Annotated in this window: 130 protein-coding genes and 2 pseudogenes (1 of these 132 running past the window's edge); 83 read left to right on the forward strand and 49 right to left on the reverse strand. The window is 68.9% G+C overall.

Annotation, left to right across the window (positions count from 1 at the left end):
• Positions 1-146: 146 nt before the first annotated feature.
• The 4 genes from ACLJQ7_RS32815 to ACLJQ7_RS32830 all read right to left on the reverse strand — a co-directional run bounded on the left by ACLJQ7_RS32815 (position 147) and on the right by ACLJQ7_RS32830 (position 7,403).
• On the reverse strand, positions 147-1,193 hold the full coding sequence (locus ACLJQ7_RS32815) for a 3-isopropylmalate dehydrogenase (protein WP_410652033.1): 1,047 nt from the start codon (positions 1,191-1,193) through the stop codon (positions 147-149).
• 233 nt (positions 1,194-1,426) lie between these two features.
• Entirely contained in the window at positions 1,427-4,831 is a 3,405-nt protein-coding gene (locus ACLJQ7_RS32820) for a S8 family serine peptidase (protein WP_410652034.1), read from the reverse strand.
• A gap of 304 nt (positions 4,832-5,135) precedes the next feature.
• Positions 5,136-6,734 carry a phosphoglycerate dehydrogenase gene (gene serA / locus ACLJQ7_RS32825; RefSeq protein WP_410652035.1) on the reverse strand — a complete coding sequence of 533 codons (1,599 nt, stop codon included), beginning with the start codon at positions 6,732-6,734 and terminating at the stop codon, positions 5,136-5,138.
• A 102-nt stretch (positions 6,735-6,836) separates the two neighbouring features.
• Positions 6,837-7,403: a TetR/AcrR family transcriptional regulator gene (locus tag ACLJQ7_RS32830; RefSeq protein WP_410652036.1), complete on the reverse strand. Its 567-nt coding sequence runs from the start codon at positions 7,401-7,403 to the stop codon at positions 6,837-6,839.
• Positions 7,404-7,499: 96 nt separating this feature from the next.
• Here ACLJQ7_RS32830 and ACLJQ7_RS32835 point away from each other — a divergent pair, with 96 nt between their 5' ends.
• The 3 genes from ACLJQ7_RS32835 to ACLJQ7_RS32845 are packed head-to-tail and all read left to right on the forward strand — an operon-like array spanning position 7,500 to position 10,181.
• Positions 7,500-8,408: a TIGR03620 family F420-dependent LLM class oxidoreductase gene (locus tag ACLJQ7_RS32835; protein ID WP_410652037.1), complete on the forward strand. Its 909-nt coding sequence runs from the start codon at positions 7,500-7,502 to the stop codon at positions 8,406-8,408.
• Positions 8,405-9,241 carry a TIGR03620 family F420-dependent LLM class oxidoreductase gene (locus ACLJQ7_RS32840; RefSeq protein ID WP_410652038.1) on the forward strand — a complete coding sequence of 279 codons (837 nt, stop codon included), beginning with the start codon at positions 8,405-8,407 and terminating at the stop codon, positions 9,239-9,241. The genes ACLJQ7_RS32835 and ACLJQ7_RS32840 overlap by 4 nt, the downstream gene beginning before the upstream one ends.
• A complete protein-coding gene (locus ACLJQ7_RS32845) occupies positions 9,225-10,181 on the forward strand; it encodes an ankyrin repeat domain-containing protein (RefSeq protein ID WP_410652039.1) in 957 nt (318 codons plus the stop codon). Before ACLJQ7_RS32840 ends, ACLJQ7_RS32845 begins: the two co-directional genes overlap by 17 nt.
• Positions 10,182-10,621: 440 nt before the next feature.
• Here ACLJQ7_RS32845 and ACLJQ7_RS32850 read toward each other — a convergent pair whose 3' ends face one another.
• Positions 10,622-11,605, reverse strand: a complete 984-nt coding sequence (locus ACLJQ7_RS32850; protein ID WP_410652040.1) for a DUF5937 family protein — start codon at positions 11,603-11,605, stop codon at positions 10,622-10,624.
• A 121-nt stretch (positions 11,606-11,726) separates the two neighbouring features.
• On the opposite strand from ACLJQ7_RS32850, the gene ACLJQ7_RS32855 reads away from it, so the two are divergent.
• Positions 11,727-12,197 (forward strand): hypothetical protein, encoded by a 471-nt coding sequence (locus ACLJQ7_RS32855; RefSeq protein ID WP_410652041.1) that lies wholly within the window; start codon positions 11,727-11,729, stop codon positions 12,195-12,197.
• A gap of 44 nt (positions 12,198-12,241) precedes the next feature.
• Entirely contained in the window at positions 12,242-13,255 is a 1,014-nt protein-coding gene (locus tag ACLJQ7_RS32860; RefSeq protein ID WP_410652042.1) for a hypothetical protein, read from the forward strand.
• Here the strand turns inward: ACLJQ7_RS32860 and ACLJQ7_RS32865 are convergent.
• The 4 genes from ACLJQ7_RS32865 to ACLJQ7_RS32880 all read right to left on the reverse strand — a co-directional run bounded on the left by ACLJQ7_RS32865 (position 13,249) and on the right by ACLJQ7_RS32880 (position 17,046).
• Positions 13,249-13,524: a DUF397 domain-containing protein gene (locus ACLJQ7_RS32865; RefSeq protein ID WP_410652043.1), complete on the reverse strand. Its 276-nt coding sequence runs from the start codon at positions 13,522-13,524 to the stop codon at positions 13,249-13,251. The genes ACLJQ7_RS32860 and ACLJQ7_RS32865 overlap by 7 nt on opposite strands.
• A gap of 75 nt (positions 13,525-13,599) precedes the next feature.
• Positions 13,600-14,613, reverse strand: a complete 1,014-nt coding sequence (gene ilvC, locus ACLJQ7_RS32870; RefSeq protein WP_410652044.1) for a ketol-acid reductoisomerase — start codon at positions 14,611-14,613, stop codon at positions 13,600-13,602.
• A gap of 37 nt (positions 14,614-14,650) precedes the next feature.
• Positions 14,651-15,157 (reverse strand): acetolactate synthase small subunit, encoded by a 507-nt coding sequence (ilvN, locus tag ACLJQ7_RS32875; RefSeq protein ID WP_076162709.1) that lies wholly within the window; start codon positions 15,155-15,157, stop codon positions 14,651-14,653.
• Positions 15,154-17,046, reverse strand: coding sequence for an acetolactate synthase large subunit (locus ACLJQ7_RS32880; protein ID WP_410652045.1), 1,893 nt, complete (start codon positions 17,044-17,046; stop codon positions 15,154-15,156). Before ACLJQ7_RS32880 ends, ilvN begins: the two co-directional genes overlap by 4 nt.
• Positions 17,047-17,367: 321 nt before the next feature.
• On the opposite strand from ACLJQ7_RS32880, the gene ACLJQ7_RS32885 reads away from it, so the two are divergent.
• Positions 17,368-17,826, forward strand: a complete 459-nt coding sequence (locus tag ACLJQ7_RS32885; protein ID WP_410652046.1) for a PH domain-containing protein — start codon at positions 17,368-17,370, stop codon at positions 17,824-17,826.
• 63 nt (positions 17,827-17,889) lie between these two features.
• The gene (gene ilvD / locus ACLJQ7_RS32890; protein WP_410652047.1) at positions 17,890-19,734 is read left to right on the forward strand and encodes a dihydroxy-acid dehydratase; all 1,845 of its coding nucleotides are present in this window, start codon (positions 17,890-17,892) and stop codon (positions 19,732-19,734) included.
• A gap of 62 nt (positions 19,735-19,796) precedes the next feature.
• Here the strand turns inward: ilvD and ACLJQ7_RS32895 are convergent, their stop codons facing one another.
• The 3 genes from ACLJQ7_RS32895 to ACLJQ7_RS32905 form a co-directional block, all read right to left on the reverse strand.
• Positions 19,797-20,339, reverse strand: coding sequence for a DoxX family protein (locus ACLJQ7_RS32895; RefSeq protein WP_410652304.1), 543 nt, complete (start codon positions 20,337-20,339; stop codon positions 19,797-19,799).
• A 77-nt stretch (positions 20,340-20,416) separates the two neighbouring features.
• Positions 20,417-21,241, reverse strand: coding sequence for a DUF72 domain-containing protein (locus ACLJQ7_RS32900; RefSeq protein WP_410652305.1), 825 nt, complete (start codon positions 21,239-21,241; stop codon positions 20,417-20,419).
• A gap of 32 nt (positions 21,242-21,273) precedes the next feature.
• Positions 21,274-22,179 carry a 2-hydroxyacid dehydrogenase gene (locus ACLJQ7_RS32905; protein ID WP_410652048.1) on the reverse strand — a complete coding sequence of 302 codons (906 nt, stop codon included), beginning with the start codon at positions 22,177-22,179 and terminating at the stop codon, positions 21,274-21,276.
• A 63-nt stretch (positions 22,180-22,242) separates the two neighbouring features.
• Between ACLJQ7_RS32905 and ACLJQ7_RS32910 the strand changes: the two genes are divergently transcribed.
• Positions 22,243-23,466 carry a PQQ-dependent sugar dehydrogenase gene (locus ACLJQ7_RS32910; RefSeq protein ID WP_410652049.1) on the forward strand — a complete coding sequence of 408 codons (1,224 nt, stop codon included), beginning with the start codon at positions 22,243-22,245 and terminating at the stop codon, positions 23,464-23,466.
• Between the two features lie 33 nt (positions 23,467-23,499).
• Here the strand turns inward: ACLJQ7_RS32910 and ACLJQ7_RS32915 are convergent, their stop codons facing one another.
• Positions 23,500-23,796, reverse strand: coding sequence for a hypothetical protein (locus tag ACLJQ7_RS32915; protein WP_410652050.1), 297 nt, complete (start codon positions 23,794-23,796; stop codon positions 23,500-23,502).
• Here ACLJQ7_RS32915 and ACLJQ7_RS32920 point away from each other — a divergent pair.
• A complete protein-coding gene (locus ACLJQ7_RS32920; protein ID WP_410652051.1) occupies positions 23,726-24,313 on the forward strand; it encodes a nitroreductase/quinone reductase family protein in 588 nt (195 codons plus the stop codon). The genes ACLJQ7_RS32915 and ACLJQ7_RS32920 overlap by 71 nt on opposite strands.
• Here ACLJQ7_RS32920 and ACLJQ7_RS32925 read toward each other — a convergent pair.
• From ACLJQ7_RS32925 to gatC, 6 genes are all read right to left on the reverse strand, one after another.
• Positions 24,208-25,608 (reverse strand): DUF6351 family protein, encoded by a 1,401-nt coding sequence (locus ACLJQ7_RS32925; RefSeq protein ID WP_410652052.1) that lies wholly within the window; start codon positions 25,606-25,608, stop codon positions 24,208-24,210. The genes ACLJQ7_RS32920 and ACLJQ7_RS32925 overlap by 106 nt on opposite strands.
• Before the next feature lie 26 nt (positions 25,609-25,634).
• The gene (locus ACLJQ7_RS32930; RefSeq protein ID WP_410652053.1) at positions 25,635-26,330 is read right to left on the reverse strand and encodes a cupin; all 696 of its coding nucleotides are present in this window, start codon (positions 26,328-26,330) and stop codon (positions 25,635-25,637) included.
• A 73-nt stretch (positions 26,331-26,403) separates the two neighbouring features.
• Positions 26,404-26,913, reverse strand: a complete 510-nt coding sequence (locus ACLJQ7_RS32935; protein WP_410652054.1) for a hypothetical protein — start codon at positions 26,911-26,913, stop codon at positions 26,404-26,406.
• Positions 26,906-28,411 (reverse strand): Asp-tRNA(Asn)/Glu-tRNA(Gln) amidotransferase subunit GatB, encoded by a 1,506-nt coding sequence (gene gatB / locus ACLJQ7_RS32940; protein ID WP_410652055.1) that lies wholly within the window; start codon positions 28,409-28,411, stop codon positions 26,906-26,908. Before gatB ends, ACLJQ7_RS32935 begins: the two co-directional genes overlap by 8 nt.
• Positions 28,408-29,982 (reverse strand): Asp-tRNA(Asn)/Glu-tRNA(Gln) amidotransferase subunit GatA, encoded by a 1,575-nt coding sequence (gene gatA / locus ACLJQ7_RS32945; protein WP_410652056.1) that lies wholly within the window; start codon positions 29,980-29,982, stop codon positions 28,408-28,410. Before gatA ends, gatB begins: the two co-directional genes overlap by 4 nt.
• Before the next feature lie 11 nt (positions 29,983-29,993).
• A complete protein-coding gene (gatC, locus tag ACLJQ7_RS32950; RefSeq protein WP_005162012.1) occupies positions 29,994-30,293 on the reverse strand; it encodes an Asp-tRNA(Asn)/Glu-tRNA(Gln) amidotransferase subunit GatC in 300 nt (99 codons plus the stop codon).
• 244 nt (positions 30,294-30,537) lie between these two features.
• On the opposite strand from gatC, the gene ACLJQ7_RS32955 reads away from it, so the two are divergent.
• Positions 30,538-31,191, forward strand: coding sequence for an ACT domain-containing protein (locus ACLJQ7_RS32955; RefSeq protein WP_076162701.1), 654 nt, complete (start codon positions 30,538-30,540; stop codon positions 31,189-31,191).
• 30 nt (positions 31,192-31,221) lie between these two features.
• Here ACLJQ7_RS32955 and ACLJQ7_RS32960 read toward each other — a convergent pair whose 3' ends face one another.
• Genes ACLJQ7_RS32960 through ACLJQ7_RS32985 form a run of 6 tightly spaced genes read right to left on the reverse strand, consistent with a single transcriptional unit; the run spans position 31,222 to position 36,282 of the window.
• On the reverse strand, positions 31,222-31,644 hold the full coding sequence (locus ACLJQ7_RS32960; RefSeq protein WP_410652057.1) for a PIN domain nuclease: 423 nt from the start codon (positions 31,642-31,644) through the stop codon (positions 31,222-31,224).
• Complete coding sequence (locus ACLJQ7_RS32965) at positions 31,634-31,855, reverse strand: type II toxin-antitoxin system VapB family antitoxin (RefSeq protein ID WP_410652058.1); 222 nt, start codon at positions 31,853-31,855, stop codon at positions 31,634-31,636. Before ACLJQ7_RS32965 ends, ACLJQ7_RS32960 begins: the two co-directional genes overlap by 11 nt.
• A 32-nt stretch (positions 31,856-31,887) precedes the next feature.
• On the reverse strand, positions 31,888-32,382 hold the full coding sequence (locus ACLJQ7_RS32970; protein ID WP_410652059.1) for a GNAT family N-acetyltransferase: 495 nt from the start codon (positions 32,380-32,382) through the stop codon (positions 31,888-31,890).
• Positions 32,375-34,507, reverse strand: coding sequence for an NAD-dependent DNA ligase LigA (gene ligA, locus ACLJQ7_RS32975; protein ID WP_410652060.1), 2,133 nt, complete (start codon positions 34,505-34,507; stop codon positions 32,375-32,377). The genes ACLJQ7_RS32970 and ligA overlap by 8 nt, the downstream gene beginning before the upstream one ends.
• Before the next feature lie 10 nt (positions 34,508-34,517).
• A complete protein-coding gene (locus ACLJQ7_RS32980) occupies positions 34,518-35,222 on the reverse strand; it encodes a hypothetical protein (protein WP_410652061.1) in 705 nt (234 codons plus the stop codon).
• Positions 35,223-35,244: 22 nt separating this feature from the next.
• Positions 35,245-36,282 (reverse strand): methionine synthase, encoded by a 1,038-nt coding sequence (locus tag ACLJQ7_RS32985; protein WP_410652062.1) that lies wholly within the window; start codon positions 36,280-36,282, stop codon positions 35,245-35,247.
• 120 nt (positions 36,283-36,402) lie between these two features.
• Here ACLJQ7_RS32985 and ACLJQ7_RS32990 point away from each other — a divergent pair, with 120 nt between their 5' ends.
• The 3 genes from ACLJQ7_RS32990 to ACLJQ7_RS33000 all read left to right on the forward strand — a co-directional run bounded on the left by ACLJQ7_RS32990 (position 36,403) and on the right by ACLJQ7_RS33000 (position 38,886).
• A complete protein-coding gene (locus tag ACLJQ7_RS32990) occupies positions 36,403-37,221 on the forward strand; it encodes a phospholipid scramblase-related protein (RefSeq protein ID WP_410652063.1) in 819 nt (272 codons plus the stop codon).
• A 187-nt stretch (positions 37,222-37,408) separates the two neighbouring features.
• Positions 37,409-38,446 carry an MBL fold metallo-hydrolase gene (locus ACLJQ7_RS32995; RefSeq protein ID WP_410652064.1) on the forward strand — a complete coding sequence of 346 codons (1,038 nt, stop codon included), beginning with the start codon at positions 37,409-37,411 and terminating at the stop codon, positions 38,444-38,446.
• Positions 38,443-38,886 (forward strand): GNAT family N-acetyltransferase, encoded by a 444-nt coding sequence (locus ACLJQ7_RS33000; protein WP_410652065.1) that lies wholly within the window; start codon positions 38,443-38,445, stop codon positions 38,884-38,886. The genes ACLJQ7_RS32995 and ACLJQ7_RS33000 overlap by 4 nt, the downstream gene beginning before the upstream one ends.
• Before the next feature lie 81 nt (positions 38,887-38,967).
• Here ACLJQ7_RS33000 and mnmA read toward each other — a convergent pair whose 3' ends face one another.
• Genes mnmA through ACLJQ7_RS33020 form a run of 4 tightly spaced genes read right to left on the reverse strand, consistent with a single transcriptional unit; the run spans position 38,968 to position 43,979 of the window.
• On the reverse strand, positions 38,968-40,068 hold the full coding sequence (gene mnmA, locus ACLJQ7_RS33005) for a tRNA 2-thiouridine(34) synthase MnmA (RefSeq protein ID WP_410652066.1): 1,101 nt from the start codon (positions 40,066-40,068) through the stop codon (positions 38,968-38,970).
• Between the two features lie 5 nt (positions 40,069-40,073).
• On the reverse strand, positions 40,074-41,270 hold the full coding sequence (locus tag ACLJQ7_RS33010; RefSeq protein ID WP_410652306.1) for a cysteine desulfurase family protein: 1,197 nt from the start codon (positions 41,268-41,270) through the stop codon (positions 40,074-40,076).
• 48 nt (positions 41,271-41,318) lie between these two features.
• Positions 41,319-42,689 carry an MFS transporter gene (locus tag ACLJQ7_RS33015; RefSeq protein WP_410652067.1) on the reverse strand — a complete coding sequence of 457 codons (1,371 nt, stop codon included), beginning with the start codon at positions 42,687-42,689 and terminating at the stop codon, positions 41,319-41,321.
• A gap of 33 nt (positions 42,690-42,722) precedes the next feature.
• Entirely contained in the window at positions 42,723-43,979 is a 1,257-nt protein-coding gene (locus ACLJQ7_RS33020; protein WP_410652068.1) for a LuxR C-terminal-related transcriptional regulator, read from the reverse strand.
• A 133-nt stretch (positions 43,980-44,112) separates the two neighbouring features.
• Here ACLJQ7_RS33020 and ACLJQ7_RS33025 point away from each other — a divergent pair, with 133 nt between their 5' ends.
• On the forward strand, positions 44,113-45,003 hold the full coding sequence (locus ACLJQ7_RS33025; RefSeq protein WP_410652069.1) for an NADP-dependent oxidoreductase: 891 nt from the start codon (positions 44,113-44,115) through the stop codon (positions 45,001-45,003).
• Positions 45,004-45,246: 243 nt separating this feature from the next.
• Here ACLJQ7_RS33025 and ACLJQ7_RS33030 read toward each other — a convergent pair whose 3' ends face one another.
• From ACLJQ7_RS33030 to ACLJQ7_RS33045, 4 genes are all read right to left on the reverse strand, one after another.
• On the reverse strand, positions 45,247-46,152 hold the full coding sequence (locus tag ACLJQ7_RS33030; RefSeq protein WP_410652070.1) for a lysophospholipid acyltransferase family protein: 906 nt from the start codon (positions 46,150-46,152) through the stop codon (positions 45,247-45,249).
• Positions 46,149-46,931 (reverse strand): GNAT family N-acetyltransferase, encoded by a 783-nt coding sequence (locus ACLJQ7_RS33035; protein ID WP_410652071.1) that lies wholly within the window; start codon positions 46,929-46,931, stop codon positions 46,149-46,151. The genes ACLJQ7_RS33030 and ACLJQ7_RS33035 overlap by 4 nt, the downstream gene beginning before the upstream one ends.
• A gap of 177 nt (positions 46,932-47,108) precedes the next feature.
• Complete coding sequence (locus ACLJQ7_RS33040; protein WP_396563865.1) at positions 47,109-48,068, reverse strand: electron transfer flavoprotein subunit alpha/FixB family protein; 960 nt, start codon at positions 48,066-48,068, stop codon at positions 47,109-47,111.
• Between the two features lie 26 nt (positions 48,069-48,094).
• Complete coding sequence (locus ACLJQ7_RS33045; RefSeq protein WP_125673496.1) at positions 48,095-48,880, reverse strand: electron transfer flavoprotein subunit beta/FixA family protein; 786 nt, start codon at positions 48,878-48,880, stop codon at positions 48,095-48,097.
• A gap of 243 nt (positions 48,881-49,123) precedes the next feature.
• Between ACLJQ7_RS33045 and ACLJQ7_RS33050 the strand changes: the two genes are divergently transcribed.
• Positions 49,124-49,975 carry a DegV family protein gene (locus tag ACLJQ7_RS33050; protein ID WP_410652072.1) on the forward strand — a complete coding sequence of 284 codons (852 nt, stop codon included), beginning with the start codon at positions 49,124-49,126 and terminating at the stop codon, positions 49,973-49,975.
• Here ACLJQ7_RS33050 and ACLJQ7_RS33055 read toward each other — a convergent pair.
• Complete coding sequence (locus ACLJQ7_RS33055) at positions 49,956-50,378, reverse strand: hypothetical protein (RefSeq protein ID WP_410652073.1); 423 nt, start codon at positions 50,376-50,378, stop codon at positions 49,956-49,958. The two genes, ACLJQ7_RS33050 and ACLJQ7_RS33055, sit on opposite strands and share 20 nt — an antisense overlap.
• Positions 50,379-50,513: 135 nt before the next feature.
• Between ACLJQ7_RS33055 and ACLJQ7_RS33060 the strand changes: the two are divergent.
• Positions 50,514-50,600: pseudogene (locus ACLJQ7_RS33060) on the forward strand (SAM-dependent methyltransferase); the annotation flags it as partial.
• A 93-nt stretch (positions 50,601-50,693) separates the two neighbouring features.
• Here ACLJQ7_RS33060 and ACLJQ7_RS33065 read toward each other — a convergent pair.
• Both ACLJQ7_RS33065 and ACLJQ7_RS33070 read right to left on the reverse strand, forming a co-directional pair.
• Positions 50,694-51,026, reverse strand: a complete 333-nt coding sequence (locus ACLJQ7_RS33065) for a hypothetical protein (protein WP_410652074.1) — start codon at positions 51,024-51,026, stop codon at positions 50,694-50,696.
• A gap of 127 nt (positions 51,027-51,153) precedes the next feature.
• Positions 51,154-51,567 (reverse strand): helix-turn-helix domain-containing protein, encoded by a 414-nt coding sequence (locus tag ACLJQ7_RS33070; protein WP_410652075.1) that lies wholly within the window; start codon positions 51,565-51,567, stop codon positions 51,154-51,156.
• A gap of 179 nt (positions 51,568-51,746) precedes the next feature.
• Between ACLJQ7_RS33070 and ACLJQ7_RS33075 the strand changes: the two genes are divergently transcribed.
• The 30 genes from ACLJQ7_RS33075 (at position 51,747) to ACLJQ7_RS33220 (ending at position 67,174) form a co-directional block, all read left to right on the forward strand.
• On the forward strand, positions 51,747-51,962 hold the full coding sequence (locus ACLJQ7_RS33075; protein WP_410652076.1) for a helix-turn-helix domain-containing protein: 216 nt from the start codon (positions 51,747-51,749) through the stop codon (positions 51,960-51,962).
• Positions 51,959-52,357, forward strand: a complete 399-nt coding sequence (locus ACLJQ7_RS33080; RefSeq protein WP_410652077.1) for a hypothetical protein — start codon at positions 51,959-51,961, stop codon at positions 52,355-52,357. Before ACLJQ7_RS33075 ends, ACLJQ7_RS33080 begins: the two co-directional genes overlap by 4 nt.
• Positions 52,354-52,521, forward strand: coding sequence for a hypothetical protein (locus ACLJQ7_RS33085; RefSeq protein ID WP_410652078.1), 168 nt, complete (start codon positions 52,354-52,356; stop codon positions 52,519-52,521). The genes ACLJQ7_RS33080 and ACLJQ7_RS33085 overlap by 4 nt, the downstream gene beginning before the upstream one ends.
• A 2-nt stretch (positions 52,522-52,523) precedes the next feature.
• Positions 52,524-53,357, forward strand: a complete 834-nt coding sequence (locus ACLJQ7_RS33090) for a hypothetical protein (protein WP_410652079.1) — start codon at positions 52,524-52,526, stop codon at positions 53,355-53,357.
• 68 nt (positions 53,358-53,425) lie between these two features.
• Positions 53,426-53,572, forward strand: coding sequence for a hypothetical protein (locus tag ACLJQ7_RS33095; RefSeq protein WP_410652080.1), 147 nt, complete (start codon positions 53,426-53,428; stop codon positions 53,570-53,572).
• Positions 53,572-54,567: a PD-(D/E)XK nuclease family protein gene (locus ACLJQ7_RS33100; protein WP_410652081.1), complete on the forward strand. Its 996-nt coding sequence runs from the start codon at positions 53,572-53,574 to the stop codon at positions 54,565-54,567. The genes ACLJQ7_RS33095 and ACLJQ7_RS33100 overlap by 1 nt, the downstream gene beginning before the upstream one ends.
• Positions 54,564-54,767, forward strand: a complete 204-nt coding sequence (locus tag ACLJQ7_RS33105; protein ID WP_410652082.1) for a hypothetical protein — start codon at positions 54,564-54,566, stop codon at positions 54,765-54,767. The genes ACLJQ7_RS33100 and ACLJQ7_RS33105 overlap by 4 nt, the downstream gene beginning before the upstream one ends.
• A complete protein-coding gene (locus tag ACLJQ7_RS33110; RefSeq protein WP_410652083.1) occupies positions 54,764-55,432 on the forward strand; it encodes a hypothetical protein in 669 nt (222 codons plus the stop codon). Before ACLJQ7_RS33105 ends, ACLJQ7_RS33110 begins: the two co-directional genes overlap by 4 nt.
• The gene (locus ACLJQ7_RS33115) at positions 55,429-55,797 is read left to right on the forward strand and encodes a hypothetical protein (RefSeq protein WP_410652084.1); all 369 of its coding nucleotides are present in this window, start codon (positions 55,429-55,431) and stop codon (positions 55,795-55,797) included. Before ACLJQ7_RS33110 ends, ACLJQ7_RS33115 begins: the two co-directional genes overlap by 4 nt.
• Before the next feature lie 75 nt (positions 55,798-55,872).
• Complete coding sequence (locus ACLJQ7_RS33120) at positions 55,873-56,403, forward strand: hypothetical protein (RefSeq protein WP_410652085.1); 531 nt, start codon at positions 55,873-55,875, stop codon at positions 56,401-56,403.
• Positions 56,400-56,612: a hypothetical protein gene (locus ACLJQ7_RS33125; protein ID WP_410652086.1), complete on the forward strand. Its 213-nt coding sequence runs from the start codon at positions 56,400-56,402 to the stop codon at positions 56,610-56,612. Before ACLJQ7_RS33120 ends, ACLJQ7_RS33125 begins: the two co-directional genes overlap by 4 nt.
• Entirely contained in the window at positions 56,609-57,613 is a 1,005-nt protein-coding gene (locus ACLJQ7_RS33130) for a hypothetical protein (protein WP_410652087.1), read from the forward strand. Before ACLJQ7_RS33125 ends, ACLJQ7_RS33130 begins: the two co-directional genes overlap by 4 nt.
• Positions 57,610-58,155, forward strand: a complete 546-nt coding sequence (locus tag ACLJQ7_RS33135) for a hypothetical protein (protein WP_410652088.1) — start codon at positions 57,610-57,612, stop codon at positions 58,153-58,155. The genes ACLJQ7_RS33130 and ACLJQ7_RS33135 overlap by 4 nt, the downstream gene beginning before the upstream one ends.
• 95 nt (positions 58,156-58,250) lie before the next feature.
• Positions 58,251-59,165, forward strand: a complete 915-nt coding sequence (locus tag ACLJQ7_RS33140) for a hypothetical protein (protein WP_410652089.1) — start codon at positions 58,251-58,253, stop codon at positions 59,163-59,165.
• Positions 59,166-59,525: 360 nt separating this feature from the next.
• Complete coding sequence (locus ACLJQ7_RS33145; RefSeq protein WP_410652090.1) at positions 59,526-59,756, forward strand: hypothetical protein; 231 nt, start codon at positions 59,526-59,528, stop codon at positions 59,754-59,756.
• Entirely contained in the window at positions 59,753-60,289 is a 537-nt protein-coding gene (locus ACLJQ7_RS33150) for a hypothetical protein (RefSeq protein WP_410652091.1), read from the forward strand. The genes ACLJQ7_RS33145 and ACLJQ7_RS33150 overlap by 4 nt, the downstream gene beginning before the upstream one ends.
• Positions 60,290-60,538: 249 nt before the next feature.
• Entirely contained in the window at positions 60,539-60,706 is a 168-nt protein-coding gene (locus ACLJQ7_RS33155; RefSeq protein ID WP_410652092.1) for a hypothetical protein, read from the forward strand.
• A 315-nt stretch (positions 60,707-61,021) separates the two neighbouring features.
• A complete protein-coding gene (locus tag ACLJQ7_RS33160; RefSeq protein ID WP_410652093.1) occupies positions 61,022-61,468 on the forward strand; it encodes a hypothetical protein in 447 nt (148 codons plus the stop codon).
• The gene (locus ACLJQ7_RS33165; RefSeq protein ID WP_410652094.1) at positions 61,461-62,096 is read left to right on the forward strand and encodes a hypothetical protein; all 636 of its coding nucleotides are present in this window, start codon (positions 61,461-61,463) and stop codon (positions 62,094-62,096) included. Before ACLJQ7_RS33160 ends, ACLJQ7_RS33165 begins: the two co-directional genes overlap by 8 nt.
• Entirely contained in the window at positions 62,089-62,214 is a 126-nt protein-coding gene (locus tag ACLJQ7_RS33170) for a hypothetical protein (RefSeq protein WP_410652095.1), read from the forward strand. Before ACLJQ7_RS33165 ends, ACLJQ7_RS33170 begins: the two co-directional genes overlap by 8 nt.
• On the forward strand, positions 62,211-62,561 hold the full coding sequence (locus ACLJQ7_RS33175; protein WP_410652096.1) for a hypothetical protein: 351 nt from the start codon (positions 62,211-62,213) through the stop codon (positions 62,559-62,561). The genes ACLJQ7_RS33170 and ACLJQ7_RS33175 overlap by 4 nt, the downstream gene beginning before the upstream one ends.
• Positions 62,562-62,717: 156 nt before the next feature.
• Positions 62,718-63,125 carry a hypothetical protein gene (locus ACLJQ7_RS33180; protein ID WP_410652097.1) on the forward strand — a complete coding sequence of 136 codons (408 nt, stop codon included), beginning with the start codon at positions 62,718-62,720 and terminating at the stop codon, positions 63,123-63,125.
• Complete coding sequence (locus ACLJQ7_RS33185; protein WP_410652098.1) at positions 63,122-63,541, forward strand: hypothetical protein; 420 nt, start codon at positions 63,122-63,124, stop codon at positions 63,539-63,541. Before ACLJQ7_RS33180 ends, ACLJQ7_RS33185 begins: the two co-directional genes overlap by 4 nt.
• Positions 63,538-63,783, forward strand: coding sequence for a hypothetical protein (locus ACLJQ7_RS33190; protein WP_410652099.1), 246 nt, complete (start codon positions 63,538-63,540; stop codon positions 63,781-63,783). Before ACLJQ7_RS33185 ends, ACLJQ7_RS33190 begins: the two co-directional genes overlap by 4 nt.
• Positions 63,780-63,938: a hypothetical protein gene (locus ACLJQ7_RS33195; RefSeq protein ID WP_410652100.1), complete on the forward strand. Its 159-nt coding sequence runs from the start codon at positions 63,780-63,782 to the stop codon at positions 63,936-63,938. The genes ACLJQ7_RS33190 and ACLJQ7_RS33195 overlap by 4 nt, the downstream gene beginning before the upstream one ends.
• Entirely contained in the window at positions 63,935-64,489 is a 555-nt protein-coding gene (locus tag ACLJQ7_RS33200) for a WhiB family transcriptional regulator (protein WP_410652101.1), read from the forward strand. The genes ACLJQ7_RS33195 and ACLJQ7_RS33200 overlap by 4 nt, the downstream gene beginning before the upstream one ends.
• A 15-nt stretch (positions 64,490-64,504) precedes the next feature.
• Complete coding sequence (locus ACLJQ7_RS33205) at positions 64,505-64,780, forward strand: hypothetical protein (protein ID WP_410652102.1); 276 nt, start codon at positions 64,505-64,507, stop codon at positions 64,778-64,780.
• Between the two features lie 81 nt (positions 64,781-64,861).
• The gene (locus tag ACLJQ7_RS33210; protein ID WP_410652103.1) at positions 64,862-65,218 is read left to right on the forward strand and encodes a hypothetical protein; all 357 of its coding nucleotides are present in this window, start codon (positions 64,862-64,864) and stop codon (positions 65,216-65,218) included.
• 94 nt (positions 65,219-65,312) lie between these two features.
• Entirely contained in the window at positions 65,313-65,870 is a 558-nt protein-coding gene (locus tag ACLJQ7_RS33215; protein ID WP_410652104.1) for a helix-turn-helix domain-containing protein, read from the forward strand.
• Complete coding sequence (locus ACLJQ7_RS33220) at positions 65,867-67,174, forward strand: PBSX family phage terminase large subunit (protein WP_410652105.1); 1,308 nt, start codon at positions 65,867-65,869, stop codon at positions 67,172-67,174. The genes ACLJQ7_RS33215 and ACLJQ7_RS33220 overlap by 4 nt, the downstream gene beginning before the upstream one ends.
• Here the strand turns inward: ACLJQ7_RS33220 and ACLJQ7_RS33225 are convergent.
• Positions 67,171-67,620 carry a hypothetical protein gene (locus tag ACLJQ7_RS33225; protein WP_410652106.1) on the reverse strand — a complete coding sequence of 150 codons (450 nt, stop codon included), beginning with the start codon at positions 67,618-67,620 and terminating at the stop codon, positions 67,171-67,173. The genes ACLJQ7_RS33220 and ACLJQ7_RS33225 overlap by 4 nt on opposite strands.
• Positions 67,621-67,718: 98 nt before the next feature.
• Here ACLJQ7_RS33225 and ACLJQ7_RS33230 point away from each other — a divergent pair, with 98 nt between their 5' ends.
• From ACLJQ7_RS33230 to ACLJQ7_RS33240, 3 genes are read left to right on the forward strand one after another with little or no spacing between them, the layout of a single operon-like run.
• Positions 67,719-69,272, forward strand: coding sequence for a hypothetical protein (locus ACLJQ7_RS33230; protein ID WP_410652107.1), 1,554 nt, complete (start codon positions 67,719-67,721; stop codon positions 69,270-69,272).
• Entirely contained in the window at positions 69,269-71,131 is a 1,863-nt protein-coding gene (locus tag ACLJQ7_RS33235) for a phage minor capsid protein (RefSeq protein WP_410652108.1), read from the forward strand. Before ACLJQ7_RS33230 ends, ACLJQ7_RS33235 begins: the two co-directional genes overlap by 4 nt.
• Positions 71,128-71,310, forward strand: a complete 183-nt coding sequence (locus ACLJQ7_RS33240) for an Rmf/CrpP fold protein (RefSeq protein ID WP_410652109.1) — start codon at positions 71,128-71,130, stop codon at positions 71,308-71,310. Before ACLJQ7_RS33235 ends, ACLJQ7_RS33240 begins: the two co-directional genes overlap by 4 nt.
• A gap of 34 nt (positions 71,311-71,344) precedes the next feature.
• Here ACLJQ7_RS33240 and ACLJQ7_RS33245 read toward each other — a convergent pair whose 3' ends face one another.
• Positions 71,345-71,569 carry a hypothetical protein gene (locus tag ACLJQ7_RS33245; RefSeq protein ID WP_410652110.1) on the reverse strand — a complete coding sequence of 75 codons (225 nt, stop codon included), beginning with the start codon at positions 71,567-71,569 and terminating at the stop codon, positions 71,345-71,347.
• Between the two features lie 45 nt (positions 71,570-71,614).
• Between ACLJQ7_RS33245 and ACLJQ7_RS33250 the strand changes: the two genes are divergently transcribed.
• The 19 genes from ACLJQ7_RS33250 (at position 71,615) to ACLJQ7_RS33340 (ending at position 86,496) form a co-directional block, all read left to right on the forward strand.
• The gene (locus tag ACLJQ7_RS33250; protein ID WP_410652111.1) at positions 71,615-71,845 is read left to right on the forward strand and encodes a hypothetical protein; all 231 of its coding nucleotides are present in this window, start codon (positions 71,615-71,617) and stop codon (positions 71,843-71,845) included.
• A gap of 61 nt (positions 71,846-71,906) precedes the next feature.
• The gene (locus ACLJQ7_RS33255; RefSeq protein WP_410652112.1) at positions 71,907-72,260 is read left to right on the forward strand and encodes a hypothetical protein; all 354 of its coding nucleotides are present in this window, start codon (positions 71,907-71,909) and stop codon (positions 72,258-72,260) included.
• A gap of 83 nt (positions 72,261-72,343) precedes the next feature.
• Entirely contained in the window at positions 72,344-73,087 is a 744-nt protein-coding gene (locus ACLJQ7_RS33260; protein ID WP_410652113.1) for a hypothetical protein, read from the forward strand.
• A gap of 140 nt (positions 73,088-73,227) precedes the next feature.
• Positions 73,228-74,082, forward strand: coding sequence for a hypothetical protein (locus ACLJQ7_RS33265; protein ID WP_410652114.1), 855 nt, complete (start codon positions 73,228-73,230; stop codon positions 74,080-74,082).
• 17 nt (positions 74,083-74,099) lie between these two features.
• Positions 74,100-74,291, forward strand: coding sequence for a hypothetical protein (locus ACLJQ7_RS33270; RefSeq protein ID WP_410652115.1), 192 nt, complete (start codon positions 74,100-74,102; stop codon positions 74,289-74,291).
• An 86-nt stretch (positions 74,292-74,377) separates the two neighbouring features.
• Positions 74,378-74,656, forward strand: a complete 279-nt coding sequence (locus ACLJQ7_RS33275; protein WP_410652116.1) for a hypothetical protein — start codon at positions 74,378-74,380, stop codon at positions 74,654-74,656.
• Positions 74,657-74,660: 4 nt separating this feature from the next.
• Complete coding sequence (locus ACLJQ7_RS33280) at positions 74,661-74,954, forward strand: hypothetical protein (protein WP_410652117.1); 294 nt, start codon at positions 74,661-74,663, stop codon at positions 74,952-74,954.
• Between the two features lie 24 nt (positions 74,955-74,978).
• Positions 74,979-75,761 (forward strand): M15 family metallopeptidase, encoded by a 783-nt coding sequence (locus ACLJQ7_RS33285; protein ID WP_410652118.1) that lies wholly within the window; start codon positions 74,979-74,981, stop codon positions 75,759-75,761.
• Entirely contained in the window at positions 75,761-75,991 is a 231-nt protein-coding gene (locus ACLJQ7_RS33290; RefSeq protein ID WP_410652119.1) for a hypothetical protein, read from the forward strand. Before ACLJQ7_RS33285 ends, ACLJQ7_RS33290 begins: the two co-directional genes overlap by 1 nt.
• A gap of 64 nt (positions 75,992-76,055) precedes the next feature.
• Entirely contained in the window at positions 76,056-76,505 is a 450-nt protein-coding gene (locus ACLJQ7_RS33295) for a hypothetical protein (RefSeq protein WP_410652120.1), read from the forward strand.
• The gene (locus tag ACLJQ7_RS33300) at positions 76,499-76,825 is read left to right on the forward strand and encodes a hypothetical protein (RefSeq protein WP_410652121.1); all 327 of its coding nucleotides are present in this window, start codon (positions 76,499-76,501) and stop codon (positions 76,823-76,825) included. The genes ACLJQ7_RS33295 and ACLJQ7_RS33300 overlap by 7 nt, the downstream gene beginning before the upstream one ends.
• The gene (locus tag ACLJQ7_RS33305) at positions 76,822-77,163 is read left to right on the forward strand and encodes a hypothetical protein (protein ID WP_410652122.1); all 342 of its coding nucleotides are present in this window, start codon (positions 76,822-76,824) and stop codon (positions 77,161-77,163) included. The genes ACLJQ7_RS33300 and ACLJQ7_RS33305 overlap by 4 nt, the downstream gene beginning before the upstream one ends.
• Before the next feature lie 36 nt (positions 77,164-77,199).
• A complete protein-coding gene (locus ACLJQ7_RS33310; protein ID WP_410652123.1) occupies positions 77,200-77,640 on the forward strand; it encodes a hypothetical protein in 441 nt (146 codons plus the stop codon).
• A gap of 6 nt (positions 77,641-77,646) precedes the next feature.
• Entirely contained in the window at positions 77,647-78,111 is a 465-nt protein-coding gene (locus ACLJQ7_RS33315) for a phage tail tube protein (RefSeq protein ID WP_410652124.1), read from the forward strand.
• A gap of 15 nt (positions 78,112-78,126) precedes the next feature.
• A complete protein-coding gene (locus ACLJQ7_RS33320; RefSeq protein WP_410652125.1) occupies positions 78,127-78,672 on the forward strand; it encodes a hypothetical protein in 546 nt (181 codons plus the stop codon).
• A gap of 223 nt (positions 78,673-78,895) precedes the next feature.
• The gene (locus tag ACLJQ7_RS33325; RefSeq protein WP_410652126.1) at positions 78,896-82,693 is read left to right on the forward strand and encodes a hypothetical protein; all 3,798 of its coding nucleotides are present in this window, start codon (positions 78,896-78,898) and stop codon (positions 82,691-82,693) included.
• A 4-nt stretch (positions 82,694-82,697) separates the two neighbouring features.
• On the forward strand, positions 82,698-83,456 hold the full coding sequence (locus ACLJQ7_RS33330; RefSeq protein WP_410652127.1) for a hypothetical protein: 759 nt from the start codon (positions 82,698-82,700) through the stop codon (positions 83,454-83,456).
• On the forward strand, positions 83,456-85,930 hold the full coding sequence (locus ACLJQ7_RS33335; protein ID WP_410652128.1) for a hypothetical protein: 2,475 nt from the start codon (positions 83,456-83,458) through the stop codon (positions 85,928-85,930). The genes ACLJQ7_RS33330 and ACLJQ7_RS33335 overlap by 1 nt, the downstream gene beginning before the upstream one ends.
• 11 nt (positions 85,931-85,941) lie before the next feature.
• A complete protein-coding gene (locus ACLJQ7_RS33340) occupies positions 85,942-86,496 on the forward strand; it encodes a hypothetical protein (protein WP_410652129.1) in 555 nt (184 codons plus the stop codon).
• Here the strand turns inward: ACLJQ7_RS33340 and ACLJQ7_RS33345 are convergent, their stop codons facing one another.
• Both ACLJQ7_RS33345 and ACLJQ7_RS33350 read right to left on the reverse strand, forming a co-directional pair.
• On the reverse strand, positions 86,497-86,703 hold the full coding sequence (locus ACLJQ7_RS33345; RefSeq protein WP_410652130.1) for a DUF397 domain-containing protein: 207 nt from the start codon (positions 86,701-86,703) through the stop codon (positions 86,497-86,499).
• A complete protein-coding gene (locus ACLJQ7_RS33350; protein ID WP_410652131.1) occupies positions 86,700-87,608 on the reverse strand; it encodes a helix-turn-helix domain-containing protein in 909 nt (302 codons plus the stop codon). Before ACLJQ7_RS33350 ends, ACLJQ7_RS33345 begins: the two co-directional genes overlap by 4 nt.
• Before the next feature lie 248 nt (positions 87,609-87,856).
• Here ACLJQ7_RS33350 and ACLJQ7_RS33355 point away from each other — a divergent pair, with 248 nt between their 5' ends.
• The 6 genes from ACLJQ7_RS33355 (at position 87,857) to ACLJQ7_RS33380 (ending at position 89,658) form a co-directional block, all read left to right on the forward strand.
• A complete protein-coding gene (locus tag ACLJQ7_RS33355; protein WP_410652132.1) occupies positions 87,857-88,060 on the forward strand; it encodes a hypothetical protein in 204 nt (67 codons plus the stop codon).
• Positions 88,057-88,263, forward strand: coding sequence for a hypothetical protein (locus ACLJQ7_RS33360; RefSeq protein WP_410652133.1), 207 nt, complete (start codon positions 88,057-88,059; stop codon positions 88,261-88,263). The genes ACLJQ7_RS33355 and ACLJQ7_RS33360 overlap by 4 nt, the downstream gene beginning before the upstream one ends.
• A complete protein-coding gene (locus ACLJQ7_RS33365; RefSeq protein ID WP_410652134.1) occupies positions 88,260-88,568 on the forward strand; it encodes a hypothetical protein in 309 nt (102 codons plus the stop codon). Before ACLJQ7_RS33360 ends, ACLJQ7_RS33365 begins: the two co-directional genes overlap by 4 nt.
• 5 nt (positions 88,569-88,573) lie before the next feature.
• Positions 88,574-88,816: a hypothetical protein gene (locus tag ACLJQ7_RS33370; RefSeq protein ID WP_410652135.1), complete on the forward strand. Its 243-nt coding sequence runs from the start codon at positions 88,574-88,576 to the stop codon at positions 88,814-88,816.
• A gap of 174 nt (positions 88,817-88,990) precedes the next feature.
• Positions 88,991-89,317, forward strand: coding sequence for a helix-turn-helix domain-containing protein (locus ACLJQ7_RS33375; protein ID WP_410652136.1), 327 nt, complete (start codon positions 88,991-88,993; stop codon positions 89,315-89,317).
• Positions 89,314-89,658: a helix-turn-helix domain-containing protein gene (locus ACLJQ7_RS33380; protein WP_410652137.1), complete on the forward strand. Its 345-nt coding sequence runs from the start codon at positions 89,314-89,316 to the stop codon at positions 89,656-89,658. Before ACLJQ7_RS33375 ends, ACLJQ7_RS33380 begins: the two co-directional genes overlap by 4 nt.
• Positions 89,659-89,993: 335 nt before the next feature.
• On the opposite strand, the gene ACLJQ7_RS33385 is transcribed toward ACLJQ7_RS33380, so the two are convergent.
• Positions 89,994-90,257: a hypothetical protein gene (locus tag ACLJQ7_RS33385; RefSeq protein WP_410652138.1), complete on the reverse strand. Its 264-nt coding sequence runs from the start codon at positions 90,255-90,257 to the stop codon at positions 89,994-89,996.
• Between the two features lie 39 nt (positions 90,258-90,296).
• Positions 90,297-91,226, reverse strand: a complete 930-nt coding sequence (locus ACLJQ7_RS33390) for a tyrosine-type recombinase/integrase (protein ID WP_410652139.1) — start codon at positions 91,224-91,226, stop codon at positions 90,297-90,299.
• An 86-nt stretch (positions 91,227-91,312) separates the two neighbouring features.
• Between ACLJQ7_RS33390 and ACLJQ7_RS33395 the strand changes: the two genes are divergently transcribed.
• The 3 genes and pseudogenes from ACLJQ7_RS33395 to ACLJQ7_RS33405 all read left to right on the forward strand — a co-directional run bounded on the left by ACLJQ7_RS33395 (position 91,313) and on the right by ACLJQ7_RS33405 (position 94,076).
• The gene (locus ACLJQ7_RS33395; protein WP_410652140.1) at positions 91,313-92,074 is read left to right on the forward strand and encodes a methyltransferase domain-containing protein; all 762 of its coding nucleotides are present in this window, start codon (positions 91,313-91,315) and stop codon (positions 92,072-92,074) included.
• Positions 92,067-93,578, forward strand: a complete 1,512-nt coding sequence (locus tag ACLJQ7_RS33400) for a 1,4-alpha-glucan branching protein domain-containing protein (RefSeq protein WP_410652141.1) — start codon at positions 92,067-92,069, stop codon at positions 93,576-93,578. Before ACLJQ7_RS33395 ends, ACLJQ7_RS33400 begins: the two co-directional genes overlap by 8 nt.
• A gap of 13 nt (positions 93,579-93,591) precedes the next feature.
• Positions 93,592-94,076, forward strand: a pseudogene (locus ACLJQ7_RS33405) (glutathione peroxidase).
• A 34-nt stretch (positions 94,077-94,110) separates the two neighbouring features.
• Here the strand turns inward: ACLJQ7_RS33405 and ACLJQ7_RS33410 are convergent.
• Both ACLJQ7_RS33410 and ACLJQ7_RS33415 read right to left on the reverse strand, forming a co-directional pair.
• Positions 94,111-94,599 carry a sugar-binding domain-containing protein gene (locus tag ACLJQ7_RS33410; protein ID WP_410652142.1) on the reverse strand — a complete coding sequence of 163 codons (489 nt, stop codon included), beginning with the start codon at positions 94,597-94,599 and terminating at the stop codon, positions 94,111-94,113.
• Positions 94,600-94,652: 53 nt separating this feature from the next.
• Positions 94,653-94,907, reverse strand: coding sequence for a hypothetical protein (locus ACLJQ7_RS33415; RefSeq protein WP_410652143.1), 255 nt, complete (start codon positions 94,905-94,907; stop codon positions 94,653-94,655).
• A gap of 108 nt (positions 94,908-95,015) precedes the next feature.
• Between ACLJQ7_RS33415 and ACLJQ7_RS33420 the strand changes: the two genes are divergently transcribed.
• Entirely contained in the window at positions 95,016-96,269 is a 1,254-nt protein-coding gene (locus ACLJQ7_RS33420) for a glycosyltransferase family 4 protein (protein WP_410652144.1), read from the forward strand.
• 412 nt (positions 96,270-96,681) lie between these two features.
• Here ACLJQ7_RS33420 and ACLJQ7_RS33425 read toward each other — a convergent pair whose 3' ends face one another.
• The 3 genes from ACLJQ7_RS33425 to aceA form a co-directional block, all read right to left on the reverse strand.
• Entirely contained in the window at positions 96,682-96,813 is a 132-nt protein-coding gene (locus tag ACLJQ7_RS33425; protein WP_255431241.1) for a hypothetical protein, read from the reverse strand.
• Positions 96,814-97,276: 463 nt separating this feature from the next.
• A complete protein-coding gene (aceB, locus tag ACLJQ7_RS33430; protein ID WP_410652145.1) occupies positions 97,277-98,920 on the reverse strand; it encodes a malate synthase A in 1,644 nt (547 codons plus the stop codon).
• 100 nt (positions 98,921-99,020) lie between these two features.
• Complete coding sequence (aceA, locus tag ACLJQ7_RS33435) at positions 99,021-100,307, reverse strand: isocitrate lyase (protein ID WP_016336576.1); 1,287 nt, start codon at positions 100,305-100,307, stop codon at positions 99,021-99,023.
• Between the two features lie 227 nt (positions 100,308-100,534).
• On the opposite strand from aceA, the gene ACLJQ7_RS33440 reads away from it, so the two are divergent.
• Positions 100,535-101,962 carry a short-chain fatty acyl-CoA regulator family protein gene (locus ACLJQ7_RS33440; protein WP_410652146.1) on the forward strand — a complete coding sequence of 476 codons (1,428 nt, stop codon included), beginning with the start codon at positions 100,535-100,537 and terminating at the stop codon, positions 101,960-101,962.
• 78 nt (positions 101,963-102,040) lie between these two features.
• A complete protein-coding gene (locus tag ACLJQ7_RS33445; RefSeq protein ID WP_410652147.1) occupies positions 102,041-102,865 on the forward strand; it encodes an NAD(P)H-binding protein in 825 nt (274 codons plus the stop codon).
• Here ACLJQ7_RS33445 and ACLJQ7_RS33450 read toward each other — a convergent pair.
• Complete coding sequence (locus tag ACLJQ7_RS33450) at positions 102,862-104,058, reverse strand: serpin family protein (RefSeq protein ID WP_410652148.1); 1,197 nt, start codon at positions 104,056-104,058, stop codon at positions 102,862-102,864. The genes ACLJQ7_RS33445 and ACLJQ7_RS33450 overlap by 4 nt on opposite strands.
• A gap of 101 nt (positions 104,059-104,159) precedes the next feature.
• Here ACLJQ7_RS33450 and ilvA point away from each other — a divergent pair, with 101 nt between their 5' ends.
• On the forward strand, positions 104,160-105,416 hold the full coding sequence (gene ilvA, locus ACLJQ7_RS33455) for a threonine ammonia-lyase IlvA (RefSeq protein WP_410652149.1): 1,257 nt from the start codon (positions 104,160-104,162) through the stop codon (positions 105,414-105,416).
• A 55-nt stretch (positions 105,417-105,471) separates the two neighbouring features.
• Positions 105,472-106,038, forward strand: a complete 567-nt coding sequence (locus ACLJQ7_RS33460) for an NADAR family protein (protein ID WP_410652150.1) — start codon at positions 105,472-105,474, stop codon at positions 106,036-106,038.
• A 245-nt stretch (positions 106,039-106,283) separates the two neighbouring features.
• Here ACLJQ7_RS33460 and ACLJQ7_RS33465 read toward each other — a convergent pair whose 3' ends face one another.
• Complete coding sequence (locus ACLJQ7_RS33465; RefSeq protein ID WP_410652151.1) at positions 106,284-107,042, reverse strand: acyltransferase; 759 nt, start codon at positions 107,040-107,042, stop codon at positions 106,284-106,286.
• A gap of 53 nt (positions 107,043-107,095) precedes the next feature.
• On the opposite strand from ACLJQ7_RS33465, the gene ACLJQ7_RS33470 reads away from it, so the two are divergent.
• Positions 107,096-107,843, forward strand: the 5' portion of a protein-coding gene (locus ACLJQ7_RS33470; protein ID WP_410652152.1) for a nucleoside hydrolase. The gene runs 212 nt beyond the window's last position; the window shows 748 of its 960 coding nt (coding positions 1-748); its start codon is at positions 107,096-107,098; the stop codon falls past the right edge of the window.

Here is a 107,843-nt window from a genome sequence, read left to right on the forward strand (position 1 = left end):
GTTGCGAAAGCCACTTTCGCAACCTTCAACGTTGCGAAAGTGGCTTTCGCAACACGCCTCCTCGATCACGTAGCGACGGGCGCGGCAAAGCAAAAGGGGCCCTTCCCCGCATGAGATGCGGCGAAGGGCCCCTTCAGCCCAAGCGACTACGACTGCGTGACCGGGCGCACGTTCGACGACACGAGAGCCGCCAGCCGGTCACCGATCGCGTGCGTCGCCCCGGGCGACGCCTGGTCGCGGGTCGCGAGGTCGAAGGCCACCGAGGCCTCGATCCGCCGCGCCGCCTCCTTCTGTCCCAAGTGGTCCAGCAGCAGCGACACCGACAGCACCGCGGCGGTCGGGTCGGCGAGACCCTGGCCCGCGATGTCCGGCGCGCTGCCGTGCACCGGCTCGAACATGCTCGGGTTCCGCCGGGTGATGTCGAGGTTCCCGCTCGCCGCCAGCCCGATGCCGCCGGTCACGGCCGCCGCGAGGTCGGTGATGATGTCGCCGAACAGGTTGTCCGTCACCACAACGTCGAAGCGGGACGGGTCGGTCACCAGGTGGATGGTCGCGGCGTCCACATGGGAGTACGCGACGGTCACCTCCGGGTGCTCCAGCGAGACCTCTTCGACGATCCGCGACCACAGCGAACCCGCGTACTCCAGCACGTTCGTCTTGTGCAGGAGCGTCAGGTGCTTGCGGGGCCGCGCCTCGGCCCGGTTGAACGCGTCGGTCACCACGCGCCGGACGCCGAACGCCGTGTTGACGCTGACCTCCGTCGCGATCTCGTTCTCGGTGTCCTTGCGCAGCAGGCCACCGTTGCCCGCGTACGGGCCTTCGGTGCCTTCACGCACGACGACCATGTCGATCTCGCTCGCCTCCGCGAGCGGTCCGCGCACACCCGGGTACAACCGGGCGGGGCGCAGGTTCACGTGGTGGTCGAGCTCGAACCGGAGGCGCAGCAACAGCCCGCGCTCCAGAATGCCGCTCGGCACCGTCGGGTCGCCCACCGCGCCCAGCAGGATCGCGTCGTGCTGACGGAGTTCACCGAGTACCGACTCCGGGAGCAGCTCGCCGGTGGAGTGCCACCGGGCGGCGCCGAGGTCGTAGTTCGTGATCTCCGCAGTCGGTACGACCTCACCGAGCACCTTGAGCGCCTCGGAGACCACTTCGGGCCCGATCCCGTCTCCTGGGATCACCGCGAGCCGCATCCACACACCTCCGTAGACCAGGCCACCGGCAGTCCGGATGGCCCATCCGCAAGAAAACGCCAGCAGCGGAAGGTTACCGGCCGTAGCCCGGTAGCCGTAGCCGCACCACCCTTATGCCGGAATCTCCCACAGAGCGAGACAGCCGAAAGAGTGAAAACAAAGGGACGCCCTGGCGGAAGCTTGCCGCCAGGGCGTCCCTCACCTCATCGAACGCGGGTTACCTCACTTCCGCGTCAGCCCACCCCGATCGGCTGACGTCCGGTGTGCCGTCCGCCGTTGCCCGGCCGATCGACACCGGTGTCGCCACCACCGGCGTTCGCCTGGATCTTCACCACGTTCGCCCGGTTGCCCGAAGCGTTGTGGTGCTCGATCGCCAGCAGGCCGAGCACGGTGTCCTGCGCGGCCGCGTTGCGGTTGACCACCAGCGCCGTGCCCGGCTTCGCGACGTAGCCCAGCGCGGAGTCGCCGCCGCCCTGGACGGTGTACGCGGGAGCCAAGGCGTCGAACGAAAGCGGCGTGCCGACGTAGTCGATCGTCGACGAGTCCGCACCCGGCGCCGCGTAGAACCCGGAGGTCCCGACCGTGTAGCTGATCTTGTGCGACGCGGCGTTCGGGTCGATGCCCAGCGCCGCGATGCTCACCGGCAGCACGACGACGTTGGTGTCGTACACGTTCGTGTCGACGTCGCCGAGCTGGCCGTTGATCGGCTGGATGTCCACCTGCGGGAAGCCCGGCTTCAGCGCCACGGTGACCGCCACGAGGACGTCGGTCGCGGTCACCTTCGTGACGTAGGTCTCGAAGTCCGGCTGCCCGTCGCCCGTGGTGTCGATGTCCACGAACGGCGAGGTGTTGCTGCCCAGGTTGGCCAGGTCGCTCCAGGTGGTGAGACCGAAGGCCAGCATCGCGTTCTCCGGCTCACCCTGCGCCTTGGCCAGCGGAGCCGTCGACGCGGCGCCGATGTAGCGCAGGTCGGCGCCCTTGGCGGTCTGGTTCAGGGTGCAGTCGGTGGTGACGTCGCCGTCGCACTCGGGCAGCTGCGGGGATTCCGCCTGCAGTTCGAGCACGCTGATCAGCGAGCGGTACCGCTGCGGGCCGGTGCCCTGGTCCACGCCCTTGCCGGTCAGGTTCAGCACGGCCTGGTTCTGGCCGGCACCGAAGTTGACGTTGCCCGGGGTGTTGATGGACGAGACGGGCTTCGGCGCGGAGTACACCGCGAGCCGCAGGGATGAGGTCGTGCCGCTCTTCGGGGTGAACGCGATCCGCCCGGAGGCGTCCGCCACGAACTGCCGGGCGAGGCCGACCTGCGTGGCCGCCATGGTCGGGTCCATGACCTTGCGGAGCGCCTTGGGGTCGGCGATCTTCAGGGTCACCTTCACCAGCGCGATACCGCGCGGGCTCAGCTTCACGGTCGGCTTGTCCACTGTGTACTCGACACCGGGGAGCGAGTTCACGGCCTGGTAGCCCACCGAGTACTCGACCGGCTTGATGCCCTTGTTGACCACCTTGACCGTCTTGGTCAGGGTGACCGGGCCGCCCGCTTCGACGACGCCGAAGTTGACCGAGACGAAGCCGGGGTTGTCGACGACGTAGGCCAGGACCTGGTTGTCCAGCGCGGCCTTCGCGTCGATCCGGCCGCTGCCGACGCGCTGCGGCCCGTAAACGCGGCCCGAAGCGTCACGGATGTCGTGACCGGCGGTGTTGATGACCGAGGCCTTGACCTCCTCGACCGACCAGTCCGGGTGTGCCTGACGGATCAGGGCGGTGATACCCGAGGTGTGCGGAGCCGCCATCGACGTCCCGGAGATGACCAGGCGACCGGCCCCGCTTCCGCTCAGCGCGGAAGCGATCGAGTCACCGGGGGCCGCGACGTCCGGCTTGACGGCCGGACCACGCCCGCCACGCGAGGTGAACGAGCTCGGGGTGTCCACAATGGACTGGTCGGTGGTCGGCACGGACACGCGGCCCTTGCCGGTCATGCGGACCTGCAGCGTGCCCGCGGTCACCGCGGGCCGGACCGAGGCGGTCGCGCTGCCGGTCAGCTGGAACGTCGGCAGGGCCGCGTTGCCCGCGATCCCGGCCGAGAAGTGCTCCAGCGTGGACGAGAACAGCGCGCCCTTGGCGCCGGCGGCCTGCGCGTTGTTCGAACGGGCGCCCGAACCGCAGGCGCGGGTCGCGTCGTTGTCGTCCCATTCGAGGAACACGATCTTGCCCGCGGCCTTGGCCTTGTCGGCCTCGGAGTACGGCTTGCAGCCGGCGGCGTTGTCGGCCGACAGCGTGACCACCGGCGCGGTGACGTCGAGCGTGTCGTAAGCCGCGTAGTTCTGGCTGAACTGCCCGGTCTTCGCACCCTTGACGCCGTCGGGAGCGACGGCTTCGACGGCGTCGCGCAGGACGGACGCGTCACGGCTGCTGGCGACGGTCAGCGCCTCGGGCGTGTTGCCCGGCGCGCCGCCGACGTCGTTGAGGTCGCCGCCGTTGCCCGCGGAGAACACCGGGACGACGTTGTTCGCGGCGATCTTGCGCACGAACAGCGAGTCCGGGTCGTCCGGGGTGGCGAAGTCGCCGCCGAGGGAAAGGTTGACGACGTCGAGGTGGTCGGTGAAGTCGCCGTCGCCGTCCGGGTCGAGCGACCAGTCGAGCGCCTGCGAGGTGACGTTGGTCGAGCCGTCGCAGCCGAAGACCTTGATCGCGTACAGCAGGGCCTTGGGCGCGGTGCCCGGGCCGATCTGCATCGCTTCGATCTTCTTCTTGTTCAGCTTCTTGTAGTCACCGGTGAAGGTCTTGCCCGCTTCGTCCACACCGAATCCGGCGACCGTGCCCGCGACGTGCGTGCCGTGGTGGCCGCACGAGATCGGGTTGGGGTCCGGCTTCGGGGTGTTGAGGGCCGGGTCGTCGCTGCCCGAGTCGTAGGCGTCGCCGACCAGGTCGATACCGCCGACGACCTTGTCGGTCGGGAAGGCGGGGGTGGCCTGGTCGCGGTTGATCGCCTTGTACGCCTCGGCCGTGCCCGGACCGCCGAAGGTGGCGTGGGTGTAGTCGATGCCGTCGTCGATCACGCCGACGCGGATGCCGTCGCCGTAGCGGCCGGTCTGCTGCCAGGACGCGAGCGTGTTGGTCAGCTGGACCGCGCTGGAGTTGGTACGGGTCTTCGGCACGACCTTCTTGACCGAGACGACGTCCGGTCGCTTCGCCAGCTCGCGGATCTTCGCCGCGTCGGCCGTGACGACCGCGCCGGCGACCGCGTTGGCGGTCTGCGTGACCAGCTGGGTGCCGGCGTCGGCGGCCTTGAGCTGCCCGACGACGGAGTTCACCGTCGCGGCGGCGTCGGCCTTGGCGTCCTTCGCGGCCTTCTTGGCCTTCTCCTTGCCTGCGCCCTTGTTCTGCTCGGCGTTGAAGGCGTCGACGGCGGGCTGCTTGGCCAGCTCGACGAAGGCGGTGATCTTGCCTTGGGCGGCCTTGAGCTTCGGCTCGACCTTCCCCTGGAATCCGTTACGGTCGATCTTCGCCGGCGTGACGCCGTCCGCGAGAGGGACATCCTGCGCGGCTGCGGACGCCCCGGTCACGGACGTCACGAGCAACGCGGCGAAGACCGCGGCCGACGAGCGGATCGCCCATCGGGGTACGCGGGATCTGTTCATGAGTACGTGCCCTCACTCGAGGCCTGGACTCGGAACCTGCCTGCCGCTCGAACACACCCCCGACGGTGAGCCCCGGCGCCGCGCCGTGCCCTTGACGACGCGATGGTTCGGCCTCGCCGGAAGAACCTATCCGGGGACCAGCCCGACTTCAGTAGGCATTTTTCACCGTTATTGAATCTTGCTCGTGTTCGCGAACCCCGGACACACAACGACCACAGTTGGTCGACTAATCGCGGAAGTACATGAAGGCCCCCATCCTTGCGCCTAACGCAAGGATGGGGGCCTTCATGTACTACTCGGGAGGTCAGCCGAAGTTGACCGCGCGGATCGTGTGCGCGCCGACGGTGGCGCCGATCGGCTCCAGCAGGTGCGAGTCGACGGAACGGTCCACGCGCAGCAGCATGACCGCGTCCGCGCCGTCGGTGGTCTGGCTGATCTGCGCGGCCTCGATGTTGAGACCGGCCTCGCCGAGCAGCGTGCCGACGCGGCCCATGATGCCCGGGCGGTCCGGGTACTCGAGCAGCAGCACGTTGCCCTCGGCACGCAGGTCGAAGTGACGGCCGTTGACCTCGACCAGCTTCTCGACCTCGTCCTTGCCGGTGACCGAACCGGACACCGAAAGGGTCGATCCGTCGGCGTGCACCGCGCGGACGGTGACCAGGCTGCGGAACTTGGGGCTTTCGGTCTCGGTGACCAGCTCGACCTGGACACCCAGCTCTTCGGCCACCCGCGGCGCGTTCACGAAGGTGACCTGGTCCTCGACGACGCCGGAGAACACGCCGCGCTCGGCCGCGAGCGGCAGCACGCTGACGTCCTCGGCGGCCAGCTCGCCCTTGACCACGACGGTGACCGAGGCCGGGGCCTTCGGGTTCAGCGCGGTCAGCAGGGTGCCGAGCTTCTGGGTGAGCGAGAGGTACGGCCGGACGTGCTCGCCGACCGTGCCGCCGCCCGCGACGTTCACCGCGTCGGGCACGAAGTCGCCGCGCAGCGCGAGCAGCACGGACTTCGCGACGTCGGTGCCCGCGCGGTCCTGCGCTTCCGCGGTCGAAGCGCCGAGGTGCGGGGTGACGACGACGTTCGGCAGGCCGAACAGCGGGCTTTCGGTGGTGGGCTCGGTGACGAACACGTCGATACCGGCACCGCCGACGTGGCCGGAGCCGACCGCGTCCGCCAGCGCCTGCTCGTCGATCAGGCCACCGCGCGCGGCGTTGACGATGATGACGCCCTGTTTGGTCTTCTTGAGCGCCTCGGCGCCGATCAGGCCCTTGGTCTCCGGGGTCTTCGGCAGGTGGATGGAGATCGCGTCCGCGCGCTCCAGCAGTTCGTCCAGCGTGACCAGCTCGATGCCGAGCTGCGCGGCGCGGGCGGCCGAGACGTAGGGGTCGTAGGCGATGAGCTTGGTGTCGAACGCGGCGAGCCGCTGCGCGAACAGCTGGCCGATCTTGCCGAGGCCTACCACGCCGATGGTCTTGCCCTGGATCTCGACGCCGGAGTAGGCGCTGCGCTTCCACGCGCCGCCCTGGAGGCTCTGGTCGGCGGCCGGGACCCGGCGGGCGACGGCGAGCAGCAGCGCGACGGCGTGTTCGGCGGCGGAGACGATGTTCGACGTCGGCGCGTTGACCACCAGGACACCGCGTTCGGTGGCGGCGGGGACCTCGACGTTGTCCAGCCCGACGCCGGCGCGGGCGACGACCTTGAGCGAGGTGGTGGCGCCGAGGACCTCGGCGTCGACCTTCGTCGCGGACCGCACGAGCAGCGCGTCCGCCGTCTTCACGGCCTCGAGCAGCGCGGGGCGGTCCGTGCCGTCCACATGCTGGACCTCGACCTCGTCGGAGAAGACGCTCAACACGGAGGGGGCGAGCTTCTCGGCGATGAGGACGACGGGCTTGTTCGGCTTGGTCACGATACGGCTCCCACTATCTGGTCTGTGCCTGCGACTCACTATTGGTCGGTCACGCCGTTGTGCCCGGTTGCGCCGCAGTTTAGCCCTGGTGACAGGGGATTGTTAACTCGCCCGTAATCCGGCGAAAACGAGATCGAGGAGGCGTTCGAGGGCCTTGTCACCCGAAAGGTGTTCACTGGCCCAGGAAAGCGCGTGCAGCACCACCAGGATTTCGGGCACTGTGACGTCCGCCCGGAGCTCCTCCGCGACCTTCGCCCTTTCCACCAGGTGGGATACCTGCTCCCGCATGGCGTGACAGGACGCGTACAGCGGCGAGGTCTCGTCGTTGAGGACGTCGACCATCAGTTCGGGTAGTCCGCGGTAGCGCGCCGACTGTTCACCCATCCCGGCGAGCCAGGCCTTCAGCGCGTTCAGCGGCTCCGGGGAGTCCAGGAGTTCGCGGGCCGCCGCGGCCTGCGTGTCGAAGCCTTCGCGAAGCACCGTCTCGACGAGGGCTTCCCGCGTCGGGAAATGCCGGTAGAGCGTCCCGATGCCGACACCGGCCCTGCGGGCGATCTCTTCCAGCGACGCCTCGACCCCATGTGCGGCGAAGGCGCGTCTCGCCTCTTCGAGGAGGCGTTCGTAGTTGCGCCGGGCATCCGCCCGCAGCGGCTTCTTCTCGGTGTCCATCGCGCTCCCGAGCCTAGTCTCGACAAATCGGAGGCAGCCTCCGTATAGTCGGACGACGTAAGCGGAGGCTGCCTCATGTTAGCTGGGGAGACGAGAATGACGTTGATCGAAGAAACCCGGGAGCGGCTGGGCCCGGTGGGTGTCTGGCTGCCGGTCGGCATGTTCACACCGACACCGGACGAGGAACGGCGGGCGGTACAACGCCTGGAGGAACTGGGGTACCGCACCGTGTGGGGCGGCGAGGGGCCGGGGAACCGGGAGCTGTTCGCGTACAGCGCCATCACGCTGGCCGCCACCGAACGGGTGGTAGTCGGCACCGGGATCGCGAACATCTGGTCGCGGCCCGCGTACACCGCCCACAGCGGCGGACGGACGCTCGCGCAGGCCTTCCCCTGCCGGTTCGTGCTCGGCGTCGGGATCGGGCACTCGTATCAGGCGGCGAAGGCGGGCTCGGACTACCGGCCGCTCGAACAGACCCGTGACTACCTCGTGGCCATGGCCGCGGCGGCGGAGGAATTCCCTTCGCCGGTGCCGTTCCCGCGTGTCCTCGCCGCCGTCGGCCCGAAGATGCTCGAACTCGCGCGGGACCTGACGGACGGCGCGCATCCGTTCGCCCAACCCTTCGAGCACACGCCGTATGCCCGCGAGATCCTCGGCCGGGACAAGCTGCTCATCCCCACCCATTCGGTTCTGCTCGGCGATCGCGAGCAGGCGAGGGAGAGTGTGTCGAAGGACATCGGGCTGATGAAGCAGTACGGCATCCAGCATTACTTCAAGGGCTGGAAGCGGCTCGGCTACACCGACGCCGACATCGACGACGTCAGCGATCGGCTCGTGGACGGGCTGATCGCGTGGGGCGACGAGGAACGGATCGCCGGGCGGCTCAAGGAACTCGTGGACGCCGGCGCGGACACCGTGCTCGTCCACCCCGCCGGAGACGATCTCCAGTCCATGGTGGACCAGCTGGAACGGCTCGCCCCGGCGCTGACGGCGGTGACCCGATGAGCGTCGGGATTTGGACGTTCTCCTTCGACGGCAAGGAAATCGGCGAGGTTCGCGAAGCGGCCGCGGAGGTCGAGGAACTCGGCTTCGACACGCTGTGGTTCGGGGAGTACCTGGGACGGGAGGCGTTCACACAGGCGGGGCTGCTGCTCGCGGCGACGTCGCGGCTGACCGTCGCCACCGGTATCGCGCGGTTCTCCCATCGGGCGCCCGTCGCCGCGGCCGCCGCCGAACGGACCCTCGCGGAGGCCTATCCGGGCCGGTTCGTCCTCGGGCTGGGCGGTCATCTGCCGGGCGCGAAACCGCTGGAGGCGATGCGCGGCTATCTCGACGAAATGGACGAGACCGCACTGTCCACACCGGACTTCCCGCGTCGGCGCGTCCTGGCGGCGCTGGGGCCGAAGATGCTGGCCTTGGCCGCGGAACGCACCGATGGCGCGCATTCGTACTTCGTCCCCGTCGAGCACACCGCGCTGGCGCGGCAAACCTTGGGACCTTCGGCTTTCCTCGCCGTCGAGCAGGCCGTCGTCCTCGGATCGGACCGGGAGATCGCGCTGCGGCACGTGTCGATGTACCTGGACCTGGCCGCCCACCATCGGGCGAATCTGCGGCGGTTCGGGTTCACCGAGGAGGATCACGGCTCGGACAAGCTCGTGGACGCGCTGGTCGCCGTCGGCGAGGACGAGATCGACGCCCGGGTGCGGGCGCAGCTGGACGCGGGCGCGGATCACGTCTGCCTGCAGGTCCTGACCGGCGACGACCGGATCCCGCTGGCCGAATGGCGGGTTCTGTCGGGGGTCGGGAGTAGCGTTCGGGAGCGTGACGTCACCGGCTGAACTCGCCTTCGAGAAGGCACGGGAACTGATCGACGCGCGAGACCTCGCCGGGTTCGCGCGCCTGATCGGTGACCTGCCCACGCTCGTCCACGCACACGGGAAGAACGGGAACGACCTGCTCGGCATGGCCGCCGCGACCTGTGACGAGCGGCTGTGCCGGATCTTGCTCGAGCACGGCGCCGATCCGGCTTCGGCCAACGTCCACGGCTGGACGGCGTTGCACCAGGCCGGGTACGCCGGGCTGCCGCTGCTGGTCACGATGCTGCTCGACGCGGGCGCCCCGGTCGACGTCCCGGCACGGGGCGACGGCGGGACACCGCTGGTGGTCGCGCTGTTCTGGGGCCATCGCGAGGCGGCGGAGCTGCTGGCTTCGCGCAGCGTCTCCCCCGGCAACCTGCGCGTCGCCGCCGGGCTCGGCCGGGCGGATCTGCTCGACGAGCTGCTCGCGCCGGACGGCACGCTCTCCCCCGCCGCGGGCGCGCATCGCGAATTCCACCGGCCGCATAGCGGTTTCCCGGAATGGCTGCCGAGCGACGATCCGGCCGAGATCGTCGACGAAGCGCTTTCGTGGGCCGCGCGGAACGACCGGTCCGACGCCGTGCGGACCCTGGTGGCGAGGGGCGCTCAAGTGGACGCCGACGTGTACCGCGGCACGGCGCTGACCTGGGCCGCCGCGCAGGGCAAGGCTTCGGCGATCGGGACTTTGGCGGAACTCGGCGCATCGGTGAACCGCCAGGGCACCTTCGGCGGGCTTTCGCACGGGGAGGGTGTTACGGCGCTGCACCTGGCCGTGCAGGGAGGGCATGTGGACGCGGTGCGGGTTCTGTTGGCGGTGGGGGCGGATCCCTCGCTCGAGGATTCGCTGTACGCGTCGTCGGCCTTGGGGTGGGCCGAGCATTTCGAGCAGACGGAGATCTTGGCGGTGCTGCGGGGCGCCTGAGCGCGCCGTGGAAGTCGGCAGGCGAGCGAGCGGGCGATTCCGCTACCCGCGGCTCTTCCCGCCATGGCCCATGCTGGTGCGCGTGTTGCGAAAGCCACTTTCGCAACACTGAAGGTTGCGAAAGTGGCTTTCGCAACACGCCCCGCGGCAAGCCAGACGGTCGCGAGGTCCCGAAGGGGCACGACCGGCCCCACCGACCCAGCCCGTGCAATGAAGGGGCCTTTCATAGCAAATTTTGCAATGAAAGGCCCCTTCATTGCACGAGGTGGGGCAGTACTTGCGACGGCGGCGCCGACCAGGTTCGAGGGGCCGCGCTCAACAGGGCGGGTGTCCTGATTCACGGGACAACCGGCCCGGAAGGTGATCGTCGGACCGGGAAATCCTTCGACATCGCCGATATCCGAGCGTGGATCACCCGGATGATCCTGTCGGCGGGCGCGCTAGCCGCCGGCTTCGTCCAGCATGCCCGCCGCCTGCGCGGTCCGCTGGTAGAGCACATAGCGTCCGGCTCTGACCTTGGTGACGAGTCCCGCGCGGTGCAAGGCGCCGAGGTGGTAGGAGATGGTGCCCGGGGCGTAGCCGCTCCGGGTGGCGAGTTCTTTGGTGGATCGGGCGGTTTCGAGATCCGCGAGCAGGACCGCCCGGGCGTTGCCGACCACCTCCGCGAGGTTTCCGGAGCGGCGGTCCCGGCTGGTGCCGATCCGTTGGGCGGGGTAGTAGAGGACGAGCTGCCCAGGCGTGTCGACCTGGATGATGACGCCGGGCCGGCCGAGCACGCTGGGCGCGAAGACCAGATCCCGGCCGGTGGCGTCGATTTCGCCGTCCCACGACTTGGCGATACTGATCGCGTCACCGGTCCAGGCGATGTCGGGGTGAAGTGCGCCGAGCGTCCGGCCGACGCCGTGGGTGGCCATGGCCGTCGCGCGATGGGCGATGTCCTGGTCGAGGATCGAGCGCAGTTCCGGCCAGCCGTCGGAGAGGGAGTCCCGCCAGAAACGGGCGAGACCGTTGGCGAGCCGCCGCTGCAGCCGTCCCGATTCCGCGATCCGGATCGTAGTTGCCCGCAGCGGCCTGCTCCAGTGGGTCCGGGTGTAGGTGAAAAGCTGCTCTTCGAGGTCGTCCTGCGCCACCGCCTCGATCTGGGCGATCTGCTCGTCGATCAGATCACGGCGCTGCGTGCCCGTGCCCGGCTGCGGGGTGAGCAGGTCGGGTGTGTAGGTGTCGCCGTTGCGCGGCAACAGATCCGCGAGCAGGGCGACGTCCGGATGGGCGAGTGACGCGCGGGCGAGTGGGCCGGGGTCGCCGAACACCGGATGCCGCCCCGACGCGGCGGCGAGTTTCAGCCACGCCATGGACTCCGATGCGGGGGAAGGTGACAACCGCGTCCTGGACACCGTGTCGGCGTCGACCCGCAATGTGAGCACTACGCCGACGCTAGCAGTCGCCGCGGCGGATTCGAACGGGCTCGAATTCTTTCCGGCACGAGTGCACCAGCGGTTGAGTGGCGACTGCACCCCTTACTCGAAGAATCCAGGAGTGGTCATCATGCTGAGATCGAAGGCGAAGAGCCGTACGAGAAAGGCCGGCGCGGCGGTGGCCGCGGCCGCGTCGGCGGGCGCGATGGTCTTCGCGGCGACACCCGCCACCGCCGCGGTCACCGCCTACCCCACCAGTTCCTTCGCGATCGTGGTCGGAGCGAGCTACTACAAGGGCACGGTCACCTGGTACAACCGATCGGTCGGCGTCGACGGAGCGTTCAAGGCCAGCGGATGCCGCCGGATCTACGCAGAGGCCAGGGCGGGCAGCGCCTGGCTGGGCTGGCAGAGCTCCAGCACCTGGTGCGACGAATCCGGACCTGCGCACCTGACCGTCAGCGCGGACGCCGACGGCGGGGCCAACAAGGTCTATGTCTGGATGACCACCGGAAACCCTGCCGAAGGCCTCGAATACTTCACCTGCTTCCGCACCTTGAGCGCCTGCTCCGGTCCTTCCGTGGGAACGCCGCCGGACAACTGACCGATCGGATCCGTGACGAGCAGCACCGACATAGGAGGTTTCACTTGAAAGTCCGTTCCCTCGCCGCGACAGCGGTCTTCGTCCTGACCGCCTGCCTGCTGGCCGCCACCCCCGCCCAAGCGGCGACATCGGTCACCTTCACCCCGCAGACGATCTCGGTACCCAAGCTCCCGGAGTCGGGTGTCGTGCACAGCGTCACCCCCGTGGGCAGCGTCTCGCTGAACATGACCGCCACGCAGACCGCTTACGTGGTCTCGAAAATGCGGGTCGACAACGCCAGCATTCGCAGCCTCTTCGACAACGAGATCGTCTGCCGTGGCCCGGGCGGCTGGAGCAAGAACATGGTGATCGGGCAGAACGTGTACGACGTGAACTCGGGCTCCCTGAACCAGGACGTGACGCTCTACACCCGATTCCTCGTCCACCCCGGCGTCGCGGGCACGGTCACCTGCACCGCGAACGTGCGGGGGAACTCGCTCAGCCCGGCCAGTGACGCCACCTACCGGTTGGTCAGCGGGTACCTCACGTTCGCCGACACCTCGGTCACCAACGCCACCGACGGGCAACCGGTGCAGTCCAGCGTGAGCACGGGAGTCCGTGGTCTCCACGCCGATTCCCCGAAGGTGTGGGAGCCCACGCTCGACCACTTCACCCTCCCCCCGACCGTGCAGGGCCTCAACGTGGTGGGCGACGTCGAGCTGCAGGTCTGCCTACGGGGCATCACCTGTGACAAATACAAGACCACAAAGGTGAAGTTCACGCTCTTCGTCAACCAGTGGAAGGCGGACGGCACACTCTGCAAAACCGACAGCAGCGTCCAGGTCACGCATGAGGTGCCGTACTGGGTACACCACAAGTACGTGCCGCTCAACAAAGCGGACTTCTCCGTGAGCAAGGCGCCGGGCTGCATCCCCCGGTTCAACGCCTACGTCAAGGCCGAGTGGCTGGGCGGCGAGGCCGCCGGCATCCAGGGAAAGGCCACCGGGCTCACCGATTCGGAAGGCTCGACCACCACGCACGACTCCGACATGAGCCACGCGTACGTCTTGCCTTATTGATCGGACTGGGCGGGCAGGTCGAATTCGCCGTCCCGCACGCCTTTCACGAACGCGTCCCATTCCGTCGGCGTGAACACGAGGACATGGCCGTCCGGATCGGAAGCCTGGCGTATCGCGGTATAGGTGACGCCGTCGGTGTGCGGGACCAGCGCGTACTCGGCGCGGTCTTCGAGGTTCGCGCCTTCCGGTTCCGCCCGGATCCACACCGCGTCGCTCAGGTCCAGCTCGGGCCTGACATGAGCCTTGTCGTCCACCGGCTGCTCACTCATGGTGTCAACGCTATCGCTTTCCGGTACGCAAAACGAAGGGGCCCTTCGCGAGGAAGGGCCCCTTCGTGGTGACAACTAGGCGGTCTCGGTGATCGGCCGGTCCACCCACGACATCAGGTCGCGCAGCTTCTTGCCGGTCTCCTCGATCGGGTGCTGGTTGCCCTGCTCCTCGAGCTTGGTGAAGTTCGGCCGCCCGGCCTCGTCCTCGGCGACCCATTCGCGGGCGAAGGTGCCGTCCTGGATCTCGCCGAGGATCTTCTTCATCTCTTCCTTGACCGCCGGCGAGATGACGCGCGGGCCGCGGGTCAGGTCGCCGTACTCGGCGGTGTCGGAGATCGAGTAGCGCTGACGCGCGATGCCGCCCTCGTACATGAGGTCGACGATCAGCTTCAGCTCGTGCAGCACCTCGAAGTAGGCGATCTCCGGGGCGTAGCCGGCCTCGGTGAGCACCTCGAAACCGGTCTGCACCAGCGCGGAGGCGCCACCGCAGAGGACGGCCTGCTCGCCGAAGAGGTCGGTCTCGGTCTCCTCGGTGAAGGTTGTCTTGATGACACCGGCGCGGGCGCCACCGATGGCGGCCGCGTAGGAGAGCGCGAGCGCCTGCGCGTTGCCGGAGGCGTCCTGCTCGACCGCGATGAGCGCCGGAACGCCCTTGCCGTCGACGAACTGGCGGCGGACGAGGTGGCCAGGGCCCTTCGGCGCGACCATGGCGACGTCCACGCCTGCCGGCGGCTTGATCAGGTCGTAGCGGATGTTGAAGCCGTGACCGAAGAACAGTGCGTCGCCGTCCTTGAGGTGCGGCTCGATGTCCTTCTCGTAGATGGCGCGCTGCTTGGTGTCCGGCGCGAGGATCATGATCAGGTCGGCTTCGGCGCTGGCCTCGGCCGGGGTGAGCACGCGGAGACCCTGCTCCTCGGCCTTGGCCCGCGACTTCGAGCCCTCGGGCAGACCGATGCGGACATCGACGCCGGAGTCGCGCAGGCTCAGCGAGTGCGCGTGACCCTGGCTGCCGTAGCCGATCACGGCGACCTTGCGACCCTGGATGATCGAAAGGTCCGCGTCGTCGTCGTAAAAGATTTCCACTGCCATGAGGGGTACTACTTCCTTTCCTGACTTACGAAGATTTCTAGCGGGCGGAGGTGGCGGTGATGGACCGGGCGCCCCGGCCGACCGCGACCATTCCGGACTGGACCAGTTCGCGGATGCCATAGGGCTCCAGCATCCGCAGCAGGGCACCGATCTTGTCCGACGTCCCGGTGGCTTCGACGGTGAGCGCCTCGGGCGACACGTCCACCACCTTCGCGCGGAAGAGCTGCACCGTTTCGAGGACCTGGCTGCGCACGGTGGCGTCGGCCCGGACCTTGACCAGCAGCAGTTCACGCTGCACGGCGGTGGACTTTTCCAGTTCCACGATCTTGATGACGTTGACCAGCTTGTTGAGCTGTTTGGTCACCTGTTCGAGCGGTAGCTCCTCAACGGCGACCACGATCGTCATCCGGGACACCTCGGGATTCTCCGTGGGCCCGACGGCGAGGGATTCGATGTTGAAACCACGCCGGGAGAACAGTCCGGAAACCCGCGCGAGGACACCGGGCTTGTTCTCGACCAGAACGCTCAGGGTGTGCACGCTCATCGGGCGTCTCCTTCGGCTGTGGCGGCGTTCAGCTCCGCTGCGTCGATTTCGCCAGCGGCGGCGACCTCGTCGTCGTCGAAGAGCGGGCGGATCCCGCGCACGGCCATGATCTCGTCGTTACCGGTGCCCGCGGCCACCATGGGCCACACCTGGGCATCCTTCCCCACCACGAAATCGATCACGACGGGGCGGTCGTTGATCTCCATGGCACGCCGGATGGTGGCGTCGACGTCCTCCTTGGTCTCGCAGCGGAGCCCGGCGCAGCCGAGCGCCTCCGCGAGCAGGGTGAAGTCGGGGATGCGGTGCTTGTGGGTACCGAGATCGGTGTTGGAGTACCGCTCGGAGTAGAAGAGGTTCTGCCACTGGCGGACCATGCCGAGGTTGCCGTTGTTGATGACGGCGACCTTGATCGGCGCGCCTTCGATGGCGCAGGTGGCCAGTTCCTGGTTCGTCATCTGGAAACAGCCGTCGCCGTCGATGGCCCAGACCTGCTTGTCCGGCATGCCGAACTTGGCGCCCATCGCGGCGGGGACGGCGAAGCCCATCGTGCCGAGACCGCCGGAGTTGATCCAGGTGCGCGGGTTCTCGTACTTCACGAACTGCGCGGCCCACATCTGGTGCTGGCCGACGCCCGCGGTGTAGACCGCGTCCGGGCCGACGAGCGAACCGATGCGCTCGATGACGTACTGCGGGGAAAGCGTCCCGTCCTCGGGCCACTCGTAACCGGCCGGGTAGTCGTCACGCCAGGCGCTCGCCTGGGTCCACCAGTCCTTCAGATCCGGCTTCGCGGACTTGTCGGTCTCGGCGCGGACGGCCTCGATCAGCTCGGTGATGATCTCCGCGCAGTCGCCGACGATCGGCACGTCCGCCTTGCGGTTCTTGGAGATTTCGGCCGGATCGATGTCGGCGTGGACAATGGCGGCGTCCGGCGCGAACGAGGACAGCTGCCCGGTGACGCGGTCGTCGAAGCGGGCGCCGAGGGCGATCAGCAGATCCGCCCGTTGCATCGCGGCGACGGCGGCGACCGAACCGTGCATGCCCGGCATGCCGAGGTGCTGCGGGTGCGAGTCGGGGAACGCGCCGCGCGCCATCAGCGTGGTGACGACCGGGATCCCGGTCAGCTCGGCCAGTTCCATCAGCTGGCGCGAGGCGTCGGCCTTGATCACACCACCGCCGACATAGAGGACCGGGCGACGTGACTTGCTGATCAGCCGGGCGGCCTCGCGGACCTGCTTGCCGTGCGGGCGCAGCGTGGGCCGGTAGCCCGGCAGCCGCATCTCCGTCGGCCAGGAGAAGGAGGTCATCTCCTGCAGGACGTCCTTGGGGATGTCCACCAGGACCGGGCCGGGGCGGCCGGTCGAGGCGAGGTGGAAGGCCTCCGCGATGGTGCGCGGGATGTCGGCCGGGTCGGTGACCAGGAAGTTGTGCTTGGTGATCGGCATCGTGATGCCGCAGATGTCGGCTTCCTGGAAGGCGTCCGTGCCGATCAGCGCGCGGGACTGCTGCCCGGTGATGGCGACGACCGGGACCGAGTCCATGTTCGCGTCGGCCAGCGGGGTGACCAGGTTGGTCGCGCCGGGACCCGAGGTGGCCATGCACACACCGACCTTGCCGGTCGCCTGCGCGTACCCGGTGGCGGCGTGGCCCGCGCCCTGCTCGTGACGGACCAGGACGTGGCGGACCTTCGTCGAATCGAGCAACGGGTCGTACGCCGGGAGAATGGTGCCGCCGGGAATACCGAACACGACCTCGGCGCCCACCGCCTCGAGCGAGCGGACGAGCGACTGCGCGCCCGTGACCCGCACCGGGGTCCCGGCGGGCGGCGCCGGCTTGGGTCGGGCACCGGGGGTACCGGTGTTCGCATCAGCTCGCGAGGTGGCACTGGTCATCGCTGTTTGCCTCGTCTTGTCTAGTCACTCGTTCGGGTATTCATTGGCTGGTTCGGCAGTAAAGATTGTTCCAGGCAACAAAAAACCCCCGCCGACCGGAGTGGTCGCACGAGGGTCGCGCGTCGACGCAGCGGAGACTTCCCTAAGCGTCGACGCGCTTGGGAAGTACGAGGCCGGTCTGCGTTGTCACGAGAGTGAAGCTAGCCGGTCGCCGTCAAGAGTGTCAACTCTGCGGGACGGCGATTCCGCATGCTGGACACCTCCGGGGGACTGCACGCCCCGCGTTCGGGGCCTTCGAGGCGGCGGTGCACCATCTTTGACGTGGCAGAAGAAAAGCAGCAGGAACAGGCGAACGAGGCTCCCAAAGCCGTCTTCAAGATTCCGAACACGGCGTTGCTGGCGATCGCTTTCCTCGTCGTCTGTGTGACGCCTGTCGCGTTCGGCGATGTGCCGTATCTCCAGTGGCTCTACATCTTCCCGATCGCGCTCGCGGTGTTCGTCATCCGGACCCGCACGACGGCGACGGCCAAGGGACTGGAGGTCCGCACGATGTTCGGGCGGAAGGACCTGCCGTGGACCTCGCTCAAGGGCCTCGCCATCACCGACAAGGCGAAGGTGCAGGCGGTGCTGAAGGACGAGTCCAAGGTCCCCCTCCCCGCCGTGCGCACCCGTCATCTGCCGGTGATTTCGCTGGTCAGCGCGGGGCGCATGGCCGATCCCTCCGGGCTGACCGACGACGTGGCCAAGGCTCCGGAAAAGAGCGGCGATTCCGGGGAGTAGGATTGGTAGGACCAGTTTGGCGCTCGTTCGCCCTGGTCCCCATGCCGAACCTTGGAGTCAGCCGTGCCTCAACTCCGTTCCCGGACCACCACCCACGGCCGCAACGCGGCGGGCGCCCGCTCGCTCTGGCGCGCCACGGGAATGACCGACAGCGACTTCGGCAAGCCGATCGTCGCCATCGCGAACTCCTACACCCAGTTCGTGCCGGGACACGTGCACCTCAAGGACCTCGGCGAGATCGTGGCCGGCGCGGTGAAGGAGGCGGGCGGGGTCGCCCGCGAGTTCCACACGATCGCCGTCGACGACGGGATCGCCATGGGGCACAGCGGAATGCTCTACTCGCTCCCCTCACGCGAGATCATCGCCGACTCCGTCGAGTACATGGTGAACGCGCACCAGGCCGACGCCCTGGTCTGCATCTCCAACTGCGACAAGATCACCCCTGGCATGCTGAACGCCGCCATGCGGCTGAACATCCCGGTGGTGTTCGTCTCCGGCGGGCCGATGGAGGCCGGGAAGGCCGTGGTCGTCGGCGGGGTCGCGCAGGCGCCGACCGACCTGATCACCGCGATCGCCGCGTCGGCCAGCAGCGAGGTCGACGAGGACGGGCTGTCCATTGTGGAGCGTTCCGCCTGCCCGACCTGCGGTTCGTGTTCGGGCATGTTCACCGCGAACTCGATGAACTGCCTCACCGAGGCCCTCGGGCTCTCCCTGCCGGGCAACGGTTCCACCCTCGCCACGCACGCCGCCCGCAAAGCGCTTTTCTCCGACGCCGGGCGCACGGTCGTCGAGCTGTGCAAGCGCTGGTACGAGAACGACGACGAGTCCGCGCTCCCGCGCTCGATCGCGACGAAGAAGGCGTTCGAGAACGCGATGGCCCTCGACATGGCGATGGGCGGTTCGACCAACACGGTGCTGCACATCCTCGCCGCCGCGCGGGAGGGCGAGGTCGACTTCACCATCGACGACATCGACGCCATCGGCCGCCGCGTGCCGTGCCTGTCGAAGGTCGCGCCGAACTCGGACTACCACATGGAGGACGTCCACCGCGCCGGCGGCATCCCGGCCATCCTCGGCGAGCTGTACCGCGGCGGCCTGCTGAACACCGACGTCCACTCCGTGCACTCGCCGGATCTCGAGTCGTGGCTGTCCACTTGGGACATCCGCGCCAAGGCCCCCTCGGACAGGGCCGTGGAGCTGTTCCACGCGGCGCCGGGCGGGGTCCGCACCACCGAGGCGTTCTCCACCGAGAACCGCTGGTCCTCTTTGGACACCGACGCCGCGGACGGCTGCATCCACGACGTCGAGCACGCGTACACCAAGGACGGCGGGCTCGCGATCCTGCGCGGCAACCTCGCCGAGAACGGCGCCGTCATCAAGTCGGCGGGGATCGACGAAGAACTGTGGCACTTCGAGGGCCCGGCCCGGGTGCTGGAAAGCCAGGAGGAGGCGGTTTCGGCCATCCTCAAAAAGGAGATCCAGCCCGGTGAGGTGCTGGTGATCCGCTACGAAGGCCCGGCGGGCGGCCCCGGTATGCAGGAGATGCTGCACCCGACGGCGTTTCTCAAGGGATCGGGACTGGGCAAGAAGTGCGCGCTGATCACCGACGGCCGGTTCTCCGGCGGCTCGTCGGGCATCTCGGTCGGGCACATCTCGCCCGAGGCCGCCGCGGGCGGGACGATCGGCCTCGTCCAGAACGGCGACCGGATCCTGCTCGACGTCCACGAGCGCCGTCTCGAACTGCTCGTCGACGAGGACGTGCTGGCCGAGCGGCGCGCGAAGATGGAGGCGAGCGAGCGGCCGTGGCAGCCGGTCTCGCGGGACCGGAAGATCACCGCCGCGCTGCGGGCCTACGCGCGGATGGCGACCTCTGCCGACACCGGCGCCGTCCGCGACCCGAACAAGTAACCCGCGTTCAGAGGACTAAATGCGGCCTTCGAGCGCATTTAGTCCTCTGAATGCGTCGCGTGTCAGCGGCACAGGACGATCACCACGACCGAAGCGGCCGCCGCCAGCAGCAGCCCGATCAGCCCGAACGAGAGCGGCCGCTTCCGCCACGGGGTGTTGACGTCCAGCGCGATTCGCCCGGAGCCCGCGAGCAGCACGGTCAGCGAGGCCGCGGCCAGCAGGAGTTCGAACTCGAAACCCTGCCCCTGCTTCTGGAAGAACCCGCCGCCGAACTTGACGTAGACGATGTTCGCGCAGACCCCTAGGAGCGCCGCGGCACCGATCGGGGTGAACAGGCCCACCAGCACGAGCGCGCCGCCGACCACCTCGCTGATCGCGGTGATCCACGAAAGCAGCGTGGTCTGGCTGGTGTAGCCGAAGTTGCCCAGCACCTTGGCGAAACCGCCGACCCCGGGCCCGCCGAAAGCGCCGAACAGATGCTGGAGCCCGTGCGCGCCCATGGTCACGCCGAGCACCACGCGCAGGACGAGCAGACCGAGATCGATCCCGCCCCTGGTCTCCGCCGGGTTCGGGCCGCGGTCGGAGTCGGCCACGTCCGAGATCATGCTGGTCTGGTAGTCATCGCTCACGCGCGAAGGGTAGGCGAATCCGGCCCGCCAGGCGACTGAACCGCCGGAGCGAGTCAGAACAGGGTCGCCGGCTCGATCGGTTCGGGCTCGGGCAACGGGTCGAGACCGGGCACCAGGGCCCGCACGTCGTCGTGGAACCGGCGGACGAGCGCGGGTGCGTCGTCGTTGTCGGGGGTGTGCACGAAGACCGTCGGCGACCGGCCGTCGCGCAGCCACCCGGCGACCACTTCGGTCCACGGCTCCCATCCCCGCGCGGTCTCCTCGGCGGAATCCCGGCCGAGATAGCGGACGATCGGCCGGTCGGTCAGCGCCCGCGTCCGCCGTGGCAGCCGGGGTTTCTTGGCCCAGGCGTCCTGTTCGGCCTCACTGACCGGCGGGCTCGCGAAGAAGACCGTGGTGTCGAACGGCACCCACTCGGCGGCCGCGTCGGCGAGCGTCCTCTCCAGCAGCGACGTCGCGTGGGTGTCGGTGTAGAACGCCGGGTGACGCACCTCGACGGCCCGCCGGAGCCCGGCGGGGAGACGGCGCAAAAAGCGGCCGAGGGCGTCGGCGTCCGGCGGGCCGAACGAGCCAGGAAGCTGAGTCCACAGAACCGCCCGTTCACCGAGGGGTTCGACCGCGTCCAGGAACGCCCGCATCTCGGTCTCGACACCGGCGAGCCGTCGCTCGTGCGTGACGACCTTCGGCAGCTTGACCACGAACCGGAAGCCGGGGCCGGTCTGCCGCGCCCACGTCTCGACGGTGTCCCTGGCGGGGGTCGCGTAGAACGTGGTGTTGCCCTCGACCGCGTTGCACCAGCCGGCGTAAGCCCGCAGACGCTCCCCGGCCGGAAGCGACCGCGCCACGAACCGCCCGCCCCACGCCTTGTGCGTCCACATCGCGCAACCGACATGAAGATTCGCCACGATGCTCAGTATTCGCCGTGGACCAGGTTCTTCGGCAACTCCCCACCCAGATATTGGCTCAGTTCCCGGACCACCACCGCGTAGGCGCGCTGCCGCCGCCCGCTCACCGAGCCCGCGACGTGCGGCGTCAGCAGCAGTCCCGGACAGTCCCACAGCGGGTGCCCGCCGGGCAACGGCTCGGGATCGGTGACGTCGAGGGCGGCGCGCAGCCGTCCCGACGCGAGTTCCGCGACGAGCGCGTCGGTGACCACGACCGGCCCCCTCGAAACGTTCACGAGGATCGCGTCATCCGGCATCGCCGCCAGGAACTCCGCGTCGACCATGCCCCGGGTATGCGGCGTGAGCGGCACCATCAGGACCGTGATGTCGTGTTCGGGCAGCAGGGCGGGGAGTTCGTCGGCGCCGTGGACGCCCTCGCGAGCGGTGGCGCCCACCATCGTGCAGCGCACGTCGAACGTCTCCAGCCGCCGTCGCAACTGCCTGCCGAGATCGCCCGCTCCGATGACGAGGGCCCGCTTGCCCTGCAAGGTGTCGGTGGTCCGGCGTTCCCAGTGCTTCCGGCGCAGCCCGTCGGCGAAACCGTCGAGACCGCGGTAGATCGCCAGGAGGACCGCGACGACCCACTCGGCCGAGCTTCCCCCGTGCGCGCCGCGGCAGGTGGAGAGCAGGACTCCGTCCGGCATCTTGCCGATCCAGTCCTCGGCGCCGGCCGCCAGCAGCTGCACGAGTTTGACGTTCGGCAGTTCGCGCCAGAGCTCCTCGGTGGGCCGGTCACCGGTCACGAGGACCTCGGCCTCGGCGGCTTCGGGCGGCACCGCCTCACCGTGGCGGTACACCACCGGACGCACGCCGTCGATCTCCGAAAGCGCGGCCACTCCCACTTCGTCGGGCACGAGAACGGTCACTGTCATGATCACCACGGTATCCACAGGCTCTTACCCGTGGCTCACGCATGCCCACCTAGGCTTGAGCCCGTGCGTACCCGGTACCGGCGGAAATGGACCGCGCCGCTGGCCATACTGGCCTGCGGTGCGCTGATGCTCTCCGGCTGCGCCGAATTCGACAACACCGCCGCCGGGCAGAAGTTCACCCCGGTCAACCCGCCGTCCCCCGAGGTCCCGCCGCAGATCGGGCCAGGCGGTGAAGCGGGCGACTCCGGCCCCGGCCGCGGCAACGGGCCGAACCAGACGCCGAAGCCGGTCCCGCCGCCGCAGGGCTGCAAGGACTTCGACAAGGCGGTCATCGCGACCTGCCTGGACACCGTCGCCGCCGTGGCCGCGATCCCCGGTGACGGCACCGCGCCCAGCGCGCTCGCGGGCGAACGCAAGAGCGGCCGGATCATGCTCGCCGTCGCGGAGAAGGACCCGGCCGGCTGGGCGACCGTCCCCGTGGACGGCTCCGGTGACGGCGGCCTCACCTCGCTGGCCCTATCCCCCGGCTTCGCCGAAGACCAGCTCGTCTTCGCCTACATCACCACCCCGACCGACAACCGGGTCGTCCGGCTGGCGAAGGGCCAGGCGCCGAAACCCGTGTTGACCGGCATCCCCAAGGGCGCCACCGGCAACCGCGGCGCGATCGGCACCGACGCCAAGGGCGCGCTCCTGGTCGCCACCGGCGACGCGGGCAACCCCGGGCTCGCGGCAGATCCGGCGTCACTGGCCGGGAAGGTTCTGCGCGTCGACACGTCGGGCAAACCGGCGTCGGGCAACCCCACACCGGGTTCGGCGGTCTTCTCGACCGGCGTCCACTCCCCCGGCGGGATCTGCCGCGACCAGACCGGCTCCCGCGTATGGCTGACCGACAGGCTGGCCGACAAGGACGTCCTGTACCGGCTTCGTGGCGGCCAGCCGCTGACCACCCCGGCCTGGAGCTGGACCGACAAACCCGGTGTGGCGGGCTGCGCGGATTTCGTCGGCGCCACCGGCTATCTCACGATCACGACGTCGACCGCGGGCAACCTCCAGAACCTGCCGGTCACCCCGGACGGCGCGGTGACCGGCAAGCCGAACGTCTTCATGGACGGCAAGGCAGGCAAGCCGCCGAAGACCTTCGGCAGGCTGTCCGCGATGAGCATGGTCAATCCGCAGATCGCGCTCGCCGGGACGGTCAACAAGGACGGCGGCGCACCGGTTTCGAGCGACGACCGGGTCGTCATCATCACGCCGTCGGCCAGCTCCGGCGGGGGCGGCAAGGACTGAGTGCCTGCCGGTGGACTCGCGATGACGCGCTACTCACCGGGAGCCGGGAAGTGGTTCGCGACGATCCGCGCGCAGGCCGTCGAGGGAGATGTGCAGCAGCCTGTTCCACATCCGCGGGCGGCACTCGTCGGTGATCTGGACGGCGTGGCCCAGGGAGACCAGCAGGAGCAGCAGATCGTCGGTGGTCACGCCGGGGCGGAGCACGCCCGCGGCGCCGGCCCGGGCGCATAGCCGCTCGATGACGAGGCGGAGCTGCTGGATGCCGTCCAGATCGGGGGCCCCGCGGCATCCGGTCTGGTACGGCAATCTCCTGGCGAACCCGCGGACCATCGTCGAGGTGGGCGCGGAACGAGTGCCGGTCGTGGCCCGGCTCGCGGAAGGCGCGGAGCGTGAGCGGATCTGGGCGAAGGAGGTAGCACTCATTCCGAAGTTCGCCGAGTCACGCGGCCGGCCGGATGTTGCGAAAGCCACTTTCGCAACGTTGAAGGTTGCGAAAGTGGCTTTCGCAACGTGCCCGCGCCGCGGATGCCGGTTTCCGAACGGGTCGTTTCGCGTGACTGGACGGACGACACGTGTGATCAGACGGACGACACGCGTGACTGGATGGACGACACGCGCGTGGGGAGCGACGTCGCGCTCGCGGCACACCACGATTCGAGGCGGCCGCGGGCAGGCAGATCCCGGTCGTCGTGCTGGAACGGGTTCCCGCGACCTGACGAACCGGCCGGCCGAGTCCGACGCTTACCTGGACGGCCTCGGCTGGGCAGGCGGGATGAACCGGGTGAACAACGGCGGCATCGCCTTTTCCTTGCCCAGCGGGTCGAACAGTTCCAGCACGAGCCGATAGGCGGGTCCGAGATCGGTCGCGGCGGTGGTGAGCCGTCGCGGATCGGTCGATGGCCAGCGGCCGGTTTCGGCCCGGGACGACAGGGTGCGCAGCAGGACGATCTCCTCGGCCGCGTTGAACGAACAGTGGCCGCCCCGGCTGACGTAGGTCTGCCGCAGCCGGCCGGGATCGCCGTTGCGCCGGACCTGGTCGCCGTACCACCGGGCCTGCCCCGCGACGGCGCCGCCGTCGCCGGTGGTGTGCGCGGTCAGCACGGGTGCGGGCGTGGTGCCGCGTGCCACGGCGTAGCGGTGCAGGTAGGCCTCCGCCCGCGGATCCGCCGAAATCCGCGGGGCCGCGGCGAGCCGGTCCAGGTCGGCCCCCAGATCCACGCCGCCCGCCCGGTACGCGTGCCGGACCAGGTCGAGCCCGGAGGACCGGGCGAGTTGCCGCCGATAATCGATCCCGGTGTTCGACGACGGGTTCCCGCCTGCCCGGCCCTCGATTTCGGGACGTGCGGCCGGTCCGTAGCCGTACAGGTAGACCCCGGTGACCCACAGCGCCTGCTGGGCGAGGCGGTCGGCGGGCGCCGTCGGCTCGGGTTCGTGCGCGAGCGCCCAGCCGGGGATGGTGCCCAGGGCGCCGGCCAACGCGATCCGCGCCCGGCCCGCTTCGGTCTTCTGAGCTTCGGTCACGACGGCTTCGAGCGCCGCCTGCGCGGCCTCCGGATCACGAGGCCGGACCAGGTCGATGTCCGCATCGGGCGCCAACAGGGTCTTGAGCGCGAAGAGGATGTCGAGTGCGCTGTTCCAGGTGCCTTTCGTGTCGTACTCGCCGCACTGCGCCAGGACGCCGTCGAACCGGCCCGGGTTGTTCTCGGCCAGCTTCACTGAGATGACGGCGCCCATGGACATCCCGCTGGTGAGCGTCCGCCGTGGTCTGCCCACGGTGGCCTGGAACCAGTCCAGCAGCGCGATCTGATCGGTCAAGGCTTCTTCGATCGCGTGCCCGAAGACACCCTTGTAGTTCGACGCGGCCAGCGCGTAGCCGTGATCGAGCAGCCAAGTCTCGGTCTCGGGTCTGGTGGCCAGCCAGATCCGCTCCGGCTTCCCCCACTCCTCCACGTAGAGGCCGTGGCTGTAGAGCACCAGCGTGCCGTTCCAGCGTTTCGGCACTTTGACCAGGTAGTCCGCACCATCGATCGTGCCTTCGTGGGTGCGCCAGCCCTCTTCGGCGGACGCCGGCGCGGCGGTGAACAGCGCGCCGAGGAGGAACGCGACGAGCACGGTGACGAGGGTCCTGTGCGGTGAGGGCATACGGATAAAAATAGGTGACCAAATGGTCACTCGTCAAGACGGTATTCGGTCCTCCGCCCGCACATCCCATAACCGTCCTCTTTGGACGGACTCAGGACGCGGACGCCCGCTCGTTCGAGATGACTCGCGTCCCCGTTCGCGAGTGCCTTCAGCTGCTCACCGGTCAGCTCGGCGGCGGCCAGCGCGCCCGTCCGCCAGCGCGACGTCCACGCGCCGACCTTCGGCGCGACCAGTGCGACGGCCGCGCGATGGAAGTCCCTCAGCGGGCCGGGATCTCCCGCGACGAGCGCGTCCCGGATCGGCAGATAGCCCTCGATCGCGAGATCGCGACGGCGGCGGGCCGCGTCGTCGTCCTCGGGCATCGCGGCGGCCTCCGCGTACGCGTCCGGGTCGGCGAGTAGCGGCGACGGGAAGGTGAAGACGGCGTCACCCGCTTCGGGCAGCCCGCTGTTCTGCATGAGCACGGTGATCCGCAGCCCGTCGCGCTGCACCATCCGGTGGACCGTGCCGGGCGCGAACCACGCGACGACCCCGGCTTCGAGTTCGGTCTCCCGGTAGCCGCCGACGTCGAGCGTCTGCACCGCGCCGCGTCCGCCCGTGACGACGTAGGCCTCGGTGCAGGCGAGATGGAGATGCGGACTGCCGCCGCACACGCCGTCCGCGGCCTCCCATTCGTAGGCACACAGATGGGAGAGGCCGATACCGCCGGGCAGAGGGAACACAATGAACTCCTGGAAAGAAAGCGCTTTCTCGCCCACCCTGTCGCATTCAGAGGACTGAATGCGAGAGAAGGGCTCAGGTGCGGCGGGTGCGGGTTTCGGCGCGCAGGAGCCGGACGTCCAAGAACGCGACGACGGCGGAGACGACGGCCGCCGCCAGGCCGAGGTAGCGGCCGAGTCCGGTCCCGATCTCGATACCGGCGGCGGAGAAGATCCCGCGCTGGTCGGCGTCGAACTGCCAGTCGAGGGTGGTCCAGCCGAGCACCATCAGCAACAGCGCGCCGATGGCCACCATCAGCCACAGATGCGGCAAGCCCGCGCGGCGGACGGCGTCGACGCGGCCGAACAGCACGACGGCGAGGCCGGGCAGGAACAGGAGGAAGAGCGGCGCCCAGGCGAGGAACCCCGCGTGCCACGCGTCGCGCGTGACGTCGTCGGCGGGCAATGTCGTCAGCACGTCCTCGATCTCCGGGCGCGAGGCGGTCAGCGTCGTCCACGGAAGGAACAAGGCCACCAGCGCGAGCAGCCCGGCCGCGAGGCCGAGCCACTCACGCCAGGTGACCCTGTTCAAAGCGAGATCAGGCACCGACTCGCTCGACGATCAGTTCGCGCACGCGTTTGGCGTCGGCCTGGCCCTTGGTGGCCTTCATGACCGCGCCGACGATCGCCCCGGCCGCGGCCACCTTGCCGCCGCGGATCTTCTCGGCGACGTCGGGCTGCGCGGCCAGCGCCTCGTCGACCGCCGCGATGAGCGCGGAGTCGTCGGAGACGACCTTCAGGCCACGCTTCTCGACGACCTCGGCGGGCGAACCTTCGCCGGCGAGGACGCCTTGCACGACCTCCTTGGCCAGCTTGTTGGTCAGCTCACCGGCGTTGACCAGCGCGATGACCTCGGCCAGCTGCGCCGGGGTGATCGCCAGCTCGGCCAGTTCGATCTCGCGGGAGTTGGCCTCCTGCGCCAGCGTGTTGACCCACCAGCTGCGGGCCTCGTCCGGCGTCGCGCCCGCCTCGACGGTGGCGGCGACCAGGTCGACCGCGCCGACGTTAAGCAGGTCACGCAGTGCCTCGTCGGTCAGGTTCCACTCCTGCTGGATGCGCTTGCGGCGCTCCGACGGCATCTCCGGCAGCGTCTTGCGCAGCTCCTCGACCCATTCGCGCGACGGCGCGATCGGGACCAGGTCGGGCTCCGGGAAGTACCGGTAGTCCTCGGCGGTCTCCTTGGTGCGGCCGGGCGACGTGGTGCCGTCGGCCTCCTGGAAGTGCCGCGTCTCCTGCTTGATCGAGCCGCCCTCGGCGAGGATCGCCGCCTGGCGGGTCATCTCGTAGCGCACGGCGCGCTCGACACTGCGCAGCGAGTTGACGTTCTTGGTCTCGGTGCGCGTGCCGAACTCGGTCGCGTCCTTGGCCATCAGCGAAACGTTCGCGTCGCAGCGCAGGGAACCCTGGTCCATGCGGACGTCGGAGACGTCCAGCGCGCTCAGCAGATCCCGCAGGGCGCTCACGTACGCGCGGGCGACCTCGGGGGCGCGGCCGCCGGTGTGCTCGATCGTCTTGGTGACGATCTCGATCAGCGGGACGCCGGCGCGGTTGTAGTCGAGCAGCGAGTGCTCGGCGCCGTGAATCCGCCCGGTGGCACCGCCGACGTGCAGCGACTTGCCGGTGTCCTCCTCCATGTGCGCGCGCTCGATCTCGACGCGGACGACCTCGCCGTCGTCCAGCGTCACGTCGAGGTAGCCGTTGAAGGCGATCGGCTCGTCGTACTGCGAGGTCTGGAAGTTCTTCGGCATGTCCGGGTAGAAGTAGTTCTTCCGGGCGAACCGGCACCATTCCGCGATCTCGCAGTTGAGCGCGAGACCGATGCGGATCGCGCCTTCGATCGCCTTGCCGTTGACGACCGGCAGCGCACCGGGCATCCCGAGACAGGTCGGGCACACCTTGGTGTTGGGCTCGCCGCCGAACTCGTTGGCACAGCCGCAGAACATCTTGGTGTTCGTGTTCAGCTCGACGTGCACCTCGAGGCCCAGCACCGGGTCGAACCGCTCGATGACGTCGGCGTAGTCCATCAACTCAACCACGGCGGTCACTTCTTTCCTCCCAGCTCCGGAACCTGGTGCACCAGCGAACCGCCGTTGGCGGCGTCCCGCGCGACCTCGTAGGCGGCACCGACGCGGTACAGCCGGTCGTCGGCCATCGCGGGGGCCATGATCTGGAGGCCGACCGGCAGGCCGTCCTCATGCGACAGTCCACTCGGGACACTCATCGCGGCGTTGCCGGCGAGGTTCGACGGAATGGTGCAGAGGTCCGCCAGGTACATCGCCATCGGGTCGTCGACGCGTTCGCCGATCTTGAACGCGGTGGTCGGCGTGGTCGGCGAGACCAGCACGTCCACCTTTTCGTAGGCGGCTTCGAAGTCCCGCGTGATGAGCGTGCGGACCTTCTGCGCCGAACCGTAGTAGGCGTCGTAGTAGCCCGAGGACAGCGCGTACGTGCCGAGCATGATGCGGCGCTTGACCTCGGGGCCGAAGCCCTTCTCGCGGGTCAGCGACATGACCTCTTCGGCGCTGTGCGCGCCGTCGTCGGACACGCGCAGGCCGTAGCGCATGGCGTCGAACCGGGCGAGGTTCGACGAGCACTCGCTCGGCGCGATCAGGTAGTACGCGGGCAGCGCGTAGGTGAAGTTCGGGCACGAGACCTCGACGACCTCGGCACCGAGCGCGCGCAGCTGCTCGACGGCGGCCTCGAACGACCGCAACACGCCCGGCTGGTAGCCGTCGCCGGCGAATTCCTTCACCACACCGACGCGGACGCCCTTGAGGTCACCGGTCAGGCCCTGGCGGGCCGCGGCGACCACCGGCGGGACCGGCGCGTCGATCGAGGTCGAGTCCATCGGGTCGTATCCGGCGATGACCTCGTGCAGCAGCGCGGCGTCGAGCACCGTCCGCGCGCAGGGACCGGCCTGGTCGAGCGACGACGAGAAGGCGACGAGACCGTAGCGGGAGACACCGCCGTACGTCGGCTTCACGCCGACGGTGCCGGTGACCGCGCCGGGCTGGCGGATCGAGCCGCCGGTGTCGGTGCCGATCGCGATCGCGGCCTCGAACGCCGCGATGGACGCCGAGGAACCACCGCCGGAACCGCCGGGGATACGGGCGTGGTCCCACGGGTTGTGCGTCGGGCCGAACGCGGAGTTCTCCGTGGAGGAGCCCATCGCGAACTCGTCCATGTTGGTCTTGCCGAGCACCACGACACCGGCCTCGCGCAGCTTGCGCGTCACGGTGGCGTCGTACGGCGGGATCCAGTTCTCCAGGGTCTTCGAACCGACCGTGGTCGGGATGCCCTTGGTGGTCAGCACGTCCTTGAGCGCCAGCGGCACACCGGCGAGCGGCGACTTCGGCGCCTTGCCCTCGGCGACGTCGGCGTCCACCGCGCGGGCCGCGTCGAGCGCGCCCTCGGTGTCGACGTGCAGGAACGCGTGGATGTGGTCGTCGACCTCGGCGATCCGGTCCAGGTGGGCCTGGGTGACCTCGACGGCCGACACCTCACGGGTCTGGATCTTCTCCGCCAGCTCGGCGGCGGTCAGCTTGATGAGTGCCGTGGCATGCGGGACACCCGCACCCGGTCGGCGATCATCCGCCGCTTCGCGATTGTCGCGCATGTTCGCCTCCGTCACTGTTCTTCTCCCAGAATCCGCGGCACCCGGAAACGACCCTCTTCGCTGGCCGGCGCACCGGCCAGCGCCTGCTGCTGGGTCAGCCCCGGTCGGACCGTGTCCTCACGGAAGACGTTGGTCAGCGGCACGGCGTGCGACGTGGGCGGGACATCCTCGCCTGCGACCTCGCTCACCTTGGCCACCGAGTCCAGGATCTGGTCGAGCTGGCCTGCGAAGACGTCCAGCTCCTCTTCGGTGACGGCAAGCCTGGCCAGCTTGGCGAGGTGTGCGACCTCGTCGCGGGAAATGTTGGGCACGCGGGTGACTCCCGGGGTGTGCTGTGCGGGTTCTGTCGGAAGCTGCAAGTCTATGGTGGCGGCGTCGGCGGACTCGACTGGGTTATGCCGCGGCCTGCGCTCCCATGTCGGGTAAGGAGTGCCTGGTTCGTTATCCCGCGCCCCGGACGTCGGGTCCCATTACCTCGTCCGGTCTGTCACAATCGGCGCCCGGCGTAGCGCGTTCCACGGCGAGGCTGGGACGCCTGAGGCGAGAGGGGCGCGTGTGTCGTTCCTGATCCGGGTCCAATTACCGGACACCCCGGGGACCCTCGGCGCGGTCGCCACCGCGCTCGGCACCGTCGGCGCCGACATCCTGAGCGTGGACGTGGTCGAACGCGGCGGCGGTGTCGCCGTCGACGACCTCGTCGTCGAAATCCCCTCCGGCAGGCTGCCGGACGCGCTCATCACCGCCGCCGAAAGCGTCGACGGGGTCGAGGTCGACGCCGTCCGCCCGTATGCCGGGGTGCTGGACACCCATCGCGAGCTCGAACTCGTCGAGGAGATCGCCGCGAAGCCCGCTTCGGGGCTGGAGATCCTCGCCGAAGGTGTGCCGCGGATCATCCGGGCGGGCTGGGCCGTCGTCGTCGAGCACGCCGAGGGCGGCGCGATCCGGCTCGCGTCGTCCAACGCCGCGCCCGAGACGCCGATCACCGACCTGCCGTGGCTGCCGCTGGAACGCGCGACCATCCTCGACGCCGAGGAGGCCTGGGTGCCGGAGACGTGGAAGGAACTGGGGACCGAACTCGCGGCGACGCCGCTGGGGAAGCCCGGGAAGGCGCTGCTGGTCGCCCGTCCTGGCGGGCCGAACTTCCGGGCCGCCGAGGTGGCGCGGCTGGCGCACTTCGCGGGGATCGTCGCCGTCGTGCTCGACAGCTGAGGACCAGCGCTGGCCCACCGAGGGTTCAGCTCACGAGTCGAAGATCGCCTCGGCTCGAAGTTCGGGTACGACTTCGGCGATACGCACGTAGTCGACGTCCTTGTGGATCAGCACGGCCTTGTGCCGTACCGCCACCGCCGCGATGAGGCAGTCCATCGCGGAACGGACCCTGTGCCCGTCCGCACGGACGGCACGGGAGATCTCCGCCGCGCTCCTGAAGTCGATCGCGGGATCGACGCCCAGGTTCACGAAACCGGCGAGGGTCCGCTCAAGACGCGGAAGCGCCTCGGCGCTCACTCCCGCGAGCAGTTCCATGACGATCGGCTCGGAGGTCACGATCATCTTCGGCTGCGCGGCCAGCTCGACGACCAGATCCCTCGCACGCGTGGCGCGCTTGCGCAGGAAATCGATCCACACCGAGCTGTCGATCAGGCAACGTTGGTCAGGAGGCATCGCGCCACTTGCGGTCCGCGGAGTCTTCGCGCATCCCGTCCAGATCCGCTTCCCAGCCGATCCCTTCCAGCCCCAGGATGTCGGCGGTGGTGATCACCGGCGCCGCTTTCCGCAACGCGAAATCCACCGCGTCCTTCTTGGTCTTGAACCCATAGCGATGCATCACGGCGGCGACCAGCTCGTCGTCTATGTCGATATTGGTCCGGCTCATACACCAATGATACACCAACAAGGTGTATCGGCTCAGAGCTCCAGGCCGTAGGCGATCAGGAGCACCCCGGCATGCGGCTCCCAGTCCCGCTCGGGCAGCCGGACGAAGCCGAGCCGCTCGTAGAGCCGGTGCGCCCGCTCCATCGTGACCAGGCTGCACAGCACCACCCTCGCGACGCCGAGTTCCCGCGCCCGCGCGATGACCGCCCTGGTCAGCGCCTCGCCGATGCCGCGTCCGGCCGCCGAGGGCAGCACGCCGAGCATCCGGAACTCCAGCTCGCCCTCGCGGGACAGCTCGGCGAACTCGGTGCCCGGCATGGCGATGGTGACCGTGCCGACGAGGGTGCCGTCGCCGTCCACGGCGACCAGGAGTTCGGCCAGCTCCGCCCGGCGGGCAGCGTCAAGGAGTTCCGCGGCGTAGCCCACGCCGTCGACGAGGCTCCGCTCCGCTGAGTACGCGGCCAGCGTGAGTTCCCCGACCGCCGTCAGCTCCTCGGAGCGGGCGGGCCGGATCTCCAGGTCACTCACCGGCGGGCTCCTCGGTCGGCAGCGCGAGCTCCGCCGCGGCCTCGGGGCCGCTTTCCAGCAGCACGCGGAAGCCGTTCTCGTCGAGCACCGGCACCTTCAGCTGGACGGCCTTGTCGTACTTCGTGCCCGGAGCGTCGCCGACGACGACGAACGCCGTCTTCTTCGACACCGAACCGGCCGCCTTCCCGCCGCGGGCCATGATGAACTCCTTGGCCTCGTCGCGGGAGTAGTCGTTCAGCGAACCGGTGACGACGATCGACAGGCCTTCGAGGTTGCGCGGGATGGACTCGTCGCGCTCTTCCTCCATCCGCACGCCCGCCGCACGCCATTTCTCGACGATCTCGCGGTGCCAGTCGACCTCGAACCACTCCTTCGCCGCGCGGGCGATGGTCGGGCCGACACCGTCGACACCGGCGAGCTCTTCCTCCGAGGCGTTCTCGATCCGTTCCAGCGAACCGAATTCCCGCGCGAGCGCCTGCGCCGCCGTCGGGCCGACGTGCCGGATCGACAGGCCGACGATGACCTTCCACAGTGGACGGTCCTTCACCGTTTCCAGGTTGTCCAGCAGCTTGCGCCCGTTGGCCGACAGCTCCCCCGCCTTGGTGCGGAACAGCTCCACCTGGAGCAGCTTTTCCTCGTCCAGCTCGAAGATGTCGCCCTCGTCGTGCACGACACCGGCGTCCAGCAGCGCGACCGCGGCCTCGTAACCGAGCACCTCGATGTCGAACGCGCCCCGGCCGCCCAGATGGAACAGCCGCTCCCGCAACTGCGCCGGGCAGGACCGCGAATTCGGGCAACGGATGTCGATGTCGCCCTCCTTCTGGTACGCCAGTTCGGTGTCGCAGTTGGGGCAGCGCAACGGCATGACGAACTCGCGCTCCTCACCGGTGCGCGCGTCGGTGACCGGGCCGAGCACCTCGGGGATGACGTCGCCCGCCTTGCGGATGACGACCTTGTCCCCGATCAGCACGCCCTTGCGTTTGACCTCTTCCTGGTTGTGCAGCGTCGCCATCGCCACCGTGGACCCGGCCACCTTCACCGGCTCCATCACCGCGAACGGGGTGACCCGCCCGGTGCGGCCGACGTTGACCTGGATGTCCAGCAGGGTGGTGATCGCCTCTTCCGGCGGGTACTTGTACGCGATCGCCCAGCGCGGAGCGCGCGACGTCGTGCCGAGACGACGCTGCAGCGCGACCTCGTCGACCTTGATGACGACGCCGTCGATCTCGTGCTCGGCGTCGTGGCGGTGCTCGCCCCAGTATTCGATGTGGTCCAGCAGTTCCTTGCCCGAACCGAGCACCTTGCTGTGCGGCGAGACCGGCAGGCCCCATGCGGCGAGCGCGTCGTACGCCTCGGACTGGCGTTTCGGTTCGAAGCCCTCACGTTTGCCGAGACCGTGGCAGATCAGCCGCAGGTTGCGGGACTTCGTGATCTTGGGATCCTTCTGCCGCAACGACCCGGCGGCGGTGTTGCGCGGGTTCGCGTACGGATCCTTGCCCGCCTCGACCATCTTCGCGTTCAACGCCAGGAAGTCTTCGACGCGGAAGAACACCTCACCGCGGACCTCGACCAGCGCGGGCACGGGGAACTCGTCCGTCCCCGTCAGCCGATCGGGCACCTGCTCCAGCGTGCGGACGTTGAGCGTGACGTCCTCGCCGGTGCGGCCGTCGCCCCTGGTCAGCGCCCGGGTCAGGCGGCCGTTCTCGTACAGCAGGTTGACCGCGAGCCCGTCGATCTTCAGCTCGGCGAGGTACTTCGTCGCGCCGATCTCCTTCTGGACCCGCTCGACCCATGTCTCGAACTCGCCCGTGTCGAAGACGTTGTCCAGGCTGAGCATGCGCTCGAGGTGGTCGTGCGCGACGAACTCGGTGGAGAAGGTGCCGCCGACGTTCTGCGTCGGCGACTCCGGCGTCACCAGCCCGGGGTGCTCGTCCTCGATGGCCTGGAGTTCGTTGAGCAGCTCGTCGAACTGGCCGTCGGACACGATCGGTGAATCCAGCACGTAGTACCGGAACTGGTGACCGCGGATCTCCTCCGCCAGTTCGGCATGCCTTTCACGGACGTCGGCGGGGACGTCCGTGACATCCTGCACGGGCTCGGGGTTTTCGGGAAGTTCGCTGCTCACGGGGGTGACTCTAGTCGGGGGTACCGACATTTCCGGGCTCCGGTGAACCGAGTCTGCCGACCACCTCGCGCAGTTCGAGCAGGGTCAGCTGCCCGTCCCGGGCCTCGGTCACCAGCTCGACCTTGCCCAGCCGTTCGGCCGCGACCCGCTCACCCAGCGTGGCGTCCAGCGGCAGGAAGGTCATGGTCGTCCGGGTCTCCGGCGCGAGCTCGTCGATCAGCGGATGGAACACGGTCACGTCCACCCGTCCGGCTGATTCGTCGACCTTCGCGGTCACCCGCACGTCGGCGAGCGCGATCCGCGTCTCGCCGAGGTTGACGGTGACTTCACTCGGATCGGGGACCGGCGGCACGGAGTCGTGGTACTCCCAGATGGCGTCCTCCGGCGGCGCCGCGGCCTTCCACGCGTCGGTGTACGGGCGCAGTTCCGGATCCTCCTGGCCGGTCAGCACCAGCGAGTAGATCGCCCGGTGCCCACGATCGAGGGAAAAGTGCAGCCGGGGGTGCAGCGCCTCGACGATGGTGCAGAGGTCGTGTTCCACCCGATGCGGTTCGCGATCGCCGAGCGCGGCGCTGACCTCGGGCAGGAGCGCGAACCAGGCCTCCCAGAACTTCACCGCCGCGGCGGCCGCGTCTTCGGGGACCGGCTGCTCCGGCCAGGCGGTGCGGGGGTCGGGAACGTCCTCGGTTTTGCGGGAACGGCGGAACAAACGCATGACGGGCACGCTACCGCGCCGCTCACCAGCCTTCAGGCGGTTCGGTGAAAGCCTTGCCGGACTCCCGGCTGAGCGTGAGCGCGCGGCGCATCCAGTCGGGGGTGGCGCCCGCCAGACCGCACGCCGGGGTCGGCACGACCCGCTCGGCGAGGATCTCGCGGCGGAAACCCAGCTGGTCGACGAGTTTGAACACGGGCGTGACCACGTCGCGCAGCTCCACCGGGACACCGGGGTCGGTCGTGGGGACGAGTCCGAGCATCAGCGCCGTCCCGGAGTCCAGCGTCTCGCCGATCTCGTCGAGCTGCGCGGGCGAGGCGCCCCTCAGCAGAGTGAAATCGAAGGCGATCGCCTGAGCCCCCGCCGCGCGCAGCAACGAGATCGGCGGCTTCTCGGCACAGCAGTGCACCGCGACCGGCTGACCGGTGATCCGCTCCGCCCCGGAGATCACCGTCGACAGCAGTTCGCGTGCCTCCGGCGCGGGCACGGCGGGAACGGTGCCGTAGCCGGACGCCGTCGGGAGATCACCGGCGAGGACGTCGGGCAGCGAGGGTTCGTCGAACTGGATCACCACCGGCGCGCCGATCCGCGACTTCAGTTCCGCGACGTGCTCGGCCAGCCCGTCGAGCAGCGACGCGGCGAAATCGCGCAGGGCGCCCTTGTCGGTGAGGATCCGGTGCCCACGCGGGAGCTCGACGTTCGCGGCGAGCGTCCACGGCCCGGCGACCTGGATCTTGAAGGCGGGCGGCGCGGCGCCCGCCTTTTCCCGCGCCTCCTGGACGGCGTCGAGGTCCCAGTTCATCAGGTCGACGGCCCGGCGGTGGTCGTGCCCGGGACGGGCGGCGACCCGGTAACCGCTCGGCACCACCTCGACCGCGAGGTCGACCAGCAGCGCCGCCGTCCGGCCGATCATGTCGGCCCCGACACCGCGGGCGGGAAGTTCGGGCATACAGGGGAATTCGGGCAGTTCGCCGAACACGATCGAAGCGGCCTCGACCGGATCGGTACCGGGCAGGGAACCGATCGCGGTGGCCGCGCCGAGGGGCCAAGGTCGTTCGTTCACACCCGGATTCTCCCCTTGGTCCGACCTGGCGGGGCGGCGGGGCGGGGGAGGACACGGACATTCGGCGCAATTGCCGCCGACGAGCCCGATCCGGCGCCCGGCGCATTACGCTGACCTGCCATGACGAGCTCCCCACAGCCCGCCGGCTGGTATCCCGACCGGCAGAACCCCCGGATGTACCGGTGGTGGGACGGGCAGGCCTGGACCGCGAACACGCGGCCGTCGCACGACGCCGAAATGATCGAGCTGGACGTCGAAGGCGCGCACGATCCGGACAAGATCCGGGCGCAGGCGGCGAAGGGCGCCCAAGGTCGTGGCGGTGGTGGCGGTGGTGTCGCCGGCGGCGGGACGCTGTTCTCCGAACCAGTGCTGGTGGTCAACCAGCGCGCGAAACTCATCGAGATGGCCAACGAGTTCGGGGTGTTCGACCAGAACGGCAACCGCCTCGGCGGCGTCGTCCAGGTCGGGCAGAGCACGTTGAAGAAGGCCATCCGGCTGCTCACGAACTACGACCAGTTCCTGACCCATCGCTTCGAGATCCGCGACGCGAACCACAGCACCGTGCTGAAGGTGACGCGGCCGGCGAAGGTGTTCAAATCGCGGTTCCTGGTCACGAAGGCCGACGACACCCCGATCGGCGAGATCGTGCAGGAGAACGTCTTCGGCAAGATCCGGCTGGGTTTCGTGGTCGACGGGCGGAAGGTCGGCGGGATCTTCGCGGAGAACTGGCGGGCGTGGAACTTCGCGATCAAGGACCACGCGGACGTCGAGATCGCGCGGATCACGAAGACCTGGGGCGGTTTCGTGAAGGCCGCGTTCACCACCGCCGACAACTACGTCGTCGAGATCCACCGGCCGCTGCGGGATCCGCTGGCGTCGATGGTGGTGGCCTCGGCGCTGACCATCGACACGGCGCTGAAGCAGGACGACAAGGGCTGAGCGCTGTCTCACGCGTTTCGTCCTCTAAATGCGGTAGTTGCACGCGCAAGGACCGCATTCAGAGGACGAAACGGGGACGGGGGCAGTGACCGGGGTCTCACCCTCCCGAAGTGGACACTCGCCTTCCGGCGGCTCAAGGTGGAGGGACTGGGCGGCACGCTGGAGTGCGTCCGGGACGGAGGTCACCATGGAGCCGTTGCCCGAAGACGGCGAGCGGGACTGGGCCGAGCCAGGCGTCTACACGGTCGCGCCCGGGGTCCACCGGATCCCGCTCCCCCTGCCGCACGACGCGTTGCGCGCGGTCAACATCTACGTCGTCACCGACGGGACCCGCCTGGTCCTCGTGGACTCGGGCTGGGCGCTCGAGTCGGCGCGCGAACGGCTTTCGCGCGGGCTAAAGGCGCTCGGCGCCGACCTCGGCGACATCGACGAATTCCTGATCACCCACGTGCATCGCGATCACTACACCCTCGCCGTGGAACTGCGCCGCGAATTCGGTGGCAGGCTCGGGCTCGGGAAGCGGGAGGAGCCGTCGCTGGTCCGCTCCGGCGACCCGGACCGCTTCCCGATGGAGGCGCAGGTCGGCCTGCTCGAACGGTGCGGCGCGGGGCCGGTCGTCGAGGAACTCGCCAAGGCCTTCGGCGGTGTCCGGCACACCGAGGCGCATCTGTGGGAACAGCCGGACGAATGGCTCGTCCCCGGCAGACGCCCGATCGTGCCCGGCCGCGAGTTCGACATCGTGCACACGCCCGGCCACACGGACGGGCATGTCGTCTTCGTCGACGACGAGGCCGGGCTGGTGTTCTCCGGCGACCACGTGCTGCCGCACATCACGCCGTCCATCGGCTTCCAGCCGGTGCCGACGGAGCTGCCGCTGAGCGACTATCTCGACTCCCTGCGCCTGGTCCGCGAGATGCCGGACCGGCGCATGCTCCCCGCGCACGGTCCGGTCACCGGCAGCGTCCACGCCCGCGTCGACGAACTGCTGGAGCACCACCGGGACCGGCTCGAAGTCATGGGCGCCGAGATCACCGCGGACGTCACGACCGCGTACGAGGTCGCGCTGCGGCTGGGCTGGACGCGGAGGCGGCGCAAGCTGCCCGACATGGACCCGTTCAACCAGATGCTCGCCGTGCTCGAGACCGGCTCGCATCTGGATCTGCTGGTGGCCCAAGGGAAACTCACCGCCGCCGAGACCGACGGGGTGCGAAACTACGCCTCATGATCATCCGTCAAGCGCACCGGGAAGACGTCGCGGCGATCGTCGGGATGCTCGCCGACGACCAGATCGGCAGCACCCGTGATTCCGCCGACGACCTCACGCCGTACCTCGATGCCTTCGAGCAGATCGAGGCCGATCCGGCGCAGTTGCTGATCGTCGCCGACGACGGCGGGGAGGCCGTCGGCACGCTCCAGCTGTCGATCATTCCCGGCCTGGCGAGGAAAGGCGCGCTGCGCGGGCAAATCGAGGCCGTCCGGGTTCGGGCGAGCCATCGCGGCTCGGGCCTCGGCGGCGAACTGATGAGGTGGGCCATCGACGAGTCGCGGCGGCGGGGCTGCGCCCTCGTCCAGCTGACGTCGGACGTGAAACGCGAGGACGCGCACCGGTTCTACGAGCGCCTCGGTTTCGAGGCCACGCACACCGGCTTCAAGCTGAAGTTCTAGCCCCTTGCCGCATTTCGTCCTCTGAATGCGGTAGTTGCACGCGCAAGGAACGCATTCAGAGGACGAAATGCGGGGCGGGGGCTAACGGGTCCCGGAGATCTTCGCGCTGCCGAGCACGAGGTCGCCTCCGGCGGCGTCGGTGCGGTACAGCACGACGACCTGCCCCGGCGCGACGCCGCGCAGCGGCTCACGAAGCTGGATGCTCACTGAGTCACCCGAGTCGCCGGAAACCTCCGCGACGGCGTCGACGATCCCGCCGTGCGCACGCACCTGCACGACGCATTCGGTCGGGCCGTCCAGCGGCCGCTCGCTCGGCCAGATCGGGCGGTCGGCCTCGATCACGTTCACCCCGAGGTCCCGCGCGGAACCGACCTTCACGGTGCCCGAAACCGGCTCCAGCGAGAGCACGTAGCGCGGCCGCCCGTCCGGCGCCGGCGCCTCGATGCCGAGTCCCTTGCGCTGGCCGACGGTGAAGCCGTGCACGCCGGTGTGCTCACCGAGCACGGCGCCGGTCTCGGCGTCCACGAGCTGCCCGGGACGCTGGCCGAGCCGCTTCTCCAGGAAGCTCTTCGTGTCCCCGTCCGGGATGAAGCAGATGTCGTGGCTGTCCGGCTTCTTCGCCACCGACAGGCCACGGCTCGCGGCCTCGGCGCGCACGTCGGTCTTCCACGAATCGCCGAGCGGGAACAGCGAATGCCGCAGCTGCTCGGGCGTGAGCGAGGCCAGCACGTACGACTGGTCCTTGCCGGTGTCGACGCTGCGCCGCAGCTCCGGCACACCGTCCACAAGGGACAGACGGGCGTAGTGCCCGGTGGCGACCGCGTCGAAGCCGAGCGCCATCGCCTTGTCCAGCAACGCTTCGAACTTGATCTTCTCGTTGCAGGTGACGCACGGGTTGGGCGTCCGGCCCGCGGCGTACTCGCCCACGAAGGTCTCGATGACCTCTTCGGTGAACCGCTCGGCGAAGTCCCAGATGTAGAACGGGATGCCGAGGATGTCCGCGGCGCGCCGCGCGTCGCCGGAGTCCTCGATCGTGCAGCAGCCACGCGATCCGGTGCGCAGCGTGCCGGGCTTCGCCGACAGCGCCAGGTGCACGCCGACGACCTCGTGCCCGGCGTCCACGGCGCGCGCGGCGGCCACCGCCGAGTCCACTCCCCCGCTCATCGCGGCCAGTACGCGCATCTTCCTCACACCTCTTGCTTCTGCGTCTGCTTGCGCATTCCGGCGAGCCCCGCCTGCCTCGCCCTGTCGACGACGCCCGCGATCTCCCTCGAAACCGCTTCAACGTCTTCCGGTGCCGAGGTATGCCCGAACGAGAACCGCAGCGACCCGCGCGCGGCCGCGGGTTCGGCACCCATGGCCAGCAGCACGTGGCTCGGCTGCGCGACACCCGCCGTGCACGCCGAACCGGTGGAACATTCGATGCCCTTGGCGTCCAGGAGCATCAACAGGCTGTCCCCCGCGCATCCGGGGAAGGTGAAATGGGCATGCGTGGGCAGGCGCTCGCCCTCGCCGCCGTTGAGCACCGCGTCCGGCACCTCGCGCCGGACGGCCTCGATCAGGTCGTCCCGCAGTTCGGCGACGCGTTTGGCGTACTCCTCGCGGCCTTCGACCGCTGCCTTGACCGCCGTCGCGAACGCGATCACCGCGGGGACGTCGAGCGTGCCCGAACGCACGGCGCGCTCCTGGCCGCCGCCGTGCAGGACCGGCACGCACGCGGTGTCGCGGCCGAGCAGCAGCGCGCCGACACCGTAGGGGCCGCCCAGCTTGTGCGCGGTGAGGGTCAGCGCCGCGGCGCCGCTCTCGGCGAAGTCGACCGGCACCGCGCCGACCGCCTGGACGGCGTCGGTGTGCAGCGGGATCTCGTGCTCGGCGCAGACGGCGGCGAGCGCGGCGATCGGGTTGACCGTGCCGACCTCGTTGTTCGCCCACATCACGGTGACCAGCGCGACCGTCTCGGGACTGTCGCCGATGGCGGTGCGCAGCGACTCGGGAGTGACCCGGCCGGCCTGGTCGACCTCGACCCAGACGATCTCGGCGCCCGCGTGCTGCTCCAGCCACTCGACGGACTCGAGGACGGCGTGGTGCTCGACGGTGCTGCACAGCACCCTGGTCCGCTTCGGGTCCTCGCCGTTGCGGGCCCAGAAGATGCCTTTGACCGCGAGGTTGTCGCTCTCCGTGCCACCGGCGGTGAAGATCACCTCGGACGGCCGGGCGCCCAGCGCCTCCGCGATCACCTCGCGGGCTTCTTCGACCCGGCGGCGGGCCCGGCGGCCCGAGGAATGCAGCGCGGAGGCGTTGCCCACTGTGGACAGCGCCTCGGACATCGCCGCTACGGCTTCGGGCAACATCGGGGTGGTCGCCGCGTGGTCGAGATAGGTCATCGCCATACCAGGGTAGACCGCTCCGGGGCGTGACCAAGCCCACCCTGGTCAGCGGGTGGCGGCGCTCATACCCGACGGCCACCGGCCGGTCAGCCGCACCCCCAGCAGCGCGATGCCGGTCAGCACCACCGAAAGCACCAGGATCGCCGCCGACGGCTCCTTCGCCGACGCCAGCGAAGCGAGCAGAACGCCGCCCAAACCGATGGTCAGAGCCGATCCGACCCAGTCGCCGAGCTGCAGCGCCGAGGTGTTGAACCCGCGTTCGGCCTCCGGCGAGTAGCGGAGCAGCAGTACCGAGATCGCGGGCATCGCGATCCCCATCCCGGAGCCGCCGACCGCCGACGCCACGAACGCCATCCAGCCGGGGAACGAGGGCAGCGGGACGAAGACGAAGATCGCCAAACCAGCCGCGACCAGCGCGAACCCGGCCCGCAGCGACGCTTCACGCGACCAGTCGAGCATGCGGCCCTGCAGCATCGACCCCGCCGACCAGCCCAGCGCGGTCACCGTCAGCGGCAGCCCGGCCAGCGCGGGGCTGTAGCCGTGGACCTCGGTCATCGTGAGCGGCAGATAGGCCTCCATCCCGGCGTACGCGCCCGCGATCAGCGCGCGCGAGGCGATCACTGTCGGCAACCCCGGCCGCGACGTCAGCGTCCCGGCGGGCAGAAGTTTGCGGAGCGCGTACCCGAGGGCGACCAGACCGGCGCCGCCGTAGGCCAGCGCCGCGAGGGACGGGTGCTGCGCCGCCCAGGTGAGCGCGGCGACGCCGAGGGCGGCGACCACCGCGGGCACGACCCCGGCCCGGCGCGCGGACTCGGCGGGCGCGTGGCTGGGCAACTTGCGCGTGACGACGACCAGCAGCGCGAGCCCGATCCCGGTCAGCGGGATCAGCCCGAGGAACACCCAGCGCCAGCCGACGCTCACGGTCACCACGCCCGCGATCGAAGGACCGATCACCGCCGGCAGCACCCACGCGGCGGCGTTGGCGGCGTAGATCACCGGACGTTCGCGATCGCTGAAGGTGAGCGCGATCAGCAGGGACACCGAGACCAGCAGAAGACCGGCACCGAAGCCCTGCAATCCCCTGCCGAGCAGGAGCAGCGGCATGTCGTGCGCGAGTCCCGCGACCAGGAGCCCGGCGGCGAACAACGCGGTACCGGCGAGCAGCGCGGGCGCCGGACCCTTGCGGTCGCCGAGGCGTCCGGAAAGGACGGTCGCGACCACGCTGGCGACCAGGAACGTGGTGAAGGGCCAGGCGTACAGCGCGAGGCCGTCGAGATCGGCCACCATCGTCGGCATCGCGGTGGCGACGCCCATGCTCTCGAACGCGATGAGCGTGACCATGAGCAGCAGCCCGATCGTGGTCACGCGATGCTCAGGTGTCCAGAGCACACCCTTCTTTTCCCCAGTGATCGTCATACGACGAGCCTGGCACCTCCAGTTCGGTGGAGGTCAAGCGCCGACGGACTCCAGGCGCAGCTCACGCGCCAGCACGGCCGCTTCTCCGCGTGAGGTGACTTCCAGCTTCCCGAGGATCTTCCGCACGTGGAACTTCACCGTGTGCTCGGTCAGCGCCAGCTCTTCGGCGATCTGCCGGTTGCGTTTCCCGCGCGCGATCCCGGCGAGGACTTCGAGTTCACGCGGGTTCAGCCGGTCGAGCGGGCGCAGTTCCGGCGTTTCCTGGACGCCGAGCGGCAGGACCGCGGTGATCGTGGCGCCCCAGCCGGGGACGGCGTCGACCTCCCAATGGCCGCCGAGCGGGGTGATCCGCTCGGTGAGCCCGGTGGCGGGCACGGCGCGGGCGACGTCCGGGCCGTCGTCGCGCACGGTGACCCGGAGGTGCTGCCCGTCGATCCGCCAGGACGCCCGGACGCGGGTGCTGCCGCGCTCCAGCGCGGAGAGCACGAGGCCGCGCGACACCGTGCGCGCGGTGTGCGCGATGTCCTGCGGGAGCGGCCGTTCGTCGTCCGGCCCGGCTAGGTCGACGGTCACGTCGCTGTGGCGCACCAAAGGAGCCAGCTGGGTGACGAGGAAACCGAACGCCTTCGACGCGGGCTCAGCCGAGAGTTCCTGATCGCGGTCCGCGATCGAGCGCAGTTCGACCAGCGCGGCCGCGGCGAGGTCGGTCGCGGTCTGCCGGGCGGCGGCGTCGCCGAGCCGCCGGGATCGCAGCACCGAGAGCAACGACGTCAACGTGGTCGCGTGGGTCTGCCCCAGATCGGTGATCGCCCGCGCCCGCGCGGTGGCCGCCGCGATATTGCTCTCCAGAACGGCGGGCTCCGGGTCGGTGGCGCGCTGGGCGGCGTTCACGCTGACGATGTCCCACAGCTTGGCGACGAATTCGAGCGCGCCGTCCGACGGTTCGTCCTCGGCGGGGACGAGCGCGATCATCGCGCCCTTGCCGATCACCGGCGCCGAGGTCAGGACGACGAGTTTCCGGCGCTTCCCGCCGAGCGTCTCTTCCGCCACCACCGCCCGGCCCGGCACGCCGAGCGCGGCGAGCCGCTGAAGTTCGGAGCTCGTGACCGCGCCGGTGATCGCCGGATCGCCGTGGACCTTGATCGGCAGGCGGGAGCAGTCACCGGTCTCCATGGCGGCGGCGCGGTGCGGCAGCACGGCCGCGGCCGTCGCGGAAAAGCGCGGCAGGAGTTCGGGGCGCGGAGCGGCGAGCATGTACTCGACCTGGCTCAACACGTGCAGCGGGTCCATGACTCCACAGTAAGCACGTCCCGGCGCGGGGACGCTGCTCTCCCGGCTAGTGAACACTGCTCGTCCGGCTGGTTCGGGCGGGGTACGGGCGCCGGTTGACTGATCGCAGCGAAGAAATCCGATAGGAGTGCACATGCGAGCGATCACCATCACCCAGTACGGCGAACCGGATGTCCTGCAGGCGGCCGAGGTTCCGCTGCCGGAGCCCGGCCCGGGTCAGGTGCGGGTCGCGGTCAAGGCCGCGGGCGTCAACCCGATCGACTGGAAGATCCGGTCCGGCGCCATGGCGGAGGTCCGTCCGGTCGAATTCCCGCACATCCTCGGCCTGGAACTGGCCGGCGTCGTGGACGCGGTGGGCGAAGGCGCCGATTTCACCGTCGGGGACGAGGTCTTCGGCTGGTCCGACACCGGCACGTACGCGGAATACGCGCTGGCGAGCAAGGTCATCCGCAAACCCGCCGGGCTTTCGTGGGCCGAGGCCGCCTCGCTGCCCATCGTCGGTGAGACGGCGTTGCGGGTACTGGGCGAACTCGAGGTCAAGCCGGGCGAGACGGTGGTACTCCACGGTGCGAGCGGCCAGGTCGGCCGGATCGCGACGCAGGCGGCCGTCGCGCTGGGCGCCACGGTCATCGGGCTCGCCGGCGCCTCGTCACTCGACGAGGTGAAGGCGCTCGGCGCGGTGCCGGTCCTGTACGGCGACGGCTGGGTTTCGCGGGTCCGCTCGGTCGCGCCGGACGGCGTCGACGCGGTGTTCGACGCGGCGGGCTTCGGTGTCTTGGGCGAGTCCGTCGAACTGCTCGGATCACCCGACCGGCTGATCACCATCGCGGATCCGGCGGCGTACGCGCAGGGGCTGAAGTTCTCGGCCGGCGGCGAGGAAAGCGCGGCGGTGCTTGAGGATCTGGTCGCGCGGGGGTGGCAGCTGAAGCTGGGTTCCAGCTACGCGCACGCCGACGCCGCCGAGGCGCACCGGGAGAGCGCGACCGGTCACGCGGGCGGGAAGATCACGCTGACCTTCGACTGACAGCCGCGCGAGCCCACCGGCGGCTGCTATGAAAGGTCCTTTCCTTGCAAATTTTGCAAGGAAAGGACCTTTCATAGCACGCGCGAGTGACCGAAAGGGTGCTGTCACGGCCGAGCGGTAGAGCGGCGGCTGGTGTGGCTTCGGGCAAGGGGGTCGTGAGTGTTTCGGGTCGTTAGAACGACACTTGCCACTCACGCCCCCCCTCGAGGGTCGTTCAGGAGAGCCGGGCTAGGGAGAGCCAGGCTAGGGAGAGACCGTCTCGGAAGCCGAGGGCGCCGGAGGAGTGACCGGGGCCGCCGAGACCACCGGGCGCCGCCGCCGCTGCACCGGGATCTGCACCCGCCCCAACGCCGCCTGCACCGCGGATTCCGCCAGCCCGGCCAGTTCCCGCCGGTCCGAAGCGCGGCCCGGCGCGATCTCCGGGCATACGTGCACCTCCAGCACCAGACCGCGCAGCGCCGCGACCCGCCGCAGCGAGGCGATGAGCGACTCCGGCCCGATGAACGCCGGCTGCGTCGTCTCCCGCCCGTCGGCGAGCCGGAAGCGCAGCGCGAGCGGCCGCACGGGGACACCGCCGTCGATCGCGGCCTGGAAGGTCGCGGGACGGAACCGGCCGGAGCCGAGACCGCACCAGGTGGTGCCTTCCGGCGTCACGCTCACGAGTGATCCGCCGCGCATCACATCGGCGAGTTCGTCCATCGTCGCGGGCAGGCTCCGCAGGTTCTCCCGGTCGAGGAAGATGCTGCCGCCGCGGCGCACCAGCAGGCCGAGCACCGGCCAGGCGCCGACCTCCTTCTTGGCGAGCGCCCGCATCGGCTGGACGGCGTTGACCGCGATGATGTCCAGCCACGAGATGTGGTTGTTCACCACGAGCGCGCCACGGCCCGGCACCGCGCGGAAACGCTCGTCGCCGAGCACGCGCAGCTTCACCCCGAACGAGCGAAGGATCCCCACGAAGAGCAGGCGCACCAACCGTTCCCTTGGCATGCCGCGCAGCACGAGCACCAGCGGCGCCGACAGGAAGGCGCCGAAGATGACGCCGATCGCCGCGGTGAACCGCAGGACGCGCCGGCCGAACGCCACCGTCGGCGCCCCTTCGCTCAGGCAGCCGTCACCGCACGGCGACTTCGGCATCCAGGCGTGGGTCATCCCTGCACTCCCAGGAAGTACTTGAGGTACCGCTCGTCGACGTTGTGCAGATCCAGCAGGACGAAGAAGTCCGCGACACCGAAATCCGCGTCGAGCGCGGGCGGGCCGTAGATCTTCGCGCCCAGGCGGGTGTAGCCCTTGATGAGCGGCGGGAGGATCGCGCGGGCGGGCCGCTCGAGACCTTCGGTCCGCCACGGGTTCAGCGGCGTCACCCGAAGGGATTCATCCGCGTAGTGCTTGGCGCGCAGGACATCCCAGACGCCCGCCGCGTAGGTCCCGCCGTCGGTCAGCGGCACGGAAGCGCAGCCCGCGAGATACCGGTGACCGGCCAGCAGCATGTAACGTCCGATCCCCGCCCAGACGAGGCTCACCACGGCGCCGCTGCGGTGGTCGGGATGCACGCACGAACGTCCCGTCTCGACCAGCGAAGGACGCAGCGCATCGAGCGCGGTGAGATCGAATTCGCTGTCGGAGTACAGCTTTCCCGCCCGCGCGGCCCGATCGGGCGGCAGCATCCGGTAGGTGCCCACGATCTCGCCGGTGTTGTCGTCCCGCACCACGAGGTGATCGCAGAACTCGTCGAAGTAGTCGACGTCGAGACCGGGTTCGAGCGAATTGAGCGTCGCCCCCATTTCCTCGGCGAACACCTGATGGCGAAGGCGTTGCGCGGCAACGACTTCTTCGTTCCCGTTCGCCACGAGAAGGGAGTAGCGCGGCGCATCGGCCGGGAGTTCGACACCTGCCTGGTCAGTACTGACGAGGAGCTGTGACGTCGTCATGAACCAGGTCTACCCCTCAGGGGGTACCAACGACAATGCGCCTGATGGCCGATTAGTGCACGTTCAGTTAATTGCGGGTTCTCAGGGTTCTCTCAGGCTGGAAGATCACTTCCGGGTAACAGAAAAGGGGCCGCCCGGGAAAGAAATCCCGAGCGGCCCCCTCTACGAACGAAGGACTCAGCCCTTGCGCTTCTGGACCTCTTCGGTCAGCTGCGGCGCGACGTTGAACAGGTCGCCCACCACACCGAAGTCGGCGATCTCGAAGATCGGCGCCTCGGCGTCCTTGTTGACCGCGATGATGGTCTTCGAGGTCTGCATACCCGCGCGGTGCTGGATCGCGCCGGAGATGCCGAGCGCGATGTACAGCTGCGGCGAAACCGTCTTACCGGTCTGGCCGACCTGGAACTGCGCCGGGTAGTAGCCCGAGTCGACGGCGGCGCGGGAAGCACCGACAGCGGCACCGAGCGAGTCGGCGAGCGTCTCGACGACGTCGAACTTGTCGGCCGAGCCGACACCGCGGCCACCGGAGACGACGACCGAGGCCTCGGTCAGCTCCGGCCGGTCGCCGCCGACGATCGGCTCGACGCCGGTGATCTTGGCCGACTTCGCCGGGTCGCCCGCGGGGACCTCGACGGTCTCCTCGGCGGCCGCACCCTCGGCCGGGGCCGCCTCGACCGCGCCCGGGCGGACCGAGATGACCGGAACACCCTTGGTGGACTTGGACTTCACGGAGAACGCGCCACCGAAGATGGACTGGTCGACGCTGCCGTCGCCGTTCACGCCGACGGCGTCGTACAGCAGACCGGAGCCGAGGCGGACCGCGACACGAGCGGACACCTCCTTGCCTTCGGCGCTGGCCGCGACGAGCACGGCGGCCGGGGAGGTCCGCTCCGCGAGCGCGGCGAGGACATCCACCTTCGGGGTGACCAGGAAGCCGGTGGCGTTGTCGCCCTCGGCGACGTACACCTTGGCGGCGCCGTGCGCGGCGAGGGCTTCCTTCGCCTTGGCGGCGGTGCCGGTCGGGCCGACGACGACCGCGGACGGCTCACCCAGTTCACGAGCGGCGGTCAGCAGCTCGAGCGTGACCTTCTTGACTTCACCGTCGACGTGGTCGACGAGGACGAGTACTTCAGCCATTTCCCTATTCCTCCTCGAAACCTGTCTCAGATGAGCTTCTGCGCGACCAGGTAGGCGGCCACCTTGCTGCCGCCGTCACCCTCGTCCTCGACGCGCTCACCGGCGGTGCGCGGCGGCTTCGGGGAGGCTTCGAGCACGGACGACCAGGCGTTGCCGAGGCCGACCTCGCCGGCGTCGACGCCGAGGTCCGCGACGGTCAGCGTCTCGACCGGCTTCTTCTTCGCGGCCATGATGCCCTTGAAGGAGGGGTAGCGCGGCTCGTTGATCTTCTCGCCGACGCTCACCACCGCGGGCAGGTTCGCCTCGAGGTGCGTGACGCCGTCCTCGGTGTAGCGGTCGGCCTTGATCGAGGAACCGTCGACGGTCAGCTCGTTCACGTGGGTCAGCTGCGGCAGGCCGAGCAGCTCGGCGATGATCGCCGGCACGGCGCCACCGCGGCCGTCGGAGGCCTCGTTACCGGTGATGACCAGGTCGAAGCCCTCGACCTTGGAGATCGCGGCGGCCAGCACCTTGGCGGTGGCGATCGCGTCGGAGCCGTGCAGGGCCTCGTCGGAGACGTGGATGGCCTTGTCGGCGCCCATGGACAGCGCCTTGCGGATCGCGTCGGTCGCGCGGTCGGGACCCACCGAGACGACGGTGACCTCGCCCTCGCCTGCTTCCTTGATCTTCAGGGCTTCTTCGACGGCCTTCTCGTTGATCTCGTCGAGCACGGCGTCGGCGGATTCGCGGTCAAGAGTGTTGTCGGCACCGGAGAGCTTCCGCTCCGAGTAGGTGTCCGGTACCTGCTTGACCAGGACAACGATGTTCGTCATGGGTCTACTTCGACCTCCCGTTGGTGGCCGGCGACGGCCACGGGGCAACAGCTCTACTGGCCGGTAGATTAGGGCCATTTCAGCGCCGCGGCCCGCCGAGGTGACCTCATTCACCTGGATGCACGTTTTAGTGGGACCATCGTCCAGGTAATTCACCCGGAAGTGAGTGTTACCGGCCGACTAACCCGAACGGCCGTATTCCGGGGTACACCCGCCGGGTGCGACGGGCTAACCTGCCCCACCATGCGTTCCATGCCCGGCCCTGTCGCCGTGATCACGGACTCGACCGCCTGCCTTCCCGCCCCGGTCGCCGAACGCTGGGGAATCGGCGTCGTTCAGGTCCAACTGCAGGTCGGCGAGCAGTTCGACGAAGAGAACCGTTACGACCGCGAAGACATCATCGGCCATCTGCGTGCCGGAACCCCGGTGAAGACGGCGCCGCCCGAGGTCGCCGCGTTCTTCTGGGCGTTCCAGGACGCCGCGAGCAAGGGCGCCTCGGCGATCGTCAGCGTCCACATCTCGGGCCGGATGTCGGAGACGGTGAACGCCGCCCGGGAGGCCGCCCAGCAGGTGAACGTCCCCGTCCACGTGCTCGACAGCGGGACCACCGGGATGAGCCTCGGTTTCGCGGCGACCTCGGCGGCCAAGGTCGCCGCCGCCGGCGGGCAGGCCACCCGGGTGATCGCCGCGGCCGAACGCCGGTTCCGCGGCAGCCGGGAGATCCTCTACGTCGACACGCTGGAGTTCCTGCGCCGCGGCGGCCGGATCGGCGCCGCGCAGGCCTTCCTCGGCTCGGCGTTCTCGATCAAACCCCTGCTGACGGTGAAAGACGGCGAGGTCGCCCCGCTGACCCGGGTCCCGGGCCAGCGGCGGGCGCTCAACAAACTCGTCGATCTCGCGGTGGACTGCGCGGGCGATCAGGACGTGGAGGTCGCCATCACCCGGTTCGGCCCGGACGAACGCGATCTCGAAATCGGCGGGCGGTTGCGGGCGCGGCTGCCGCATATGGTCGACAGCACCCTGGTGGACGCCAGCATGATCCTCGGCGCCCACCTCGGCCCCGGCGCCATCGGCATCACGGTGTCGCCGGTGTAGCGCGCTTCGAGGGGATCAGCGCCAGCACCACCGGGAGCACCGCGCCCAGCGCCGTCGTCGCGACGATCAGCACCTGGTCCACCGGCTCGAAATGCGAGACGTGGCCGAGGTGGTAGAGGAAGTGCGGCAGTCCGAAGCAGAAGGTGGCGAGCGCCGCGAGCCTGGCCACGGCGGTCGTCCCGATCACGGCGGCGCCGATCAGGATCGCGGAAAGCGCCAGGTTGAGGCCGCCGAAGTCCTGGATCAGGTGTTCGTTGAAGGGGCCGTCCATCGCCACCCAGCCGGTGCGGAACCCCGGGAAGTCCCGGTAGAAGCCGTCCGGGCTGAACAGCGGCCACAGCCCGACGGGCAGTTCGATGAGACCGAAGACGACGAGCAATACGCGGGTGAATGTCCTTTGCATACCTCCTGGACTGCGCAGCGCCGCGAAACGTGACACGCGTTTGGTCCTCTGGATGCGGTCCTTGCGCGTGCAACTACCGCATCCAGAGGACTAACTGCGGCGGAGCGGGAAGTGACCGGCCGGTAGGGTCGCGGCGTGACCACCCCAGCCACCAGGGCCGAAGCGCTGCACCTCACCGGTGAACGCACCGTGCCGGGCATCGCCGAGGAGAACTACTGGTTCTCCGCGCCATGAACGCTATGCGCCCGAGGGAACATCCAGCATACGATAGGTGTGCCTCGCAACGCTATGCGAGCAGTTTCGGCGGCAGCGAATTTACAGGTTCGCCGGTTCGCCACACTCTGTAACGAGCCTCAGGCGCGCCCCCTCGCGCTCGTGCTCGTCCTCGGCCTGGCGCGGGATGAGTGCGGCCGCGGTCGCCGCGCCGCCGCCGGCGAGGCTGACGAACTGCCTCTCGACGGGACCGTCCACAATGTCCGCGAGCATCGCGGCGATGGTCGCAGCGACGTCCGCCGAGGGGTCGATCCGGAGCACATGCGTGGCTCTGTCGTACACGGCCTCGTACAGCTCGACGGGCGCGATGACGATGGTGAGGTGCCCCAGGATCTCCAGGGCGCCGGGGAGGTACTGCGCAAGATCCGGTGCCATGTGCGACATGTCGGTGACAAACGTCCCACCATTAACACTACCGGGACGGTATGACCCGATCGGCGTAAAAAGATTCAGTTTTCAACTACACGGGGTCATGATCTGCGTATTTGCGGTGATCAGCGGCCTACTTGACCAGCTTCGCCGACCGTTTCACCTTGCCGGTCACGTAGCGATCGCCGCCGGCGGCGATCTCGTCTGCCGACCCCGTGCTTGACGGCCTGCCCGCCGCGGCTTCAAGACGCCGTTCCATCTCGGCGACGAGCTCCCTATTGGTCAGCTTCGTGACGTCGAGATGCACCGTCTTCGCCCGCGATTCCTCAGGCGTGATGATGCCGGCCGCTACGAGCACTTCCAGGAGTGAGCGGCCGAACGCCTCGGCGACCGCGCGCGCGTTGTCGACGGATGGCGCGCCGCCGGTCATCCAGCGACTAAGCCGACTCTCGGCTATGCCCGACGCGCGCGCGAGGTCAGCCTTCTTCCACCCGCGTTCGTCTAGCAGGCCTTGAAGGTAGACAGGGAAGGTCTGGGTTTCGCCCATGGAAGGCGATACTAACTTGCGCGTGCGCAAGTGGCTACCCGCCCCCGAAGGGTTCCCCCTGGTCGGACCATAAAACGACCATGTGTTCGATACGTTCGGCCGAGCCGGTCACTCACATTGTCGTACTTCCGCGTACGCAAATTCTTGCGTGCGCGTACGCAAGTTGATAGCGTGAGCGCATGACGAACCGCCCCTCAATCCGAGTCCGGGGGGACTTCGCCGCCAAGGCGGCCGAGCAGGGACACAGCACCTACAGCGCCATCGCAGACGCGATCGGCGTGGACCAGTCGAACGTGGGCCGCGTCCTCCGCGGTACGTCCCGCCCATCGAACGAGTTCATCGCGGGCGCCGTCCGGGCGCTCGGCTCGTTCGAGGACCTGTTCGAGGTCCGATGACCACCACCCAAGACATGAAGAACCCCCGCCGCGCCGGGACCAACCAGGCGGCAGGGGTTCAGGGAAACGACTACCCCGAAGGGCAACCGATGACCACAGCATACGTGCCGAGTGGCACCGAACGCGCGGACCTCGCCGCCATCCTCGCGCGCCGCGGTGTCCGCCTCGAACTCGCGGACGACTTCGAGCCGCGCGAATGCAACTGGAACGGCCTGGAGACCTGCGGTCCGGTCATCTTCCGCATCCACCGCGCCCCCGCCGCGAACTCGGGCTACCCGGCCGACGACGTCGAGGTCGGCCTCTGCTGCTTCACCGACGCCTTGAACGTCGCGCAGTCCGAGCAGGACCCGAACTCGAACGCGGACCTCATCGTCGAGCGCCGGATCGGCGCGTGATGGGTCTCCGCGACGCCTTCTGCAAGGCGAACGAGACCGTCGCCGCCGCCGAGCGCGACATCGACCAGTGCCGGGCGGACGCCGACGCCGCCCGGCAGCGCGCCAAGACCGCCACCCAGCGGGCCGCCACCCGCACCACCCCGAAGACCACCCCGAAAGGCTGATCATGACCACCGCCGAAGTGGCCACCACCAACCAGACCGCGCCCGCCGAGCAGAAGGTCGTTGTCCCGCTCGTTGGACAGCTGACCGACCTCGACCAGGCGTACCGGTACTCGGCTGCACTCGCGCAATCGAGCCTGCTCCCGAAGGACCTGATCGGCAAGCCGTCCAACGTGCTCGCGATCATCCTCTACGGCCAGCAGCTCGCGTTGACTCCGATGCAGTCGATCCAGTCCATCTACGTCGTCAACGGCCGCCCGTCGATGTCCGGGCAGCTCTGGTTGTCCAAGGTGCGCGAGGCCGGACACAAGGCGTTCGTGCCGTGCGCCGATTGCGGCGAGGCCAACGGCGACCACGCCAAGAACGCGCTCGGCCACCGCTACAAGCCGGACCACGACCCGCACCACTGCACGGTGACCATCGTCCGCGGTGACGACGGCGAGACCCACACCGAAACGTTCACGTGGGACGAGGCCGTGGCCGCGAAGCTCACGAACAAGGACGTGTGGAAGTCCTACCCCAAGCGCATGCTCTTGTGGCGGGCGGTGTCGAACTGCGCCACGATCATCTGCCCCGAGGTAGCGCTCGGGTTCGGCGACGAGGTCGACGAGTCCGAGCTCGCCAAGCCGACGCTCGGTCAGGTCGTCGCCGAGCGGGAAGACCGCGCCGCCGAGCAGCGCGCCGAGACCGCGCCCGAGGCCGAGGTCGTCGACGCCGAGACCGTCGAGCCGGAACCGGCCGCCGCCGACATCGGCCCCACCGCGGACGAATACGCCGAACTGGCCGAAGCGTACGAGCGCCCCACCGAAGGCCTGTTCGACCCGGACGCCGAGCAGTGACCGGCCGTCGCGAATGGACCTTCCGAAGCGAGGTCGTCACCCCGCACGGAATCCGGGTTGAAGTCGCCGTGTCCGTGCCCACCGACCTGGCCGGGGATGACGTCCTGGAAGTCGCCGAGCACGCGCAGATGGCAGCAACGCGGCTGAACTCGACGCTCCGGGCAGCCGAGAAGTCCGGCCGCGGACGCGTCTTCCGCGAAGAGATCCCGTTCTAATGGCCGCGCCGCTCACCGAGCAGGAACGCACGACCGCCGACCTTCTGCTCGAATGGGACCGGACCCGACCCCGCTCGCGGCAACGTGAGCTGGGCTGGTCCGAGGTCGGCGGATGCCGCCGCCGCGCCGGATACCGCCTCGCCGGCGTCGAGCCGTCGAACCCTGGCGGATCCGTTCAGGCTGTGTTGGGGACGGCGATTCATGAGGCCGTGCAGCAGCGGTTGAACGAGACCGCCGCGCCGGATGACCTTGTCGAGTACGAGGTCGTGTTCGCCGGGATCATCGGTCACCTCGACCGGTACGAGGCCGAGCCCGAGGACTTGATCGACGTCAAGACCACGTCCTCGCGGTGGTTGGAGCACATCAAGATATGGGGTCCGGACCGGTCGCACCTGTGGCAGGTCAACGGGTACGCCGCCGCGCTGATCGCAAAGGGCATCCGCGTGCGCCGCATCGTGATCGACTACATCGCGCGCGACACCGGCGAGGTTTACCGGTGGGTCGGGAAACCGACCGTCGAGGCCGTGCGGGACGCGCTCGACTGGCTCCGCGAGGTCCGCGACGCTGACCTCGACATGCTCCACCGCGACTACGAGCCCGACGGCCCGTTCTGCGGACACTGCCCATTCCTCGACATCTGCTGGAACGGCTACGTCCCGGACCGCGATCGCCGCTCGGTGCTGTTCGTCGAGGACCCCGACGGCGAGAAGTGGGCCCGGCAGCTCGCCGACGCGCGCGCAGCGATCAAGGCCGCGAAGGCGCTTGAAGAAGAGGCCAAGGGCGCGCTCGATGCGCTGCGCCCCAACGTTTCCGGGAAGTCCGACATCCTCGACGTCGGGTACGAAAGAGGTCTCCAATGGACGATCACGAACCCCGAACGCCTCGACGGGGACCAGGTCCGCGCCGACTACCGCAAGGCCGGGGCGAAACCGCCCGTGACGACGTCGACCTCGATCAAACTCGGGTTCGCGAAACTTCCGGACGCCGAGCCGTGACCGTGCGGGTGCGCGGGTGCACCGGCAAGAAGAAGTACCCGACCGAGGCCGCGGCCGACGACATGCTCGGCCGCATCTGGTCCAAGTGCAAACCGGGCCGCCGCCTCGAATCCCGCGCCTACGAATGTGACCACTGTGGACGGTGGCACCTGACCAGCAAACCCCTACCCCACCCCGAAACGGAGGCGTCGGCCGCATGACCACGCGAACCCGGAAAACCACCCTTCCCGTCGGCGACTTCTTCGCGATGCTCACCGACACGCTGCGCACCTCGGGCACCGACCAGTCGCTACCGATGATCTGTGGCGTCCTGCTCCACACGCCGCCCCGAAAGTCCGTCCTCGTCGCGACGTCAACCGACCGTTTCACCCTCGGGCAGGCACACGCCCCCACCGTCGGCCGCATCCCCGACGCCTGGATCCCGCTCGCCGACGCGAAACGCATCCTCACCGTCATCAAAGCGGGCGGCCTCAACGGCGACCTCGCCATCGCCGTGCACCCCGACGACCGAATCACCTTCACCACGAACACCGTCAGCGCGACGATCACGAGCCACGGCCCGGCTCCGGCGTTCCCGCCCGTTGGTGAACTTTTCAACGAGGCGGCCGCCAAGCCGACCCGCGAGACGATGCTCAACCCCGCTTGCCTCAAGCGATTTAGCGACATCGCCAAGTCCCGCGGCGAGTACCTGGCCGTTCAGATGCAGGACCGGCACAAGCCCGTCCATATCACGATCGGTGACCGGTACCGCGGCCTGATCATGCCCGTCCGCGCCCCGGCCTCGATCGCGGGTCCGGCGCCTGTGTTCCCCGTCGGTCAGCCCTTCGTTCACCCCGCAGCGCGCACCCGGAAGCAGGCAGCATGACCGACCAACTCGAACTGGCCCTCGCGGATCGGCACGCCGGGATGTCTGCGAACCTCGCCGCTGGGCGGAAGCCGTACCGGGACGACAGCGAGCGTGTCGAGGTCGCGCTCGAACTGCTCATCCGGTCCGGTGCGCAGTTCACCGCCGACGACGTCCACCGGGTGGTGGAGTTCGACGAGTCCGGCGCCCCGTACGACCGGAACCTCGTCAGCTCGGCGCTCGGGATCGCCGCCAAGAACGGCCGCATCGTCCGCGAAGCAACCCGCGTCAGCTCGGCGAGATCCCGGCACGCCAGCCGCAACGGCGTCTGGAGACGCGCCGACCGTGCCACCCCCGCAACACCATCACAACGCACCGGCAACTGATCACGACCCACCACCGCGGGCCGCGCCATCACGACCGGGCGCGGCCCGCACTGCACTCCCCGAAAGGTCACCGCCATGTCCGAAAACCCCACCACCGTCCGACTCGACGACCTCGCCCACTGCCCGCAAAACCTGCCCGGCAACCCCGGATTCCGCGCCCACCTGGCCACCAAGGACGCCCTCGAACTCATCGTCGACGTCCGCGAACTCGACGTCCGCGAGATCTGGGGCCGCCTCAACCGATGGGGCACAGAAACCCCCGAACGCCTCATCGCTGCCCTCGTCACCGTCGCCGCCATGGCCGACCCCGACCAGATCACCACCGAACCGCCCGCGTGGACGGCCGACATCGGCGGCATGAAAGCACTTCACCCCGATTACGTACCCCTGCCCGCGAACGCACTGCCCAACACCAAGAGCGAAACCCTCGCCGCCGTCGACCGCCTCATCGTCGCCGGCCTCTCCACACGCGGCGTCGCCGAGCGGACCGGCGTCACCCGCCGCACCGTCGAGAAACGCCGCCAGGCCATTCGCGACAAGATCCGCGCCAACGAGGCCGCTCTCGCGCGGCGCGGCGCCGAGCAGGACAGCGGGGCCGCCGCGTGATCCGCACGACCGCCCGCCGAGCCCGCAAGCACCACACGCACCCGTACTGCTGCGTGATCAAGCCGGGCGAGGTCTACCTCGAACACGTCGCCGCGCCGGACGACAACGACCTCGGCAACACCCACTGGTGGCGTTTGCCCGAGTGCGCCGCCGACGCCCGCCGCTACGGCCGCGGCGACCTCATCGACGCCAGGGAGGCGACACCTTGACCACCCGCACCACCAGCCGGCCGACCGACGAACGCGAGTTCATCCGCCTCACGGTCGAACTGGCCCGCCACCCCAAGATCATGGCCATGGGCGACCCTGCCGCCGCATGGGGCTACGTCGCCGCCCTGCTGTATGTCGGCGGCTTCCACACCGACGGCTGGATCACCCTCCGCACCATCGCCGCCGAGGCTGGGATCTCGACGCAAAAAGCGCGGAAACTCGTCGCCGTCGGCCTCGTCCACGAGCACGGCCACACGTGCGAAAAGTGCCCCGAAATTCCGAAGGGACAAGCATTCGTTCACGACTACCTCGCCCACAACCGGTCCCGGTCCGAAGTGGACGAACACCGCAGGTCAGCCGCCGAGCGAGGCCGCAAGGGCGCCGCCAAGAGGTGGGGCAACCCGCCCGAAACCGGGCCGAAAACCACCCCGAAACCGGATAGCAACAGCCATAGCCCCAGCCATGGCACCAGCAATGGCAAATACATGGCAGAGGTAGAGGAAGAAAGAACTAACCACCTTTCCGAGGCCCCCTACGTACCCACCACGCGCCAAAGCGACAACGAGCCGAACCGGCCCGCTACGGGTCCCGCCCCCTCGGGGCCCCGCAGCGTCCAGGCCTACAAGCTCGTCGGCAAGACCATCGGGAACCGCATCCCCAGCGCCACCCGCTCGGCCCTCGCCTTCGAGGTCGTTCAGCTCCTCGCCGAATTCGACGAACCCACCATCAGCGCCGCCCTCACCAGGTGGAACGAAAAGACCGGCATCGGGCCCAAGATCCTCCCCTCGCTCGTCGCCGACGTCATCAAAGAACAGGCCGGACACGGGGCGACCCTCGTCGCGGGCGGACGCGCGTCGAGGCCGCCGTCAGGGCGTGGCGCGAAGGTGCGCGGGTGGCTGGAGCTCGCGGCGGGTGAGGGTGCGGAGATGCCCGTTCAAGCGCCGTTCGGGGCGTTGCCGGATGCGCCGTTCCTGGAGCTCGAAGCCGGGAGCGCGTCGTGAACCGGACCGAGGTGACGCAGATCCTCGCCGCGGCCTCGGCCGTCGACCAGTACGCGCCGCAGCCGGATGAACTCGTGTTGCGGATCTGGGAGTCGATGCTCGGCGATATTCCGATGGCGGCCGCGGAGAAGGCGCTCGTCGAGCACTACCGGGAGACGAAGGCCACGATCACACCGGCGGACATTGCCGGGTGGTACCGGAATCGGCGTCGGTACGCGTCGCCGACGCACGTTTCGCCGCCGGCGGATCCGGAGACGATCCGGAACGGAGTCGACCGGGTGTTCACAGCCTTGGCGGCGCGGAAGGCGATCGCAGCGGCCGAGCGGACCGGTAGCGAGCTCGACCTCGATGAGGTCGAGCAGGCAGTTGAGGCGAACATCGCGGCGCGCCGATCGTGGCGTTCGGTGGCGTGCCCAGTGGTGTGGTGCAAGGCCGCGCCGCAGGAGCCGTGCACGTCGAGGGGCAAGCCGTTGACGAAGGAACCGTGCCACCCGACCCGGATGGATGCCGCGTTCGCCGCGATTACCGTTATCGTGCCGTAATACTTCCGTTCACGTCAGTTCTTGCGTGCGCGCACGCAAGTTGATAGCGTTGCCGTAAGTCGCCGCGCAGGCGGTGACACACCAAGGGAGACGACATGACCGACAGCGGATTGACCACCCGCATCGACATCGTGAGCGAGGACCTGTCCACGCTCACCGACGCCGAGCTTCGTGAACGCCTCGACGACGCGCTTCTCGCGCAGGACGAGCCCGTCGACGACATGACCACCGACTTCGAGTACCGCGAGAACCTGCCCAACCTGATCCGCGCGCTCATGGACGAGACGCACGCGCGCGCCATCGCCCACGACGTCGAACGCGAACTCGCCGACGTCGACACCGACGCACTCCCGCACCTGCTCCAGTTCGCCGAGCTCGCCCAGGAGAGCGACGCCCGAACCGTGATCGCGCTCCGCGTCCTCCGCGCCGAGATCGACCGCCGCGCCGCCGAGGCACCGCGCGAACTGACCCCGCTCGATCGCGCCGCCGCGATCATCGAGCACGCACGCACGCACGAACTGCACTGGAGTTTTAGCAACATCTCCGCCAGCTCCGAGGCATACGCGCAGCTCTGGACCAAAGAGGGCACGAGTTCGATCGCCGCCCTTCGCCCGTGGATCGCGAGCCTCGGTGCCGAAACGGTCGAGGTGCGCAAGCACAACGGCAAGTACCAGATCACCGCGGCTGGATGCATCGGCAAGCGGCGCGACATCCCGTTCACGGTCACCGCGATCACCCGCGATGCCGAGACCAAGGCGCTCGCCAAGGCCCTCAAGCGGTACACGCTGTCGCTCGACGAGGTACCGGCGCGCCTGATCGAAGCGTGCGAGCGGCCGATCCCGCGCGACCACATCCCCTCGGCCGACTGCTGGTGTGACCCGACGTTCAACCAGTCCGGCCAGTTCTTCAAGCACCCGACCAACGACGGACTCCCGGCCAAGTTCGAGCCGCCGATCGTGCCGGGCGCCGAGCAGGACGCCGACGGCTACGCCCGCGAGGACCACCGATGAGCGACACAGACCGAACCTGCCAGTCGGTCAACAACTCCACCCCCCGTGATGAGCGGCTTGACCGGCTCGCACTGGGGTCGGATTGCCACCGGTGCGGGTCCGGAGCTGACGACACCTGCCGCACGCCGTCCGGCAAGCCGACCGCCCCGCATCGTCGGCGGATCGACCGGGCGGTGGCCCAGTACCTCAAAAGGAATGGCCTCAAGTGAAGCGAAGCACCTACGTGTGCCGCCGATGCGGACTCCCCATTCGGATCTGGGGCAAAGGCATCAAAAGCACTTACTGGAAGCACTCCAGCGGCGGCGGATCGCCGAAGTCCTGCGGGCAACGCCCTGACCCCATTCGCCGAAAGGACGCCCCGTGAAGGACCCGACCGCCCGTGAGCACAAGACCGAACGGGGAGCGCTGCTCGCCGCACTGGAACACCGGTGCATCAAGCCGGGTCTCTGGGAAGTCGAGGGCTACCGCGTCGAGCGCCTTCCACAGGCGAACAGTTGGGGTAAATGGCTATGTACTCGGATCGCCGATCCGAAAGACAACCATCTCCACGTCAACTTCACTGCCGCGTTGCGATGGATCGCAGACCGATGACCGCCCGCGAGTTCCCCGTCGGCGAGATCCTGACCCTCATGTCCGGCGCGACGTGGCGCGTCCGGAACCTGAACGACTACGGCAACGGACGAATCGGCGTCGGCCTGGTCAACCCGTTCAACCCCAACCACGGAACCGCGTTCTTCGCCGACGTCCTCGCCGGACTGATCGCCGACCGGCCCGCGCCGCCGCCGCTCACCCCGACCATGCCGCCCTGCTCCGTGTGCGGTGAAGAGGTCGAGTGTGACGCGGACGGCTTCCGCTGCCCGACGTGCCGGTGCACATGGCCCGTCGTCGGCGACGAGCCCGGCGGCTGGGACTACGTCGAGGCGACGCAGTGCACGTCGGTGATCCGCCCGTTCGCGGACTTCACCGGTGACCGATACCGCGACATCCGCGACAGCACCTACCGGTGTGTGCTCGACGCCGGCCACGAAAGCGAATTCCACCAGGGCCTCGATTACCACTGGTCGTGGCGCGACAACGACGAACGCGCCATCCCCGCCGAGCCGCCCGCCGAGGCCACGTCGTGAAGCCCTGGCAGTGGTGGGTGCGGCGCCTCGGCGTCGCGCTCGCCCTCGCCGGCCTCGTCCTCATCCTCTTCTCTCTCATCTTCGGAGGCACCCCTTGAGCGGAGACGCCGCACGGTGGCGCGGACGACCGGAGCCCGAGTCGGGCGTGGTCTACCAGTGCCCGAACAACCACCTCTCCACCTCACACCGAGGCCCCTGCAACGAGCCCGGGTGTGTGTTCAACCCGGCCACACAGGATGGAGACGACAAATGACCGTCCGAATCGGACACAAGCCCGCGGCGCCGAGCGCGACCGCGCGCACGTGGACGTGGCTTCTCGCCCACGACCACAATCTCGAAATCGTTGCCCGCACGGTAAAGATCGTCGTCACCGTGATCTTCGTGCTCGGCCTGCTGCTCACCGGCGGCGCCCGATGACCGACACGAAACCCCGCGAATGGGGTCGAGGCACCCCGGAACCCGCCGACCGGCCCGACGTCACGGACCGGCACGGCGACGTGTGGTCCTGGTACCCGACCGGCGTGTGGGTCTCCCCCGAAACTCACCCGTGCTCGTGGGAGTACATCGCCCGAAAGTTCTTTCCCCTCACCGAGGTCTCGAAAGCCGGTACCCGATGAGCAAACTCCCCAAGCTCCCGGACAGCCCATGTGGACACCCCGTGAACTCCAACGGGAACTGCACCGACCCGGACTGCTGGAACTCGAACGCGAAGCGACACGAAGGGCTCGACAAGTGACGGACATCGCCGCGGCCGCGCGCATCAGCGCCTACGTCGCCGAACGCAAACGCCACCTCGACGCCCGCGCCGACGTGATCCACGGATTCGGCCTTGGCCCGGACGCGAAGGTGCTCCGCGCCTCCGACATCCGCGCCGTGCTCGCCGACCTGTCCGGCCTCACCCGCCCGGAACGCTGCCAGGACTGCGCCACCGACCCCGCGGGCCCGTGCCCGATGTGCGCGATCGCGATCTACGGCGACGTCGACGGCCTCGCCTACCTCGACGCGCGGGCCGAACGCGAGGTGATCCGCGACTTCATCGCCGAACGGGGCCAGGTCATCACGGCCATCAACAACTGCCACCCCGACAACACCGCGGACTACCACCGCTGGCAGGGACACGCCGAGTCCCGACGCCAGCTCGCGGAACGCCTCAACCGCAAGGAGGCTGACCGTGGCTGACCGCGTCTCCTACACCGTGACCGCATCCGCTCTCGGTGCGTGGGATGCCGTCCTCGCGCCCGAGCGGCACATCACCCGCGAGCAGGTACAGAACATCCTCGCGGTCGCGTGCACACCGGATGTGCCCGTCACGGCGGCAATCGTGGAGCAGGGCAAGTACGTCGAGCAGGTCGCGTTACTACGTGATCCGAGCAGCACGCACAGCACACCATCCGTTGAGGACTGCGTCGCGTTCGCGGAGCGGCTTGCGGCGGCCGAGGGATGGTGTGCTCTGGCCGATGCGCCCGAGGATCTGCCAACGATCGCGATCATGCTCGGTCTTCGCGAGGGCTACCACTCGGCCGCCACCGTGCACCCCGCGGATGTGGTCGAGCAGCACCTCGATGCGCTCGGCGTGTCCGGGTACGGCTTCGCGCCCGTGCACCTGTTTTCGTCGCGCCGCCTTCGCAGTGACGTTCGGCGCGTCTACGACGAGCCGGGGGTCATGATCGGTCTCGATTCCGCCGACCTGTCCGCGGTCACGGACCTTGCGCACCGGATCCGTCAAGACCGGTTCGTGGTCACCGACTACCCGGCAGGCATCACCTACGCACTCCGACGTAACCCCCACGGGGGCGACCGTGCCTGACCTCGTGAGCCTGCTCGTACGCGCCTACGCCGCCATCCTCCGCACCCGCGAAACCGTCCGTGCCCGCGTCGCCCGATCCCGCGCGATCGCCTGGCAGGAAAGGAACCCCCGGCCATGACCGAGACCCGCCTTCACGTCGAATGGCTCGCCGAAGACGGGTTCATCGTCGTCGGAACGCTCGACCCTCACGCCGCGTTGGCCGCCGCCGTCGATGACGACGACGAGATGGTGATCCGCTACTCGGCCGTCGAAGAGGCGTACTACGTCCCCGACGAGGATCCGTCGCGACAGGCCGTCGCCGAACTCTCCGACGCCATGCACCAGTGGCTCCAGGGCGCCGCGCCCGGCCTCTACCGCTGGCTCCCGGCATCCGACGAGGACCGCGCCGAACACGACGTCACCCGCTGGCTTTCCCGCGCAGACAAGGCCGCGGCCGACACGTTCGAGGGGGTCCTCTTCCCGTGAACATCACGACCACGATCCCGCTCGGCGGTGTCCCGTGTGGACGGTGCGGATACCCCGCCACTCGCTTACCCCCACCGACCGCGGATCCCTGTACGTGCTCCACCTCGACCCCCGCGTCCCGCCCTGCCCGGCACCCAACACCACCGGAGGCCGCCCGTGAGCGAGTCCACCTGTCCCACCGGCCAGCCCTACCCGCACAAGCTCACTGCCGCGTGCCACCCGGACAAGCCGTCCGCAACCCCCGCGGACGAACTCCGCGCCGCTGCGAAGCTGCTCCGCGAACGCGCCTCGGCCGTCCCACCCGGCAAATGGGTGCCCAGCAAGACACGCACCCTCGGCGACCCCGTCATCGTCAACGATCCGGACCGGCCCACCGTGCTCATCGAGACGCACGCCGCACGCTACGAGGACGTCAACGCCTACCTCCTGCTCGTCTCGCCCACGATCGCCGAACCGCTCGCCGCGTGGCTGGACAACACGGCCGAGTGGGCGGCGACCGGGGAACCTTGCCCGTTCGCCGAGGCCGAGGCCGTCGCAAAGCTCATCCTCGGCGGTGCCGCGTGAACGCGCCGCGCCGGTTCGAGGTCGACGTACCGATGATGCGACGCCGCAAAGGCGGCCCGCTCGAACCCCCGCTCTCCGAAAACGACCGCTGGCACCACATGCAGCGCGCCCAACGCACCACCGTGATCCGCTACGGCGTCCGCGACGCCGCCCGCCGCGCCGGCATCCCGACCGGCAGCCACATCACAGTGACGCTGCACTACGCGCCCGGCGACAACCGGCGGCGCGACGAGGACAACCTCGTGCCGACGCTGAAAGCCGCGTGCGACGCCCTCGCCCGCGGACGCAACCGGCAGTGGATCGGGCTCGAACTCGTCCCAGACGACACCCCGAAGTACATGAAGAAGCACATGCCGGTGATCCACCCCGGCAAGGGAGAGCGTCGACTCTGGCTCGAAATCGAGGTCCGCCCGTGAAGATCCGCATCACCGGCACCGAGAAGGAAACAGCGGCGGCCTCCGAACTGCTGCGCGTCGTCTTCGACGTACGCGAGATCAGCGAGTTCTACCCGAACCGCGGCGCCTCGAAGCTCGGCCGCGTGTACGTCGAGGCCGAGACCGAGTGGACCGTCGAGGAAATCGTCGGGTGGCTCGTCGACTCTGACCCGCCACCCGCCGACCTCGCCGACCGCGTCATCGAACGGAGGAACGACACGTGACCCTGCTGCGCCATCTCGGCCGCGCCGCCGCGCTGCTGCTCGCCGTCGCGACCGCCGTTGCCCTCATCGGGGCGCTGGTCGCGCTCGGCGCCGCCGTCGGCACCGCCGGCGTGCTCGGCGGGGCGGCGGCCGTCCTCGTGGGACTGCTGTCGTGACCGCCGTCGCCGAGCCGCCCCGCCTCCCGCGCACCGTGCCCGACTGGCACGGGAAAGGCGCGTGCCAGCTTTTCCCCGAACTGGACTTCATCGAAGCTCGCGGACCGGTCGCGCTCGCCGCCCGCGTCATCTGCCGTGCCTGCCCCGTCCGGCTCCAATGCGCCACCGACGCACTCGAACGCGGCGAACCCTGGGGAATCTGGGGAGGCCTCGACCGCAAGGACCGCAAGGCCGTCGCGCTCGAACTCGGGTACCCGGTGCCCGCCGTCCTGCCCGAGCACGGCACGAACTCCCGGTACGCGAAGCACGGGTGCACCTGCCCGGACTGCCGCCGCGCGCACGCCCTCTACGAATTCGACCGGCGCGCCCGCGCCCGCAAGGCCGCCCGCGACCGGGACGTATGGACGTCGCCCGCCGAGCTCGTGCAGCCGGTCCGCGTCGGCAGGCACGTCCTCGGCCCCGGCCAGCTCGTGTTGCCGCTCCCGGGTCTCCCGCCGCTGCCCGCCACCGAACCCGCCGCCGAGCGGCCCACGCTCCGCCTCGTCGCCTGAAAGGAACCGACTGTCGTGTCCCTGCCTCCGTACCCTCAGCCCCCGCGGCGGAAGCCCGCCGAACCACCCAGCGAGTTTTTCGGTGAGCCGATCACGCCGCGCCTGTCGGACTTCGTGCCGCCGCCGGTCGTCGAGCCGCCGCCCGTGCCCGCTCCGGCGCTCGTGATCGGCGACGCGATCACCATCGACACCGGTAAGGGCACGATCGAGGCGACGGTCACGGCGGTGACGCCGTCCAGCGGCGAGGCCCCGCCCGCGGCGACTCCGGAACAGTCTTTCGGCACGATTTGAAACTCTCGAACACGTGTTCTATGGTGACCGAGCCGGGCGGGTGGGGAAGACCCGCCCGGCAACCACCACCAGGAGCACACCATGCCCAACCAGCGCGAACGACGCGAGATCGACACCCGCCGCCACATCGGCGCACTCGCCGACGAATGGCGGAAGATCGCCGGCGGCCTCCCGTGGTGGCGCATCGACGAGACCGGACCCGAGCCCGTCGTCATCGCAACCGACCTCGACCAGCCGCTCGCGACGTTGCACGGCATGTGGGCCCCAGACATGGCCCGTTACCTCACCGCCATGAACAAGCAGTCAGGCGTGAATCTCGCTGAACTGCTGTGGCGCATCGGCGGCCATGGCGGCAGCGAAGACGTCACAAACGCGTCGGTCGAGCTTCTGCGCTCGCTTGGCCTCGAACCGCGGAACGACCGCTACCGCCCGAGGTAACCCACAAACTCGCGGGCCCGGGGTGATCCCTCCCCTCGGCAAACCGGGCCCGCGACCTGCTCACCAGGTAACACCCGCCGAACACGATCACGGGGTGTCCGGCCACCCATCACTCCCGCAGGAAACCCGCGAACGGATCGCCGACGCGATCCGGCGAGACCCCACGCCCACACAACGCGCCATCGCGCGCGAATTCGGCGTGTCCGTCTCCACCGTGTACCGGGTCGCCGCCGACGCAGACCTCGCCGACGCGTGGGAAGACCGTCGCGAACGAACCGAGGCCGCGACCGCCGCCCGCGCCGCCGACCTCGCCAAGCGCCGAACCGAGCTGCAATCCGGCCTGCTCGACGACATCGCCGAGCTTCGCGACCGCCTGTTCGGCGACGTCGTCCACCTCCATGTGATCAAGGTCGACCCCACCGCCGAGGAAGTCCGCGAGACCGTGCTCCCCGCGGGCCCGTCCGACTGGCGCGCCACCATGGGCGCCATCACCGCGGCCGCGCAGCAAACCGCGAACCTCGCGCGCCTCGACGCCGAAACCGCCGGCGCCGGGCAAGCGTCCGGGATGCTGGAGCAGTTCGAGGAATCGCTCCGTGCCGCCCGCCTCGCGCGCGACGCCGCGGCGGCCACCGAGCAGGACGACGCCGGGTGACCGACACGCGGGCGTGCCTGTCCGTCAAGCAGCAAGACAGCATCCTCGACGCCACGCACCGCATTAACATCTGGGAAGGCGCGATCAGGTCCGGCAAGACCATCGGATCCATCGCGCGGTGGTTGATGTTCGTGCGGACCGCGCCTGCCGGGCCGCTCGCGATGATCGGCAAAACCCGAGACACGCTCGCCCGGAACGTGCTCGACGTCATCGCCGACATGGCCCCGAGCGCGATCTCTTACACCCGCGGCGCCACCACCGCGCGCATCCTCGGGCGCCTCGTGCACATCATCGGCGCCAACGACGCCCGTGCCGAATCCCGCATCCGCGGTTTGACGCTCGCCGGCGCCTACGTCGACGAGATCACCGTCGTGCCCGAGGCGTTCTTCACCCAGCTACTCGGCCGCATGTCGGTGCCCGGGGCGAAGCTGTTCGGCACGACCAACCCCGACACGCCAACGCACTGGCTGAACAAGAACTTCCTCAAGAAGGAACGCCTACCGCTCGACGACCCCGACCGACCCGACCTCATCTCGTTCCACTTCAACCTGCACGACAATCCCGGGCTCGACCGCGAGTACGTCCGCGGCCTCATGGCCGAATTCACCGGCCTGTGGTTCGACCGGTTCATCCTCGGGAAGTGGGTCGCCGCCGAGGGCGCGATCTACCAGATGCTCGACGAGAAACGGCACTGCGTCACCGCCCCGGGTTCCGGGCTGTGGCGGAACGCGTGGATCGCCGCCGACTACGGCACCAGCAACCCGACACACGCGGTACTGCTCGTGCACACCGCACCCCTGATCCGCGACGGCACGCTGATCACGCCGGAACGGCTGCACGCAGTCGCCGAGTGGCGCCACGACGGCCGCGCCGCCGGGCAACTCACCGATGCACAAATCTCGGCGCGGATGGCCGCATGGTCCGGGCCGCTACTCGAACGCTCACCGGTCGCCCCGGGCACCGTGCTCGACCCGTCAGCGGCCTCACTGCGCGTCCAGATGCGTTCGGACGGCTGGCCCGGACTCCGCTCGGCGGACAACAGGGTCGACGTCGGCCTTCGCGCCGTCGCGTCGCTCATCTCGGGCGGCCGCCTTGTCATCGACAACGCGGCCTGCCCGCACCTGTGGGACGAGATGTGTGGCTACGTGTGGGACGACGCCGCCCTCGAACGCGGCGAAGAACAGCCCGTGAAGCAGGACGACCACGGGCCCGATGCCCTCCGCTACGGCGTCATGGCCGCCCGGCCGATCTGGCGGCAGTGGCTCCCCGAACTCGGCCTCGCCGCCGAGCAGAACGCGGCCTAGTTCGGCTGCAATACGACGCCAGGGCCGAACAGGTCATCGGACGAGACGGGCGCCGGCGCGCCGCTGCCCACCGCGACGGTGAAGAACTTCGATCCGGTCGGCACCCCGGGGATGCGGAAGTTGAACTCGCAGACCGCGACGTTCGACGGCGAGATCGCGCCGAATTCGAGGACGCCAGCCGCGACGATTGCGTTCGCGCTGTCCCGGATGGTCACGGATGCGCCTTCCCGGATGTCGGGTTGGCGGACGGCGTCGGCGAAGCACCGGCCCACGTCCCGGCTGTAGTGGACGTTCTTCGTGAGGGCGACGTGCCCCTTGGCGGTAAGACCGGGTCGGGCCGCCGGTGTGTCGTCTGCCGACAGGGCGATCGCCGCGGCCACGCCTCCGCCGGCGAGAAGCACGACGCCGGCTGCGCTCGTTCCGATGATGGCGCCCTTGCTCGGCATCGCTGTCTCTCCTCAGTGCACGGTCTCCCCTGGTCCATGTCGCCTCGGCCATCTGGTGCGTTACGGGCGGGGTGACAACGGGTCGGCACGCTCCGATCATGCTGATCGATCCGGGCACGACATGGCCGCCCCCTACCGCGTACGTCGACATCATGCGTGCGCGTTGGGAATCGTGGTCCGCGTGGTGGTCCGGTGATCTGCACAAGCTCCGGTCAACCGCCGCTGGTACCGCGCCGGGCGGGTACTGGGCGCGGCACGCCGAGAAACAGGGCAAGGGCACCCCGCGGCAGTTGCACATGCCGTTGGCCGCGGACATCGCCCGCACCTCGGCTGAGCTGATCTTCGGCGACTCGCCGCGGCTCGACTGGGGTAAGAGCGCCACAACGGTCACGAGCGCATGGGAGACGTTGACCGACGAACTCGGCTGGACCAACGCACTGTTGGAAGGAGCGGAAACCGCGGCCGCGTTGGGTGGCGTGTACCTCCGTCCGATGTGGGATCGGAACCTCGCCGACCGGCCGCTCGCGACGATGGTCCGCCCCGACGACGCGCTCCCGCTGTTCCGATTTGGACAGTTGGCGGCCGTCACGTTCGTGACCGTGCTGAACGAAGATCCCGCGCTGACGCTGCGATGGCTCGAACATCATGAGCCGGGGCAGATCCGGCACGAGCTATGGCTCGGCTCGTCCGGCAACGTCGGCCGCGCTGTTCCGCTCAATGAGCACCCGGTCACGGCCGGACTCGCCGAAACGTCGGTCATCGACACCACCCCAATCCGACCGGATGGGATCCTCTGCGAGTACGTCCCGAACGATCTACCTCAACCGCTCGTGCATCTCCCGCATGGCCGCGCCGACGTCCAGGGAAACGAGACCCTGCTCGATGCACTCGATGAGGTATGGGACTCGTGGATTCGAGACATCCGGATCGGCAAGGGCCGAATCCTCGTATCGTCCGAACTGCTCGACCCGGTCGCCGTGACCAGTGGCGGCCCGTCCTCGTGGTTCGGTCGGTTCCGCCGAGGCGGCGACGAGCGCGCGTTCGATTTGGACGCCGAGGCGTTCTCTCCCCTGCCGGGCATGCCCGCGGATGAGGCGGGGAAGCTCTCGCCGATCACGGTTGCGCAGTTCGCGTTGCGGGTGCAGGAGCACGCCGACACCGCGTATGCGCTCGTCGACGAGATCGTTTCGCGTGCGGGGTACGCGCCGCAGACGTTCGGCCGTCACGTCGAGGGTCAGCTCTCGGGTACCGCCATGGCGCGGCGAGAACGCCGCTCGACCTCGACTCAGGGCAGGAAGCGACAGCACTGGAAGCCGCGGACGTCCCGGTTCGCCGAAACGCTGATGCTGATCAACGCCGCAGTGTTCAACGGTCCGCGGCCCGACGCGCGTCCCGCTCTGGAATGGCCGACCGACCAGGCCGACCCGAAGGAAAACGCCGAGACGATCAATCTCCTGTCGCAGGCCGAAGCGATCTCGACCGAGATCAAGGTCAAGATGGCGCACCCCGAGTGGGAGCAAAAGGACGTCGACGACGAGGTCAAACGGATCAAGGCCGAGAATCCGCCCGCCCCGGACCCGCTCGACGGCGGGGAACCGTTCCCGCCGCCTGGGCAACGCGACGACCCCGCCGGTAGCGGCGACGAGCAGTGACCAGCCCAGCCGCCGCGCCACTCGGCGCGAACCCGGCCTCGGGCGCCGCCACTCTTAAGACCCTGCTCGATGTCTGGGATCTCGCCGCCGAGCGCATGATCATCGCCGTTGCTCGGCGGCTCGCACGCGGCATCACCACCGACGGATGGGCCGAGCGGAAAGCGCGGGAAACCCTCGCGCTCCGCGACGAACTGCGCGCGATCATGGCGCGACTCGACATCACCTCACCGCGGCTCGTCGAACAGGCACTCGCCGACGCCTACCTCATCGGGCAGCGCGCCGGGAAAAACCTCGAGGGATTTGCCCCGCTCGCGTCCCGGCCCGAGCTCGTGCAGACCCTCGCGCGCCGGTACGTCGAGCAGTTGCACGGCACGCACGTGCCGATCGTGCGCGCCCACGAAGACGTGTACCGCCGCGCTACCACCGAAACAGAACTCCTCATGCAGACCGGCACCATGGTGCGCCGCGACGCCGTCGCGCAGATCGTCGACCGCCTGCTCGTGAGCGGGCACGACCGGTTTCCCGACTCGGCCGGACGCCGTTGGCACCTCGACGCCTACGCGCGCATGGCCGGCCGCACCATCGCCGGGCAGGCCGTTGTACAGGGGCAGCTTGACGAGATGGTGGCCGAGGGCAGCGACGTCGTGGTCATCTCGGACAGCCCGCGCGAATGCAAGCTCTGCCGCCCGTGGGAGGGCCGTCTCCTGTCCATCACCGGCAGGTCAGTGGGGCAGGACCTCGACGGCCACCGTGTCGTCGGGACGGTCGCCGAGGCGCGGCTCGGCGGGCTGTGGCATCCGAACTGCACCCACCGCGCCGACCCCGTCATCCCGGGACTGACGCGTATCCGGCCCGCGAAGTCCGACCCGGAGGGCTACAAGCAGACGCAGAAGCTCCGCGCGCTCGAACGAAATTCTCGAGAATTGAAGCGGCGCGAGGCCGCCGCGCGCGAACTCGGCGACACGCCGACCGCCCGCAAGCTGCGCGCGGAAGTCCGCGAGAACTCGGCCGCGATCGAGGCGCACGCCGCGGCGTCCGGACTGAAACGACGGACCGACCGGGAACGCGGGCCCATCCCGGCCAGCACGAGACGTGCGCCCGCCTCGCGCCCCGGTCCCGAACAGCCACCGCGGCCCAACCGCGACGACGTGCCCACCGTGGCGCGTATGGAGATCGGGCGCGACGAGGCAGCGCGTGCCGCCCGGGAGCACGTCGAGCGCGTCACCCCGGAACCTGTTGATCTGGCGACACTGTCCGATGCCGACCTCGACGACTACCTCACGCGGGTGTCGCAGACCGACGATTTCGATGCGCTTGAAGCTGCCATCGTCGAGATGGAGCGCCGCGAGGCCGCGCCCGTCGACGCGGCGCCCGTCGACGCGAAGCAGCAGGCCGCCGACGAACGCGAGCAACGGCAGTGGGAGCACTTCGAGCGGCTGATAGATGCCGGTTGGGATGAGGAATCCGCGGCCGCCGAGGCGTACGGCCGGTCGGTGGAGCAGCAGCATCGCGACCGAGCTATCGAGTCGTTGCGGGCCCGCGGCTACACCGGACGCGGATTCGACGAACTCGCGCGCGCCGCGTTCCGCGACGTCGTGTACGACCAGTACCTCGCCGCCGAGGACGAGACCCGCGGCCACATGCTTAACGCGGCAGGCACGGCCGCGGGCATCGACCCGTTGAGCCTTTTCACCGGAAACGCTGCCCGCGCAAGGAAATACGCCTCGGACGAACTCAAACAGTGGTGGGACAACCACGGCCGGATCACGTACGATGCCTATATCGCCGACCTGCTCGGCGATACTGAAGCCGCACGCGACGCCCGGTTCCGCACGGGCGGGGAGGACTGGTTGCGATGAGCACACCCACGTCCCTCTCCCTCGCCGCGCTCCGCGCAGGCAAAGCCGCGGCCGAACGCGGCGACCGCTCGACGACCTGCCCGCACGACCCGACGAGCGATGACGTCGCCGAGCGTGTGCAGGCGAAGATGTGGCGCAGGGGCTACGCCGAGGGGAACCCGGTACAGCTCAGCGAGTGACAGCCCGCGCGCACAGTGGCGGCATGGATCCCTTTTACAAGCGCATTTTCGCGCTGTTCGGTGCGTCCGCCGCGCTCGTTCTCGCGCTCTCGGCGTGCAAGGTCGTCGGCGGTGTCGAGTGCAGCCCGGCGACGCAGTCGTGCCACGTCGACGTCACCCGCGTGACCCAGCCCGGCGAAACGTCAACGAAGCCGACGAGACCCGGGCCCAGCACGACGACGCCGACGGCCGTGACGCCCACCCCGACGTACCCGCCCACGACCCCTACCCCCGCAGGGTGACAGCAGGGCCGCACGGTGGCCGTATGTCGAATCTCACCGAAGGCATCCCGCCGCGTCACCCTGCCACCGAGGCCATACTCAAGCACTTCCGCTTCGAGCACCTGCGCCCCGACTTGAGGGAGGTGTCGCGCCCGTTCGGCGAATTGGCCGAGCAGATCGCCGCCGACCTCCCGGACGGCCCGGAGAAGACCGCGGGTCTCCGGAAGGTGTTGGAGGCGAAGGACTGCATCGTGCGGGCCGCGCTGACCGAGTGACAGCCGGGCGCGACTCTCGGCACCGGTAGCTACCTCACCGTCCTAGGAGGACAGACCCGCCATGCCTCGTACCGCGCTCACCCCGCAAAGCGTCAATCGCACCGGCGCCGAACTCGTCTTCGGTGTCGTCGATCCCGCGGCCTCGCCGAACGGAAACAGCTTCGCGACGACCGGCCGCGAACTGCTCGTCATCAAGAACGCCGACGCCGCGCCGCACACGTGCACGATTCCGGTCAACCCGGCCAGCGCGCCCGACGGCCTCACTGTCCCCGGTCGCGTCATCACCGTGCCCGCGGGTAAAACCCACGTCGCCGGCCCGTTCCCGGACGCCTATCGGCAGGCCGACGGTTCCGTGTATTTGAACTGGGACAGCGGCACGCAGATGACCGCGGCAGTGCTCCGCGTTCCGTCCTGACCCCCACCCAACACAAGGCCCCGCCCGCAATCCAGCGGGCGGGGCCGCTTCATGCGGTGACACGGCGGGATGACCCTCTCCGCATGACCTTCCCCAACAACGGAACCGGCGCCGCCGACGGCGGCCAGACCGGCACGACCACCGACCCGGCTACCACCCAGACCAGCGGCAGTAGGCAGCAGACGAGCACCGCTCAGCCGCCCGCACCGAACGCACCCGTCGCCGGACAGCAGCAGGACGGCGGGCAGCAGACCGCCCCGCCGAAACCCGGCCCGCCGGCGAACGCGGACAAGCGATTCACGCAGGCCGATGTGGACGCCATCATTCACAAGCGCATGAGTGGCCTCGAAAAGTCGCTCGGCGCGAAGCTCGCGACCGTCTTCGGTGGCGCGCCGGCCGACGGGGACGGGACGGTCAAACCCGAGGACGTCCTCAAGCGCGCCGAGGACATCCTCACCAGCGCGCGGAACACTGCGAATACGGCCACCGCCGAAGCGCTCGCGACGGCCGCAGGTATCAAGCCCGAGCGGATCGCGACGTTCATCGGGCTGGCTAACCTTTCCGGGGTGTTGAAGGACGTCGACCAGAACGACGCCGCCGCGGTCAAGAGCGCCATCAAGGCCGTCGTCGACGCGAAGGCCGCCGAATTCCCGGAGTGGAAGGTGTCCACTGTGGCCGCCGCGTCCGGGCCGAACCTCACCCCGGGCACCGCCGGGAACGCGAAGCCCACCTACACCAGGGCCGACCTCGAAAAAATGTCGCCCGCCGAACTCGCCTCGAAGGCCGACGAACTCGCGGCCGCGGCCGCCGAAGGCCGCATCTCCTGACGCCGACGCCGGGCGGGTGACACCGCCCGGCGAACCTCTCAGCACTGGCGAGAACAAGCCCGGCCACGCCACCGGGACGGAGGTAGCCGCCCGTACTCCGCGGGCAAGGCAGCACAGCCACGCGGAGAGGAGAACCGAACGTGGCCGTTACCAAGTTCATCCCGCAGATTTGGTCCGCGCAGTTCCTCAAGTACCTGGAAAAGGCACTGGTCTACGGGCAGGACGGCATCGTCAACCGGGACCACGAGGGCGAGATCAAGAACCAGGGCGACACCGTCAAGGTTCACGACATCGGCGAAATCACCGTGTCCGACTACACCCGGAACACGGACATCAACCCGCCCGAGACCTTGACCGACGTCGAGCGGCTGCTCGTCATCGACCAGGCGAAGTACTTCAACTTCCAGATCGACGACGTCGACGCCGCACAGGTCAACCCGAAGCTCATGGGCCGCGCGATGGAACGCAGCGCGTACACCATGCGCGAGGTCATCGACCGGTACATCGCCGCCATGTACGTGCAGGTTGCCGCGGGTAACACCATCGGCGACGACACAACGCCCATCGTGCTCAGCACGCCCGACATGGCGTACGAACTGCTCGTCGACCTCGGGACCAAACTCGACGAGGCGAACATCCCTTCCGTGCAGCGTTCCGCGATCATCCCCCCGTGGTTCCACGGCCTGATCCAGAAGGACGACCGGTTCGTCAAGGCCGGCACGACCCGTACCGACGAGGTCCTTCGGAACGGCGAAGTCGGCGAGGCGGCCGGCTTCCGGCTGCTGAAGTCGAACAACGTCCCGAACACGGCGGGCGCGCGATACAAGATCCAGGCGTCGACTCCGTGGGCGCGTTCCTTCGCGATGCAGATCACCGAAACCAAGGCCTACGAGCCCGAGCGGCGGTTCGCCGAGGCGGTCAAGGGCCTGAACGTCTACGGCGCGAAGGTCCTGGAGCCCAAGGCTATGGCCGTCGCCACCGTTTCCAAGAGCTGACCGGAGGACAACCGATCATGGCCGAAGTGTGGGTCAAGAACCTGGAGTCCGGCCTCCTGTGGGAGGTCGACGAAGACCAGGCTAAGTACCTATTCAAGCAGCAGAACAGCGACGGCGAACCGCTGTTCCAGAAGGCTCGCCCGCCGGTCAAGCCCACCGAGGGCGGACAGGCCGCGGCCGGCGCCACGGGCGCCGAGGCCGCGAAGTAAGACCGAGACCCGGGCCGCGAGGTCCGCTGTGGTGGTCGGATGCGCCGGGGAAGGTGGCGCGGCCCGGGTCTCACCTACACTTTCCGATGGAGGACTTCCCTATGCCGTGGTACGCACAGCACGAGGACGGGCACCCGAACCACGCCGACGCGGGTTCGGAGTTGGAGGCCGTTTACGTGCGCCTCGGGTACGTCGAGGTACAGGCGCCCGGCAGCGTCGAACCCGAGCAGACCGGAGAGACGCCCGAAGAGGACGACGACGCCGAGCGGCCGGACGACGCAACGAACGACAACAAGCCGGACCCGGACGCCGTGAACAGGCAGCGCGGTCACGGTGGTGTCGTCGACGAAGAATTCGGCGGGTGACCGCATGGGCCCCGATACCGTGCTCGCGGTTCTGTCCGGGCTCGGCACGCTCACCGCGGCCGTGTTCGGTGGCATCGCGACGGTCGCAGCGTCCCGGAGTAAGCGGGCCGCTGCCGATGTCGAGCAGATGGCCGCACACATGAAGACGCTCGACAGCCAGGTCAACGTATTGCAGGGTTGGCAGCTCGCCGCGCGCATGTACATCTGGCAGTTGCGGGCGACGCTCGCCGACCGCGGGATAGCGGCGCCGGAGCCGCCGCCCGAACTCGGTCTCGCGACGGACAAGCCGACGGGGTGACACGGCGCCCGCAGTCTTGCGGGCATGGCCACCTCTCAGAACGGCTACACCGCCAACGATCGGCGTCTCGTTTCGAGTCGTCTGGTCCCCGGCACCACCCGGAAACTGACCGTCCGAAATGGACCGTCTGGGGATCTGCTGCTGTGGGTCGCCGCGCAGTTCGACAAGCTCATCGAGGACATCGAGCAGGGCATCCTTGACGACTGGGGATACGCCGAGCGGCCGATCCGCGGCGGCGTCGAGCTGTCCAACCATGCGTCTGGAACGGCGATCGACCTCAACGCGACGTCGCACCCGCTCGGCACGCAGCCGACCGCGAACTTCTCGGCGTCCGAGATCGCGGGCATTCGCGCGATCGTCGCGCGCACCGAGGGCTGTGTCAGGTGGGGCGGCGACTACACCGGCCGCAAGGATTCGATGCATTTCGAGATCAACGCACCTGAATCCCGGTGTGCCGTTGTGTTGCACAAGCTCAACACATCCGGCGGTGGCGGCGCCACGCCGACCAAACCCACTACCAATTCGGAGGACTTCATGGCTCAGGGAGCCGCAGGCAAAGGTCAGATATCGATCCCGACGAACGGACTGCGCTCGTTCTACTGCCTGATCGGCGGCAAGAGCGCCAAGGTCACCGGGCGCCTGTACTACATCGGCGACACACCGCCCGGGACCGGTGCCCGCTATCTCGGTGAGCACGCGGTCAACTTCGACGCTGACCGCCCCGGGCCGTTCGGCATTCCGGAAGGTGTGCGTGGTGTCACGTTCTTCTACGACGCGACCGCTCCGTTCGCGGCGTGGTGCGTGTAATGACCGGCCAGCACAACGGTCCCGTCGACCGGCTGTCGATCGTTCAGGCCGAGCCGCTCGCCGTCGCCGAGGCGGTGCGCGGGGTCCTCGTCGCGATCATCGCCGCTGGGTGGTTCATCATCCCCGACGCCACAATCAACGTCGTCGTCTCGTTCGTCGGCCTGCTCGGGTCGGTCGTTTCGACGGTCCTGGCCCGTCGCCGCGTCTCGCCTGTCGCGTCCAAGGAGTAGAGCGTCATGCCGCTGCCTGATTCGTGGCCGAGACGAACCGTTCGCGGCACGATCGGAACCTGACATGACCTCCCTCATCTGGGCCACGCCCGCCGAAGTCCGCGCCTACCCGGGAAGCGGGATCCCCGCGGACATGACCGACGACGTCCTCGGCCAGTACATCACCAAGGCCGTACGCGCACTCGAACGCGTCATCATCCGATGGCCGACCGTCGACAGCGAGACCGGCAGAGCGTTCGACGCCGAGGTCCGTACCGAGATGATCGCCGCCGTCGCTGAGACCATCAAGGCACGGCGCAAGGCCGAGGCCGTCGAGGACAGCCTCGGCGGCCTGGCGCCCATCCTCGCCGCCGGCGGGACCATCTCCACGAAGACGCTCAGCGCGAGCACCGGCACGAGCAGCGCGGGCGCCACTGGCGCCGCTATCGGCGAGCGAGCAACCCGCGTCCCGATCGACGCTATCGACGCGCTCCAGTCCGCCGGCCTCATCGGAGGGAGCGCCCGCACATGGTGAGCCTGCTCGGATCCCTCATCCCCACACCTGACCCGATCGTCCACCGAAAAAAACTCGAGGATGGAGGCGACGGCGAGCAGTTCGCCGAGCCGGTGCCGCGGTTCGGTCGGTGGGAGCACACAACCAGCCAGATCCAGAACGCCGAGGGACGCGTCGTCACGCTGTCCGGGGTGATCTACCTCGAAGCCGCCGCGGATCCGCACGTCGGCGACCGGCTCGCGAGGGCCGGCGCGGGTCCGGACTGGCGCAGGGTCGAGAAGGTCGACACCGCGGCGTGGTTCGACGGCACGGTGATGCACCACGAGGTGTACGTCTCGTGAGCCTCGACGGGCTTGACGCCGTCGAGGCGCGGATCATGGCGGCTTTCGCCGAGGGCGGGCGCGAGGCGATGGAAGACCTCAAGAGCCTTTCGCAGGACGAGGTGCCGTACGACCAAGGCGACCTGTCCCGCTCGGCGAAGGTGTCCAGCGAGGAACGGTCCGAGGGCTGGGTCGGCGGTGTCTCGTACGACACCCCGTACGCGGCGGCACAGCACGAAAACCGGGATTGGACCCACCAGGACGGCCGGAAGGCCGGGTATCTCGGGGATCCGATGCGCGAGAACGCCGAGCGGTATCAGGCGCACATCGCGGCCGCGGTGAAAGCGGCGATGGAGTAGCCGCCGCAGGTGACACCCCGGGCCGATGGTCACGGGGTGATCGCTGCTGCCCTCGCCCGGCATATCGCCGCTCTCGGTCTCGGCACCTATGACGGTGTCGGTACCGGGGCACCGATCGTGCTCGGCGACGGCGGCGGAATGCCAGACAAGCCCAACGCGTGCTGGGCAGTCCACACCCTGCCGTCCTTCCCGCGCAGCGAGCCGACGATCGACTACGAAACGCCCGAGGTTCAGGCCGTCTACCGCACGGCGGCCGACGTGTCGCCGCTCGCTCGGCCGGGCGCCGAGATGGTCGACCAGCTCCGGCGCGCGCTCGACGGCACCGACAACACCCGCTGGGCGACGTCCACTGTAGACGAGGTCGACGTGTTGACGTGCAACGCGAACTCATCCGCTCCGGTCCCGCTGGGCCCGGACAGTCTAGGCCGTCCCCGCTGGTCGGTCTCGTTCCAACTCGAAACACCGATCAGGAGGTAAACCCGCATGGCCAGCATTTTCAAGCGGCTCAGTCGCAAGTGGACCATCGAGGTCAACACCGGCACCACCGAAGTCCCGAACTGGGCGAAGGTCAAGGGCCTGACCAAGCTCGGCCTCGTCGTCGACTCGAACGAGGTCGACACGACCGATTTCGACAGCGAGGGCTGGGAGGACAACGACACCACCTTCCGCAAGTGGTCGCTGTCCATCGAGGGATTCGACGGCTTCACCGGCCCGGTCAACGCGCAGGTCGACGACCCTGGACAAGCGTTCCTCAAGGCCAAGGGTTTGCTCACCGGGCCCGAGGCGAAAGCCGAGATCCGCCTCTACCGCACCGACAACAACAAGGGCTATTCCGGTCTCGCCACGTCGAACTGGAAGGGCGCCGGCGGCGAAGTCAAGAACATGGAGCCGTTCAACTGCGACCTCGTCGGCTCCGGTCTGCTGTCCCCGTTCGTCTACACCCCGTAAGGAACCCCGGACCTCATGGCCACCTTCCCCGACCTCGACCGTTTCATCGAGGACACCACCGAAGACGACACCCTCACCCTGCCGATCGGCGGCCGCGAATACGTCTTTCGTGCCTCGCTGCTGCCCATCGGTCGTGCCCTGGAAATCCAGAAGCTTCGCGAGGAAAGCTCCCGCATCCTCGCGGCTCGCGCGTCCGGCGCCACCTATCAGCCGTCGGACGCGTTCAACGAGGACCTGAAGGCGTTCGACGAGCAGGGCCTCTATCTCGACGTGCTCGGCGACGAGATGCGCGAGAAGCTGATCGCGGACAAGGTCCCGTTCCCTACCGTGCTGCACGTCGGAACGACGCTCGTCGCCTGGCATATGTACGGCACCGAGAACGCGCTTCGCGTGTGGACACGTGGCCAGATGGAGGACGATGACAGCCGCCCCCCGGCCGACGCTTCGGGGTCGTCGAGTCCGCCGACGACATCCCGGAGTGGATCGACGAAGAAGAAGCGTCGCAAGCGCAAGGGCCAGCGCTCACGTGGAGCGACTACTTCGAGCGCTGGACGCTCATAGAGAGCGACTTCCACCGCGAGTATGGAGTCGACCTCTCGGCGCCCGAGATCCTGAATGGACGGTCGTGGCGCTGGTTCTGTTCCCGGCTGTCCGGCTTGTCGGCAAAAAGCCTGACCCGGCTTTCGCTCGCCGCGCGTGAGGACCAGGGCCGCGACGACGTCGACGACCTCGACCGCGAACTCGGCGTCCGCCGAGAGTGACACCCTGACCGGATCGTAGCCGTGTGGCCCTGAACGTCGGAAAGATCGTCGCCCTGTTCGAGGGCGACGCGAAGTCCTATTTCGCGACGTCCAAGAAAGTCCGTGCCGATGCGGTCGGCCTCGACGGCAAACGCGTCACCCCGGAGATCGACGGCGACGCCGCGCCGCTCGACCGGGTCCTCACCCGCGCCCGCGCAAACCTCACCGCGTTCGCGGGCCGAGGCGCGGTCGCGCAGATCGACGCCGACATTTCCCGCGCGCAGGCACGCATCCGCGAGATGGAGAGCCGCCGCGGCGAGGTTGGGATCGACGTCGACGCCGAGATCGCCAAGGCCGAGGCCACGATCGAAGCCCTGACCAGCCGACGCCGGAACCTCACGATCGGCGTCGACGCCGACACGGGCGGGGCGTTCCGGGCTGGTGCCGCGATGGGCGCGGCCGCGAAAGCCGGTATCGCGTCGGTCGGTGTCGCCTCGGCGCTCGGCCTCGGCGGCGGCCTCATCGCCGGTGCTGGTCCTGCGATCCTCGGCGTCGGCACGGCCGCCGGTATCACGGCAGGGCTCGTGTCCACCCTGTCGAAATCGTTCAAGGCCTACACGGCGGACCAGAAAGCCGCCGAGACCGCGGCGACCGGCGGCGCGGCCTCGGCGCTCGCTAACGCGATCGCGATCCGGAACGCGAACTACGCGATCGCCGACGCGAAACGCCGCGCCGGCGAAGCGGCCGCCGATTCAGCCCGCCGCGTCGAGGACGCCGAGCGGTCCGTCGCGCGCGCAGAGCGGGACGCCGAACGCGCGACCCGCGCCACCACTGCCGCGCGCGCCGATGCTGCCCGGCAGCTCGACGAACTCGCCGACCGGGCCGCCGGGTACAAGACCTCGGTCGAAGACGCCGCCCTGTCCGTCGAGGAATCGAAAAAGGCACAGGACGAGGCGAACGCGCGCTACGGCGAAGGCAGCCTCGAAGCGCGTCGCGCCGCGCTGAACGTCGAGCAGGCCGAGGAACGCCTTGTCCGCGTCCGCAAGGAAGGCGCGCAGGCCGTCACCGAGATGAACCTCGCCATGGCGAAGGGCATCGACGGATCCGACCAAGTGATCGCAGCGAAGGAAGCCGAGCAGGCCGCGGCCGAGCGGGTCGCAGACGCGCGCCACGCCGAGCAGGTCACGCGGGAGCAGGCCGACCGGACCGCCCGGGATGGGGCCGAGCAGGTCGCGCGCGCGGTTCAGTCGCTCGCGGACACGCAGGCACAGCAGGCCGCCACAGCAGGCGCCGCCGCCGCGAAGACGTCGACCTACGCGGCCGAGCTCGCGAAGCTGACGCCCGAGGGCCGGAAGTTCGTCGAGACCCTGATCGGGATGAAGGACTGGTCGGAGCGGCTCGGCCGGACCGCGCAGGCCGAGACCCTGCCCGGCTTTACTCGGCTGATCGACGCCGGGCGGGACCTCGAACCCGTTCTCGCGCACGGCATCACCGTCGTTGGTGGCGCGATGTCGGACACCGCGGACAAGGCCGCCGACCTAGCGGAGTCGCCCGCGTTCCAAGCTGATCTGTGGGAGGCGTTCGACAACGCGGTCCCGGTGCTGGACGCGATCGGGGACGCGACGGTCGACCTCACCGGCAGGTGGGTCAAATTCATGGCCGACGGCCGCCCGGCCGCCGAAGGTCTCGCGGACATGATCGACCGTCTCTCGGCCGGTACCGGCGACTTCCTCGACGAAGCCACGCCCGGCATGGACGCCTACGGACGAGTGCTGCGCACGACCGGCGACATCGGACAAGACTTCCTCGGATGGCTCGGACGGCTCGTGTCCCTGTCCGCAACCGAGGCCGCGCCCGCGCTCGACCGCACCCGCGACGCTCTCCGCGAGGTCGAAGCCTTCATCCTCGAAGTCGCGCAGACCGGGCTACCCGCCATGGTCGGATCGTTCGGGACCGTGCTCGACATGCTCTCAGGCTTCCTCGACATCATCAAGCCGATCGCCGGGGAACTCGGCGGGATCGCCGGCGCGGTGATCCCGTTCGTCGCCGCGCTCAAGCTCATCGACAAGGTCACGATGGGTGGCGTCTCTGGCCAATTCGACATGGTGAAACGCCGGATCGGTGAGGCCGATTCCGCGCGCGGCCGGTTCGGAAATGCGCTCGCGGGCATGGGCGGCGCGGTCTTCTCGCCGTTCGGCCTCGCGGTCGCCGGGATAACGACCGCGCTTGCTGTGTGGGGCGACATGCAGCAGCGCGCGAACGAGCTCCAGAAGCGGGCGGCTGACGGCGTCAAGGCGTACCGGGAAGAACTCGCGTCCACTGGTGGTGTGCTCGGGGACAACACGCGCAAGCTCGCTGAAAAGAACTTGTCCTCATTGGACGCCTACAACACCGACAAGAAACTCGTCGACGTCGCTCGCGAACACGGGATCAGCCTCGCGGACCTGACCGCCGCCTATGAAGGAAACAAGGAGAAGCAGCAGCAGATTTCCGGAGCCCTGTCGGACCAGAAAACCAAGTGGTATGAGGTGCACCGCGGCGTCGGCGACGTCGTGCAGCAGGTCGGATACTGGATCGGCGCATCGGACGAAGGCGCAGACTCCGCCGCGGACCTCGAAGGCCAACTCAACGGCTTGTGGAACGAGGTCAACAAAACGGCCGAGGGCACCAAGAAGATGACCTACGAGCAGGGAATCGCTTCCGGTGCAACGAAAACCCTCGACGACGACATCAAGGAGATGGCCGACTCGACCGGCGACGCGGCGTCGCGCGGGGCCGCGCTGATCGACTTCCTTCAACGGCTGGCCGGCCAGTCGCCGACGTACGAGGACGCGGTACAGCGCATCAACGACCAGATGCGGACGCTCGCCGATCTGTTCGGCGCGAACATCGACAAGTCGAAGGGCTGGGGGCAACAGCTTCTGAACGCCTCGGGCGGCATCGACACAAGCACGGCCAACGGTTCCCGCCTCCGTGACGTCCTGAAGAGCATCGCCGAGAACACCGCGGGCGCCGCGCAGGCCGCCTACGATCTCGCGATTCAGCAGGGCAAGAGCGTGCCCGAGGCGATGGCCGCCGCCAACGCGGTCGTCGACGACCAGAATGGACGTCTGCGCGGTCTCGCCTCAGCGATGGGGCTCTCGGCCGAGCAAATGCAAACCCTGTTGAACAAGTACGCACTCACGCCCGAGCAGGTTCTCAGCGTCATCGGTCAGCCGGGAATGCAGAACGCGCAGGCACAGGCCGACAGCTACAAGCGGAACTATCTCGACAAGATCGACCGCAACGTGACGACGAACTTCGGCGTCAACACCCAAGGCGCGTACGACTCGGTTAACCGGTTCCTTCGCTGGTACTACGACTTGATCACGAGGCCTCTGCCCGCGCCAACGATCGATCCGAATGGGTCTGCGCTGCCGTTCGGCGACTCGGGCGCGCCGCGCCGAGCGAAGGGCGGCCCGGTCACTGCTGGCACGAAGTATCTCGTCGGTGAAGAGGGCGAGGAATTCTTCGTCCCGAAGTCCGACGGCATGATCGTGCCCGCCGGGCCGACCGCCGCTTACCAGGCCGGTATGGAGCACGCCCGCGCAATGGCGCCGGCCGCGCCGACGATGGCCTCGGTCGGTGGCCGGACTTCACCCGCGCGCGGCGGCGATGGCGCCTCGGCGGCGGCCGAGGGTGCCATGGCGACGCTACAAATCGGGGTGGAGATGCAGCAGGCGCTAGCGGAAATCCGTGGCCTGGCAACGGTGGTCGCGAATCGACCTGTCGTCCTGGAGGCCGACGGTCGGGTGATCGCGACTACGGCCGAGCGTGGCGCGGTCAAGAACTTGAGGAGGTGACGGGGTGCTCATCGGCTACCCGTGGGATATCCGCCCCGTCCGCAACCCTCTACGCGGTCTGCGCATATCCACAAAGGACAACCAGGTCGAACACGAGATGATCTCGGGTGCGGTCCGGACGACCGGGCGCCCGAACACGCCGCGCCGCTGGTCCGCGTCGTGGGTGAACCTGTCCGATTCGGACGCTCGGTGGCTCAGGTACCTGTACCGCCGTTCCGGCGGGCCGGGCCCGGTGGTCGTGATCGACGCCGCTACGCGGAACTTCCAACCCCCGGCGGCGAGCCTCGGCCGCGGCCGCCCGGACCAATGGGCGCCATCCTCGGGCACGATTGCCGCACAAACTGACCTCTCGAACTTGTGGTCCGGTGGCGCGGCGGGCGCCGAGCTGACGTGGCGGCACCCGGTGTGGGGCCGGTGGCCAGTCTCTCCGGGGCTCGTGTTTTCGTTCCGCCACAACGCAACCGGGGCAACGGCCGGTGTCGCATTCTACACGCGCGCAGGTACAGCAATGTACGGCGTCAACTCGTCAGGCATGGGGATCAGCGTTACGCCGCCAGCGGGCGCCGTATGGGTCCGGCCGTACCTCGTGAAGACGGGCGCCGGCGCGCTGACTGTCCCCGAATCGTGTATCCGGTACGAGTCAGAGATCGGTGCGTCGTGGGGCGATGGCGAGCACTGCGCCGCAATGACGCTACGAAACCCGTCGGAGGCGATTCAGGTTCTTCCGCTCCGTGACCTGACCCTCGACCTGCTGGAGATGTGATGCAGTTCGAGAACGACGTCGACCTTGCCCGCGCGATCGCGTCCCCCGAGGTGATCATCGACGGTCTGCTCGAAGTGGACTGGTCGCGCGACGGCCTGTACGCGCACAAGTACAGCAACATGTCATGGCTCGCGACACGCGTCACCATCGACGATGGTCCGATCTCCGGCGGACTGCCGATCGAGGTCAACGACGTCGCCGGTTTCGCGTCCAGCCAGCTCGACGTGACCTTCGGCGGTGTCCGCTACAGCGACCCGGATACACAGGCCGCATGGTCGCAGCAACTCGCCGAGCAAGGGCTCACCGCGATCGAGTTTTTCGACCGCTACAACCCGCGCTCCCCGATCCATGGCCTGACGGTCGAGGGCACGCCAATGCGGTACGCGCGCCTGGTCACCACCGACAGCGGCGAAAAGCGAATCCAACAGTTCGAGGGCTGGTTCCGCACGATCGCGCTTGACGAGCTGGCTCAGACCGTCACGATCACAGCCGGGGACGTCGAGGACTTGGCGGGCGCGTTGATCACCTTGCCGCGCTGGGCGATCGGGCCCGGTCCGAGCTTCGGCTTTGAGCCCAACAGCAACGGCGAGTATTCACCTCTGCATCCGATCTCCGTCGAGTGGGTCATCGAAGAATGCCTCCGCGCTGGCGGCCGCGGCACGGGCCCGATGCCGCGACCGGACGCGGTCGCGTATTGGACGCTGCACGGTTCGTGGCTGCCGTCGGTGGGGTATCTCGGCGGGCCGTACCCGAGTAAGCACTCGATCACGTACCAGTCCGAATTCAAGCCGGGGAAGTACGGTACCTGCCACAACTGGGCCAGCTGGATCGACAACGGCAGCGCATCCGGCGGAGAGGGCTGGGCGGCTACTCCAGTCCAGATCCCGTTTCCTGGGGCTGGGCAGCCCACCAGCTATATCGGCATGGCGGGATGGTTTGAGTCCCACGGTGGCCCGTCGCCGACGCCGGGAAACGGATATGAATCCGAGATTATTCTCGTGCTGGACGACTCAAGCGTGGAAGACCCTGGTTATGCCCGATTGACGGTTGCAAACAACGGTAGGACTGAGCTGACGATTATCGAGTCGTCGTCCTCTGGTAGCCCCAATGCGGACTGGCCTCGCTTTTGGAGTTGGGTTTCGAACACGTCGGCCGGTTGGCATTACCATGCCGTGCAGATCACGATCACCGATAATTCAATCTCGGCGACGCTTCGGATCGATGACGTGGTCACTGCGTGGACGAGCACGCCCTCGCAGACCGGTGGTTTCATGCAAACAAGGTCGCCACGACCCGGCGCCTCGAATAAGATCGTCGCACGCGGCCGCGTGACCAGCTGCCAGCATTTGCAGATCTACGCCGGGGACACAGCCGCCACCTACGACCCGAACCAGAAGCACCCGATGTGGGCACTCGAAGGGAAACCGGCGCCGTCGGTGCGCACGGCATCGAAGAACCTCGGCTTGACCCATCTCCCCGACGTGAAGAACCGAAGCGCATGGGAGGTCTTGAAAGAGGTCGTCGCCGCCGAGCTCGGCACCCTGCACACCGACGAATTCAAGCGCATCCATTTCCAGAACGCCGAAGTAGGCTACCTGCCCGCCTACTATGGGGTAGACACCACTCCGAAACGGACCATCACCCGCGACGAGGTGCAGAACGTTCGTGTAAAGCCATCGTCGGACCAGTACCGAAACGCTATCGCGATGTCGTGGACGACCACGAAACAGGTCCGCAAGATCGTGTGGCAGAACCCCGACGCACAAAACTACTTTCTCCAAGCGGGATCCTCGCTGAATGCGACGGTCTCAATGAGTGACGTCGTCGGTATCTACGCCGACGTCGCCTACACCAACGGTTCAGCCGCGCCGGCGGAACCGCACCTGTACGGCACGCAGCTTTCCTCGGTCCGCGCCGACGCGACCGGTACGGTCGCACCGTTCCCCTGGTCCGCGAGCGTCGTTTTCGCGGACGACCAACGAAGTATGGACCTGTCGGTCCTCGGCGCGTCGACGCCGATGTATGCCGGGTCACTGCTCGGCGCCGCTAGTCCGAACTGGACGGTCGGCGGCAACGCCATGGACAGCAAGGCCACCACCCGCGAAGTTCTCCAGTCGCCGCCGCAGATCGCCGCCCGAGGCGCCGCACTGCTGGAGATCCCGGACAATCCGTGGAGACAGGACGCCTCGACCACGTTCGCGCTGTCGTATATCGCGCTGCTCCAGTGCGTTGACCCGTTGCCGCTTCTGGATTCGATCACGATCACGGCGGATCCGCGATTGCAGCTCCGTGATTACGTGCTCGTCGAGGCGGCGTCAACCACGTACTACTGCCAGATCATCGGCATCCGGCGGTCGGACGGGCCCGACGGCAGCCTCGACACGCTCACGCTGCGACTCGCGGCCACCCCGAACACCTGGACCCTCGACGATCCTGTCCTCTCGATTCTCGGCTCTACAACGGTTCTCGCGTAAAGGGGACGACGATGGCTCTCCAGAACTATCCGATGCGTGCTTGGGCCGCCGGACCGCCGCCGGTCACCGCGTTCGACATGGAACAGCTGAGTGCAGCGATCCGCGACCTCGACAATCGGGCCGCGAGCCTTGAAGCCGGGGCCAGCCGGCGCGTCGCGTCGGCGGCGTCCGCTGCCACCGGTTCAAACATGTCGTTTGGGACCAGCGAAGCTGTAGGCGCGTGGTTGCAGCCCAACCTATCGGCGGGGCGCCGCTACCGGACCCGCATGACGTTCGTTGCCAACGCCACCACGGCGGGTACGAACGGCTTTTTCCGCCTGGAGCAGACGGTCGGTACGACCGTCGGCACCGGCGGCACCTTGATCCCGGGCGGCCAGGCCGCGCCGAACTTGTCACGCGGGGCCGCAGGAGATAACTCGCCGGTATCGATCGAGGGGGAGTTCGTGGCGTCCCAGTCAGGTGTCCACACGATCGCGTTCACGGGCCGTTCGGGCGCGGGCACTGTGAACGTCCCGGCGGACGCGGCCAACCATGCATGGTTGTTCACCGTGGACGACGTGACATGATCAATCGGAATCGAGCGGCATAGTCGCTACCAGGTGCGCAAGCAACCCGCGCCATGCCGATGCCGACATAGTGATCTCGCCGCCTTGGCGATCCTTCGTGTCCCGGACACGAACTGTGGAGTCGAGCCACACCTCGACGCAGTTGCCTTGTTCCCCGGTGTAGCTGGAGACGAACCACTCGCGCCGCTGTGGGCGCTGCTCGGTCATGCTGACTTCTCCCGCTGCTCGATTTCTTGCTTGATCAAGTCCAGTGACTCACCGACGGAGTAGGCGAGGCCGTCGAGGTCTGCTGCCAGCGACTTGTAGTCGTTGACGTCTTGCGGGTCATCGACGAACGAGCCGGTCCGGTGATGTTCGAGTGCAACGATCGACGGCAGGCCGCCCGTGAAGTCATACAGGGCGAATGAGCCGAGCAGGCCGCCGTGCCAGTCGCCGTCGACGGGAACAAGCCGGATCGTCACGTTCTCCCGCTCACCCATGCGTGCAAGGTGCCGCAGCTGCCCGAGCGCCACCTCAGGGCCGCCGATTCCGCCGTGAATCGCAGGGACACCAAGGAAGGCCGTGTATGACAGCGGGTCTTCACGGGTGATCGCGTGTTGCCTGCCGAGTCGCAGGGTGACGAGGTGCCCGACGGTGGCTGCGTCGATCGGCGCCTTGCTGATGATCGCTCGTGCGGTCTCGCGGGTGTGCAGCAGCCCGGGTGCGACGAGCGGCGACCACTCGACCATGGCCGAGGCATTGGCTTCCATCTCCATGGTGCCGGTGAGCTGATGCGATACGCCTGTAGGTCCGGGAGTGACCCATGTGCGGCCGCGGGTCTCGGTGCGCGCGAGGTCGAGGATTTCCTCGCGCTCCTGCCCGACGACGCCGATCACGGCGAGCAGGCCAGCGACTTGCTCGGCATCGGGGACCGTGGCGCCGGACGCCCAGCGGCTCACGGTGCTGTGGTTGACGCCGAGCCGTTCGGCTACGGCTCGGAGAGTCATTCGCGGGTCCTCGGCCTTGGCTCGGTCGAGCTTGGCGCGGAGAAGACCGGCGAGTGTCCGGGCCCGCGGGTCCGCGGCTACGTCGTTGGTGCGCACCATGCACCAACGACGTAGCCGCGTGGTCATGCGACGACGGTAGCACCGACACCCGATCGGGCCATTGTGCCGCTGGTGCGTAACGGTGCACGCTAACGTGCACCACATGCACCACGCACCAATGGGAGGCGGCTATGAGCTACTTGGCGTGGCTATTGCCGCTGATAGTACTCGGTGCGGCACTCCCATTCGCTCACCGCCTGGTGCGTCCATGCACCAGAAAGCACCCGCCGCAGGCCGAGCAGGCGCGCTCTCGCCCTCCCGTGCCGGGGCCGCGCATGAGCCCGGTCACGCTGCTGACCGACCTCGAAGACGGCTGGCTACACGCGTTCATCCTCGCCGAGTACCGCGACGGCACGCTCGACCACCTCGCGCCGATCTGCGACAAGAAACGTCGCCGCCGCGCCAACCTCTCGCGCTCCGAAACCCGTTCGTTCCTGTGCACCAAGTGCGCCTATGGCCTCTCCACGGGGGAAACATGATCGACACCGAGACCAGGATCAAGCTGCAAAGCGCCCGAAGCGTCATGGCGGCCGCGTCGAACGACGTCTTCCGAGTCACGCACGGCAGTCTTTCCGACGCCGACGCCGCGGAGGCCGTTCGCGAAATCGGGATGTCGCTCCACGACACCGGCCAGGGCCTCATGGACGAGGCCGACCGCATCGCCCCTCGGGACCTGTCATGACCGCCATTCTCGTCGTCGACCTGGACAGCGTGTTTTTCGAGATCAACGGCGAGACCCACCGCGCCCGCCTCGACCGTGTCCCGGCCAACGGCCAGCAGGTGCAGACGCTGTGCGGCGCCGTCGAGAAAGTCGCCTACCAGGAGCCCGTACGGCAGGTCGTTGGCCAACCGATCCCGTGGTGCCGTCGATGCAGGCACCTGCACGAGGTGGACGTCGCGGCCGGTGGACCGCGACCGGCGCCCCCGAGATATCCGCCGACGCCTCATCCCCGACAGGTGATTCGCCGACAGCTCGAAGCCGGTTAGCCGTCGTGACGTCCAGCTATGAGCAGTTCCTCGCCGATGTCGAGGCAGGGAAGGTCTACGTCGGCGGGGTCGGGGTGGGCTCCGATGGCTGGTGGGTGCGCACCATCGGCGGTTCTCCGGAGCTTGACGCGGAATACCTGGAGCACCTTCGCACGGCGTACCTCTCCGGCCGGATCGTGATCAAGGGCCCAAGGCTCAAGCTCAACCGCCCGAAGGACTCGCCCGACGCCGGCGAACCTCCCCCATGAGCTCCCGGTCGGCGCGCCCGCCCCTCGCCCGCGCGTCGACCGGGGTTCCAGACCACCGCGCACGGGACGCGGTGAGGGCCCGCCCTAGTGCGCGGCCCAGATGAAAGCGAGGACCCCGGCGCGATCCCAGCGTGCCGGGGCCCTCGCGTTTCGCCCAACAACCAGGGAACCAAAATGCCCAACGACGACGACCCCGCAACGCTGGCAGAGGCGTACAAGGCGGGTGCCAAGCTCGAAGAACTCGCCGCCAAGACCGGCCGGAGCTACCGCTACGTGCGTGACAGCGTGCTCGCCGCCGGCGTCACGCTGCGTCCACCGAAGATCCTGATCCCGGAATGCCCACCGGGCATGGTCAACCTGTACGAACAGGGCGCCTCCATCCGACAGATCGGCGCCAAGTACGGGCACAGCTACTGCCAGACCCGCCGCATGCTGCTCCATGCCGGGGTAACGCTGCGAGGCCGGGGCAGGGTCCCCTACGAGATCGGACGCCAGCGGTGACCGACGACCTCGGCGTGACGCTGAAGCGGGAGTACGAGGACGGCGCCACCGTTCGCGACCTCATGGCGAAACATCACTTGACCCGCCACCGCGTGCAGACGCTCCTACTGGAGGCAGGTACCACGCTCCGGAACGTCGGTCCGGCAAAGGCGGCGGCGACACCGAAGATGGTAGCCGCATACGAGAACGGGGCAACTATCGTCGAGGTGGGGAAGCCATACGGGCTGTCGTATGGCGTGACGCGCCGACTGCTGCTGGAGGCGGGGGTCGAGCTCCGCGGGCGCGGTGGACGACCGGCCGGAACCCGAATCACGCGCGATGACCGAACATCTAACACCTAAGGTTATTTGCTGGCAAAAAGGGAGCGGCGGCCATCAGGACCGGGCAATATGGACTGTTCACTCCGGACAGTCGGGGCCCGGTTGGAAGCGCTTTCAGGCAACACACGGTGCGCGCGCCTACCCCGAGCGCGCACGCGCCGACCGCACCACGCTCGGGAGTAGGGGCCGGGGATGAACGATGCACCCGACCAGCGTCCTGCTTGCTCGACCTGCCACGGCCAAAGGAAGATCTGGGTTTCCCGCCGCAACGCGTCCGGCCAAGTGACCCGCCGCTCCGAAATTTGCCCGCGATGCGACGGTTCAGGCGTCGAGCCGCCGCCGGAGTAGACCGCCCCCTAACCGCCCGATGCTGCCTTCCTCTTCCTTGCGCGCGCGGCGACGCTCTTTTGAGCGAGCTCACCGAAGTACGCTTTCCTGGCGCTCTCGGCGGCCATGGCGCGGGCTCGCGGCGGCATGACGCCGTCCGGGTCGACCTCGTGTTCGAACCGCGCCTCGGCGGCCGTTCGAGCGGGCGCGGTGCGCCGCGACCGGTCGGGGGTTCTCGCCCACGACCGGTGCGCGGCGGCTCGGGTCTGGGTGGTCTTTTGCTCCGGGGTCATGCAGCAGAGGTCACAGGCCCGGTGTCACGCGCACAGCGCTTAGACGCGGTCCCCTCGCGCCAGTTCCTTCGACTTCCGGCGGGCACGAGCGTCCGCCATACTCGACCCGTACCGCTTGACCATCTTCGAACCCGGCGACCATCCTCCGAGCCGTTCGACAACCTGCTCGGCCGCGTTGTTATCCAGGAGATCGTGCGCCCACGTGTGCCTGAATTGGTGCGGCCATCGGTGCCCGAGGCCAGCCTCGACACACCGGCGGGAAATCATCTCTCCGATGCCGCCCCCAGTCAGCCGAGAAGCACCCGTCGCGTGAGGCCGGATGGACAGGAACAGCGGTCGCGAGGTCGCGGCCGGCCGTTTGGCGCGTGCACGGAGGTACTTCCGCAACGCCAGGGCAGTACTTGCGGAGATGGGGACGATTCGCGTCTTCCGGCCTTTGCCTGTGACAGTGATCTCCTGACGTTCGAGGTCGACGTCGTTTAGGTCAATGTCGACGACCTCGCCGCGCCGTGCACCCGTGTCAAGCAGTAACCGGATGATCGCGGTGTCGCGAAGGCTGATGAAGTCGCGCCCGGCAGCAGTCTTGAGCAAGGCGCGTAGTTCTTCGTCGGGGATGACGGGGACGGGCTTTTCGTTCGGGACAGGGAGAGAAATCTTCGCGAAAGGGTTGACAACAATAGGGCTGTCGTGCTCGTCGACGATGTAGTCAAACCAGAAGCGGATAGAGAGAAGCCGAACCCGTCGGGTGGCTGGCGCGAACTTGCGCTCATTGATCAAGTAGGCGAGCCACTCGTCGCCGTGCTTGCGCTTGACCGTCTCCAGCTCCGTGACGTCGGGGTGCGCTTCACCCAACCAGCGGAGGAACTGGTCAACGCCTCGAAGGTAGAGCTCCACGGTCTCGCCGGAGACGGCGCCCCCGCTTAGTGCTGTAGCCCACTCGTCGCGCCATTCGGTCAGTTCATTGGACACGGTAGTTTCCTCCAGAAGGAACGCTGTACGGAACATCGAGCCCTCAGGAGATCGCGCACGTGTCACCCGAAACCGCAGGTCGGAGCATGTATCTGCACCTGACCGGCGAACGAACGGTCCCGGGTGTGAGCGAGGAGAACTACTGGTACCGCCGCCACGAGGCCGCGTATCACAAGCTCCTGCCCCTGTGCGAAGGCAAGACCGTCCTGGAGGCCGGGTGTGGCGAGGGCTACGGCGCCGGGCTCATCGCCACGGTCGCGGAGCGGGTGCTCGCGCTCGACTACGACGTCCCCACCACCGAACACGTCGCCCGCCGCTACCCCGGCATCGGCGTTGCCAGGGCGAATCTGGTGTTCCTGCCGCTGCGGGACGCCTCGGTCGACGTCGTCGCCAACTTCCAGGTGATCGAGCACCTCTGGGACCAGGGCGCCTTCCTCGCCGAATGCCGCCGCGTGCTTTCCCCCGGCGGACGGCTGATCGTCACCACGCCCAACCGGCTGACCTTCACCCCGGACAGCGACACCCCGCTCAACCCGTTCCACACCAGGGAACTCGCACCGTCCGAATTGGACGAACTGTTGCGCGAGGCCGGTTTCGAGGTCGAGACGCTGCACGGTCTCCACCACGGCGAGGGTGTCGCGAAGCTCGACGCCAAGTACGGCGGCTCGATCATCGACGCGCAGCTCGACGTCGTCATGGGGCAGCTGCCGGGGCAGGCGACCTGGCCGGCGGAACTGCTCGCCGATGTCGAAGCCATCCAGGCCGCGGATTTCGCCGTCCACGGTGAGAACCTCGACGCCAGCCTCGACCTGGTGGCCGTGGCGGTGCGGCGGTGTGGCGATGAGTGAGTACGAGGGCACGTTCTGCCTCGTCGTGCACAGCCATCTGCCGTGGCTGCCGCACCACGGATCCTGGCCGGTCGGCGAAGAATGGCTCTACCAGGCGTGGGCGCATTCCTACCTGCCGATGGTCGACCTCCTGCGCCGCTTCGCCGACGAGGGCCGCGAAGACGTCCTCACCCTCGGCATGACCCCGATCCTCGCCGCCCAGCTCGACGACCCGTACTGCATCGACGCCTTCCACGACTGGCTCGGGCATTGGCAGCTGCGCGCCTGGCACGCGTCCACGCTCTGGCGCGGCGACCCGCTGCTGCGCGACCTCGCGGCGAGCGAGTACCGGACGGCACTGAAAGCATCGGAAGAACTCGAAACACGCTGGCGTCACGGTTTCTCGCCGATCCTCCGGTCCTTTGTGGACAACGGGACGATCGAACTGCTCGGCGGCCCGCTGGCACATCCGTTCCAGCCGCTGCTCGACCCGGCGGTCCGCGAATTCATGCTGCGCGGCGGGCTGGCCGACACCGCGTTGCGGATCGGACGACGTCCCGAAGGCATTTGGGCGCCGGAATGCGGCTACGCGCCCGGAATGGAAGCCGGGTACGCCGCCGCGGGTGTCCAGCGGTTCATGGTCGACGGTCCCTCCCTGCACGGCGACACGTCGGCGGCACGGACCGTCGGCGATTCCGACGTCGTCTGCTTCGGCCGCGACCTCGAAGTCACGTACCGCGTCTGGTCGCCGAAGGCCGGCTACCCCGGCCACGCCGCGTACCGCGATTTCCACACCTGGGCGCACGAAGTCGGCCTCAAACCGTCGCGGGTGACCGGCAAGGCCGTCGAGCCGCCGGACAAGGCGCCGTACGACCCGGCGATGGCGACGGCCACCCTCGGCGGCCACGTCCAGGACTTCGTCGACACCGTCGTCGCCCGCCTGCGCTCGCTCAAGGCCGAGCACGGTCGCGAATCGCTCGTCGTCGCCGCATACGACACGGAACTGTTCGGGCACTGGTGGCACGAGGGCCCGGCCTGGCTCGAAGGTGTCCTGCGCGCCCTGCCCGAGGCGGGTGTCCGCGTCACCACGCTCAAGGGCGCGCTCGAAGCGGGTCACCTCGGCGGGAAGGTCGACCTCCCGGCGTCGTCGTGGGGCTCGGGCAAGGACTGGCGGGTCTGGGACGGCGAGCAGGTCGCCGACATGGTGCGGGACAACACCGCGCTGCAGCACCGGATGCTCGACCTGGTCACCGGGATGGACACCACCACGCGTGACGCCGTCCGCGATCAAGCCGTCGCCGAGGCGATGCTGGCGCTTTCGAGCGACTGGGCGTTCATGGTCACCAAGGATTCCGCCGCCGACTACGCGCGGCGGCGGGCGAAGGTGCACACCGACCGGTTCGACACGCTCGCCGGACTGCTCCGCGAGGGAGCGCTCGACCGCGCGCGGGAGACCGCGGCCGCGTTCCGGCGCGACGACGGCCCCTTCGGCCACGTCGACGCGCGTGACCTGCTGAGGAAATGACGAAAGGGCAATCATGGGCATCCACGACATCCCGCTGAAGACGCTCGCGGGCGAGGACACGACGCTCGGCGCGCTCGAGGGCAAGACGCTGCTGGTGGTGAACGTGGCGTCGAAATGCGGGCTGACGCCGCAGTACACCGGGCTGGAGAAGCTGCAGGAACGGTACGCGGACAAGGGTTTCTCCGTCGTCGGGTTCCCGTGCAACCAGTTCGCCGGGCAGGAGCCGGGCACCGCCGAGGAGTCCAGACCTTCTGCTCGACGACGTACGGCGTTTCGTTCCCGCTGTTCGAAAAGCTGGACGTGAACGGCGAAACCCGGCACCCGCTCTATGCCGAACTGACCAAGGCGGCCGACGCGGAAGGCGCCGCCGGCGACGTGCAGTGGAATTTCGAGAAGTTCCTCGTCGCCCCCTCCGGTGAAGTGGTGGGTCGATTCCGCCCGCGCACCGAACCCGAGGACGAAGTGATCACCAAGGCGATCGACGCCGCGATCGGCTGATTACCCACCGCTCACGCGATGGCCGGTCGCTCGATCACAAACCCTCAGCCGGACTGACCCGCCTCGATGACCGCGCGGTTGCGGGTGGCGACGGTCGAGGCACTTCCGCGCGCAACTGCCGTCCCGCCTCTCCCGCGACGCGTGCCACTTCCGGGCCATCGGGCTCGCTCACGATCAGCTCCACGCGAGCGCGGCCTGTGACCTTGGGCACAACCGTCACCCTTTCGAGGTCTGGCGTCACCTGGAGATCCTGGACTTGCTCGGACGGCACGGGCTCCAGCCAGAGGGTCTGCCAGATCCCCGACGTGGCGGTGTGGACGATCGTTCGCTGCTTGCCGACGGGATGGGTCGAAGCGTCGGTGCGGTCCGTCGCGCGGACGGTCAGTTCCTGCGATCCCGACGGGCGCAGCACCTCGGTGCTGTCCGCGCTGAAGGCCATGTACCCGCCTTCGTGGGCGGCCACCTTTTCGTTGTTCACCCAGACCTCTGCGGACTGGTCGACGGCGCCGAAGTGGAGCAGCACGCGGTGACCGTCCCAGCCTCGAAAACCTTGCGGCACCAGAGAGTTTCGTCGCGTCATCCGATCCCGGAGAGCGCCGACTCCGGCGGGAACGGCACCAGGATCCGCTCGCCGTAGCCGTGCCGGCCGGGCGCGCCGCTGCCCGCGTACTCCGAGACGCCGTCGAGGTTCAGCCAGCGTTCGCGGACCAGCCTCAGACGCGGGTACTCCGGTAGCGCGTTGCCGGGCCCGACCTGCGCGGACCACGGCGTCGAGAGCACCGGTTCGACGGGTTCGAAGGCCGGTCCGGCCGCGTTCACCGAGGACGTCATCGACCCGATGGTGGCAAAGATCGCCGTTCCTGTCGCTCTCGATCGGGTTCACCGGAAGGGGTGATCGCCCCGTCCCGGTGACGACCGACTCACGAGTAACCTCCACCCATGCGCGTGCTGATGTTGTCGTGGGAGTACCCACCCGTGGTCGTCGGCGGACTCGCACGGCACGTCCACGCCCTGGCCCGGTATCTCGCCCGGCAGGGGCACGACGTGGTCGTCCTGTGCCGTCACACGGCGGGCACCGATGCCGAGACCCACCCGAGGACCGATCGCGTGGTCGAGGGCGTCCGGATCATCCGGGTCGCCGAAGACCCGATGCACGTGACCTTCGAGCGGGACCTCGTCGCGTGGACGCTGGCCATGGGGCACGCGATGGTCCGCGCGGCCACCGACCTGCTGCGCAGCTGGCAGCCGGACGTGGTGCACGCGCACGACTGGCTGGTCACCCATCCCGCGATCGCGATCGCGGAGGCCGCGCGGGTGCCCTTGGTCGGCACAATTCACGCCACCGAGGCCGGGCGGCACTCCGGCTGGCTTTCGCATCCGCTGAACCAGCAGGTTCACTCCGTCGAATGGTGGCTCGCGAACCGCTCGGACGCGCTGATCACCTGTTCGCAGGCCATGCGCCGCGAGGTGGCGCATCTGTTCGAGGTCGATGGCGACGCGGTCACCGTCATCCACAACGGGATCGAGGAACGTACCTGGCAGGTGCCCGCGGAGGAGGTCGCGCACGCACGCGAGGTCTACAGCCCCTCCGGCGCGCCCCTGCTGCTCTACTTCGGACGGCTGGAATGGGAGAAGGGCGTGCAGGACCTGCTCGCCGCGCTCCCCCGGATCCGGCGCGCCAAACCGGGGACGCGGCTGGTCGTCGCCGGCAAGGGACGGCACCTGGAGGAACTGGTCGACCAGTCCCGCAAGCTGCGCGTCCGCCGCGCGGTGGACTTCGTCGGGCATCTGTCCGACCGCGAACTGCGCGCCGTCCTGGCCGCGGCCGACGCCGTCGTGCTGCCCAGCCGCTACGAGCCGTTCGGGATCGTCGCGCTGGAGGCGGCCGCCGCGAAGGCGCCGCTGGTGGCTTCGACCGCGGGCGGGCTCGGCGAGGTCGTCGTCGACGGCGAGACCGGCCTGGCGTTCAGTCCCGGCGACGTCGACGCCCTCGGGGACGCCGTCGAGGCGGTCCTGGACGACGAGGTCGCCGCCGCCCGCCGCGCGCTGACCGCGCAGTCACGGCTGGCGGCGGACTTCGACTGGGGCCGGATCGCCGAAGCGACCGTCGCGGTCTACCGGCGGGCTCGCGTCGGGGAGCCGGCGGAACTGGGGCGGCCGAAGATCGCGACCGGGAACGCCTTCGAGCCCTGATCCCGCCCGCATTCAGAGGACTAAATGCGGCAGGCGCGTGTTCCGAAAGTCTCGAGCGGCCGGTCGTCGCAAGACCTGCTGTATTCGACGCCCGATTTGGGTGTTTTGCGCATTGGTCGTGAACGATGAAGAGCGTTAGAACGACCATTACCACTCACGACCCCCGCGTAAAGCGCTCAAATCGGACACGCAGAGCGGTCCCGGTGTCCTTTATGGACAATTAGCGTCGTGCTCGGCTGTACGCGAAGGCCGCCTTCATGCACTTGGGGCCGAGCCGCCGCATTCAGGTGACCGTTCGTGGCGGTGGGGTCAGGGCGGAGGGAATCCGGGACGTCGGGGGACCCGGATCCCCTCCACGAGCGTCGCGGGTCGCGAGGGGCGCGACCCCCGGGGCTGCTTTAGGTGACGAAGTTCAGAAGTGACAGGGCCGCACGCAGTCCGGCTGCACCGAGACCCCGGCCGAAGCGGACACCGCCGGGGCGGCGAGGGCGACGGCGAGGACGGCGAAGGTCGCGGCCAAGAGGGTCCTCAACTGCTTCTTCATGGTTACTCCTCGGGGAAACGGGCGGAATTCCCACCCGGCGCCGAGCATCCGCGCGACCCGCCGCCGAAACAACAGGGGCTTCACTAGGTACCCCTACCTATTCGCGGTCAGTGACCGATTCGTCCGGTCCCGTGAGTGTGATCAGAGCCGTAACACCCGTGATCAGAGCCGTAACACGCGTGTTTCCCGCCGGATCATCGTGTTACGCCTCCAATCACGCGAGTTACGCCTCCGATCACGTGTGTTCGGCGAAGAAAGCCGCGGAGGCCCCGCCCACCGCGGTGTGAGGGTGGGCGGGGCCTCCGCGACGGGCGCACGCCCGACAGGCGCTACCGGAGGGGCGCGCGCGTGAAGCGGGTCCGGTGGCGGGGAGCCGCCGCCACCGGACCCGTTGGGCCACACCGTCCCAAACCGGTGTGGAACCCGGCCGCCCCGCGTCAGGTAGAGGCGGCCGGAGCCTGCGTCACCGCGCGGTCAGGTACCGCGCGTACGCGCCGGTGGTGAGGAAGCTCGGCAGCTTCTCGCCCAGCGCGGTCTCGGTGAAGATCTCGTAGGCGTCGCCGAGCCGGTTGCCCTCGCCCAGTTCGGCGCGCACCGACGCCAGCTCTTCGTCCAAATAGGACACGGTCAGCTCGCGGGTGAGCGCGGTGCCGTCTTCGAGCTTCGTGCCGTTGCGGATCCACTGCCACACCTGGCAGCGGGCGATCTCGGCGGTGGCGGCGTCCTCCATCAGGTTGTGGATCGCCGCCGCGCCCGTGCCGCGCAGCCACGCGTCGATGTAGCGCAGCGCGACGTTGATGTTGGCGCGGACACCCGCCTCGGTGACCTCGCCGCCCGCGCTGGCGACGTCGAGCAGGTCCTCGGCGGTGACGACGACGTCCTCACGCAGCTTGCCGAGCTGGTTGGGCCAGCCGCCGAGCACGTCGTCGAACACCTCGCGGCAGACCGGGACGAGGCCGGGGTGCGCGACCCAGGAGCCGTCGAAACCGTCGTTCGCCTCGCGTTCCTTGTCCTGACGGACCTTCTCGAGCGCGGTCGCGTTGATCTCCGGGTCCTTGCTCGGGATGAACGCGGCCATCCCGCCGATGGCGTGCGCCCCGCGCTTGTGGCAGGTGCGCACCAGCAGTTCGGTGTAGGCCCGCATGAACGGGACGGTCATCGTCACCTGCGCGCGGTCCGGCAGCACGAAGTCCGCGCCGCGCGAGGAGAAGTTCTTGATGACGCTGAAGATGTAGTCCCAGCGCCCGGCGTTCAGCCCGGAGACGTGCTCGCGCAGTTCGTAGAGGATCTCCTCCATCTCGAACGCGGCGGTGATCGTCTCGATCAGCACGGTGGCCCGGACGGAGCCGCGCGGGATGCCGAGTTCCCGTTGCGCCAGCAGGAAGACGTCGTTCCACAGCCGCGCTTCGAGGTGGTTCTCGAGCTTCGGCAGGTAGAAGTACGGGCCGCTGCCGCGGGCCAGCAGCTGGCGCGCGTTGTGGAAGAAGTAGAGACCGAAGTCGACCAGGCTCGCCGAGACCGGGCGGCCGTCGATGCGGATGTGCTTCTCGACCAGGTGCCAGCCGCGGGGGCGGGCGACGATCGTCGCGGGCTCGTCGCCGATCGTGTAGCGCTTGCCCGCCGACGTGCTCTTTCCCGCGGAGGCGGCATCAGACACGGCCTCGGTGGTGAAGTCGATGTTGCGGCGGATCGCGTCGAACAGGTTGATCTGGCCGTCGATGACGTTGTGCCAGGTCGGCGAGGTCGCGTCCTCGAAGTCGGCGAGCCAGACCTTCGCGCCGGAGTTCAGCGCGTTGACCGTCATCTTGCGGTCGGTCGGGCCGGTGATCTCGACGCGGCGGTCTTCGAGACCGGGCGCGGCCGGGGCGACCGACCAGCCGCTGTCGTCGCGGACGGCGCGTGTCTCGGGCAGGAAGCCCAGCGGCTTCTCGCCGGACTGCAACTTCTCGCGGCGCAGACGGCGGGCGTCGAGCAGCTCGCGACGGCGGCCGGCGAACGCGTTGTCCAGTTTGGCCACGAAGTCCAGTGCGGCCGGGGTGAGGATCTCGTCGAACCGGTCACCGGCAGGTCCGCAGACGTCGATCCGGTAGTTCAGCTTCTCAACCATGGTGTGCCTCCGCTGGGGCTTCGCGAGAGATAGAAGGGAAGGGCGGTGGCGGTCTCCCTGGGAGTCGAGAGACCGCCACCTGGCACCTACTTGCGAGGGATCAGAACTGCTCGGCTTCGGTGGAACCGGCGAGCGCGGTGGTCGAGCTCTCCGGGTTCAGCGCGGTCGCGACGTTGTCGAACCAGCCGGTGCCGACCTCGCGCTGGTGCTTCGTGGCGGTGTAACCGCGGTCCTCCGAAGCGAACTCGCGCTCCTGCAGGTCGACGTAGGCGGTCATGCCCTCGCGGGCGTAACCGTGCGCCAGGTCGAACATCGAGTAGTTCAGGGCGTGGAAGCCGGCCAGCGTGATGAACTGGAACTTGTAGCCCATGTGGCCGAGTTCGCGCTGGAACTTCGCGATCGTCGCGTCGTCCAGGTGCTTCTTCCAGTTGAACGACGGCGAGCAGTTGTAGGCCAGCATCTGGTCCGGGTACTTCGCCTTGATCGCCTCGGCGAACTGGCGGGCGACCTCGAGGTCCGGCTTGGAGGTCTCCATCCACAGCAGGTCGGCGTACTCGGCGTAGGCCAGACCGCGGTCGATGCAGGGGTCGATGCCGTTGGTGACGTTGTAGAAGCCCTCGGCGGTGCGCTCGCCGGTGACGTACTTGCGGTCACGCTCGTCGACGTCGCTGGTGATCAGCGTGGCGGCCTGCGCGTCGGTGCGGGCGACGATCAGCGACGGCACGTTCAGCACGTCCGCGGCGAGGCGGGCGGCGTTCAGCGTGCGCTCGTGCTGCTTGGTCGGGATCAGCACCTTGCCGCCGAGGTGACCACACTTCTTCTCGGAAGCGAGCTGGTCCTCCCAGTGCACACCCGCGGCACCGGCGGCGATCATGCCCTTCATCAGCTCGAACGCGTTGAGCGGGCCACCGAAACCGGCCTCGGCGTCGGCGACGATCGGGGCGTACCAGTCGATGTCGGTATTACCCTCGGCCCAGTTGATCTGGTCGGCGCGGCCCAGCGCGTTGTTGATGCGGCGGACGACGGCCGGCACCGAGTTGGCCGGGTAGAGGCTCTGGTCCGGGTAGGTCTGGCCGGAGAGGTTGGCGTCGGCGGCGACCTGCCAGCCCGACAGGTAGATGGCCTTGAGGCCGGCGCGCACCTGCTGCACGGCCTGGTTACCGGTCAGGGCGCCCAGCGAGTGGACGTAGTCCTCGGTGTGCAGGAGGTCCCACAGCTTCTCGGCGCCGCGGCGAGCGAGCGTGTGCTCCTCGACCACGCTGCCGCGCAGCTTGACCACGTCAGCCGCGGAGTACGAACGCTTCACGCCCGCCCAGCGGGGGTCGGTCTCCCACTGCTTGGCCAGTTCGGCGGCCGCCTGCTCCAGCTGCTGCGCGTGCTGAGTCATCGGATTCTCCCGGTGTTGCGAAGTTTGCGAGTGATCGCCTTTCCTGATCCGACCCTGACATGACAGGGGAAATCCGATCCAGGCCTCCAATTTGCCAATTTCTGCGAAGCTTCCGTAGCATCTTGCAAAGGTTGCGAATCGCAGATTCGCAAGCAGAGGCAAATCCACGTGCTTGACCGTTCACTGAATCGTTCAGGCCCGGAAACCTTGCGGACAGAGAGGCCTCAGTGGACAAAACCTTCGCCGGAGCGAAGCTGCGGCATCTGCGCGAAAGCCGGACGATGAGCCAGGCCGACCTAGCTCGTGTGCTGGAGATCTCACCCAGTTACCTCAATCAGATCGAGCGCAACTCGCGTCCGCTGACCGTCCCGGTGCTCCTTCGCATCACTCAGGCGTTCGGTGTGGACACCGAGTTCTTCGCGAACAACGACACCGCCCGGCTGGTGGCCGATGTGAAGGAGGCGCTGCTCGACGAGGTCCTCGGTGTGGACGTCACGAACAGCGAGCTCAACGACCTCGCCACGAACCTGCCGACGATCGCCCAGGCCCTGGTCAAACTGCACCGCAGCTACCGCAACGCCGTGGAGAACACGGCCGCGCTGACCACGGAAAACGGGCTGGGCATGCACGGCAGCGCGGCAGGCTCGTTGCCGCACGAAGAGGTCCGCGACTTCTTCTACGAGCGGGAGAACTACGTCGCCGAGCTGGACGAACGCGCCGAACGGATGGCGCACGACATCCCCCTGCAGCGCGGCCAGGTGCTCGCGGCGCTGAAGGAGACGCTGATCCAGCGCTACGGCGTCGACGTCACGAGCGAGGGCATCGACGAGGCCAACGGCGAACAGCACCGGTACGAACCGGGGCCGCGAGTGCTGCGGCTGGCGCCGAGCCTGCGCGTCGGGCAGCAGGCGTTCCGGATGGCTTCACAGATCGCGCTGCTCGAATACGACGACCTGATCACCGAACTCGCCGACTCGTGGGCGTTCTCCGGGCCCGCCGCGCGTTCACTGGCCCGCGTGGGGCTCGCGAACTACTTCGCGGGCGCGCTGATCCTCCCCTATGGACCGTTCCTGGCGAGCGCGGAACGCTTCCGCTACGACATCGAGCGGCTCTGCGACCACTTCGGCGTCGGCTTCGAGACGGTCTGCCACCGGCTCTCGACGTTGCAGCGCCCGAAGAACCGCGGTGTGCCGTTCTCGTTCGTGCGGGTCGACCGGGCGGGAAACATGTCGAAACGCCAGTCCGCCGCGGGTTTCCACTTCACCCGCGTCGGCGGCGCGTGTCCACTGTGGAACATCTACGAGGCGTTCGCCCAGCCCGGCAAGATCCTCACCCAGATCGCGACCCTGCCCGACGGCAAGAGCTACTTCTGGGTCGCGCGGACGGTGTCCCGCAACATCGGCGGCTACGGCAGCCCTGGCAAGACGTTCACCGTCGGTCTCGGCTGTGAACTGCGGCACGCGAAACGGCTGATCTACTCGACCGGGCTCGACCTCGACGACCGCGCCGCGGCCACCCCGATCGGCATGGGTTGCAAAGTCTGCGAACGCCCGGCCTGTTCGCAGCGCGCGTTCCCGACGATCGGCAAACAGCTGACCGTCGACGAGAACACCAGCACCTTCGTCCCGTACCCGGCGGTGCCCAAGGCGCCTTGAGCCGCCCTGATCTCCCTGGCAGGGTGACCGGCGACGGCCGCGGCCTGTGACGGCGGCCACCGCACTGGGGAGAACTACATGATCTTGGTGACCGGGGCAGGCGGCAACGTCGGCTCGGAACTGACCGCGATCCTGGCGCGTGGCGGGCACCCCGCCAGAGCGCTGGTCCGTACGCCGCGCCCGTTGCCGGACGGCGTCGAAGGAGTGACAGGAGATCTGAATGAGCCGACGAGCCTGAAACCCGCGTTGGCCGGTGTCCGGGCGGTCTTCCTGCTCGGCGGCTACGAGGACATGCCCGGCGCGCTCGCGGTGATGCGGGACGCGGGCGTCCAGCACGTCACGCTGCTGTCGTCCCGTTCGGTCGTCGGCGGGCACGCGGACAACGCCGTCGCGGGTATGCACATGGCGGCCGAGGCGGCGGTGCGCGCGTCGAAGCTGGCGTGGACGTTCCTGCGGCCGAGCGGGTTCATGTCGAATTCGCTGCGGTGGGTTCCGCAGCTTCGCGCCGGGGATGTCGTCCGCGAGCCGTTCGCGAACGTCCCGGTGGCGACGATCGACCCGTACGACATCGCCGCCGTCGCCGCGGAGTCGCTGACCACGCCGGGACACGAGGGACTCGCGTACGCCATCACCGGACCGGGTTCGCTCCGGCCCGCCGACCGGCTCCGCGTCCTGAGTGAACTGCTCGGACGGGAGCTACGGCTGGAACCGCTTTCGGACGCCGAGGCCCGCGTGACGATGAGCGCGGAGATGCCGGAGAAGTACGTCGACGCCTTCTTCCGCTTCTTCGCCGAGGGCGAGTTCGACGACTCCGCGGTCACGGGTGCCGTCCAGGACCTCACCGGACGGGAGCCTCGGCCGTTCGCGACCTGGGCACGGACGCATCTGGCCGCGTTCCGCTAGCCGGCGGCCGGGTCGCCGACCCGGCCGAGGAACAGCGGCGCCCCGGTGGCCGTGTCGGTGATGACGAAGAGGAACGGGCGGTCGGCGGTCACGGTGCGCGGCAGCTCGGCGGACACGGCGCGGGCGTCGACCCCCGTGACCGCCGCGGCCTCGGTGCCCTCCTCGTCGACCTGGACGAAGGTCTTGTGCTGCACCGAAGCGATCCGCAGCCGGGCTTCGTCGGTGATGCCGCTGAAGTCGGCGCCGGGCCCGAACGCCGCGGGCATGCCCGCCTCCTTGAGCGGCGCCGACAAGTCCAGCGCGGACCTGACGGTGAACCTGGGCATGGCCAGTTCCACGGTGGCCGGCCGGATCTCGCCGAGCAGCGCGGCGATCCCCTTGCCGCGAAGGGCGTCGATCGCGGCGGGCACGATCACGGTGAAGGCCAGCCGTCCACCTCGGTAGGGCAGCGTGACCGCCTGATACCCCGGTCCTTCGGCGTAACCCAGCTGGATCTCCGGGGCAGTGCGCATCATCGGGACGCTCACCGTCGACCCGTCGGCCCGGGTGAACGGCGCGTCCGCGGTGAGGTCGCGGGGGAATTCCCGCGCCCAAGGCACTTTCAGGTACAGGGCGTTGGCGAGGACGAGCCTGGTGTCGCCGGTGATCGACTTTTCCGGGAACAGGTCTTCGATCCGCCCCTCGGTCTGGTCCGCCACCGTCCGGTTGATCCGGTCGCGGGCGCCGCCAGGGTCGGCCACGAAGTCCTCGTCACTCGTCGCCGCACCGAACCGATCACGCAACGCGGCCCGGTAGCCGGGCTTGATCCCGAGTCCCCGCTGGATCCAGGCGGTGTTCGACACCTTCAGGTCCTCGTGGCCGGTGACCGGCGGGACCGGAGGCCCGTCTCCGGGAAGACGCAGCACCTTCCTGATCTGCGCGGCGGTGTCGCCCTTCGCCCCCTCACCGACCATCTGCAGCGCGGTGGAGACGCTCACCGGGGACAGCACCAGGTTCGCCCCGCCCGCCAGCGCCGGCGCGGTGAGCAGGTCGAGTCCGAAGGCGTCGGCCGCGGTGACCGCCGCGGCCGTGCCGGAGTCCACCTGCTGGGTGACGGGCAGCGGCGTGGGTGGTTCTTCACGGACGGGTTCCGCACCGCACGCCGTGAGCAGTACGACCAGACCGAGCGCGAAGGACCGAGTGAGCACCGTCATGACCGGGAGACGGTCTCCGTGTCCGATTCGGTTGCACCGGACCGGCCGGAAAGCGGACGTCTCTCCGTCGTGGCCGGAACCGGTCAGTACATTCAGCATTCGTGCAAGGGATCGAAACGGTGAGCGCCCGAACGGTCGAAGAGGCCGCCAAGCGATTGGCCGGGGTGGTGACCCGCACTCCGCTCGAACCGAACGAGCGGCTCTCGGCGCGGGTCGACGCCCGGGTCTGGCTCAAACGCGAAGACCTGCAGACCGTGCGCTCGTACAAGATCCGCGGCGCGTACAACTACATCGTCCAGCTCGACGCGGAGCACCGGGAGCGCGGCGTCGTCTGCGCGAGCGCGGGCAATCACGCGCAGGGCGTCGCGTACGCGTGCCGACGGCTCGGCGCGAACGGCCGCGTCTACGTTCCCGGCACGACTCCCCGGCAGAAGCGCGAGCGGATCGCGACGCTGGGCGGCTCGCAGATCGAAGTCATCGTCGTCGGGGAGACCTACGAAGACGCTTTCAGCGCCGCGAAGCAGGACGCGGAGAGCACCGGAGCGACGCTGGTCCCCGCCTTCGACGCGCCGGAAACGGTGGCCGGTCAGGGCACGGTCGCGATGGAGGTCGTCGCGCAGCTCGGATTCATCCCGGACGTCATGGTGGTGCCGGTCGGCGGGGGCGGACTGCTCGCGGGGATCGCCGCGTGGGCCGCGGAACGGGCGCCGGAGATGCGGATCGTCGGCGTCGAACCGGCGGGCGCGACCTGCATGGCGGCCGCGCTCGCGGCCGGTGAGCCGGTGCGGCTCGAAAGCGTCGACACCTTCGTGGACGGCGCGGCGGTCGCGCAAGCCGGAGCGGTGACGTATCCGCTGGTCCGAGACGGCGGAGTCGAGCTCACCGACGTCGCCGAGGGCGCGATCTGCACGGAAATGCTCGCGATGTACCAGTCCGACGGCGTGATCGCCGAACCCGCGGGCGCGCTCGCGACCGCCGCGCTGGGCACGACGGTGAAGATCGACCCAGGGCAGATCGTGGTGTGCGTCGTCTCCGGCGGCAACAACGACGTCAGCCGTTACGGCGAAGTGCTCGAACGGTCGCTGATCCACGAAGGACTGAAGCACTACTTCCTGGTGGGTTTCCCGCAGGAGCCGGGCGCGCTGCGGCGGTTCCTCGACGAGGTCCTCGGGCCGGACGACGACATCACGCGGTTCGAGTACGTGAAACGCAACAGCCGCGAGACCGGCCCCGCGCTGATCGGCGTCGAACTCGCGCGGCCCGGTGACCTGGAAGGCCTGCTGCACCGGCTGGAGACGAGCCCGCTGCAGGTGGAACGGGTGGAACCGGGGAGCCCGCTGTTCCATTTCCTGGTCTGACCTCCGCGGTGGGCCCCTGCCGGAGTTGTCGGTGGCCTGTGGTCCACTGGTCGCCATGGTGAGCAAGGTCGACGGAGTCCGGAGTCTCGATGCGTTGCGCGAGCTGGTCCACAGCGGCGCGGAGCCCGAGTACCAGCTCTTCTACGGCCACACCCCGCTCAAGAGCGGCCGGATCAACGCGGCCTGCCTGAGCCAGTGGTGGCACGCGCCGTTCGTCGCGGGCGGCGAGCGGTACCCGACGGCCGAGCACTACATGATGGCGAGCAAGGCGGAACTGTTCGGCGACCACGAGGCCGCGGTCAACATCCGTCAGGCGCCGGACCCCAAGACCGCCAAGATCCTCGGCCGCGAGGTCACCGGTTTCGACGCCGAGGTCTGGGAACGGCACCGCTTCGACATCGTCATCGACGGCAACCTCGAGAAGTTCCGCCAGCACGCCGAAGAGCGCGAGTTCCTGCTGGCCACGGGCGACAGGGTGATCGTCGAGGCGTCGAGGATGGACCTGGTCTGGGGCAGCGGCCTCGCCCGTGAGGACAAGAACGCCACGCGCCCCGACTACTGGCGCGGCCAGAACCTCCTCGGCTTCGCGCTCATGGAGGTTCGGGAGCAGCTGCGCGGCTAGCTCCGTTCGGTGGCGTGCCGTCCACCTGATCACGCGTGTCGTCCATCCAGTCACGCGTGTCGTCCATCCAGTCACGCGTGTCGTCCATCCGGTCACGCCTGTCGACCGTTGGGTGCCACCGCGTGGACCGGTCCGCCGGGCAGCTTCCCCGCGGTGATCCCGTTGCCGGGCCCGTGGCCGTGATCAGGCGGACGACACGCGTGATCGGACGGACGACACGCGTGATCGGACGGACATCACGTGAGTTACGAGTCGACGCCCAGGGTTTTCTGCAGTGCCTTGTTCGCCTTGCGCGCCATGTCGGCGACGGCTTCGCGGCGGGCGGCGTCGGCGGCGTAGTCGTCCTGCCGGTTCCGCACCACGCGCGCCGGCGAACCGACGGCGATCGAGTAGTCCGGGATCTCGCCCCGCACCACGGCGTGCGCGCCGAGGACGCAGCCGCGGCCGACCCGGGTGCCCTTGAGCACGGAGACCTTCGTGCCGATCCAGGTGTCCGGCCCGATCCGCACCGGCGACTTCACGATGCCCTGATCCTTGATCGGGACGGTGATGTCGGTGGTGACGTGGTCGAAGTCGCAGATGTACACCCAGTCCGCGACAAGCGTGGCCGCGCCGAGTTCGATGTCGAGGTAGCCGTTGAGGACGTTCTGCCGCCCGAACACCGCCTTGTCACCGATGCGCAGCGAACCCTCGTGGCAGCGGATCGCGTTGCCGTCGCCGATGTGCACCCAGCGGCCGATCTCCAGCCGCCCGTAACCGGGGCGGCAGTGGATCTCCACGTCCTTGCCGAGGAACACCATGCCCCGCAGGATGATGTGCGGGTTCGCGATCCGGAACTTCAGCAGCCGCCAGTAGCGGACGAGGTACCAAGGCGTGTACGCGCGGTTTCGCAGCACCCAGCGCAGCGAGTCCTTGGTCAGGAACTTCGCCTGACGCGGATCACGACGGGCCTGGCCCCAAGCGCGGACCCGCGACAGCGCGGGCGCACCCCACATGGACGTCATACCGGTGACCGTAACCTGTGTTCAGGCCGCCGACCGCAAAGGGGAGCAAGCGCATGGGCACCAAGCTGATCATCGACACCGACCCGGGGGTTGACGACGCCTTCGCGCTGGCGCTGGCCGCGCAATCGGAGGACGTCGACCTCCTCGGCGTGACCACGGTGTTCGGCAACGTCCCGCTGAGCCACACCACCGCCAACGCCCGCGGCCTGCTGCAGCTTTTCGGCCGCGACGACGTCCCCGTCGCGGCCGGCGCCGCGCGGCCGCTGGTGTACGACAACGCCAAAACCGCCGGGTACGTCCACGGTCAGGACGGTCTTTCCGGCCACGCCGGGACGCTGCCGGAGGCGAAGCGCCCGCTCGACGAACGCACCGCCGTCCGGCTGCTGGTGGATCTGCTGGAGGCCGCCGACGAGCCGGTGACCATCGCCCCGATCGGCCCGCTGACGAATATCGCGCTGCTGCTGGCGGCCCATCCGGACATCCGCGAGAAGATCGGCCGGATCGTCGTCATGGGCGGCGGGGTGACCAAGGGGAACTCCACCACGGCGGCCGAGTTCAACATCTGGAGCGACCCCGAGGCCGCGCGCCGGGTGCTGGTCGACGAGGACATCCCGACGGTGCTGGTCCCGCTGGACATCACGCACCAGTGTTCGGTCGACACGGACTGGCTCGGCAAACTCGCCGCGTCCGGCCCGCTCGGCGCGGCGCTCGAAGCGCTGACCCCGACGTACGTGAAGCACTACACCCCGATCCTCGGCATGCCGGGGATGGTCATGCACGACGCGGTCGCGGTGGCCGAAG

The organism is Amycolatopsis sp. cmx-4-54 (assembly GCF_046548895.1).
Classification (GTDB): domain Bacteria; phylum Actinomycetota; class Actinomycetes; order Mycobacteriales; family Pseudonocardiaceae; genus Amycolatopsis.

Bases quoted from the DNA above. Each gene is read 5' to 3' on its own strand.
- ACLJQ7_RS33035 (WP_410652071.1), bottom strand. From the start codon at position 46,931: ATGACGACGTCACAGCTCCTCGTCAGTACTGACCAGGCAGGTGTCGAA.
- ACLJQ7_RS32830 (WP_410652036.1), bottom strand. From the start codon at position 7,403: ATGGACACCGAGAAGAAGCCGCTGCGGGCGGATGCCCGGCGCAACTAC.
- ACLJQ7_RS33340 (WP_410652129.1), top strand. From the start codon at position 85,942: ATGGCTCTCCAGAACTATCCGATGCGTGCTTGGGCCGCCGGACCGCCG.
- ACLJQ7_RS33285 (WP_410652118.1), top strand. From the start codon at position 74,979: ATGGCCACCTCTCAGAACGGCTACACCGCCAACGATCGGCGTCTCGTT.
- ACLJQ7_RS32815 (WP_410652033.1), bottom strand. From the start codon at position 1,193: ATGCGGCTCGCGGTGATCCCAGGAGACGGGATCGGGCCCGAAGTGGTC.
- ACLJQ7_RS33290 (WP_410652119.1), top strand. From the start codon at position 75,761: ATGACCGGCCAGCACAACGGTCCCGTCGACCGGCTGTCGATCGTTCAG.
- ACLJQ7_RS33155 (WP_410652092.1), top strand. From the start codon at position 60,539: ATGACCGTCCGAATCGGACACAAGCCCGCGGCGCCGAGCGCGACCGCG.
- ACLJQ7_RS33015 (WP_410652067.1), bottom strand. From the start codon at position 42,689: ATGACGATCACTGGGGAAAAGAAGGGTGTGCTCTGGACACCTGAGCAT.
- ACLJQ7_RS33070 (WP_410652075.1), bottom strand. From the start codon at position 51,567: ATGGGCGAAACCCAGACCTTCCCTGTCTACCTTCAAGGCCTGCTAGAC.
- ACLJQ7_RS33100 (WP_410652081.1), top strand. From the start codon at position 53,572: ATGGCCGCGCCGCTCACCGAGCAGGAACGCACGACCGCCGACCTTCTG.
- ACLJQ7_RS32835 (WP_410652037.1), top strand. From the start codon at position 7,500: ATGACGTTGATCGAAGAAACCCGGGAGCGGCTGGGCCCGGTGGGTGTC.
- ACLJQ7_RS33375 (WP_410652136.1), top strand. From the start codon at position 88,991: ATGCCCAACGACGACGACCCCGCAACGCTGGCAGAGGCGTACAAGGCG.
- ACLJQ7_RS33295 (WP_410652120.1), top strand. From the start codon at position 76,056: ATGACCTCCCTCATCTGGGCCACGCCCGCCGAAGTCCGCGCCTACCCG.
- ACLJQ7_RS32990 (WP_410652063.1), top strand. From the start codon at position 36,403: ATGACGAGCTCCCCACAGCCCGCCGGCTGGTATCCCGACCGGCAGAAC.
- ACLJQ7_RS33260 (WP_410652113.1), top strand. From the start codon at position 72,344: ATGACCTTCCCCAACAACGGAACCGGCGCCGCCGACGGCGGCCAGACC.
- ACLJQ7_RS32980 (WP_410652061.1), bottom strand. From the start codon at position 35,222: ATGCGTTTGTTCCGCCGTTCCCGCAAAACCGAGGACGTTCCCGACCCC.
- ACLJQ7_RS33140 (WP_410652089.1), top strand. From the start codon at position 58,251: ATGACCGACAGCGGATTGACCACCCGCATCGACATCGTGAGCGAGGAC.
- ACLJQ7_RS33465 (WP_410652151.1), bottom strand. From the start codon at position 107,042: ATGACGTCCATGTGGGGTGCGCCCGCGCTGTCGCGGGTCCGCGCTTGG.
- ACLJQ7_RS32905 (WP_410652048.1), bottom strand. From the start codon at position 22,179: ATGACAGTGACCGTTCTCGTGCCCGACGAAGTGGGAGTGGCCGCGCTT.
- ACLJQ7_RS33250 (WP_410652111.1), top strand. From the start codon at position 71,615: ATGTCGAATCTCACCGAAGGCATCCCGCCGCGTCACCCTGCCACCGAG.
- ACLJQ7_RS32965 (WP_410652058.1), bottom strand. From the start codon at position 31,855: ATGAGCCGGACCAATATCGACATAGACGACGAGCTGGTCGCCGCCGTG.
- ilvC (WP_410652044.1), bottom strand. From the start codon at position 14,613: ATGGCAGTGGAAATCTTTTACGACGACGACGCGGACCTTTCGATCATC.
- ACLJQ7_RS33270 (WP_410652115.1), top strand. From the start codon at position 74,100: ATGGCCGAAGTGTGGGTCAAGAACCTGGAGTCCGGCCTCCTGTGGGAG.
- ACLJQ7_RS33280 (WP_410652117.1), top strand. From the start codon at position 74,661: ATGGGCCCCGATACCGTGCTCGCGGTTCTGTCCGGGCTCGGCACGCTC.
- ACLJQ7_RS33110 (WP_410652083.1), top strand. From the start codon at position 54,764: ATGACCACGCGAACCCGGAAAACCACCCTTCCCGTCGGCGACTTCTTC.
- ACLJQ7_RS33345 (WP_410652130.1), bottom strand. From the start codon at position 86,703: ATGACCGAGCAGCGCCCACAGCGGCGCGAGTGGTTCGTCTCCAGCTAC.
- ACLJQ7_RS32920 (WP_410652051.1), top strand. From the start codon at position 23,726: ATGCCGTCCAGATCGGGGGCCCCGCGGCATCCGGTCTGGTACGGCAAT.
- ACLJQ7_RS33045 (WP_125673496.1), bottom strand. From the start codon at position 48,880: ATGACGAACATCGTTGTCCTGGTCAAGCAGGTACCGGACACCTACTCG.
- ACLJQ7_RS33335 (WP_410652128.1), top strand. From the start codon at position 83,456: ATGCAGTTCGAGAACGACGTCGACCTTGCCCGCGCGATCGCGTCCCCC.
- ACLJQ7_RS33460 (WP_410652150.1), top strand. From the start codon at position 105,472: ATGGTGAGCAAGGTCGACGGAGTCCGGAGTCTCGATGCGTTGCGCGAG.
- aceB (WP_410652145.1), bottom strand. From the start codon at position 98,920: ATGGTTGAGAAGCTGAACTACCGGATCGACGTCTGCGGACCTGCCGGT.
- ACLJQ7_RS33240 (WP_410652109.1), top strand. From the start codon at position 71,128: ATGAGCACACCCACGTCCCTCTCCCTCGCCGCGCTCCGCGCAGGCAAA.
- ACLJQ7_RS32865 (WP_410652043.1), bottom strand. From the start codon at position 13,524: ATGAGTGAGCAGCCGGTGGACGACAAGGCTCATGTCAGGCCCGAGCTG.
- ACLJQ7_RS33350 (WP_410652131.1), bottom strand. From the start codon at position 87,608: ATGACCACGCGGCTACGTCGTTGGTGCATGGTGCGCACCAACGACGTA.
- ACLJQ7_RS33000 (WP_410652065.1), top strand. From the start codon at position 38,443: ATGATCATCCGTCAAGCGCACCGGGAAGACGTCGCGGCGATCGTCGGG.
- ACLJQ7_RS33360 (WP_410652133.1), top strand. From the start codon at position 88,057: ATGATCGACACCGAGACCAGGATCAAGCTGCAAAGCGCCCGAAGCGTC.
- ACLJQ7_RS32820 (WP_410652034.1), bottom strand. From the start codon at position 4,831: ATGAACAGATCCCGCGTACCCCGATGGGCGATCCGCTCGTCGGCCGCG.
- ACLJQ7_RS32900 (WP_410652305.1), bottom strand. From the start codon at position 21,241: ATGTGGACGCACAAGGCGTGGGGCGGGCGGTTCGTGGCGCGGTCGCTT.
- ACLJQ7_RS32995 (WP_410652064.1), top strand. From the start codon at position 37,409: ATGGAGCCGTTGCCCGAAGACGGCGAGCGGGACTGGGCCGAGCCAGGC.
- ACLJQ7_RS33075 (WP_410652076.1), top strand. From the start codon at position 51,747: ATGACGAACCGCCCCTCAATCCGAGTCCGGGGGGACTTCGCCGCCAAG.
- ACLJQ7_RS33300 (WP_410652121.1), top strand. From the start codon at position 76,499: ATGGTGAGCCTGCTCGGATCCCTCATCCCCACACCTGACCCGATCGTC.
- ACLJQ7_RS33385 (WP_410652138.1), bottom strand. From the start codon at position 90,257: ATGACCCCGGAGCAAAAGACCACCCAGACCCGAGCCGCCGCGCACCGG.
- ACLJQ7_RS33415 (WP_410652143.1), bottom strand. From the start codon at position 94,907: ATGACGTCCTCGGTGAACGCGGCCGGACCGGCCTTCGAACCCGTCGAA.
- aceA (WP_016336576.1), bottom strand. From the start codon at position 100,307: ATGACTCAGCACGCGCAGCAGCTGGAGCAGGCGGCCGCCGAACTGGCC.
- mnmA (WP_410652066.1), bottom strand. From the start codon at position 40,068: ATGCGCGTACTGGCCGCGATGAGCGGGGGAGTGGACTCGGCGGTGGCC.
- ACLJQ7_RS33040 (WP_396563865.1), bottom strand. From the start codon at position 48,068: ATGGCTGAAGTACTCGTCCTCGTCGACCACGTCGACGGTGAAGTCAAG.
- ACLJQ7_RS33420 (WP_410652144.1), top strand. From the start codon at position 95,016: ATGCGCGTGCTGATGTTGTCGTGGGAGTACCCACCCGTGGTCGTCGGC.
- ACLJQ7_RS33320 (WP_410652125.1), top strand. From the start codon at position 78,127: ATGGCCACCTTCCCCGACCTCGACCGTTTCATCGAGGACACCACCGAA.
- ACLJQ7_RS33115 (WP_410652084.1), top strand. From the start codon at position 55,429: ATGACCGACCAACTCGAACTGGCCCTCGCGGATCGGCACGCCGGGATG.
- ACLJQ7_RS33080 (WP_410652077.1), top strand. From the start codon at position 51,959: ATGACCACCACCCAAGACATGAAGAACCCCCGCCGCGCCGGGACCAAC.
- ACLJQ7_RS33255 (WP_410652112.1), top strand. From the start codon at position 71,907: ATGCCTCGTACCGCGCTCACCCCGCAAAGCGTCAATCGCACCGGCGCC.
- ACLJQ7_RS33275 (WP_410652116.1), top strand. From the start codon at position 74,378: ATGGAGGACTTCCCTATGCCGTGGTACGCACAGCACGAGGACGGGCAC.
- ilvN (WP_076162709.1), bottom strand. From the start codon at position 15,157: ATGAGCGTGCACACCCTGAGCGTTCTGGTCGAGAACAAGCCCGGTGTC.
- ACLJQ7_RS32925 (WP_410652052.1), bottom strand. From the start codon at position 25,608: ATGCCCTCACCGCACAGGACCCTCGTCACCGTGCTCGTCGCGTTCCTC.
- ACLJQ7_RS33010 (WP_410652306.1), bottom strand. From the start codon at position 41,270: ATGACCTATCTCGACCACGCGGCGACCACCCCGATGTTGCCCGAAGCC.
- ACLJQ7_RS33055 (WP_410652073.1), bottom strand. From the start codon at position 50,378: ATGCAAAGGACATTCACCCGCGTATTGCTCGTCGTCTTCGGTCTCATC.
- ACLJQ7_RS33230 (WP_410652107.1), top strand. From the start codon at position 67,719: ATGCTGATCGATCCGGGCACGACATGGCCGCCCCCTACCGCGTACGTC.
- ACLJQ7_RS33445 (WP_410652147.1), top strand. From the start codon at position 102,041: ATGATCTTGGTGACCGGGGCAGGCGGCAACGTCGGCTCGGAACTGACC.
- ACLJQ7_RS32960 (WP_410652057.1), bottom strand. From the start codon at position 31,644: ATGCCTCCTGACCAACGTTGCCTGATCGACAGCTCGGTGTGGATCGAT.
- ACLJQ7_RS33065 (WP_410652074.1), bottom strand. From the start codon at position 51,026: ATGGCACCGGATCTTGCGCAGTACCTCCCCGGCGCCCTGGAGATCCTG.
- ACLJQ7_RS33210 (WP_410652103.1), top strand. From the start codon at position 64,862: ATGCCCAACCAGCGCGAACGACGCGAGATCGACACCCGCCGCCACATC.
- ACLJQ7_RS33020 (WP_410652068.1), bottom strand. From the start codon at position 43,979: ATGGACCCGCTGCACGTGTTGAGCCAGGTCGAGTACATGCTCGCCGCT.
- ACLJQ7_RS33025 (WP_410652069.1), top strand. From the start codon at position 44,113: ATGCGAGCGATCACCATCACCCAGTACGGCGAACCGGATGTCCTGCAG.
- ACLJQ7_RS33425 (WP_255431241.1), bottom strand. From the start codon at position 96,813: ATGAAGAAGCAGTTGAGGACCCTCTTGGCCGCGACCTTCGCCGTCCTC.
- ACLJQ7_RS32895 (WP_410652304.1), bottom strand. From the start codon at position 20,339: ATGATCTCGGACGTGGCCGACTCCGACCGCGGCCCGAACCCGGCGGAG.
- ACLJQ7_RS33450 (WP_410652148.1), bottom strand. From the start codon at position 104,058: ATGACGGTGCTCACTCGGTCCTTCGCGCTCGGTCTGGTCGTACTGCTC.
- gatA (WP_410652056.1), bottom strand. From the start codon at position 29,982: ATGCGCGACAATCGCGAAGCGGCGGATGATCGCCGACCGGGTGCGGGT.
- ACLJQ7_RS32880 (WP_410652045.1), bottom strand. From the start codon at position 17,046: ATGACCAGTGCCACCTCGCGAGCTGATGCGAACACCGGTACCCCCGGT.
- ACLJQ7_RS33120 (WP_410652085.1), top strand. From the start codon at position 55,873: ATGTCCGAAAACCCCACCACCGTCCGACTCGACGACCTCGCCCACTGC.
- ACLJQ7_RS33050 (WP_410652072.1), top strand. From the start codon at position 49,124: ATGCGTTCCATGCCCGGCCCTGTCGCCGTGATCACGGACTCGACCGCC.
- ACLJQ7_RS32855 (WP_410652041.1), top strand. From the start codon at position 11,727: ATGCTGAGATCGAAGGCGAAGAGCCGTACGAGAAAGGCCGGCGCGGCG.
- ACLJQ7_RS33400 (WP_410652141.1), top strand. From the start codon at position 92,067: ATGAGTGAGTACGAGGGCACGTTCTGCCTCGTCGTGCACAGCCATCTG.
- ACLJQ7_RS33365 (WP_410652134.1), top strand. From the start codon at position 88,260: ATGACCGCCATTCTCGTCGTCGACCTGGACAGCGTGTTTTTCGAGATC.
- ACLJQ7_RS33355 (WP_410652132.1), top strand. From the start codon at position 87,857: ATGAGCCCGGTCACGCTGCTGACCGACCTCGAAGACGGCTGGCTACAC.
- ACLJQ7_RS33175 (WP_410652096.1), top strand. From the start codon at position 62,211: ATGACCGAGACCCGCCTTCACGTCGAATGGCTCGCCGAAGACGGGTTC.
- ACLJQ7_RS33225 (WP_410652106.1), bottom strand. From the start codon at position 67,620: ATGCCGAGCAAGGGCGCCATCATCGGAACGAGCGCAGCCGGCGTCGTG.
- ACLJQ7_RS33315 (WP_410652124.1), top strand. From the start codon at position 77,647: ATGGCCAGCATTTTCAAGCGGCTCAGTCGCAAGTGGACCATCGAGGTC.
- ACLJQ7_RS32840 (WP_410652038.1), top strand. From the start codon at position 8,405: ATGAGCGTCGGGATTTGGACGTTCTCCTTCGACGGCAAGGAAATCGGC.
- ACLJQ7_RS32915 (WP_410652050.1), bottom strand. From the start codon at position 23,796: ATGGTCCGCGGGTTCGCCAGGAGATTGCCGTACCAGACCGGATGCCGC.
- ACLJQ7_RS33030 (WP_410652070.1), bottom strand. From the start codon at position 46,152: ATGACCCACGCCTGGATGCCGAAGTCGCCGTGCGGTGACGGCTGCCTG.
- ACLJQ7_RS33090 (WP_410652079.1), top strand. From the start codon at position 52,524: ATGACCACCGCCGAAGTGGCCACCACCAACCAGACCGCGCCCGCCGAG.
- ACLJQ7_RS33150 (WP_410652091.1), top strand. From the start codon at position 59,753: ATGACCGCCCGCGAGTTCCCCGTCGGCGAGATCCTGACCCTCATGTCC.
- ACLJQ7_RS33395 (WP_410652140.1), top strand. From the start codon at position 91,313: ATGTATCTGCACCTGACCGGCGAACGAACGGTCCCGGGTGTGAGCGAG.